Raw genomic sequence first — 109,959 nt, forward strand, 5'->3', positions numbered from 1 at the left:
ACCCTCCGCGTCAGCGAGGGCATGCTCGCGGTGCTGCTCACGGCGGGCGTCGCCCCGCTGCGCGCGGCCTGGGCCATCGACGCGCTGCTGCTGTACGTGGCCGCGTACTGCCTGGAACTGTCCGTCGCGCACCGCAGGGCCGAGCAGGGCGACGCGGTCTGGCCCGCCGACCGGGACGAGCTGGTGAGCCGGATCGCGGCCCTCCCCGCCGCCACCTTCCCGCACACCACCCGGCACGCCGCCGAGCTGACCTCGGGCACGGGCCACGACCGGTTCGACTTCACGGTGGGCCTGATGATCGACGGCCTCGCCTAAAGCGACGCACACAGCATCCCCCCACACATAAAGGGCACCGGGGCTGATGCCCGGCAGGGGTGAACGCGTAAGGTGACGTCCTCGTAAGGGGTAGTGGAAATAGGCACGTGCGTACGAGACCGGCCCCATTCGTGTGAGGAGACTCCGGGACGATGCCCGGCTACGGCGCTGTGACGCGCAGTACCTTGCGACAGCAGATCGCCGACGCGCTGCGCGACGAGGTGCTGGCCGGGCGGCTGCTGCCGGGGCGGGCGTTCACCGTGAAGGAGATCGCGGACCTGTACGGGGTGTCCGCGACGCCGGTACGGGAGGCGCTGGTCGACCTGTCGGCGCAGGCCCTGCTGGAGGCCGACCACCACCGGGGGTTCCGGGTCCCCGAGTACTCCCTGGCCGACTACCGGGGCATGATCGAGGCCCGTTCCCTGGTCACCGAGGGCATGTTCCGGGTCCTCAGCCAGGGACACTCCGCCTTCGCGACCCCCGACGACCCCGACACCGCCGCCGCCCTCGCCACGGTCCGCCGCCGGGGCGAGGAGGCCCAGCGGGCGAACGCGGCGGGCGATCTCACCGTGCTCATCGGCTACGACCTGCGCTTCTGGCGCGAGCTGAGCGTGCTGTTCGGCAACCCCTACCTCGCGGAGTTCCTGCACCGCCTCCGCGTCCGCTCCTGGGTCTGCGCGGTCCAGCACCTCCGCCGCCTCCCCGAGGTCCGCGGCCGCCTCTGGGCGGGCCACATAGACCTGGTCGACGCCCTCGCCGCCCACGACCCCGAGGCCGCCCGCGACATCGTTGCCGCAGCCAACGCCCACGCCCTGGAAATGGTCGAGGAACTCGCCGGGGACTAGGACCGTGGGTGGGCGGCCCGGAGCTCGACCCACGGCGTGGAGACTCAGCCGCCGGTGCGCGCCACCTTCGTGAGGGCGGAGAAGTCGAGTCCTCCGAGGCCGGCCTCCTCGGCCTCGTTCAGGTTCTCCACGGCGGCCTTGAGCAGCCTGGCCTTGAAGCCCGTGGCCCGCATGAGGTCGAGCCCGGCACGGCTGCCCTCGGCGTATGCGCTCAGATGGGCGATGTCGGTCTCGTGCTGGTCGCTCGCGATCGCGGCGACCGACTCCTTCGCCCTGACGGCGAAGGTCTGGAAGAGCATCTCGCTCAGCGCGTCGAAGGTCTCCGGGACGACGCCCTGGTCCAGGGCGTAGGTCGCCGCCTCGACGTAGGCGTTCAGCGCCGGCACGTAGAACGCGCCCATGATGCCGGCGTCGAGCACGCCGGCGGCCTTGACGTCGCTCGACACCAGTGTCGCGTGGACGCCCGTCGCCATCAGGGTCTGCTCGTGTTCGGCCCACGCCTCCGGTGAGCCCGAGTAGAGGACCAGGCCCTCCTCGGTGCCGATCTGCGGCGGGTAGCAGAGAATCGCGCCGTCGAGGTACGGAACGCCGCGCTCGCCAGTCCATGCCTGCCATTCCTCGGCCTGCGCCGGGGCGCCGGTGCCGACGTTGACCAGCGTGGTGCCGCTCCAGTCGGTGACATCCGCGAGCGCCTCACGCGCCGCGTCGTACGTCGAGAGGCAGGCGACCACCAGTTTCGAGGACCGCACGACCTCGTCGATGTCCTGGATCGGGGTCACTCCGTGGGGCGCGAGGACCTCGGCCTTGGCCGGGGAGCGGTTCCACGCGGCCGTCCTGCGGCCCTTGGCGGCGAAGTTGCGGGCCAGCGCGGCGCCCATGGGTCCGCAGCCGAGCACGGCCACGTCGTACGTCTTGGCTCCTGTGGTGGCAGACAATGCGCTTCCTCTCCGTCAGACCGTTCGAAGCGTCGGTGGCGAGACCGCCTCGAAGTCGAAGAGCTGCTCGATCTCGTCACGGATCGGCTTCTACTCGCGATTCCTGCGGCCGCGACTTCACTGTCGCCAACCAGGACCGTCAGCGATAGCGACAGCAAGCACTTGTCGGGCGCGAATCCGGTGCACGGTGCACACGCCGGTCGGCACCGCTCGACACCGCCGCGCCATCCACCGGGCCAACGGCCCCTTGCGGTACCCGTGGCCCCCGCACATCGCCCAGGTCATCGCCGGACACCAGGACACGGACCAACTGATCGTTTCAGAATGAGAGGGGAAAGCCGAGAGGCTGTCAGTCCTCAAGGTGCTGAAGGATCTACATAAACTCGCCGTTCTCGATCGGTCCGGTGAGAACTTGGGTCATGTTGCTGATGCCGGCGTCGCGGACGATGAGCCCGTCCGAGCACCAGAAGTAGCGGCCCGAGAGGGCCTTTCCGGCGGTGAACAGGGCCACCACGGCGGCACCGGTTTCCCGGCACGGCAGCCACTCGACGACCGTACTGCGCCGGCCGGACGTCTCGGCCGAGCGGATCGGCTGCTCCGGGGTTGACCCCCTCAGCATCCATATGCTTCGAGTTGCGGCGAAGCTCAGATGTTCCTCAGATGAAAAACATTCCTTCCCGCTCGTCGGATCACCCGCGTAGTGTCTGACTACCGAAACGCGAAGGCGACGACCCGCCGGAGCGACAATCGGCAGCAGTGGCGTCCGAGGGGGGAAACAAGTGAAGTCGCTCATTGGGTCAATCATTGCCATCAGCACCCTTTTCATCCTGATTCTCCTGACGCTCGGTTCACAGTTCGGCGAATTTGAGATCACGGTATGGATCGCGGCATTGACCGCGTCACTCTTCTTCGTCGTGCGCCATCATCGGCGCAACAAGAACAAGGAGCGGTCTGGAAACGCCCCGGTGTAGGCGCTTTCAAGGGCATCTGATAGACCCGGGCCATGACGTTCCTGGCGGTGGTCGAGGGTGATGCGGGCGGGTGGCTGGTCGATCGGGGCGCGCTGACCGAGGCGATCCGTTCTCGGTGGACCCAGGTCGAGACCGATGCGTCGCACCGCGGTGAAGCACGCGGTCTCATCTGGGAGTTCGATACGGAGAACGGCCCAGGTGAGGCTTATCTGCACGCGGACGGCACCTGCCTGTACATGGACGTGCCGGAAGAGGACGCGATCTGGTTGGCGATCGCCTTCCGCAAGCTGACACCGACGCACCTCGACCTGGTGTTCTGCGACGAGGGCTACACCTTCGACGTCCGCCTGCCGGCCGGGACCACCGAGCCGGAACTGATGGCCCTGGTGGCCACTTCGGACTGAGGTGGCTGTCGGCGGCGACGGACAGCACCTCCTCGGCATGATGGGGCGATGATCGATCCGATAGCCCCCGTGGTGCCACCCGGCCGTATGAAGCAGACCCGGCAGCCCGACTTCGCACTCTCCGGAGGCATGCGTCTACGCCCCTGGCGGGAAGGTGACGCACAGAGCCTGGTGCGGTCGTGCCTCGACCCGGACATCCAGCACTGGAACCGCCCCGGTCGCCTGACCACCGACACGGCCCGAGAGAAGATCGCGCGCTGGAAGCTGCGGTGGCAGAGCGAGGAGGCCGCCATCTGGGCCATGGCTCCCGCCGACGACGGCGCTCCTGTCGGCTTGATCGGCCTCGCCGACCTGGACCTGCGAGGCGGCAGTGGCGAGTTCGTCTACTGGCTGCTGCCGGAACACCTTCACGCCCGCATCCAGAGCGACACCGGCCCCTCGTGACCCAGCTATCCGGCGTTCCGCAGCGTGCTCAGGTCCAAGGTGTCGGCTGCGGCCGGGGGTTGGAGGTTCAGGGGGTGGTTGAGGTTGGTGAAGGTGGTGGTGGTGCGGTTGAGGGGGCCCTTGTAGGTGAGTTTCAGGAGGTGGGGGGTGGGCTCGGGGGTGACGTAGAAGGTGTAGGTGCCGGGCTCGTGGGCGAAGGGGGACTCGCCGGGCTTGTCCCGCACCTGGACCGGGATCACCGGGCGGCCGGACAACTCGGTGCGGGCGCCCTTCGTGGGCGTGCCGAAGGACTTGAACGGCCAGGTGCAGCCCTGTAGACCGTCCGCGTCCCGCGCCGCGCCGACCGGGCTCTTCAGCCAGGGCTTCTGCCGCATGGCGGGGACCGTGTCGCGCCCCCACAGCTCGAAGTACCCGGCGTTGCCGTGGATGTAGTCCGTGCCGCCGATCCGGAGCTGCCGCAGCTCGGCGCCGTTGCGGAAGGTCGCCCGGTAGGCGCAGCCGCTCTTCAGGTCCGTGGTGCTGCTGCTGGAGAAGAGCGTGCCGCCCTGGAGCGCGGTCGTCTCCGTGGTGATCGTCACCGACCGCAGCGCCCGCATGGTGCGGTTGGCCGAGTCGAGCAGCTGCCCGGCCGTACGGGGGTCCGCGGGCGCCGCCGCACGCACGGTCTTACCGGTTCCCGCGCAGCCGGTGGCCGCGCAGGCCAGTAGCAACACCAGCGCGACCGCGCTCGATCTCATCCGCATGATCCCCCCAGGCGTTCGAGCGGCTCAGGCTAGTGACTCACTGTGTGTAACGGGCAGTCGTTAACCGTATTCACACCCTCCCGAGGGCGGGGAATCCTCGCCGCCGCGACCGAGTTGCCCTGAGAGGGCCGATCGTACGGAGGGACGGGACCCGATGAGTCTGCGCCAGTTCGAATACGCCCTGGCCGTCGCCGAGGAGGGCTCGGTCACTGCGGCGGCGGAGCGGCTGCGGGTCGCGCAGCCGTCGATGTCCCAGCAGATCCGCGGGCTGGAGCGGGACCTCGGGGTGGAGCTGTTCGCCCGGACGCCGAGCGGGCTGACGCCCACCGTGGTCGGCCGGGCGTTCCTGCGCGAGGCGCGGACCGCGGTGAACGCGGCGCGCCGGGCGACGGCGACCGCGCGGGCCGGTGCCGCCGAGCTGGTCGGTGAGCTGACCGTCGCCGTGCAGATGGGCTTCGGCACCCGCCAGCTCCCCGACGCGCTCGGCGCCCTGCGCCGCCGTTTCCCCCGGCTGGAGGTCACCCTCTCCGAGGAGCCCAGCTCCGCCGAGCTGGACCGGCTGTGCCGCCGGGGCGTGCTGGACCTCGCCCTGATGGCGAAGTGCGACCGCACCCCCGCGGACGCCCACCGCCTCGGCGAGGAGGAGTTCGTCGTGGTGCTGCCCACCGCACACCCCCAACTCGACCAGCAACGAGTCGAGTTGCGCGAGCTGAAGGGCGAGCCCTGGGTCCGGTTCGACCGGGACAGCGCGCTCGACGGCGTCCTCGTGGAGGCGCTGCGGGAGACCGACCCGGACCCCGACACCGTCGCCCGCGTCTCCCAGACCGCGACCGCCGTCCGCTGGGCCGCCCAGGGACTCGGCGCCACCCTCGTCCCCGCCTCGGCGGTCCCCCCGGGCCACGAGCACCTCGCCCGCCCGGTGTCCCCGGCCGTGGCCCAGCCCGTCATCGCGGTCGTCCGGAACCCGGCGGGCCCTGCGGAGACGGCCCTGCTGGAATTCCTCCGCCAGGAGAACTGGGACCCGAGGAATTCCCCGGCCCCGGCCCCCACTCCGACCCCCTGACCGAAATACCATTCAGCCCCGAGGGAATTCCCCACCATCCACGACCAAATTGCTCCCGGTCACCCAGCTCGCCTGGTCGGAGACGAGGAACAGCACCGCCCGCGCGATGTCGTCGGGCAGCCCGTCCCGCCCGAGCGGTACGACGGACTCGGCCTGCACCTGCGTCGGGTCGAGCCGCGCCCACTGCTCGCGCGTGGCCTCGCCGCCCGGGGTGGTGACCCGGCCCGGCGTGACCGTGTTGACCCGGACCCCGGCCGGGGCCAGCTCGGCGGCCAGACCCTTGCTGTAGTTCTCCAGGCCCGCCTTCGCCACGGTGTAGTGCAGGAACGGCGGGAAGGCGACCGGCACGGCGGCCGACGAGATGTGCACGATCGCCCCGGAGCCCCGCTCCCGCATGGCGGGCGCCAGCAGCGAGTCCAGCCGCACCGCGGCCAGCAGGTTGAGGTTCAGCGCGTCCAGCCACTCCTCGTCCGGGATGCCGGTGGCCGACGGATGCGGCTGGGCCCCGCCCGCGTTGTGGACCAGGATGTCCACCCCGCCGAGCACGTCCACCGCGGCCGCCGCCAGCTCCTCCGCCCCCTCCCGGCTCCGCACGTCGGCGGCGACGAACCGAGCCCCCTCCGGCACCGTGCCCGACGCCGAGCGCGCGGTGGTGAGCACCTCGGCGCCCGCGTCCAGGAGGCGGCGCACGATGCCCGCCCCGATACCCCGCGAACCCCCGGTGACCAGGGCCCGCTTCCCCTTGAGTTCCGGTGTTCCGGTGCCGTCCTGGGTGGTGGCCATTTCCATGGTCCTCTCTGCGCAATTCACGGCGGACTTCTCTTCGAGTGGATTCACCGTAGGCCGAATAAAGAGGGGGAATCAAAGACCGAATAGCAGCAGGGGCCATAGGGCTTTCCTATGGCCCGCCGTACGGACTACGCTTCCTGGTCCACCCACCGCGCGAGGGGAACGCTCGTGCGCGACGACGCGAGGAGTTCTTCTTGGCCTGCGACCTGTGGCTCGTGCCGCTCGTGGATGTGCTGTGCCACACGCCGGACAACCCGTTCGCCGAGGAACTCGCCACCTACAACAGCGCGTTGGCCGCCGCCGGGCTCCCCCCGGTGCCGGTGTACCAGTACATGCCGGGGCTCAACGGCGAGGTCGCCCCCGTCGCCGGGTTCGACTACGACGCGCTGCACTTCCTGCGCCGCGCGCATCTCCTCCAGCTCTGTGGCCTGCCCGTCACCCCTGTGGGGGAACTGGGCGGTGATTACGAGCAGTTGCTCGAAATGTTTGAGTCAACCGCCCAGCAGTCCCACCTGGTCTGGCACTACGACCACGCGGGCGCCTACGTCCCCCTCGACTTCGCCCACCCCCTCTCCAACGACGAACTCCTCGCCGGTGGCGGCCCCTTGGGCTCGTCCCACGCCCTGCTGCGCGAGCTGGAGCAGGTCGCCCCGGCGATCGGCATCGATCCGGCGAACCCGCCCGCCGCCCCGGTGCCCCCCTCGGCGCCGACCGAGCTGGAGGAGCCCGCCGTCCCCGCGCCCTACGACCCGAGCCCCTTCGCCCGCGAACGGCACGTCTGGCTCGGCCTGCACGCCGCCGCGACCCGTTCCCTCGCCCAGGGCTCGATGATCGTCTTCAGTTGAGGTCCGGGCACGGCGGCTCCCGGTCCCCGTCGAGCAGCGCCGCCCGCAGCAGCAGCGCGTGCACGAACCGGTCCGGCGCGGTCGGCGGGAACCGCCAGCTCAGGGGCCAGGTCTGCCCGTCCAGCGCCGGTACCGGGATGTAGCTCACCCGGTACGGGCCGCTGGTCAGCCGGGTGACCTCGGCGGGCCACGCGTGGTGTGCCGTACTCCCCGGCGCGACCAGGAAGTACACACACCTCCGCCCGCTCCCCGACTCCACCACCGGCCCCGGATCACCCCCCGTCATCCGCGCCATCCGGTCGGCGATCTCGCGCCCCCGGTCCCCGTCCAGCCGCACCGCGTCGAACTGCACCCCGGCCTTGCGGAGTTGGATACCCATGGCGGGAACCCACTGGATCCCCGCGTGACTTTGCGTATTCATGCTTTCAGTTTCGGCAGGTAGGGCTACGGTTTCCATGACTCTCCGTCGACCCATCAGGACGGTCAGGAGTCGGGGGCAGTCGTTGAAGACCGGTTGAGTTCGGTTGAGTCCAGGGGTGATCGCAATGGCGCGAGCGGCAAACAAGACGGCGGCGAGCGGAACGGCGCGACTGGTCGCCAAGTTCGCGAAGGCCCGACGTGAGCAGATGGGGCTGACGCAGGACGAGTTGGGCCGCCTCATCGGCTACACCGCGTCCGCGATCAGCGCGATGGAGACGTGCGCGCAGCCCGCGAGCGACAAGATGCTGATGGAACTCGAGCGGGTGCTCGGGGACGGCATGGGCATCTTCGAGATGGCCCGCAAGTTCATCCTCATGGACAAGTACCCGTCGCAGTTCCAGGACTTCGCCCTGATGGAGGCGGAGGCGGTCTCCCTGTCCTCCTACGAGACCTACGTCATCGCTGGCCTGTTCCAGACGGAGGACTACGCACGTGCGCTGATCGGCGGCAACTTTCCCAAGCCCACCGATGCCAAACTGGAGGAGCTGGTCGAAGCCCGCATCGCTCGCAGGAGCCTGTTCGATCGGGAGCCCGCCGCCATGATTGAGCTGATCCTCGACGAGACGGTCCTGAAGCGGCCGTTCGGTAGCTGGGAGGTCCATAGCGCGCAGTTGCACTCGCTCGCCGAGGACGCCGAGCGAGACAACGTGAGCATTCAAGTCATCACGCAGGACAGGGGGTTGAAGGGAAGCCACGCAGGGGCAGCGGGCAACATGGTCCTGGTCGAGACTATGGAACACCACCATGTGGTGTATCTGGAGAACCAGGAGCAGAGTCAGTTGGTGAGCGACCCCGCAACTGTGGCGCAACTCAGCCACCGGTATGCGAAGATCCGCACACAGGCTCTGAGCCCGGAGGACTCGGTGAGCCTCATTCGAAAGTTGGCGGGAGAAGAGCGAACATGACCAGCACCCTGCGGTGGTTCAAGTCGAGCTACAGCGACGGCGGCGGCGGCAACTGCATCGAAACCGCTTACACCTGGCACAAGTCCTCGTACAGCGACAGCACCGGCGGCAACTGCGTCGAAGTCGCCCCCTGCACCACCACCATCCACGTCCGCGACTCCAAGCAGACTGACGGCCCCCTCCTCGCCGTGACGCCCACCGCGTGGACCACGTTCCTCATGGACGCGCGACGAGGCTGATCTCCGGCGGCCACAGCACGCTCGACCCCATCAAGAGGGACGGGCCGAGGTGGAGCGGGCACACCGGGAGTGGCGTCCGGTCGTGCCGCATGACCTCGAACACCGCGGGGTCCCCGCACTCGGACACCTCGCCGTAGGGCCCCCCGCACGTTTCCCGGTCGCTGCTCATACAACTGATTGCACCGCGCCGGACAGCGGAACGCCCGCCGAGCGCGGGCGGCGACGGCCAGCGGAGTGACAGTGCGACGAGCCGCACAGGGCGGACACGGAACGTAGTCATAGCGTGCCCGCATGAATGCACAGCGTTACCACGGTGGCGCCCCGCTCCGTGTCCTGGCCCTGGCCGTGGCCCTGCTCCTGCTGGCGGCGGCCGGTGCGTCGGCCGCCGCGCAGCGCGCCGGCACGCTGCTGACGGTGCGCTTCACCAACAACAGCGACCGCGACCTGACACTGGGGCCCAACAGCTACAACGGGTGCCCCGCGGCTCTGCCGGAGCGCATCGACGCGGGCGCCACCGCGAGCTGGACCCTGGACGCCTGCGGCGACCCCCGCGGCAACTTCGGGACCGTCAGTTTCAACATCTACCGGGAGGCCGCCCGGACGCAGATCGGCTGGACCGCGCCCGTCGTCGGCGACAACAGCTACACCCAGTCGGCCCCGTCCGGCTATGTGATCAACCGCAGCGGCGGCGACGGCTTCAACGCGACCGTCGACTTCACCTTCGACTGCAACTCCAGGACCTGCGACGGCATCCCCGACAGCTGGAAGCGGAACGGCATCTACATCGATCCGGCCGACGGCAGCGCCCACACCGCGCCCGGGCCGGGTCTGCGGTTCATCAACCTGCCCGCGATGGGGGCCACCGTCGACAAGCCGGACGTCTTCGTCCAGCTCGACTGGATGGCGAACGCCGAGCACAGCCACGCGCTCGCCCCCGCGGCCATCAAGCAGGTGGTCGATGCCTTCGCGAACTCGCCCTACTCACGGCACTCGCCGACCACCGGCATCAATCTGCACGTGGACGCCGGGCCGAACAGCGTCATGAACTTCACGACCAACGCGACCTGGGGCACCCTGAGCACGGCCCGGCAGCTCACGGAGCAGACCAACCTGGGCACCGCGGTCGACGGCCTGTACCAGTGGAACGCGTTCAACACGATCAAGACGCAGACCGGCGGCTTCACCAGCACCGGCCGGGCGCCGATCTTCCACTACGGCATCTCGGCCCACAACCTCCAGGCGGGCACCCCCTCCAGCGGCATCGCCCCTACTCCGGGCAGTGACCTCATCGTCAGCCTGGGCAGCTTCGCCAACCAGGTGGGCACGGTCGCCGAGCAGGCGGGCACGTTCCTGCACGAGCTGGGCCACAACCTCAACCTGGAGCACGGCGGCGACCAGAACGTCAACAACAAGCCGCAGTACTTCAGCGTGATGAACTACCTGTACCAGTTCGGTCTGACGTCCGGGACCAGCACCGGGAACACGGACCTCTCCCGCCAGAACGCCTCACTGAACGAGAACGACCTGAACGAGCGGACGTACCCCGCCAGCAGCGGGAACTACGACGTTCGGCACTGGTGCCCGGGCAGCAACGGCGGCTCCTTCGTCAACGTGGACGCCGCCGACGGCCAGGTCGACTGGAACTGCAACGGCATGATCGAGACGACCCCGGTCTCCTTCGACGTCAACAACGACGGACAGCAGACGGTGCTCACCGGCTTCGACGACTGGAGCAACCTCCTGCTGCGCGTCGGCTCCGTCGGCCGCACCGAGTCCGCGGGCAACGTGCCGCCCCCGACCCGGGAGGACGAGCTGACCCCGAGCGACGCCGCGCTGAACCTCCCGCTGGACACCGAGCCGCCGGTCACCAAGGCGCACCTCTCCCCGCGCCCCGACCAGCACGGCGCCCACCACTCGGACGTGTGCGTCACCCTGACCGCCAAGGACCGGGTGTCCGGCGTGGCCAGGACCGAGTACAAACTCGACGGCGCCGGGTGGAAGAAGTACACGTCGGAGATCACGGTGCACGGCACGGGCAAGCACGTGCTGAAGTTCCGTTCGGTGGACTACGCCCAGAACCACGAGAAGACGAAGTCGGTCACCATCGACATCAAGCGCCCCTGAACCGGGAGCGCTCATGGGAAGGGGCCCGCACCGACCGGTGCGGGCCCCTTCCCATGCCCCTTACAGGAACGAGTTGATCTCGATCGTCTCGTCACGGCCCGGGCCGACACCGATCGCGGAGATCGGCGCGCCGGACATCTCCTCCAGCGCCTTCACGTAGTTCTGCGCGTTCTTCGGCAGGTCGGAGAAGGACTTCGCCTTGGTGATGTCCTCGGACCAGCCGGGCAGCGTCTCGTAGATCGGCTTCGCGTGGTGGAAGTCGGTCTGCGAGTAGGGGAGTTCCTCGACCCGCTTGCCGTCGATCTCGTAGGCGACACAGACCGGGATCTCGTCCCAGCCGGTGAGCACGTCGAGCTTGGTGAGGAAGAAGTCGGTGAGGCCGTTGACGCGGGTGGCGTAGCGGGCGATCACCGCGTCGAACCAGCCGCAGCGGCGGTCGCGGCCGGTGGTGACACCGCGCTCGCCACCGATGCGGCGCAGCGCCTCGCCGTCCTCGTCGAACAGCTCCGTCGGGAACGGACCGGCGCCGACACGGGTGGTGTACGCCTTGAGGATGCCGATGACGCGGCTGATCTTCGTCGGGCCGACGCCCGCGCCGGTGCAGGCGCCTCCGGCGGTCGGGTTGGAGGAGGTGACGAAGGGGTACGTGCCGTGGTCGATGTCGAGCAGGGTGCCCTGACCGCCCTCGAACAGCACGACCTTGTCGTCCTCCAGCGCCTGGTTGAGGACCAGGACGGTGTCGGCGACGTAGGGGCGCAGCTTCTCCGCGTAGCCCAGCAGCTCCTCGACCACCTGGTCGGCGGCGATGGCGCGGCGGTTGTACAGCTTGGTGAGGACCTGGTTCTTGACGTCGAGCGCGGCCTCCACCTTCTGCTCGAGGATCGACTCGTCGTACAGGTCCTGGACCCGGATGCCGACGCGGTTGATCTTGTCGGCGTAGGTCGGGCCGATGCCGCGGCCGGTGGTGCCGATCTTGCGCTTGCCGAGGAAGCGCTCGGCCACCTTGTCCATGCTGACGTGGTACGGCGTGATGATGTGCGCGTTACCGCTGAGCAGGAGCTTCGACGTGTCGACGCCGCGCTCCTCCAGGCCGCTCAGCTCGGAGAGCAGGACGGAGGGGTCGACGACGACACCGTTGCCGATGACCGGCGTACAGGTGGGCGAGAGGATTCCGGAGGGGAGGAGGTGGAGCGCGTACTTCTGGTCGCCCACGACGACCGTGTGGCCGGCGTTGTTGCCGCCCTGGTAGCGCACTACATAATCCACGGAGCCACCGAGCAGGTCGGTCGCCTTCCCCTTGCCTTCGTCACCCCACTGAGCACCGAGCAGCACAAGTGCGGGCACGCGCGTACACCCCTTCCGGGCGGGGCATGTCCAAGGTCGGGGTGTGGGCGTATGGTTCACCGCCACTTGAACACCGCGACCTTCTTTGGCCGCACGACCGTCGGACCGGATGCCCCGGAATAGACGAAGCCCCTGGCGCAATAGCGCAAGGGGCTCTTGCACAAAGATGCTACCCGAGGAAGCGAGGCAGGACCGAGGTGGCGACTTCCGCGACGTCCGATCAGCTCCTTGTGATCATCGATCCGATGGCCCGGCACACGGACGGGGAGTCCGTGCGGATAGCGAAAGACGTGCTCAGCGCGGGTGCGACGGCGAAGGTGTGTCTGCCGGACGGCCCCGAGGAATTCGCCCGCGCGCTGGGCCGGCGAGGGTCGCGGCGGCCGGTGGTCGTCGGGGACGATCGAGCACTTGTTCGAGCGGTGGGGTTGCTGCACCGGAATCGTGAGCTGGCCGGATGTGCGCTGTCCGTGGTGCCGGTCGGGTCGGCGGGGCTGGCGCGTTCACTGGGGGTGCCGGGCGGGCCGGTCGCCTCGGCGCGGGCGGTGCTGGACGGGGTGTCCCGGCAGCTGGACCTGCTCGTGGACGACAGCGACGGGGTCGTGCTCGGCTCGCTGGGGATACCGCCCGCGTCCGTCCCAGCCGAGCCGGTCGGCGTCGGCGCCCGGCCCTGGCTGCGCACCCTGGTCCGCACCCTCGCCGCCAAGCCCGCCCGGCTCCGGGTGGAGATCGACGGCGTCACGGTGATCGACGTGGACCGCCCGGTGGAGTCGGTCTCGGTGACACCGGGCACGCGGGGCGTCGCGGAGGTGGAGATCCGCCCGGTCTCCCTGGGCGCCGAGTCCTCCCCCCTCCGCTCCTGCGGCCGCACCGTCACGGTCACCGGCGAGGACTTCCACTACCGAGCCGACGCGGACACCTCCGGCCCGGTCCGCCGCCGCACCTGGCGGGTGGCGGAGGGGGCTTGGGGGCTGGTGGTGCCGGGGTGACGGGGGCGGTCAGTGGTGCCAGGCGTGGCCGCCGGTGTTGTGGATGAAGCGCTGGAGCACCTTGAGGGTGGTCAGGTACTCCTCGTCCGAGATGCCCGCGTGCCGCTCCGCCCCCAGCTCCTCCTGGAGCGCGGCCGCCTTGTGGAAGAAAGCCTCGCCCTCGTCGGTGAGACCGAGGTGGCCCTCGCCGTCCTCGGTCACCCAGCCCAGGGCCACCGTGCGGTCGATCTCCTCGTCCATCGTCCCGGCGCCGGTGGTGAGGTAGTTCCGCAGCAGTTCGGAAACCTCCGCACGGGTCTTCGGCTGCTCCGCATGCGCGACCTGGGCGAGCACCCACCACTGCGGCTGGGTGGTGCCGATCCCGGCCAGCGCGGTACGGGTACGGCCCACCACGGCGTCGTAGGCGGCCCAGCTCCAGTAGCCGATGGGCTGCCTGATCAGTTCGGGGTCGGGGTGCGAGTACTCCATGACCGGTCTCCGTATCCGCTCGTGATCCGCTCGTGCTGCTCCAACGGAATCGACCGTAGGAACTCAAGCGGACTTGAGGTCAAGGGGTGCCGGGGGTGCGTGTGGGTTCCGGGCGCCGGTCACGGTGGGCGCGCCAGCGTTCCATGATTCCGGCGAGGTCTTCCTCGATGAACTCGAAGAACTCGAGGGTGTCGGCGAGGCGGCGGCCCGCGGGGGTTTCGGGGCCGAGGCTGGTGATGCCGTCGCGGAGGGCGTCCTCCCAGCGCTTGATGATGGCCTCGCGGCTGGTCAGCGCCTCGTGCCACTGGTCGCTGTGCACGCGGTAGCGCTCACGCCGTGAACCGGGTTCGCGCTCGCGGGAGACCAGGTGGACCTGGGAGAGGTAGCGGACCGCGCCGGAGACGGCCGCCGGGCTGATCCGGAGCAGTTCGCCCAGCTCCGCCGAGGTGAGCGTGCCGGTGTCGGAGGACAGCAGCGCCGCGAAGACCCGCGCGGGCATACGCGGCATCCCCGCCTCCACCAGCTGCGCCGCGAACCGCTCCACGAACCGCGACACCGACTCCGGATCGCGCCCGTCCCCACTCTCCACACCCGGCTCCGTCATGCCCCTCAGCCTAACTCTGATTCATACGCTTCCTTAACTTCACAAATTTCTGAAGGAAGCGTACGTTCAGAATCATGACGAAGGCCATCACGGTCTCGGGGCTGCACAAGTCCTTCGGCCGTACCCATGCCCTCGACGGGCTCGACCTCGCTGTCGAGACCGGCGAGGTGCACGGCTTCCTCGGCCCCAACGGCGCCGGGAAGTCCACCACCATCCGCGTCCTGCTCGGCCTGCTGCGCGCCGACTCCGGCGCCGCGCAGCTCCTCGGCCACGACCCGCGGACCGACGCGGTCGAGATCCACCGCCGCATCGCGTACGTCCCCGGTGACGTCACGCTGTGGCGGGGCCTGTCCGGCGGCGAGGTCATCGACCTCTACGGCCGCCTGCGCGGCGGCCTGGACGCGCGGCGCCGTGCCGAACTGACCGCCCGCTTCGAGCTGGACCCGACGAAGAAGGGCCACACCTACTCCAAGGGCAACCGGCAGAAGGTCGCCCTGGTCGCAGCCTTCGCCTCCGACGTGGACCTGCTGATCCTGGACGAACCGACCTCCGGGCTGGACCCGTTGATGGAGGAGGTGTTCCAGCGTTGCGTCCGCGAGGAGCGCGACCGGGGCCGTACCGTCCTGCTCTCCTCGCACATCCTCAGCGAGGTGGAGTCGCTGTGCGACCGGGTCAGCATCGTGCGCCAGGGCCGCACCGTGGAGAGCGGCTCGCTCGCCGAGCTGCGGCATCTGACGCGGACGAGCGTCAGCGCGGAGGTGTCCTCGGGGGTGGATCTCGCGGGCCTGGCCGGGGTGCACGACCTGGAGGTACGGGGGTCCCGGGTGCGGCTCCAGGTGGACACCGCCGCACTCGACTCCGTGCTGCGGGTGCTGAGCGCGGCCGGAGTGCGGTCGCTGACGTGCACTCCGCCGACCCTGGAGGAGCTGTTCCTGCGGCACTACGAGGGTGCCGTGGAGGTGGCCGTCTGATGGGCGCGCTCACGGGCACCGGGGTGCTGTTCCGTTTCGCCCTGCGCCGGGACCGGGTGCTGATCCCGGTGTGGATCGGGGTGAACGCCCTGATGGTGCTGTCGATGCCGGGGACCCTCCGGGGGCTGTACGCGACGGAGGCGGAACGTTCCGGGCTGCGGGAGCAGATGGCGGGCAACGCCTCCCTCCGGGCCCTGACCGGGCCCCTACTGGACGATTCCCTAGGGGGTCTGACCGCCTGGCGGGTCGGCGTCTACGCGGGGCTGTTGGCCGCCGTGATGAGCCTGCTGATCGTCATCCGGCACACGCGGGACGAGGAGGAGAGCGGACGGCTGGAGGTCGTCGCCTCCGGCGCGGTGGGGCGGCGGGCCCCCTTGAGTTCCGCGCTGCTGGCGTCCCTGGCGGCGAACGGGGTGCTGGCGGTCGTGCTGGTGGCGGGGCTCGCCTCGCTGGGCCGGGCGGGCGCGCTCGCCCTGGGGCTGGCCGTCGGCCTGGTCGGGCTGGTCTTCGCCTCGGCGGCGGCGGTCGCGGCCCAGCTCACCCAGAGCGCGCGGCTGGCGCGGGGGCTGACGTCCGCGCTGCTGGGGGCGGCCTTCGTGCTCCGGGCCGCCGGTGACTCGGGCTCCTCCTGGCTGACCTGGGCCTCGCCGCTGGGGTGGCTGGAGAAGGTGCGGGCGTTCGCCGGGGAACGGTGGTGGGTGCTGGGGCTGTTGGCGCTCGCCAGCGTGTCCCAGGCTGTGCTGGCGTACGTGCTGGCCGGGCGCCGGGACCTCGGCATGAGCTTCTTCCCCACCCGGCCGGGTCCCGCCTCGGGCCGCCTGGGCAGCGCGGGCGCCCTCGCCTGGCGCCTCCAGCGGGGCTCCCTGCTCGGCTGGAGCATCGGCTTCTTCCTGGCGGGGGTGGTGTACGGCAGCCTGACCGGGGGCGCGGCGGACCTGGTCGCGGGGAACTCGGGTGCGCGGGAGATGCTGGAGCGGATGGGGGGCCGCGCGGGGGTCACGGACACCTTCCTCTCCGCGATGATCGGCATGCTGGGGCTGGTGGCCGCGCTGTACGTGGTGCAGTCGGTGCTCCGCCTCGCCTCCGAGGAGTCCTCCGGCCGGGCCGAACCCCTGCTGGCCTGCGCGGTGAGCCGCCTCCGCTGGGCCGGGGGCCACCTGGCGATCGCCTTCGGCGGTGTGGGTCTCCTTCAGCTGCTCGCCGGGCTGGGCTTCTGGGCGGGGTACGGGGCCCGTCCCGGCGCGGTCCTGGGCGCCTGCCTCCTCCAGGTACCGGCCGCGTGGACGCTGGGCGCGGTGACGGTACTGCTCTACGGGTTCGTCCCCAGGGCGGCTGTGGCGGGGTGGGGCGTCGCGGGGGCGGTCCTGCTGATCGGCTGGATCGGCCCCGCGCTGGACGCTCCGCGCTGGCTCCTGGACCTCTCCCCCTACAGCCACCTGCCCAAGCTGCCCGGGGCGGAGATGGAGTGGGGTCCGGTCGGGGTGCTGCTGGGGGCGGCGGCGGTGCTGACGGGAGCGGGGGTGCTGGGTTTGCGGCGACGGGACTTGGCGGGGTGAGGGCGTGTGCGGGTGCGGCTTCGACGGGGGTGGGGCTTCACTCGTGCGGGGTAATTTCGGGGCGGGGTCGGGGGGCTTCGCGGGGTCGGGGCCGACTCGACCGACCCGGTTCGCGTCATTTCGGGTGGTGGGATCAAGCCGTTCGGCCTCGGGGGTGGGCGCGGGCTGCTACCTGTGGAGTCGGGGGGCGACGGAATCCAGGGGGACGCGTGAAGACGAAGCTGTTGGTGGCCGGGACGGTCGTGGCGGGGCTCGCGCTCAGCGGCTGTGCCATCCAGAACAAGACGGCGACCTCCCAGTACGGGATCGACGCGAAGGTGACCGCGCTGAGCGTCACGACCAAGGGCGGCAACATCGAGGTCGTCCCCGGTGACGGCACCGGCGCCCGCGTCACGGAGAAGATCCGCTACGCCGACGACAAGCCCCGTACCGAGCACTCGGTACGCGACGGCCGCCTCACCCTGACCGCCCCGAGCTGCCACGACTGCGGCGTGAACTACACCGTCTCCGTCCCCCGCGGCACCACCCTGACCCTGGACACCGAGGGCGGCAACATCGAGGTCCGGCAGATCGACGGGGAGATGGCGGCACGCACGGGCGGCGGAAACGTCAGCGTGACCGACACCGCCCCCAAGTCCCTCTCCGCCCGCACCGACGGCGGAAACATCGAGGCGACCCTGACCAAACCCCCGACCACCCTGACCGCCGAAACAGGCGGCGGCAACGTCACCATCACCCTCCCCCGCACCCCCTACGCCATCGACGCCACCACCAGCGGCGGCCGAAGCACCATCTCGGTCCCCACCACCCCGACCTCCCCCCACCACGTGACCATCCGCACGGGCGGCGGAAACATCGACGTCAACCAGAGGTAGTTCCCGAAAGGGTGAACTCGTCCCGCCACTGAAAGCCGCCCATGCGCCCCATCCCCACCTGCGTCCTCAGCAGCGGCCAGGACCCCCAAGCCCTGCACGGACACGATCTCGACGCATACGTCCAGATCGGGTCTCTGACCAAGACGCTCACCGGAACCGTGCTGGCCCGGCTGGCCGAGCGGGGTGCGCTCCAACTGGACGACCCGCTGGAGCAGTTCCTGCCCGTGCCGCGCGGTACCGGCATCACCTTGCGGCATCTCGCCCAGCACACCTCGGGCCTGCCCCGGCTCCCCCCGCACATGGGACGGCGTGACCCGTACGCCGCCTTCGACGATGCCGCCCTGCATGCCGTGCTCCAGCGACTGGACGCCCTCACCACCGCTCCTCCGGGGCACACCGAGGAGTACTCCAACCTCGGATACGTCGTCCTCGGAGCCGCGCTGACCTCCGCCACGGGCCTGCCCTACCAGGACCTGCTGGAGCTCCACGTCCTCGCCCCGCTGGACATCACCGAGGTGACCAGCGCCCCGCCACCGGACAACTGCCTCTACAGCCGAGGGCTGTTCGGCCGTCCACGTCGTCCCTGGACCATGACGGGCGCCATCCTCCCCGCCGGCGGGCTCTGGGCCACCCCTCGGGCCGCCGCTCACCTGGTGACCAGGCTCCTCGTGGCACGGGAACTGGGGGAGCCCGCGCTGTCGTGGCAGAGATCGGGCACCGTGCTCTGGCACAACGGCGCCACCGGTGACGCCTCCGTCTTCGCCGGTGCCACGCCGGACGGCAGATGGGTACTGGTCCACCGCCTCACCGGCCAGGCCGACCGCACCGACGAACTGGGCATCGACCTCCTGCGGCATGCCGCACCTGGTCCTGCTGAGCCCCGGACTCCTGCCTCGGACCGGCCCTCAGGCGACGGTCACCTTTAGTTCCTCCAGCCCCCGCATCACGAAGCCCGGCTTTCGGGGTGGGGGCGAGGTCGGGGTCAGGGTGGGGGCGCGGGTGAGCAGGGACTTCATCGACGCGCTGAGTTCGAGGCGGGCCAGGGCGGCGCCGATGCAGTAGTGGGTGCCCGCGCTGAAGGAGATGTGGGGGTTGTCGCGGCGGGACAGGTCCAGGCGGGTCGGGTCGGTGAAGACCGCTTCGTCGTGGTTGGCCGAGCCGAAGAGGAGGGCCAGTTCCGCGCCGCGCGGGATCGTCGTGCCCGCCAGCTCGATGTCGTCCAGGACCCAGCGTTCGAAGAGCTGGAGGGGAGTGTCGTAGCGGAGCAACTCCTCGACCGCCGTGGGGATCAGGGTCAAGTCCGCGCGCAACAGGGCCAGTTGGTCCGGATGCTCGAACAGTGCCAGCCAGCCGTTCGTCGTGGCGTTCACCGTCGCCTCGTGGCCCGCGTTCAGCAGCAGCACCGCCGTGGAGATCATCTCCTGCTCGGTGAGGCGGTCGCCCTCGTCGTGGGCCGCGATCAGGGCCGAGATCAGGTCGTCCCCGGGGGCCGAGCGGCGCGCCGCGATCAGACCCCGTAGGTACTCCGAGAACTCCACCGACGCCCGTGCCGCCCGTGCCGCCACCTCCGGGGGCGGGTTCAGCTCGTACATCCCGCAGATGTCCGCCGACCAGGGCCGCAGCGGCGCCCGGTCCGCCTCCGGGATGCCCAGGAGTTCCGCGATCACCGCGACCGGGAGGGGTTCCGCCACGTCGGCCAGTAGGTCGCCGCCGCCCGCCGCGACCAGGTCGGCCACCAGGGAGTCCGCCAGCCCGTGCACGTACCCCCGCAGCCGCTCCACCGTGCGCGGGGTGAACGCCTTCGAGACCAGGCGCCGGATACGGGTGTGGTCCGGCGGCTCCAGGTCGAGCATGCCGTGGTCGTTGAGCGTGTGGAACGGCTCGTGGTCGGGAGATGGGACTGTCCGCCCGAACTCCTCGTGCGTGAAGCGGTGTTGGTACGTCCGGCCCAGTCGCCGGTCGCGCAGCAGCGCCGACACGTCGGCGTGGTGCGGCACCAGCCACTGGTCGGTCGGGTCGTACCGGATCACCCGCCCGCTCGCCCGCAGCTCGGCGTACGCCGGGTACGGGTCGGCGAGGAACTCCGCTGACCAGGGGTCGAAGGTGGTGCCCATGGGGGGACGCTAGTCCGTGCGGGCACCAGCGGGGTAGATGACATGTGTCATCCCCAGGACGTGCCCCCGGACACTGCCCGCGCGCCCCCACGCCTTCCTAGACTCGACTCATGTTCAAATCCCGCAAACCCGGACAGGACGACGCCTGGGAAGGCGTCGTCACCGACAAGTCACGCGGCATGCTCGACGGCTCGAACATGTACCACTTCGTCGAACTCCGCCTGAGTGATGGCGAGTCCACGAAGGTGCGGATCGGCCGCCGTCTGTGGAAGGACGTCGCCGTCGGCGACCGGCTCGTCAAGCGTCCCGGCGACGATCCGGTCAAGGCATAGCCTCAGAAGGCCAGTTGGGCGATCTCCTCCGCCACCACCGCGGCCGCGTCCGCCGCCGGGTCGATCAGCGGGAAGTGACCCACGTCCTCCAGCAGCGTGACCCCCACCACCTCGCCCGATCTGGCCGCCGCGTCGGCGTACGACTCCGCCACCTCGTAGGGGACATCCCGGTCGGCGCGCCCCTGGACCAGGGTGGTGGCGATGCCGGTGGGGAGGAGCAGCGCGGGGTCCGCATAGGGGGCACGCTCCGCGAACGAGGGCTCGCCGCCGAGGAGTTGCACCGCCGCCCCGTCGCACACCTCCAGCTTCGCCGCCATCCCCAGATCCGCGATCGGCGCCAGCGCGACGACCCCGCGCAGCGGCGCCGGACGGCCGGTGCGCCAGGGCGAGTCGGCGGGCAGCACATGCCGGGCCGCCGCCCACAGCGCGAGGTGCCCGCCCGCCGAGTGCCCGGTGAGGACGACACGCCGGGCGTCCGCGCTCGGCAGCGCCGCGCGGGCCAGCTCCGGCAGCGCGTCCAGCGCGGCGGCGACGTCGTCGAAGGTCTCCGGCCAGCGGCCCGCCGGGGGTACGGACGCGGTCCCGCCGCCCGTGTTCTGCGCCGGGATCTCGGGCCCGCCACGCCGGTACTCCACGTTCGCCACGGCGAATCCGCGCCGGGCCAGGAAGTCCGCGAACGGCGTGATGTGCCGCCGGTCGTACCGCGCCCGCCACGCCCCGCCGTGCAGGACCACGACCAGCGGCGCGGACGCCGCCGTCCCGGTGCGCGGGGCGTAGAAGTCGATCACCTGGTCGGGGTGGTCCCCGTAAGGGACGCTCGCGTCGGGGTCGACGGGCGGATGGGAGAACGCCGACTCCTCCTCGGCGGCGGCACGGGCTGCGCTAGCGTCCTCCGGCATGCTCCAACCTTCCAGCTGCGTAAGGGGTTTGGCGGACCGGGCCAGGGTGGGATTCGGCCGTTGGCCGGGACGGTATCAGGCCCGTGACGTGCGCGGACACGGGGATGTCACCCAGGGTGAGGCAAAAGGGGGCTGTGCGGAGTTCGTCCCTCCGCACAGCCCCCACGCGCCCCTCGCGTACGCCTACGCCAGCACTTCTCCGAGCACCCGCGCCGCCCGCTCCGCGTCCGCGAAGCCGACGTACAGCGAGGTGAAGCCGAAGCGAAGCACGTCCGGGTGGCGGAAGTCGCCCACCACACCCCGGTCGATCAGCCGCTTCATCACGTCACCGGCGTCCGCGCAGCGCAGCGCGACCTGGCTGCCCCGCTCCTCGTGCCGCAGCGGCGTCACACACTCCACCCGGCCGGCCTCGGTGTACGCGGCCACGCAGTCCAGGAAGAAGTCGGTCAGCGTCAGCGACTTCGCCCGCACCGCGTCCACCGAAACCCCGTCCCACACCTCCAGCGCCGCTTCGAGCGCCAGCATGGAGAGGATGTCCGGCGTACCGACTCGCCCGCGCCGCGCGCCCGGCACCGGGGTGTACTCGGGGTTCATCCCGAAGGGTTCGGCGTGCGAGTTCCAGCCCGGCAGGGGCGAGTCGAAACGGTCCTGGAGATCGCTGCGGACATACAGGTACGCGGGCGAACCGGGGCCGCCGTTCAGGTACTTGTAGGTGCAGCCGACCGCCAGGTCCACCCCGTGCGCGTCCAGCCCGACCGGCAGCGCGCCCGCACTGTGGCACAGGTCCCAGACGACCGGTGCGCCCGCCTCGTGGACGGCCGCCGTCAGCGCGGGCAGGTCGTACAAGCGGCCGGTGCGGTAGTCGACGTGGTTCAGCAGGACCGCCGCGGTGCGCGGGCCGAGCGCGGCCGGGATCTCGGCGGGGGTCAGCGCGCGCAGCTCGCAACCCGTCATGCGGGCGGCCGAGTTGGCGATGTAGCCGTCCGTGGGGAAGGTCGTGGCGTCGACCAGGATCTCTGTCCGGCCCTCCCCGGCCATCCGCACGGCTGCCACAAGTGCCTTGTAGACGTTGACACTTGTGGAGTCCCCGACCACGACCTGCCCCGGCCCGGCCCCGATCAGCGGGGCGATCCGGTCCCCGATCCGCTCCGGCGCGGTCCACCAGCCCGACTCGTCCCAGGAGCGGATGCGCAACTCGCCCCACTGGCGCGCCAGTACGTCCCGCATCCGGTCGGGGACGTGCGCGGGGAGCGCGCCGAGCGAGTTGCCGTCCAGGTACACGCCGTCGTCGAGGACGAACCGGTCACGCAACCCGGCAAGCCCGTCGGCCGCGTCCAACTCCTTCGCGCGCAGCGCCAGTTCCGTACGGTCAGACATGAGACCTCGCCGTCCACAGCTCGGGGAACACGTTCTTGCGGGCCCGCTTCTCCAGCCAGGCCACTCCGGCGGAGCCGCCGGTACCCGCCTTGGCGCCCATCGCGCGCCGGGTCGCCACCAGGTGGTCGTTGCGCCATCGCCACACCAGCTCGGCCACGTCCGTCAGGGCTTCCCCGAGACGGGCGAGGTCGGTGTCGGGGTCACCGGAGTACACGGCCGTCCAGGCGGCCTCGACCGCGTCGGCGGACTCGTACCGCTGGGACAGGTCCCGGTCCAGCACCTCGGCCGGGATCGCGTGGCCGCGCCGGGCGAGCAGCCGTACCGCCTCGTCGTACAGGCTCGGCTCGCACAGCGCCTTCTCCAGCTCGGCGTACGTGCGCGGGGTGCCCCGGTGCGGGACGAGCATCGACGCGGACTTCTCGCCGAGCAGGAACTCCATCCGGCGGTACATCGCCGACTGGAAGCCCGAGCCCTCCCCGAGGGCGGAGCGGTACGAGTTGAACTGGGCCGGGGTCAGCTGGGCCAGCGGGCGCCAGGAGGCGTTCAGCGCGTCCAGCTCGCGTACGGAACGCTTCAGCGCGGCGATCGCGGTGGGCACGTCGTCCGAGCGGAGCGCCTTCGCGGCGGTCTCCCACTCGTGCGTGATCACCGTGAACCACAGCTCCATCACCTGGGTCGTGACCAGGAAGACCATCTCTCCGGGGTCGTCGGACAGGGTGTGCTGGAGGTGGGTGAGCACGTCGGCGCGCACGTAGTCCTCGTACGGCGTCGTACCGGCGAAGTCGAGATGCGGGGTCTCGGGCTCAGCGGCCTCTTCGGGGGCCTGGGAAGGGGGGTGAGCCTGGTGGGACATCGCTGTCTCCTGTTTGTACTCCGGGTAGCGGTCCGCCCCTGCCGATGCCGGCACGGGGGCCCCGGTCCCCACCCGGAATCCTCCGCAATCCCATGGGATACGGCAAGGCGGGACGCTGCGCCGGGCTTGGGGGGCCTTGGCTGGACGGCTCGCCGGCCGTAGCGGGGTGGCTTGCTGGCCCTAGCGGGGTGGCCTCCTGGCCGCAAAAGACCGTTCTCTTCCTGAAAGCGATCACCTAGGGTCGCTGGCGGGGCGTGAGTGACCGTTGGTGTCATGGGGGCACGGGGGATTGCGGGCTCGCGCGTATCGGGGGAGGGCTGCGGGCTGTGCTGTGCGCGTTCATGGGGGCGGGGTCGTGACCTCGGTGGAGGTCCGGGCGCGGCTGACGCGGGTTCCCGTACGGGTCCGCAGGGGTGGACCCCTGTGGGTGGTGCCGGTGGTGTGGACCGTCGGACTGGGGCTGTGGGGGCTGTCGCGGGAGCACAGCGTGTGGCGGGACGAGGCGGCGACCTGGCAGGTGGCCCGGCGCTCGACGGCCGACATCTGGCACCTGCTCGGGCAGGTCGACGCCGTACACGGCCTGTACTACCTGCTGATGCACGCCCTCTTCACCGGTTTCGGCCCCGGCACCACGACCCTCCGCCTCCCCTCCGTACTGGCCGTCGCAGTCGCGGCGGGCTGCGTGACGGTCATCGGCAGGCACCTCGCCGGGAACCGGGCCGGGCTGGGCGCGGGCATGGCCCTCGGGCTGCTCCCGGCCGTGCAGTTCTACCTCCAGGAGGGGCGGCCGTACGCGCTGGTCATGGCGGGCGCGGCGGTCTCGACACTGCTGCTGGTGATGCCGCTGGAGCGCCCGGCCTCCTGGCGCTGGGCCGCGTACGGCGTGACGGTCCTGCTGTGCGGGCTGCTGAACTGGCTCTCGCTGCTGGTGCTGGTCGCACACGCGGTGACGCTGTGCTGGACCCGGGCGCCCCGGGGTACGTGGCTGCGCTGGGCGGTGGCTTCGACGGGTGCCCTCGCCGGAACGGCCCCACTGATTCTCTTCACCCGGACCCAGTCCGAGCAGATCTCCTGGATACCGCCCCTGACCTGGCACATGCTGATCGGCCCGGCGATCCTGCTGGCGATCGGTGCCCTGGGGGCCTTCCTGGACCGCCCCCTTCCCGGCAGACCGTCGCTCGCCTCGGTGGCGCTCCCCCTACTGGCGGTCCCCCTCCTCGCCCTGACAGGGATGTCCCTGATCAAGCCCCTCTTCCTGGACCGGTACATCCTCTTCGGCCACCTCGGCCTGACCCTGCTGATCGGCACGGCACTGGGACGAGCGGCAGACGCGACGGCCCCACGCTTCCCCCGGACATCACGCCTGCTCCTCCCCCTGACCCTGGCCGTGGCGCTGACCGCTCTCCTCCCCCAATCCCTGGCCAAACGCTCCCCCGAGAGCCGCGTGGACGACGTGCTGTCGGCCGCCGACCGTGTCCACCACCTGCGGCACCCCGGAGACGCGGTCCTCTTCATCCCGGCCGCCCGCCGGGACACGGCCCTGGTCTCCCCCGACGCCTTCTCAGGGCTACGGGACGTAGCCCTGGCGGAGTCCCCGGTGACCTCGGGCACCCTCAAGGGCGTGGAGGCGGAGCCGTCCCGCATCCGCGCGGCCATACTCCGCTCCCACCGAATCCTGCTGGTCACCGACGCGCCAGGGGTGGCGAAACGGGACTCGGCCCACCGGGACAAGGCGAAGAGGGCCGCACTCCGGAGGTACTTCAGGCCCGTCGCGGACGAGAGCGTACGAGGCCGCCGAGTGACGGTGTACGAACGCCTCCCCGAGCCCGTCCGGGGCACATCCCCTAGTGGCAGACTTCAGCCATGACTACGCACAAGAACCTGCTCGGCGGCCCCGACCCGACGCACCTGCCCGAGAACGAAGAGGCGTACCGCCTGCTGGGCGAGGAGTCCTTGGCCCCGGCCGAGGTCGTGGCGAAGTACCCCACGTTCTCCCTGGCCTGGGCGGTGCTCGCCGACGACGCCTTCGAGGGCGGCCGCGTGGTCGAGTCGTACGCCTACGCCCGCACCGGCTACCACCGCGGCCTCGACGCCCTGCGCCGCGCCGGATGGAAGGGCCACGGCCCCATCCCCTGGTCCCACGTCCCCAACCGCGGCTTCCTCCGCTGCCTCGCCGCCCTCGCCCGCGCGGCCGACGCGATCGACGAGAAGGAGGAGGCGGACCGCTGCTGGCAGTTCCTGCAGGACAGCAGCGAGGAGGCGTACGCGGAGCTCAGGCGCTAGGTGCCGCTCGGCCGGGAGTCTCCTCCCGGCCGACCGAACCCTGCTCCAGCGGCGGAGTCGTCAGGCTGCAGTGGGTCCGGCATTCCGGGTGGGAGCAGTCCGGGGTGGGGCGGTGGTGGATCTGGGTGAAGGCGAGGACCGAGCCCAGGACGAGGACCGCCGCGCAGATCGGCATCGCCTTGTCGAAGGACGAGTTGAAGGCCGCCGGGAGCCGGTACGCCTCTGGGCCCATGCCCGTCAGCAAGGGGAGCGCGGCCACCGCCACCAGGCCCGCCGCCCGTGCCGCCGCGTTGTTGATGCCGCTCGCCAGGCCCGCGCGGGCCGTGTCGACCGAGGCGAGGACGGTGGCGGTCAGGGGGGCCACCAGGGTGACCATGCCGGTGCCCATGACGAGCAGCGCCGGCAGGACGTCCGTCAGGTAGTTCGCGTCCGGGCCCACCCGCAGCATCAGCAGCATCGCCGCCGCGCAGAGCAGCGGGCCGACCGTCAGGGGGAGGCGGGGGCCGGTGCGGTCGGCGAGGGCGCCCGAGCGGGACGAGAAGAGCAGCATCAGGATCGTCGGCGGGAGCAGGGCCGTGCCCGCCGCCAGCGGGGAGTAGCCCGCCACCACCTGGAGCTGGAGCGCGGTCAGGAAGAAGAAGCCGCCGAACGCCGCGTACACGCACAGCGTGACCAGGTTGACCGCGGTGAACTGCCGCGAGGCGAAGATGTCCGGCGGGAGCATCGGGTCCGGCCGGTGCCGCTCCACGTGGACGAAGGCCACCGCCGCCGCCACGCCCGCCACCGCCGTCACCCACACCGCGACGGACGCCGAGCGCGCCTCGATCAGCGCGTACGTCAGCAGCGCCAGCGCTGCCGCGCCCAGCACGGCCCCGAGCACGTCGAACCGCCCGCGCGCGGGCCCCGCGTCCGACTCGGGCACGTGCCGCAGCGCCACCGGTACGCAGATCAGGGCGAGCGGCACGTTCAGCAGGAACACCCAGCGCCAGCCCGGCCCCTCCACCAGCCAGCCGCCCAGGAACGGCCCGACCGCCGCCCCGACCCCGCCGAACCCGGACCACAGCCCCACCGCGCGGCTGCGGTCGTCGGGGTGGAAGGACGCCTGGATCAGCGCGAGCGAACCGGGCGTGAGCAGCGCCCCGCCCACGCCCTGGAGCGCACGGGCGATGATCAGCACGTTCGGGTCGGGTGCCAGCCCGCACATCAGCGAGGCCGCCGCGAACCACACCACACCGATCACGAAGACCTTGCGGCGCCCGTACCGGTCGCCCAGCGAACCGCCCAGCAGGATCAGCCCGGCCAGCGTGAGCATGTACGCGTTGACCGTCCACTGGAGCGCGGCCAGGCTCGCGTCGAGGTCGCGGCCGATGCGGGGCAGCGCGACGTTGACGACGGTCGAGTCCAGCAGGGCCATGCTGGAGCCGAGCACGGTGGTCAGCAGAATCCAGCGGCCCTTGGGGGACGCCAGCCGGACATCGGGCATGCCCCCAGGTATACCCCGGATACCCGTAGGGGGCCCGGCCCCTGCGCGCAGCAGGATGCCGGACCCCCTGGGGGACCCTTAGAGGTCCTGGAGACCCGGAGGGGTCACTTCATCTTGTTGCCCGCCGACCGCAGGTTGTTCGCGGCGACGACGACACGCGCCGCCATGCCCGCCTCGGCCAGCTTGCCCCAGGTGCGGGGGTCGTACTGCTTCTTGTCACCGACCTCGCCGTCGACCTTCAGCACCCCGTCGTAGTGACGGAACATGTGGTCGGCGACCGGACGGGTGAAGGCGTACTGGGTGTCCGTGTCGATGTTCATCTTCACGACGCCGTTCTCCAGCGCGGTACGGATCTCCTCCTCGGAGGAACCGGAACCGCCGTGGAACACGAAGTCGAACGGCGACTGCTTGCCGAACTTCGCGGCCACGCCGTCGTTCAGCTCCTTCAGCAGCTCCGGGCGGAGCACCACGTTGCCCGGCTTGTACACGCCGTGCACGTTGCCGAAGGACGCGGCCAGCAGGTAGCGGCCCTTCTCGCCCAGGCCGAGCGCCTCGACGGTACGGATCGCGTCGTCGACCGTGGTGTAGAGGGAGTCGTTGATCTCGTGCGTGACACCGTCCTCCTCACCACCGGTCGGGGTGATCTCGACCTCGAGGACGATGTTCGCGCGGCGGGCCTGCTCCAGCAGCTCCTGCGCGATCTGAAGGTTGTCCGCCAGGGTCTCGGCGGAGCCGTCCCACATGTGCGACTGGAACAGCGGGTTGCGGCCGGCCTTCACGCGCTCCTCGGACAGCGAGAGCAGCGGACGTACGTAACCGTCCAGCTTGTCCTTGGGGCAGTGGTCGGTGTGCAGCGCGATGTTGACCGGGTACTTCTCGGCGAGGATGTGCGCGTACTCGGCGAGCGCGACCGCGCCGGTCACCATGTCCTTGCTGTACTGGCCGCCGAGGAACTCCGCGCCGCCGGTCGAGATCTGGACGATGCCGTCGCTCTCCGCCTCGGCGAAGCCGCGCAGCGCCGCGTTCAGGGTCTGGCTCGACGTGACGTTGATGGCCGGGTAGGCGAACTTGCCTGCCTTCGCCCGGTCGAGCATCTCGTTGTAGACCTCGGGAGTTGCGATGGGCATCTGTCCGCTCCTCGTGTTGCGGGTTGGCGTTCTGCGATATGCGGCCCTGACCTGGACCCTGGGGGCGACGTCAGCGTCGGCCCCATCTTTCCAGACCGGCCCTGCCGGACGGCCTGGCGGCCGGGGAGAAGTCCAGCCCCCGGCGGGCCGTCAGTCCAGCCCCAGTTCATCCTTCGAGAAGGCGAACCGGTACGGAACGCCCGCCCCGGCCTCGATCTTCTCCGCGGCGCCGGTCGCCCGGTCCACGATCGTGGCGACGCCGACGACCTCCGCACCGGCCTCCCGCACCGCCTCGACCGCGGTCAGCGGCGAACCGCCGGTGGTGGAGGTGTCCTCGACGACCAGCACCCGGCGGCCCGCGATGTCCGGACCCTCGACCCGGCGCTGCAGGCCGTGCGCCTTCGCGGCCTTGCGGACCACGAACGCGTCGAGCCGCTGCCCGCGCGCGGCGGCCGCGTGCAGCATGGCGGCGGCCACCGGGTCGGCGCCCATGGTGAGACCGCCGACCGCGTCGAAGTCCAGGTCGGCGGTGAGGTCCAGCAGCACCTGGCCGACCAGCGGGGCGGCCTCGCCGTCCAGGGTGATGCGGCGCAGGTCGACGTAGTAGTCGGCCTCCAGACCCGAGGAGAGGGTCACCTTGCCGTGCACCACGGCCTTGTCCTTGATCTGCTGGAGCAGTTCGCCACGTACGTCCGTCGTCATACCGCCCAGCTTAGAGGCGGCGCCAGGTCCAGGTCGTGGACGCCTCCAGCGGCTCCAGCGGGGTGACCAGGCGCTGGGCGGTGTTCAGCCCGTTGGGCGGCCCGGTCTGCGGCTCGACGCACACGGCGGCGTCCTGCTCGTCGTAGACGACCGCCCACTGTTCGCGGCTGGCCACCTTCAGCTCCAGCTGTCCGGGCCAGGTCAGGGTGACGTCGACGCCCTCGGGCATGCCGAAGCAGTCGTCCCAGGGGCCGGGCTTCGGGTCGATACGGTTGCCGGTGGGCAGGTGGTCCTCGCCGCGCTCCTCCTGCCACGCCGGGTGGAAGTCGATCCGCACGTCCTCGCCGCCCAGGTTCCGGTTGAACCAGGGATGCCAGCCGATCTGCGCCGGGAACGAATCCTCGTACGTCTCCACGGACATGGTCAGCGTCAGGCTGTCCTCGCCGAGGCTCACGACCTGCGTGATCTTGCCGGAGTGGGGCCAGGGGCCGGTCAGTTCGAACGTCAGCACCGCCTCGTCCGCCGACTTCCGCGCGGTGCGCCAGGCGCCGTCGCGGGCGGTGCCGTGGATGGCGTGCGGCGGGGAGTTCAGCGGCATCTGCCGTACGACTCCGCCGTCCAGGAACTGCCCGTCCCTGATCCGCCCGCACCAGGGAACCATCGGGAAGCACCCGAACCGCTCCCCCTGCCGCAGCAGCTCGGTCCCCCCGACCAGCAGCCCGCCGATCCGCCCGCCGTTACCGGGCAGCACCCTTACCTCCGCGTCACCCGCGGCCAACGTGATCTCTCCGTTACTCACGTGCCCGACCCTACTGGTCCCTCCGGGGGTGGGGGCATCGTCGTACTCGGCGACCGCCGCGAAGCGGTCAGTGGCGTTTGCGCAGGGCTCGGGCCACCACGATCGCGGAGGCCACGGCGACGGCGGCCGCCGGGGCGGCCCAGCGGAGGACCGGGTTGCCGGTGATGGCCTGGGGCGCGGGGACGGGGGCGTAGCGGCCGCGCGGCGGGGCGTGGTCGACCTCCTCCGCGCTGCGGCCGATCATCGTGCGGCGGGCGTGTGCGGCCTCGGCGGGGGGCTCGGCGCGGACCTCCAGACCGTCGGGGACGGTGTCGGGGATCTCGGGCCGCGTCTCGGGGTCGAGGGCGGGCGGGACTTCGGCGTCGGGGGCGGGCGGGGGGACTTCGGCGTCGGGGACGGCGGGGGGCGAGGTGGGCTCGGGGGCGGTGGAGGGCGGGGCGGACTCAGGGGCGTCGTCGTCCCCAGGGGACTCCCCCGGCTCCTCCCGCTGCTCCGCCGCCTGCGCGAGGGTCTCCAGGGTGCGGGTCAGCAGGCGGTTGGCGGCTGTCGTCACCGTCTCCTCGGGGAGTTCCGCGAGGCGGCCGTCCGCCTTGGCGGTGCCGCCGACCATGACCGTCGTGCCGCCCTCGGTCGGGGCGAGGCTCAGGGTGAGGGCGAGGGTGACCGTGCCGGTGCCCCGGGACTCGGTGCCGTCACCGCGTACCGCGTACGTACCGTCGGCCCGCGCGCTCACCGCGAGCGTTCCCCGGTAGGTGACGGAGTGCCCGCCGACCCGCAGCTTCAGGCGTCCGGCGACGGGTTCCGCCCCGGCGTCCTGCTGAAGTCCCGGCACCGCGCGGGCCACCCTCACGGCATCCGCGAGGGCCTCCCTGAGCCGGTCGGCCGGAACCGGAACGAAGACCTGGAACTCCATGTTGGCCGAGCCTACCCAGTAGGGACCGGAATGCACCTGCCCTCGGTCCATCCGGGCCTCCGTCAGGGTTCAGTACCGGGGATGCGCCAGGGTCGACGGGGGCAGGCCGGGGACACGGGTGAGCCGGGCCGCCGCCACGTCCGTTCTCAGGTCCGACGCGGTCAGGGTGCGGGGCGGGGGGCCGTCAGGGTCGAGGCGGGGAAGGGGGGCCCGCGGGCCGGGTGCCGCCAGCAGGAACCCCCAGTCGTGGGGGCTGCCGGAAGTGCCCGCCGAACGGTCGGGACCGGTGGCGAACCCCGAGTCGTGGCCCAGGACCCGGTAGGGGGTCGCCGAGAACCCCGCCGCGCGCAACGTCTCCGCGACCGTCCAGAAGACGCGGGGGCGCGCGGTCACCGGCCCGGCGTGCACGGCGAGGCGTCCGCCGGGGGCGAGGACGCGGCGGGTGAGGCCGTAGAACTCCTGGGAGTACAGCTTGGTGCTCGCCGTGATGCCGGGGTCGGGCAGGTCGGCGAGGACCACGTCGTACCGCCCGGCCGGGGCGCGCCGCAGCCAGCTCAGCGCGTCCGCCGTGGTGACGTGCACGCGCGGGTCGTCGTACGCGTGCGCGTTGAGGGCGGAGAGGCCGGGGTCGCGGCGGGCGAGCCGGACGAGACCGGCGTCCAGTTCGACCACGTCCACCCGCGCGACCCCCTCGTCCCGCAGCACCTCCCGCGCGGCCAGCCCGTCCCCGCCGCCGAGGATCAGCACCCGCCGGTGCGGGCCGGACAGCGCGGGGTGGACCAGAGCCTCGTGGTAGCGCCGCTCGTCCCGGCCGCCGACGCGCAGCCGCCCGTCCAGGAAGAGATCGAGCGGCTTGCCGTCCGTCCCCCCGGCGAGGACCACCTCCTGTACGTCGGTCTGCGCGGCCACCCGCACGTCCGGCCCGTACACCGCGCGCCGGGCGGCCGCCTCGAAGTCACCGGCGAGCGCGGCGGCCGAGGCGAGCACGCCGAGCACCGCGAGCCCGGCGACGAGCAGCGTCCAGCGGGCGCGCCGGGTCAGATCGCGGCGGAACAGCCCGAGCACCAGCGCGCTCCCGGCGACCACGTTCACCGACCCGGTGAGCAGCGCGCCGGTCAACTGGCCCAGGAACGGCAGCAGTACGAAGGGAAAGGCCAACCCCCCCACCAGCGCGCCCACATAGTCGGCGGCGAACAGGTCGGCCACCGCGCCGCCCGCGTCCTGGCGCCGGATGCGCTGGATCAGCTCCATCAGCAACGGCACCTCAGCGCCCACCAACAGGCCGATGGCCAGGGAGAATCCGACCAGCAGACAGCGCGGGCCGTCCGCCCAGATCCCGCCCCAGCCGCCGGTCCACGCGAACACCGCGTACAGCGCCATCGCACTGCACCCGCCGACCAGCGCGAGCGCGGTCTCGATCGCGCCGAACCCCACGGCGGCGTGCCAGCGCAGCCGTTTCGCGCCGAGCGAGCCGATGCCCATGGCGAACACCATCACCGACAGCACCACCGACGCCTGGGTGACCGAGTCACCGATCAAGTACGAGGCGAAGGCGACGAGTTCGAGTTCGTACACCAGCCCGCAGGCCGCGCAGACGAAGACGCACGCGAGCACCAGGAACCGCCCGGTGCCGGGCTCGACGGGCAGCCGCGCGGGCTCGGCCCAGGGCGGGGCGGCCGAGGACACGGGGGCGTGCGAATCGATCACGCTGCGACGTTACGTCACCGCAGCGGGACGCTTCGTCACCCACACGTGTGGAAACTCCCCGTCAACCTGGCCCTGTTGGTTTACCAGGCACCCTGCCCGGCCGGGACTCTCACCCCGACGCGGGTGCGGGTCGCCACCAACTGCCCGTCCTGCGGGTACGCGTGCCAGGTACGCCAGCGCACCTGGCCCTCGTGCCGCTGGGCGAGCATCGCGGTGAAGGCGTGCGGGCTGCCGGGGAACACCCCGGCCAGTCCGTGCGGATGGTCGGAGACCAGGGCGAGCAACTCCTGGGCGCGGCCCGCGAAGGAGCCCGGCGTGAGCATCTCCACGCGCGCCGCGAACTCGTACTCCCAGTCGCCGACGCGCTTGGCGACGCCGAGGGGGAGCGGGGTGGAGGAGCCGGGGATGCACGCGACCGTCTCCGAACAACTGCCCCGGTCCTCCTCCAGAAGGACCTGGTGGGAGGCGCCGAGCAGCCTCAACTGCATCTTCGCCCCACTCAGTTCGAGATCGAGGGTGGCCAGGGCAGGGAGCGGTTCGCGGCCGAGGGCCCAGGCGAGGTCGGCGGCGCGGGTGTCGGTGTAGGACGTTTTCAGGGTCGTGAGCATGGATCGGCTCCGCTAACACACGAGGAGAGGGGTGGTCCGGCGCCCCTCGGTGACACCGGGCGATTCGGCCAGGTCGGCCCGGCTGGAGAAGCGGTGTCCATCGGGCGTCCGAGGGCTTGGGGTGGTGTTTTAGAGGGAATCACGAACACTGGCCGTGCCACAGCGTTTTTACCCAAGTTCGGAGGGTTTCCATCCCTCAGAGGGCTCCACAGCTCAACTGTTCAACTACGGCGTACGCCCAGCGCGGAGCGAGTGGCTCCGCCGGTTCGCACGCCCGGGGCGCCGCCCCCCTGGGCGTTTCCGCCACGCGGGGGCGGTCGTGGGCGGCTGAATATCGCCGCTACGCCCGCCCGCGCGCCTCGGTGTGCGTGCCCTGGTGTGCCTCCATGTGTGCCGGGAGGGCTCAGTTGCCGCCCCCGCAGCCCCCGCCGCCTCCGCACGACGACCCGCCACCGCAGGAGGACCCACCGCCGCAGGACGAGTGGCCGCCGCCGCAGGAGTGCCCGGAGTGGCCGCCGCTGTCACCGCCGTGGTGACCCCCGTGATGCCCACCGTGGTGACCCCCGCCGGAGGAGGACCCGGAGTCCCCGCCCCAGACCCACCAGCTCGACCCGCCGTCGTACGCCCCCGTCCCCGACCCCGAGGACGAGGACCCCGACGACCGCGACCCGCCGCCCCGCAACGACCGCGCCTTCCCGGCGGAAACCCCCCACGTACGCCGCCGTTGCCGCCGCGACCGCGCCGCGGCCACGACGACCAGGATCACCACGATGAGGATGATGCCGAAGACCATGGCGTCCCCCCTCCTTCCGTTCCCCCGAAGCGACCCCCCGTGGGCGCCCCGTCCATCCCCGCGCACCGCGCGGTGACCGGGAGATGCCCGCCTACGAAGAACACCAAAGCCGAGTTGAGCAACTTCTGAGGGTCCACCACCACAACAGCCCCCTGACCTGCCCGGATCAACAGTCGGGGGCCGCCCGCCCCGCTCCCCCGCTGCCACGGACCCGCACCCCGCCGCCCGGCGCGGAGCCGGCACACGTGGCACCGTCCACGGTCAGGTATGCGGGGCCAGGCTGAGTTGAGGAACCCCGGAGCTTGGGCGCAGGATGGCCGGCATGACCTCCAGCGCACGTCCGTACCTCAACCGCAGGCTCGCCGAGTTCGGGACGACCATCTTCGCCGAGATGTCCGCCCTGGCCACGGCCACCGGCGCGATCAACCTCGGCCAGGGCTTCCCCGACACGGACGGCCCCGAGGAGATCAGGGAGGCGGCCGTACGGGCGCTGCGCGACGGACGCGGGAACCAGTACCCGCCGGGCCCGGGCGTGCCGGAGCTGCGACACGCCATCGCCGCGCACCAGCAGCGCCGGTACGGCCTCGCCCACGACCCCGACACCGAGGTCCTGGTCACGGCGGGCGCCACGGAGGCCATCGCCGCGACCCTGCTCGCCCTGGTGGAGCCGGGCGACGAGGTGGTGGCGCTGGAGCCGTACTACGACTCGTACGCCGCGAGCATCGCCATGGCGGGCGGGCGGCGCGTACCGGTGACGCTGCGCCCGGCGGAGGACCGCTTCCGGCTGGACCTGGACGAGCTGCGCGCGGCCGTCACCGACCGCACCCGGCTGCTGCTGATCAACACCCCGCACAACCCGACCGGCACGGTCCTGACCCGCGCGGAGCTGGCCGCGATCGCCGAGCTGGCGGTCGAGCGCGACCTGCTGGTGGTGACGGACGAGGTGTATGAGCACCTGGTCTTCGACGACGCCGAACACCTCCCGCTCGCGAGCTTCCCCGGCATGCGCGAGCGCACGGTGACGATCGGCTCGGCGGGCAAGACGTTCTCCTTCACCGGCTGGAAGGTCGGCTGGGTGACGGCGGCTCCCGCCCTGGTCAGCGCGGTCCGCTCGGCGAAGCAGTACCTCACCTACGTCTCCGCGGGCCCCTTCCAGTACGCCGTCGCCGAGGCCCTGGCCCTCCCCGACTCCTACTTCGACGGCTTCCGGCGCGACATGCTCGCCCGCCGCGACATCCTCGCCACCGGCCTCGCGGAGGCGGGCTTCGGCGTCTTCCGCCCCGCGGGCACCTACTTCATCACCACCGACATCCGCCCCCTCGGCGAGAAGGACGGCTTCGCCTTCTGCCGCGCCCTCCCCGAACGCGCGGGCGTCGTCGCCATCCCGAACGCCGTCTTCTACGACGACCGGGAGGCGGGCGCCCCGTTCGTACGGTTCGCGTTCTGCAAGAAGCCGGAGCTGCTCCAGGAGGCCACCGACCGCCTGCGCCGCCTCGCCTGACACGACTGGCACGGCTGGCACGACTGAGGGCCGGGGCGCGCGAAACACGCGCCCCGGCCCTCGGCCGTCGTTCGGTCCGGCGTGGACTACTCCACGTCCCCGCCCGAGTCCTCCGCGTCGTCGATCTCCTGCTCGAGGCCGAGCTGCTCGGCGAGCCACTTGTCGAACTCGATGGCCGCGCGGACCCAGCTCACCGTGGAGGAGACGAAGTGGTTGAGGTCGACGCCCGTGCCGATCAGCATCTGGGCCTCGCCGATGAGGCGGACCGTGCCGTCGTCGTGGGTATGGGTGTAGACCTTGGGCCACAGGGTGCGGCGGTTCCAGTCGTCGATGGACTCCAGCAGCCGCACCTTCTCCTCGATCTGGTGCGGGCGGTCGTAGAAGGTCCGCACCGAGAAGACGCGCTGCTCGTCCTCCCCACGGAACATGAAGTACGTCCGGAACTGCTCCCAGGGCGCCGCGAGGTCGCCCTCCTCGTCCACGACGTACTTCAGCTCCATCTGGTCCAGGAGCTGCTTGACGAGGTCCTGGTCCGGGAGGACGGGGCCCGCCGGTTCCTGCGGCTGCTGCTCGGGCTGGCCCCCGAAGTTCGGAATCGAGGACGGGTCGATGCTCACCGTGGTTTTCCCTTCGTACGGAATTCCGCCATCCTCCCCCAGAGGGGGAGGTCCGTGGCAAGCCCCGACGCGGCCTGTCAGCCACGGGCGGACACGCGGCCCGCGCTCGGGTGTCACGCGTCGCCTGGACGAGTGACACCCGAGCCGTAGCCGCAAACGCCCAGGCCCTGTATTACAGGGACTTTCCGGTGGCCGGGCCCACCCTCAGGCCCTCCTCCGCGCGGTCCACGCGGACCGTGTCGCCGTCCTTGATCTCGCCGGAGAGGATCTCCTTGGCGAGGCGGTCGCCGATGGCGGTCTGGACCAGGCGGCGCAGGGGGCGGGCGCCGTACGCCGGGTCGTTGCCCTCCTCCGCGAGCCAGGCCAGCGCGTCGGGGGTGACGTCCAGGGTGAGGCGCCGCTCGGCCAGGCGGCGGCCGAGGCGGTCGATCTGGAGGCGGGCGATCCGGGCCAGCTCCGCCTCGCTGAGCGCGGAGAACACCACCAGGTCGTCCAGCCGGTTCAGGAACTCCGGCTTGAACGAGGCCCGCACCGTGTCCAGCACCCGCTGCCGCTTCTCCGCCTCGGTGAGCCCCGGGTCGACCAGGTACTGGCTGCCCAGGTTGGAGGTGAGCACCAGGATGGTGTTGCGGAAGTCGACCGTGCGGCCCTGGCCGTCCGTCAGGCGGCCGTCGTCCAGCACCTGGAGCAGGATGTCGAAGACCTCGGGGTGCGCCTTCTCCACCTCGTCCAGCAGCACCACGCTGTACGGACGCCGCCGCACGGCCTCGGTGAGCTGGCCGCCCTCCTCGTACCCGACGTAGCCGGGAGGCGCGCCGACCAGGCGGGCGACGCTGTGCTTCTCGCCGTACTCCGACATGTCGATGCGGATCATCGCCCGCTCGTCGTCGAAGAGGAAGTCCGCGAGCGCCTTGGCCAGTTCGGTCTTGCCGACGCCGGTCGGGCCGAGGAACAGGAAGGAGCCGGTGGGGCGGTCCGGGTCCGCGACCCCGGCGCGCGAGCGGCGCACCGCGTCGGCGACGGCCTGCACGGCCTCGCTCTGGCCGATGAGCCGCTTGCCCAGCTCGTCCTCCATGCGCAGCAGCTTCTGCGTCTCGCCCTCCAGCAGGCGGCCGGCCGGGATGCCGGTCCAGGCGGCGACGACGTCCGCGATGTCGTCGGAGCCGACCTCCTCCTTGACCATGGTGTCCTTCGCGGCCTCCTCCTCGGCCTCGGAGGCGGCCTCCAGCTCCTTCTCCAGCTCGGGGATCTCCCCGTACAGCAGCTTGGAGGCGGTGTCGAAGTCGCCGTCGCGCTGGGCGCGTTCGGCCTGGCCGCGCAGGTCGTCCAGGCGCTCCTTCAGCTCACCGACGCGGTTGAGGGACTGCTTCTCCTTCTCCCAGCGGGCGGTGAGCCCGCGCAGCTCCTCCTCCTTGTCGGCGAGGTCGCGGCGCAGCCGCTCCAGGCGCTCGCGGGAGGCCGGGTCGGTCTCCTTGCCGATCGCCAGCTCCTCCATCCGCAGCCGGTCGACCCCGCGTTGGAGTTCGTCGATCTCGACGGGCGAGGAGTCGATCTCCATGCGGAGCCGGGACGCGGCCTCGTCCACCAGGTCGATCGCCTTGTCGGGCAGGAAGCGGGAGGTGATGTACCGGTCGGACAGGGTCGCGGCGGCCACCAGCGCGCTGTCCGCGATCTGCACCTTGTGGTGCGCCTCGTACCGCCCCTTCAGACCGCGCAGGATCGCGATGGAGTCCTCGACGCTCGGCTCGGCCACCAGCACCTGCTGGAAGCGCCGCTCCAGCGCCGGGTCCTTCTCGATCCGCTCGCGGTACTCGTCCAGCGTGGTCGCGCCGACCATGCGCAGCTCGCCGCGGGCCAGCATCGGCTTGAGCATGTTGCCCGCGTCCATCGCGGAGTCGCCGCCCGCGCCCGCGCCGACGACGGTGTGCAGCTCGTCGATGAAGGTGATGACCTGCCCGTCGGAGTCCTTGATCTCCGAGAGCACGGCCTTGAGCCGCTCCTCGAACTCACCGCGGTACTTCGCGCCCGCCACCATGGCGCCGAGGTCCAGCGAGACCAGCCGCTTGTCCTTAAGGGACTCCGGCACGTCGCCCTTGACGATGCGCTGGGCCAGCCCCTCGACCACGGCGGTCTTGCCGACGCCCGGCTCACCGATGAGGACGGGGTTGTTCTTGGTGCGGCGGCTCAGCACCTGCACGACCCGGCGGATCTCCTGGTCCCGGCCGATGACCGGGTCGAGGCGGCCCTCCCGGGCGGCGGCGGTGAAGTCGGTGCCGAACTTCTCCAGGGCCTTGTACTGACCCTCGGGGTCGGCGGTGGTCACGCGGCGTCCTCCTCTGGCCTTCTGGAAGGCCTCTTGCAGCTTCTTGGCGGTGGCTCCCTGCTCGCGGAGCACTTCTCCGGCGGCTCCGCCCTTCGCGGCGAGACCGGTCAGCAGGTGTTCGGTGGAGAGGTAGTCGTCCCCGAGGTCCCCGGCGCGCTCGTCGGCGTCCGCGAGGACGGCGAGCAGCTCCCGGCTGGGCTGCGGGGGCGCGACGGTGGAGCCGGTCACGCTGGGCAGCGCGGCGAGGGCGCGCTCGGCCCCGGCGCGCACGGCGGCCGGGTCGGCGCCGACGGCGGCGAGCAGATCGGTGATGTTCTCGTTGTCCTGGCCCGCGAGCAAAGCGAGCAACAGGTGAGCGGGCGTCAGATCGGGATGCCCCTCCGTCACGGCCCGCTGGCTCGCGGCGTTGATCGCGTCCCGGCTCCTGTTGGTCAGCTCGGCGTCCACGTGCGTGTTCTCCCCTTCCGCCACTACTCCACTGATGACTTAACCAGTGTACACAAACTTGAGTCGGGTGCACTCAATTAAGCGGCGGGAACCTCGGATTGGCTAGGTTTCAGCCATGGCCTCCTACTCCGTGGATCTGGACGCACCGGACGATGCGTATGTCGCCTTCTGGCGGGAGCGGCATCTGAGCACACTCACCACCATCCGCCCGGACGGCACCCCGCACGTGGTGCCGGTCTGCGTGACCTGGGACCCGGAGGCGGGGATCGCCCGCGTCATCACCAGCGGCACCAGCACCAAGGCGGCGCTGGTCCGGGCGGCCGGGGCGGAGGGGGCGCGGGTGGCGGTGTGCCAGGTCGACGGTCGGCGCTGGGCCACGCTGGAGGGGCGGGCGCGGGTGCGCGAGGACCGGGAACGGGTCGCGGAGGCGGAGCGGCGCTTCACCGAGCGGTACGGCCGGGAGCCCCGGGAGAACCCCCTGCGGGTCGCCATCGAGATCGAGGTGGAACGCGCGCTCGGGCGCGGCTGAAGAGTTTCGGCCACTTGGCCGGAGCGCCGATACCCCGAAATATGCGCAGAAACTGCAGCGGCGTCACCGTGTTCAGGTCACGGTGACGCCGCTGCGGGGGGAAGCGCCTGAGCGATCTTTTACGACGGGGGAATCGCGTCAGGCACTGCGGGGGGTGGCAGTTGTGGTCCTGAGGTCGGCGACCTCGGGCTCCGCGAGACGGTGGTCCCGCTGGTCGAGATTGACGAAGATCATGCCGTACCGGACGGCACACCGCACCGGCTGCGGCGCGCCGCGTGGCTTGCGCAGGCAGCGGTACGCCCGTACGTCCTCGTCCTCGTCCCGGGTGACCACGACCGGTTCGCCGAACACCGTCACCATCAACGAGTCGCCGCTGTGGGGGATGGCGGTGACCAGATCGATGAAGTGCCAGCCGGAACGGTAGGCGGTAGCCATCTCACGACGGAAGGAGCGGTCGTCGGGAGGCGTGGTCATGGTGATCAGTCCCACCGCGTGTCGAGCGGGGCGACGTCCCACCTCGTATCCGCGGTCGTACTGTCCCACCGGGTGTCCAGCGGGGCGGTGTCCCACCTGGTGTCCTGAACGCCCGCCGCTGTCACGGTCCCCCCGATGCCCGGCTCGTGCCCGCTCGCCGCACCGGAGAGGCCCGCCAGAGTTCCGACGGCCGCAACGGCGGAGAGAGCGGCAACAAGCGCCGAGCGAAGCATTCTGTTACGCATGGTCGGCTTCGTCCTCACTTGAAAGTCCCCTCTTCCCCCGTCGAGTTAGACGATGGCTCATTCAGGCACATCATCGCCACACGATCGGTGCATCATGTTCCTGCATGTTCAGGACCCTGGGGGGTGGAGATTCGGTGACAAACGGTACAGAGGCGACACATCCCCACGCGGTGACCGAGATGTGCGCGGATGGGAGCCGTCTCTACGCGAGCGCCCTGCGCACCGGCCGTATCCCGCGCGCGGACGCCGAATCGGCCCCGTGCCTGATGGAGTTCGCCCTGCTCCACCCCGATCCCGACGACCCCGGCTGGCTGCGGCCGGTGGCACCGGCCGTCGCGCTGGCCCAGCGGCTGACCCCGATCGAGCGGGAGATCGCCGAGCGGCGGCGCCGGTCCATCGTGCTGTCCGAGATATTCGAACCCTTCATGACGCTGAGCGCGCGCGAGGACGCCCCGACCCACGCGATCACCGTGCTGGAGGGCCTGGACCGCATCAACGCGGCCCTGGACCTGGCGACCGGCCAGTGCCGCACCGAGGTGCTCACCGTGCAGCCCGGCGGCCGCCGCAGCCCCGAGAACCGCCTCCTGGAGGCGCTGGAGCGCGATCAGCCGCTGATCGAGCGCGGGGTGCGCATCCGCACCCTCTACCAGCACACCGCCCGCTACAGCACCGACCGCCTCGCCTACGTGGACCGCTTCGCCGACGGCAAGGCGGAGTACCGCACCATCGACGAACTGGTGGAGCGGCTGATCATCTGCGACGAGACGGTGGCCTTCATCCCGGTCCGCGAGGACCGCCAGGTCGCCCTGGAGCTGCGCCACCCCGGCCTGGTGCGCTACCTCGTCAAGGTCTTCGAGTTCATGTGGAGCCGCGCGGTCCCGCTGAGCGCCGGCACGCCCTACGAGACCGCGCCGGACGGCCTCACCGACGTCCAGCACTCCATCGCCAAGCTCCTGGTGGAGGGCCATGTCGACGAGGCCATCGCGCGCCGTCTCGGGATGAACGTCCGCACCTGCCGGGCCCACATCGCCAAGCTGGCCACCTTGCTGGGCAGCGGCAGCCGGGCTCAGCTCGGCTACCTCATCGCCCGCTCCGGCATCCTCAACGAGGAGGGTTAGGCGCGCAGTTCGGGTCGGGCCGGGGTCGCCGCCGGTCCGTGCGACGGGCCGTCCAGACCCACCTGGGCGATGCGGACGCCGAGTTGGGTACGGCTGGTCGCGCCCAGGGTCTCCGAGAGCCGGGCTATGTGCGCGCGGCAGGTGCGCACGCTGATGCCGAGCCGCTCGGCGATCACCGCGTCCTGGTGGCCCTCGGCGAGCAGCGCGGCGATGGCGCGTTCCCGGTGCGAGATGCCCTCGATGCCGGTGTCGGGCAGCGGGGCGGTGAGCGGGATCGCCAGCCGCCACAGCCGCTCGAAGACCGTCACCAGGTATTCCACCAACGCCGGGTGGCGCAGCTCCAGGGCCATGGTGCGGTCGGTGTTGGCGGGGATGAAGGCGACCGTGCGGTCGAAGAGGATGAGCCGGTCGATGACCTCGTCCAGGGTGCGGGCCTCCACCGCGTCGCCCATCAGCTCCAGGTAGTTGAGCAACCCCTGGCCGTGCCGGGCGACATGGGTGTACAGGTCGCGCATCCGGACGCCCCGGCCGCGCAGTTCCAGCGCCCGGTGCAGGCCCTCGGTCAGCTCCGCCTCGCGCCGGATGCCGCCGGGCTGCACGGTCAGCACCTCGGTCGCGCACGCCTCGGTGGCCTCGTCCATCGCGGCCTGGATACGGGTGAGCCCGTCCAGCACCCGGATCGCGGTGCCTTCACCCGGCGGTGAGAGGTCGGGCAGTTGACGGCCGAGTCCGGCGTACCAGTCGAACGCGGCGACCGCCGAGCCCATCCGGCGCTGGCTCTGGGTGACCTCGTCGTAGACCCCGCGCAGCAGCCGGGTCATCACCTCCTGCGGGGAGGTGGGGACCAGCCATTCCATGTCGTCGGGGTCGGGATGCAACAGGGCCAGGTCCAGCAGGCAGGGCACCGGCTCGGCCTCGGCGCGCGGCACCCGGCCCCGGCGCACCGCGCGGGAGTACACGCGGTCCCCCGGCCCGCACAGCCGGTCGGCACCATGGGGATGTCTCTCCGTCGCGTGCCCGGCCATCGCCCATTCCACCCCCGGTCGCCGCCACTTCGCAGCGCAACTATGCGCGGCCCCGCCCGCCTCCGCAACACGGCTCCCCGCGCCCCGCGGGCCGCGACACACCGGTATGCCCGGATCGCCGGGGGCGGCCGGGGCGGGAAAGAGGGAGGCGGTCCCGCCGTCGGCGGGGCCGCCTCCCTCAGGTGGCCCGGGGCCGTGCCCCGGCCGTGCCGTGCGGTGTCAGCGCAGGCCGACGGCCGCGCAGGCCGCCTTGTAGTCGGCCGTGCAGATGTCGTCGACCGAGTAGATGCCGTCCGCGACGACCGTGTCCTTGATCTTGCTCTTGGTCAGCGCGCTCACCTGGACCAGCTTGGCCGGGATCTGCTTGTCGGTGGGGCTGTCGATGCGGTCCTGGGTGAGGGCGTCGAACTGGATGTCCTTGCCCTGCACCTTGGCGACGGCCATCTGCGCGGCGGCCTCGGCCTCGTCCGGGTAGGACTTGTAGACGCTCATGTACTGCTGGCCCGCCAGGATGCGCTGCACGGCGTCGAGTTCGGCGTCCTGGCCGGTGATCGGGGGCATGGTGGTGACCCCGGCCTTCTTGAGGGCCTTGATGACCCCGGCCGCCATGCCGTCGTTGGCGGAGTAGACGGCCGCGATGTCGGCCTTGCCTATCTTGCCGATCGCCTCGGTCATGTTGGCCTCGGCGTTCTCCGGCTTCCAGTCCTTGGTGTCGAAGCTGTCCGCGATCGTCACCTTGCCGTTGAGCTCGGAGAGCGCGCCCTCCTTGAACTGCTTGGCGTTGGGGTCGGTGGGCGAGCCGTTCATCATCACGATCTTGTCGGAGAGCCCGGCGCCCGAGCCCAGCCGCTCCAGCAGCGACCGGGCCTGCACCTGGCCGACCAGCTCGTTGTCGAAGGAGATGTACGCGTCGATCGGGCCCTCGGCCAGCCGGTCGTAGGCGATGACCGGGATGCCCGCGTCCTTGGCCTTCTTCACCGTGGAGGCGATGGCGTGCGAGTCGACCGCGTCCAGCAGGATGACGTTGACCTTCTCGTCGATCATCCGCTGCATCTGGTCGGCCTGCTGACCGGCGTCCGCGTCGGCGTTGGCGTACTCGACCTTCCCCTTCTTGTGGGTCAGTTCGGACACCTGGCTCTTGATGATCGGGTAGTCGAACTTGTCGTAGCGGGTGTTGGCCTTCTCCGGGAGCAGCAGGCCGACGGTGACCTGGTCGCCCATGGTCGGGCTCGCGCTCGCGTCGTCACCCGCCGAGTTCAGGACGCCGCAGCCGGCGAGCGGGAGGACCATCGTGGAGACGGCGGCCACGGACATGGCGATACGACGCATTCGAGGGCTCACTTCAGGTGCGTTCCGACGGGGTGCTGCGTGCGCGACCCAGGTGTCTGAAAAGACAACTTGCAGGCGCCCCATGGCGTCAAGCAAAACAACTTAACGAGATGGCAACACCACGCAGCGTTCAGGAAGTGAAGACATGGCGGAGCCTTGCGCGACCCTCTGTAAACATGCTTCACACCCTCCCCGCCCGTCCCGCCCGTTACGTACACACGGTCGAATGAAGTCAGCCAGGCTGTGAAAACCCGAAAGGGCCGGGAGGCTTGTGCCTCCCGGCCCTTTCGAAAGCGCTCGGATACGTCCCGTCAGTCCGCGGACTGCTGCCGCTTGGGCCGCCACACCACCAGCGCGCTGGTCTGCTGGACCTCCTGGTACGGGACCAGGTCGCGCCGGTAGGACGCGTGCACCGCGGCCTCGCGCTGACGCATCGTCGCCGCCGCGCCGTCCAGGGCCGATTCCAGCTCCGCGACCCGGGACTGGAGAGCCGCGACGTGGTTCTCCAGCTCGATGATGCGCTTGATGCCGGCCAGGTTGATGCCCTCGTCCTGCGACAACTGCTGCACCTGGCGGAGCAGTTCGATGTCACGGGCCGAATAGCGCCGCCCACGCCCCGCCGTGCGGTCCGGGGAGACCAGACCGAGGCGGTCGTACTGCCGGAGCGTCTGCGGATGGAGTCCGGAGAGCTGCGCGGCGACCGAGATGACGTAGACCGGGGTCTCCTCGGTCAGCTCGTACGGGTTGCGCCGACGACCGGGTGTGTCCATCGGGCTCATTCTCCCTTCGCGGCCTCGAACAGCTCCGCCCGCGGGTCCTCGTCCGCGGTCGCCTCTCGATACGCCTCGAGCGCGTCACGAGCCTTCCCCGAGAGGTCCTTGGGGACACTCACCTCCACGGTGATCAGCAGATCACCATGGCTGCCGTCCTTGCGCGCCGCGCCCTTGCCCCGCGCCCGCATGGTGCGGCCGTTGGGCGTGCCGGGCGGCAGCTTCAGGGTGACCGGGGACCCGCCGAGGGTGGGTACCCGCACCTCGCCGCCGAGGGCAGCCTCGGCGAACGTCACCGGGACGGTGACGGTGAGGTTGTCGCCCTTGCGGCCGAACACCCGGTGCTCGCCGACATGGACGGTGACGTACAGGTCGCCCGCCGGGCCGCCGCGCTCGCCGGGCGCGCCCTTGCCGCGCAGCCGGATGCGCTGCCCGTCGGTGACACCCGCCGGGATGCGGACCTGCATGGTGCGCGAGGACTTGGCCCGGCCGCTGCCGCTGCACTCGGTGCAGGGGTGCTCGGCGATCAGGCCGCGGCCCTTGCAGTCGGGGCACGGGTCGGTGAGCGAGAAGCCGCCGCCCGAACCCCGCGCGACCTGTCCGGTGCCGACGCAGGTCGGGCACACCCGCGGCGTGCCGTTCTTGTCGCCGGTGCCCGAACACGCCTTGCAGGGCGCCTGGGAGGTCATCCGGAGCGGTACGGTCGCGCCCTCGATCGCCTCGGTGAAGCTGAGCGTCACCTCGGTGTCGACGTCCTGCCCCCGGCGCGGCTGGGTACGGGTGGTACCCGCGCCGCCCCGGTTGAACAGGCCGCCGAAGACATCACCGATGCCGCCGCCGAAGCTGCCGCTCTGCGCGCCGCCCGCCCCGCCCGCACCGCCGAAGAGGTCGCCGAGGTCGAAGTTGAACTGCCCGCCGCCCGCCGCGCCCGGCCCCGGCCGGAAACCGCCGTTGCCGAACAGGGCGCGCGCGTCGTCGTACTCCTTGCGCTTCTTGGGGTCGCCGAGGACGTCGTTCGCCTCGGAGATCTCCTTGAAGCGCTCCTCGGCGCGGGTGTTGCCCTTGTTGGCGTCCGGGTGGAACTCGCGGGCGAGCTTCCGGTACGCCTTCTTGATCTCCGCCTCGGTGGCGTCCTTGGGGACGCCGAGGACCTTGTAGAAGTCCTTCTCGATGAAGTCCTTGGTGCTCATCCCCGACGTCCCTCCTTCCGGTCCTGCGTGATCTCGGTGATTACGTCAGCCCTCCTCCGGGCCACCGTTCTCCTTGTCGTCGGCCGCGCTCTCCTCGGCCTCCTCCGCCTGGACGGTCTGCGCGCCGGGCTGCGGCTCGGCGACGGCCACCCGCGCGGGGCGGATGGTGCGCTCACCGATGCGGTAACCGGGCTGGAGGATGGCCACGCACGTCGTCTCGGTGACGTCGGGCGCGTAGGAGTGCATCAGGGCTTCGTGGATCGTCGGGTCGAAGGGCTCGCCCTCCTTGCCGAACTGCGTGAGGCCCATCTTGGCCGCCACGGACTCCATCGACTCGGCCACCGACTTGAAGCCGCCGACCAGTTCGCCGTGTTCCCGCGCGCGGCCGATGTCGTCCAGCACGGGCAGCAGCTCGGTCAGGAGGTTCGCGACGGCGACCTCCTTGACCGCGACGCGGTCGCGCTCGACACGGCGGCGGTAGTTCTGGAACTCGGCCTGGAGCCGCTGGAGGTCCGCCGTGCGCTCACCGAGCGCCGTGCGTGCCTGGTCCAGCTGGGCCACCAGGGCCACATCTGCGCTTGCGTCCCCAGCCGGGGCCGCCTCCTCCTCGGAGGCGGCCTTCGGCTCGGCGTCGTCGGGGTCCGCGCCGGAGGGGACGTCGGGCTTCTCCTCGAAGCCCGGAGTCTCCTCCGTCACGCGGCACCGTCCTTGCGCTCGTCGTCGACGATCTCGGCGTCCACGACGTCGTCGTCCTTGGCGTCACCGGCGTCGGCGGAGGGACCGCCGGCGGCCTGGGCGCCCTGGGCGTCGGCGTACATGGCCTGGCCGAGCTTCTGCGAGACGGCGGCGACCTTCTCGGTGGCCGTGCGGATCTCGGCAGAGTTGTCGCCCTCGGCGGACTCGCCCTTGAGCTTCTCCTTCAGCTCGGCGACAGCCTCCTCGACCTCGGTCTTGATCTCGCCCGGGACCTTGTCCTCGTTGTCCTTGAGGAACTTCTCGGTCTGGTAGACGAGCTGCTCGCCCTGGTTGCGGGACTCGGCGGCCTCGCGGCGGGCGTGGTCCTCCTCCGCGTACTTCTCGGCCTCCTGGCGCATGCGGTCGACCTCGTCCTTCGGCAGCGAGGAGCCACCGGTGACGGTCATCTTCTGCTCCTTGCCCGTGCCGAGGTCCTTCGCGGTCACGTGCATGATGCCGTTGGCGTCGATGTCGAAGGCGACCTCGATCTGCGGGACACCGCGCGGGGCGGGCGGCAGACCGGTCAGCTCGAACATCCCGAGCTTCTTGTTGTACGCCGCGATCTCGCGCTCGCCCTGGTAGACCTGGATCTGCACGGAGGGCTGGTTGTCCTCGGCGGTGGTGAAGATCTCGGACCGCTTGGTCGGGATCGTCGTGTTCCGCTCGATGAGCTTGGTCATGATGCCGCCCTTGGTCTCGATACCGAGGGACAGCGGGGTGACGTCGAGGAGCAGGACGTCCTTGACCTCGCCCTTGAGGACACCGGCCTGGAGGGCGGCACCGATGGCGACGACCTCGTCCGGGTTCACGCCCTTGTTGGCCTCGTTGCCACCGGTCAGCTCCTTGACGAGCTCGGCGACGGCCGGCATACGGGTGGAGCCACCGACGAGAACGACGTGGTCGATCTCGGACAGCTGGATGCCCGCGTCCTTGATGACGTTGTGGAACGGCGTCTTGCAGCGCTCCAGCAGGTCGGCGGTCAGCTGCTGGAACTGGGCGCGGGTGAGCTTCTCGTCCAGGTGCAGCGGGCCCTCGGCGGACGCCGTGATGTAGGGCAGGTTGATCGAGGTCTCCGTGGAGGAGGACAGCTCGATCTTGGCCTTCTCGGCGGCCTCGCGCAGGCGCTGGAGGGCCATCTTGTCCTTGGCGAGGTCCACGCCGTGGCCGGCCTTGAACTGCTGGACCAGGTAGTCGACGACGCGCTGGTCCCAGTCGTCACCACCGAGGTGGTTGTCACCGTTGGTGGCCTTCACCTCGACGACGCCGTCACCGATCTCCAGCAGCGAGACGTCGAAGGTGCCGCCACCGAGGTCGAAGACCAGGATGGTCTGGTCGTCCTTGTCGAGGCCGTACGCGAGAGCGGCGGCGGTCGGCTCGTTGACGATGCGCAGGACGTTCAGACCGGCGATCTCACCGGCCTCCTTGGTCGCCTGACGCTCGGAGTCGTTGAAGTACGCCGGGACGGTGATGACCGCGTCGGCCACCTTCTCGCCCAGGTACGCCTCGGCGTCGCGCTTCAGCTTCTGCAGGATGAAGGCGCTCATCTGCTGCGGGTTGAAGCTCTTGCCGTCGAGCTCGATCTTCCAGTCCGTGCCCATGTGGCGCTTCACGGAACGGATGGTCCGGTCCACGTTGGTGACCGCCTGGCGCTTGGCGACCTCGCCGACCAGCACCTCACCGTTCTTCGCGAAGGCGACGACGGACGGCGTGGTCCGGGCACCCTCGGCGTTGGTGATGACGGTGGGCTCGCCGCCCTCCAGAACGCTGACGACGGAGTTAGTCGTGCCCAGGTCGATGCCGACCGCACGTGCCATGGTTGATTCCTCCAGAGAACTTGAGTGGGACTGGCTCAAGTGTGCCACTCCGATCGCTCTGGGTCAACAGACATGAGTCAACCGGACTCAACTCTTATATGGCGCTTATATGCAAGGCGGCATCGGGCCTGGCCGGACGCGGGTTCCCCCGTCCCGGCGAAGGCAACCCTCAGCGACTCATCTCACCCCGCGCCGTGCTGCATCGCGCAGGAGGATGGGGGTAGTCTCAGACGGACTGCATAAGTTACCGCTTAGTAATTTCGAGGCCGCCTCAGGAGCCCCTCATGCAACTCGCCGCGATCATCGTGTCGCTGGTCCTGACCGTGGTCGGTGTCGCGCTGCTCGCCCGGGCCATCGGACAGTTCGTCCGGTACTTCAAGCTGGGCCAGCCCGTCCCCGCCGGTACCCGGACCGACAACCCGTACCAGCGCAGCGTGACCCTGGTGCGGGAGTTCCTCGGCCACACCCGGATGAACCGGTGGGGCATCGTCGGCGTGGCCCACTGGTTCGTGGCCGTGGGCTTCCTGACGCTGCCGCCGACCCTGGCCCAGGCGTTCGGCCAGCTCTTCAAGGCCGACTGGACGCTGCCCTTCATCGGCGACTTCCTGCCCTTCGAGCTGTACATCGAGTTCATCGGTGTGATGACCATCCTCGGCATCGCCGTGCTGATGGTCATCCGGCTGCTGAGCCTGCCCAGCCGACCGGGCCGCAAGTCCCGCTTCGCCGGTTCCAAGTCCGGCCAGGCGTACTTCGTCGAGTACGTCATCCTCACCATCGGCCTGGCCATCTACACCCTGCGCGGCCTCGAGGGCGCGCTGCACGGCGTCGACCACTACGAGGCGGCCTACTTCGCCTCGTACCCGCTGGTCCTCGCCTTCAAGGCGCTCAGCGTCGGCACGCTGCAGAACCTGGTCTACCTGGTCGCCATGATCAAGATCGGGACCTCGTTCATCTGGATGATCGTGGTCTCGCTCAACACCAACATGGGTGTGGCCTGGCACCGCTTCCTCGCCTTCCCGAACATCTGGTTCAAGCGGGACGCGGACGGCGGTGTGGCCCTCGGCGCGCTCCAGCCGATGACCTCCGGCGGCAAGCCGATCGACTTCACCGACCCCGGTGACGACGACGTCTTCGGCGTCTCCCAGGTCGAGCAGTTCTCCTGGAAGGGCCTGCTGGACTTCTCCACCTGCACCGAGTGCGGCCGCTGCCAGTCGCAGTGCCCCGCGTGGAACACCGGCAAGCCGCTCTCCCCGAAGCTGCTGATCATGTCGCTGCGGGACCACGCCCACGCCAAGGCGCCGTACCTGCTCGCGGGTGGCGGCAAGACCATGGAGGGCGACGAGAAGGCGTCCGAGGAGCAGCTCGCGAACGTGCCCGCCGCGGCCCTCGCCGAGGCCGAGCGCCCCCTCATCGGCACCGCCGAGGAGAACGGCGTCATCGACCCGGACGTCCTGTGGTCCTGCACCACCTGCGGCGCCTGTGTCGAGCAGTGCCCGGTGGACATCGAGCACGTCGACCACATCGTCGACATGCGCCGCTACCAGGTGATGATCGAGTCCGCGTTCCCGTCCGAGGCGGGCACGATGCTCAAGAACCTGGAGAAGAAGGGCAACCCCTGGGGCCTGGCGAAGAAGCAGCGCCTGGAGTGGACCAAGGAGGTCGACTTCGAGGTCCCGGTCGTCGGCAAGGACATCGAGGACCTCTCCGAGGTCGAGTACCTCTACTGGGTCGGCTGTGCCGGTGCCCTGGAGGACCGCGCCAAGAAGACGACCAAGGCGTTCGCCGAGCTGCTGCACATCGCGGGCGTCAAGTTCGCCATCATGGGCGGCGACGAGAAGTGCACCGGTGACTCCGCCCGCCGTCTCGGCAACGAGCCCCTGTTCCAGGAGCTCGGCATGGAGAACGTCATGTCCCTCAACGCCGCCTTCGGCGAGGAGATGGACGACGACGGCAAGGTGGTCCCCGAGTCGGCGAAGCCCAAGTCGGCCAAGAAGATCGTCGCCACCTGCCCGCACTGCCTCAACACGCTCGGCAACGAGTACCCGCAGCTCGGCGGCGACTACGAGGTCATCCACCACACCCAGCTGCTCCAGCACCTGGTGGACGAGGGCAAGCTGATCCCCGTCACCCCGGTCGAGGGCATCATCACGTACCACGACCCCTGCTACCTGGGCCGGCACAACAAGATCTACACGCCGCCGCGCGAGATCATCGGCAAGGTCCCGGGCCTCAGGAACGAGGAGATGCACCGCCACAAGGAGCGCGGCTTCTGCTGTGGCGCCGGTGGCGCGCGGATGTGGATGGAGGAGCGGATCGGCAAGCGCATCAACAACGAGCGCGTCGACGAGGCCCTCTCCCTCAACCCCGACATCGTCTCCACCGCCTGCCCGTTCTGCCTGGTCATGCTGACCGACTCGGTCAACGGCAAGAAGAACGACGGCAAGGCCAAGGAGTCCATCCAGGTCGTCGACGTCGCCCAGCTCCTGCTGGACTCCGTCCGGACCCCGGTGGACCCGGCGGACGACGACGAGCCCGCGACCGAGCCGGAGCCCGAGCCGGTGAAGTAGCCACGGCCGCAAGGCGACGAGGGTGCCCCCTGACCACTGGTCGGGGGGCACCCTTGTTTCTCCCCCGCACCTGGGCCCGCCGCCCGGAAAACACCCGTACAGCACGCACCCGGACGGCATATGCAGAACCTATATGCCCCGGTATCTCCCGATACGTTCGAGGAGCCGCGTCGGCCGAGGAGCCCGCGCGTGCCTCTTCTTCGACACGAATCAGGGAGTGAGTGTGAAAGCTCGCTTTGGCGTGAGCCGCGCAAAGGCGCTCACGATCGCCGCACTGTCCGCCCTCGCCGCCACGGCCCTCCAGGTACCGGCCTCGGCCGCGGGCGGGGGCACCAGCGGCGCGGACCACTGGGGCGTCATCACCCGCAACACCATCGGCTCGCCGGTGGCCGCGCTGCGGGAGGGCCCCTACGGGTCGTTCGGCGTCACCGGCGCCGCCGCCCGTCCGCCCTTCGGCACCGGCAGCCTCGGCATCGAGGTGGCGGACGACTCCACCTCGCTGACCCCGCCCAGCGAGAAGGTGGACTTCGGCAACGAGGTCGACTTCTACGGCGACCCGGTGCTCGGCCTCACCCAGGTCGGCTTCCGCGTCTTCCAGACCGGCGAGAACGTCACGTACGGCGGCAACCGGAACCTGCCCAACATCAAGTTCGAGATCAACCCGAACGTCGCCGCGCACCCCGGCGACACCTACTCCACCCTGGTGTGGGTTCCCGGCCCGGTCACCACGACCAACCGCTGGAGCGGCTACCTGGACGCCACCACGACCGGCAGCTGGTTCCTCACCGGCGGCGAGACCGCCTGCACCCAGGCCGCCCCCTGCACGTTCGCCCAGGTCAAGGCGTCGCTGAACGACGGCGGCGCGGCACCGCTCATCTACACGGCCGCGGTCGGCAAGGGCCGCGACTACCTGTGGGCCGGAGCGGTGGACGGGCTGCGCGTCAACCGGAACATCTACGACTTCGAGGCCGACGGAGTGCGGGTCCGCCGCGCCTGACGCGCACCCGCCCCGCTCCGTACCCGACGGCGCCCCCGCTCCCGAACCGGGACCGGGGGCGCCGTCGTGCGCGGGGCGGGGGTCAGGCTTCCTTCGGGGAGGCCTGCTGGACCACGTCGAAGGACCACAGGGTGGAGCCGCTGGCCGCGGGCTTCGGCCGCTCGCCGCCCTCGCCGCCACCCTGGTGGGCGGCCTTCATCGGCCCCTCCATCCACGCCTGGAACGACTCCTCGTCGCGCCAGCGGGTGTAGACGAGGTACTGCTCGGTGCCCTCCACCGGCCGCAGCAGCTCGAACCACTCGAAGCCGTCGGAGTTCTCCACGGCGTGCGCCCGCGAGGCGAAGCGCTTCTCCAGCATCTCCCGCTGCTCGTCGGGAACGGTCAGCACATTGATCTTCACTACGCTCATGCCCCCATCCTGCCTCCACCGTCTTACGTTCGCGTCCTCACCCAAACCCGTGCCCGTCCCCGGTCTTCCCCCTGACGGTCCCTTAGGGGATGTCACAGGATGGCCGCAATGCCGGGCCCGACCCCCCGGCTCCGACACGCGGGCGGCCGGGAGCAGGTACGTTCGACGGGTGGCTGGATTCAGGATGGGACGCGGGGGCCGGGACAACCGCACCGCGCAAGGACAGCAGACGCACGCGCCCCAGGGACCGTCGTACGGCGGCCAGGCCCCGCACCAGGGGCAGCGGGGGCCCGCCTACGGCTACCCGCAGGGCCAGCAGGGCTACCCCCGTCCGGGGCACCCGCAGGGGCAGCAGGGCTACGGGTATCCGGGGCCGGTGGACGACGGCCCGGAGTACTTCGGCGACCACGGACACGCGCCCCACGGCGGCGGACACGACCCGTACGCGGCGAACCAGCCGGGCCACACCCAGGCGTTCTCCGTCGACGAGGCGTCCGCCTACAACCAGGGCGAGACCTACCACGCGGGCTCGGCCGCCCCGGCGGGCCCGTCCGGCCCGCCGCTGCACTGGAAGGACCTGCTGAAGGGGATCGTCCTCTCCCCCAACCCGACCTTCCTGCGCATGCGGGACTACACGATGTGGGGCCCGGCCCTGATCGTGACGTTCCTCTACGGCCTGCTCGCCGTCTTCGGCTTCGACGGCGCCCGCGCGGACGTGATCGGCGCGACGCTCACCAACGCGATCCCGATCGTGCTCATCACGGCGGTGACGATCGTGCTGAGCGCGTTCATCCTGGGCGTGGTCACCCACACCCTGGCCCGCCAGCTCGGCGGCGACGGCGCCTGGCAGCCCACGGTCGGCCTGTCCATGCTGATCATGTCGCTGACGGACGCCCCGCGCCTGGTCGTCGCCATGTTCGCCGGGGGCGACGCCAGCTTCGTCAAGGTCATCGGCTGGATCACCTGGCTCGCCGCGGGCGCCCTGCTCACCCTGATGGTCTCCCGCTCCCACGACCTGCCCTGGCCGAAGGCGCTGGGCGCGTCCGCGATCCAGCTGATCGCGCTGCTGTCGATCGTGAAGCTGGGCACGTTCTGAGTCTGCCGAGGCAAGAGGAAGGGCCCCCGGAGCTTGCCGCTCCGGGGGCCCTGCTTCTTGTGCGGGCGGCCGCTCAGGCGTCCAGAACCTGCCCGGTCCGGCGCACGACGGGCGGCTCGACACTTCAGGCTGACTTGACTGGATGACGGTAGTAGTCTGCCCCTGCTCAACAGGCAGAGGGAGGGCCGACCGTGGCACGCAAGGTAGGGGTCTACACCCGGATTTCGCGGGACGACGAGGGCGAGTCGCTGGGAGTCGCCAGGCAGCAGCAGGACTGCGAACGGCTCGCGGACCTCCGGTCGTGGCAGGTCGTGAAGACCTACGAGGACAACGACGTGTCGGCGTTCAAGCGCAACGTCGTGCGCGACGAGTTCGAGCTGATGCTGAGAGATCTCCGCGCCGGCCTCATCGACGGCATCGTGGCCTACGACCTAGACCGCCTCGCTCGACAGCCGCGGGACCTTGAGCGCCTGATCGAGATCTTCGACGAGCGTCCCCGCCTGGAGTTCGCCACCGTCACGAACGACATCAACCTTGGATCACCGGACGGCCGCACCATGGCCCGCATCATGGTCGCGTTCGCCAACAAGTCGTCGCACGATGCGTCACGCCGGATCAAGCGCAAACACCTGGAGTTGGCCCAGCAGGGTAAGGACAGCGGCGGGCCGGCGCCGTACGGCTGGAGCAAGGACGACCGCACCAGGGTCGACCCGGGGGCCGCCGAAGCCATCCGGGAGGCACAGCGCGAAGTGCTCGCCGGCGTCCGCATCGGAACCATCCGGACCCGGTGGCAGCAACAGGGCTTAGGCAACCCACGCGCAGGCACCAAGCGCATGGCCCACCACCACGTCGAACAGATCCTGACCAACCCCAGACTGGTCGGCTACCGGACGTACCACGGTGAAATCCTGGTCGGCGAAGACGGCGAACCCGTCAAGGGGAACTGGGAGCGGATCAACACCCTGGAAGAGTGGGAAGCCGTCTGCGCGGCTGTCACCGAGCGGAAGCAGAAGCATCCCGGCAAGTCGCTCGCCCGTAAGTACCTGCTCTCGGGCATTGCCCGGTGCGGACTATGCAAGGCGAAGATCCGAGGACAGATCAACAACCGCTGGCAGCCAGGTTCGAAGGCCACGAAATACACGTACCAGTGCTCCGTGGTGAACGGCGGATGCGGCAAGGTGGGACGGGTTGGAGAGCCCGTCGACAGGCTCATAGTCCAACTAGCACTCGAAGAACAGCGCGCGCGAGCAGCAGTAACTGCCGTCCCGGCCAATCAGCAATGGCCGCGCGAGAACGAGCTGCAGCAGGTCTCCCAAGACATCGCCCAACTCGTGGATGCCGAACGCTCGAAACAGATCACGGTGGCCACCCTCTTGCAGCTCTTGCCGGCCAAAGAGCGGCTGCGCGACGAACTCAAACTGGAGCGGGCCCGCTTCTACAAACAGCAGAAACAGGCCGAGGCCAAAGGCGATGCGGCGAACCTGACCCTCGAAGAGTTCTTTGCGCTGCCGGTCGAACGCCAGCAAGAGATCGTGCTGCACAGCCTCTCAGCCGTGATCATTCACCCGGCCGGACGAGGACGCCGGAAGTTCGACCCGAGTCTGATCGAACCCGTCTGGCGGTGACGATCAGGCCCGCCCCTGCAACACGAGGGCACGGCGTACCCACTCTTCATCACGCTCAGGAGCACGGCGAAGATGCATCCGCAACCACTCGTCAGTGCTCATGACCTCACGCTGAGCCGTCGCCATACGGGACTCCGGACTACTGGTCTGACTCATCAAGGGCACCTCCTGCCAGTTCTTCGCGTGCGGTCTCGCGGTTCTGGGTGATCTCGCGGCGGATGTTGGCGGCGAGCCAGGATTCGCCGGGGGTGTGGCCGTGGCCGGCGTACGTCCAGTGCGCGAGGGTGAGCGTGGTGGCCTCTTCCTCGGTGCCGGGGTCGGGCAGGCCGAGGGCGGCGCGTTGCTGCTGGGCGCGGTAGTCGGCGCGGGTCTGGCGGAGGGCGCCGAGGGTGGTGGAGTAGTTGCGGGACTTGGTGGAGAAGTGGCCGCGGAAGCCGAGCATGTGCGCCCAGTCCCGTAGCTTGCGGTCGGGATAGAGGGGGTGGAGGTCGAGGCAGGCGGCGATGAGCCGGGCCGGGTGGTCGGGCACGTCGAGCAGGCCCAGGGCTTCTTTGTTGCCGATGCGCCGGTCGACGGTGCCGGTGGTTTCGGCGGCTTTGGTGGCGTACTTGGCGACGTAGGAGGCCACGGCCTGTTCGGTGATCTCGGCCCCGTCCCCGAAGGCGCGGATCGGGCGCACGTCGATCTGCTCACCCCACCGCAGCGTGCGAGCCGGCTGGTCTCCGGCCGGGTCGACGTCCACGGCAGCGCGGGCGGCGGCGGCGCGGATCGCGGCATCCAGGAGGTCACCGGTCGCCCAGGGCGGGGGCGGGGTGTCAGGGCCGTCCGGTCCGTCGAAGCGGATCACGGCGTGGAAGTGGACGGCACCGCGCTTCTGGTACTCAGCGACCTTGCCGAACGAGACCCGCGAGGCTTCCTTCGCTGCTTTCTGGGTGAGGCCGGCCATGCGGGCGATCTCGCGGAGCAGGTAGATCGTGAAGTAGCGCCACAGGTCGGAGGCGTGGTTGTTCCACAGCACCGCCCCCGCGTAGTCGTAGCGATCAGGGTCGAGCGGCGTACCCAACTCCGGGGCGGTCTCGGGGTGCCGGGTGCCGCAGCGGCAGGGCCGGGTGCCGGGCCGGTTGTGGACCGGGCCGAAGGACGGAGCGGTGAGCGTGGCGAACACCCGCGGGTGGTCGCGGATCGTTGTCGGGGTGCCCTTGGTGGGGTCTCCGACGAGGCCGGCGCGGATGAGGTGGTAGGTGTCGCCGGCGTAGGTCCAGGCGCAGGCCGGGCAACGTGAGGCGCGCCGGTTGCCGCAGGCGAGGCGGAGGACGCCGCCGGGTTCGGTGTCGGTGGAGTAGTGGTGCAGGACGTGCCCGGTCGAGGCGTCGCGGGTGACGGTCGTACCGGTGAGCCGGATTGGATCGGTGCAGCCGCCGGTGCGGCGGATCTGGTCCTGGATGCGGTCGAAGCCGGTGGACCCGGCCAGCCTCAGCACGTCGGTGAGGGTGGCCGGGTCCAGGCCCGCCGGGGTGGCGGCGTCGATCACTTGCCGTCCTCCCGTTCGGTGTGGGCGTCGATCCACTCCTCGGCGCACACCTTGTGGACGGGCTTGCCCCGGTCGGAGCGCAGCGGGGTCGGCTTGGTGCAGAGGACGCACGGCTTGTCGCCGGTGGAGTCGTAGTGGTCGCTGGAACGCCAGTTCAGAAAGGCCACGGCGCTCACCTCCCGGCGCGGACGAGGCGGGCGCCGGGGGCGTAGTGGCCGGTGCCCCGGCAGGCGGGGCAGTCGATACGGATCAGGGTCCGGGTGCCGTCCGACTTCCGGGTGCCGGTGGTGACCACGGCCGAGGCGTGGCCGTCGCAGTCGCGGCACAGGCGCGGGACAGGGGTGTGCTGGGGCATGATGGTGCTTCCCTTCCGGGTCCTTTGGATCTGGGATGTGGGCCCCCGGAGCGGCGGATCTTTGGCGAGAGAGGCCGCTCCGGGGGTTGGTCAGTGCTGGGTGTTGCGCCTGCTGTGGCCCTTGACCGCGTACATCGCGGTGTCGGCGGCGGAGAGTGCGTCGGTGAGGGTGGGGACCGGCAGGTCCGCGCGGTGGCAGCGTCCGACCGAGGCGGAGACCGGCAGCACCTCGCCGTGGTGGTGGACGGGGCGGTCCAGGGCGGTCCGCAGGGTGTCAAGGCCGGTGGTGTGGGCGGGGTCGGTGACGATGGCGACGAATTCGTCTCCGCCGATGCGGGCGGCGATGCCGTGGCGTCCCACCCAGTCGTTCAGCCGGCGGGCGGTCGCGGTGAGTACCGCGTCCCCGGCGGCATGGCCGTGACGGTCGTTGATGGCCTTGAAGTCGTCCAGGTCGACCAGGATCACGAGGGCGTTGGGGTGCCGGTCGAGGAGGCGTTCGGCGCGGGTGGTCCATCCGGCGCGGGTGTGCAGGCCAGTGAGCGGGTCGCGGCGGGCGCCGGCGAGGCGGTGGGCGAGGACGCTGCCGTGCACGGCCCAGCCCAGGGCCGGTAACGCGGCGGCGACGGGCGCGAGGTCCATGCCGGTCACCGGCCGTTGCGGGAGTCGTTGAGCAGCGAGCGCAGGACCACGGCGCAGATCGCCACACTCACGCCGGTGATGGCGACCGCCAGCAGCATGGACACCAGGACCGTGCCGACGATGAGGACCACGGCCGTACCGCCACCCACGAGGGCGAGCGTGCTGCCGGGGGTGAGCTGGATGGTCGGCCGGTTCGACACCGGAGCCGGGACGACCGGGGCCGGGGCGGGGGTGGCCGGCATGGCCGTGGGTGCCGGGGTGGTCACCGCGGGGGCGCGGTCGGCGGGCGGGTACTTGGGGGTGAACATGGGGGTGTCCTCCTGTCAGGGGTTGCAGCGGTGGGTGCGGGCGGCGAGTTCGGCGGCGGAGCGGTCGCGGTGTTCGGTGGAGAAGCCGCAGCCGGGGGCGGTGCAAGCGGCGGTGTGTCGGGTCTGGCCGCGTCCGTTGTTGAAGGTGCCGACCTTGACCGGGCCGATGCGGATGACGTGGTAGAAGCGGTTCGGGCGCATGTCAGTCCGTCTCCCGGAGGCTGTTGCCGGTGAACTGGATGAGGATGCGGGCCTTCTCCTTCGGGTCCGGCGTGCGGTCGGCGGCCTCCTCGGCGAGCAGGCGGGCCAGGGTCGGGCGGCCGGAGTTGGCCATCTCACGGGCCGCAGCCTCGTAGTCCGAGGAGCGGTTGAAGCTGAAGAGGGGCACGGGCTCAACCTCTTTTCTGTTACAGGAGTTGGAGTTGCGCGGCGATGGCCTGGCAGGTCGGCGCGGGAAGTCCGAGCCGGGCGGTGAGCGCGTCGGCGGTGATCGGCTCGCCCGTGGTCTTGCGGTAGTTGTCCGCGATGGAGCGGGCGTGGTCGACCAGGGCCGCCGGGACCGTGGGAACCGGAGCAGGCGGCTTGACGGGCGCGGGGTCCAGCTCCGCAGGAGCCGAGGCGGGGGCCGGGACCGGCGCGGTGTCGGTGCGATGCAACTCGACTTCCGGCGCGGCCGGTTCGGTCTCCGGGCCGGTGTCCTCGGGTGCAGCCGCGGGTGCGGGGGTGTGGACGAGGAGGGTGCCGCCGAGGAAGGCGAGAGCGGGCCAGCCGGCGACCAGGATGCGGAGCCAGGCGGGTACGTGATCGAGGTCGAGGAGTCCGGCGGTGGCGACGTTGGCCCCGAGGGAAGCGGCGAGCGCGATCGTGAACCAGGTCCACGAGGCCCCGTCCCGACCGACCCGCAGCCGACGCCACGCGGCGACCAGCAGCAGGTCGACGGAGATGGGGTAGGCCCATGCCTTCCAGCCGGATTGCCCGGCAGCGGCGGCCAGGTCATGCAGGTGAGCGAAGGACAGAGCCCCGGCAATCACAGCTTGGACCAGTACGGCGTCAGGGCGACGGAGAGCGCGGTTCATGGTGATCACTCCCCGGCCGGTGCTTCGCCGGTGCCGAGGCAGGTCAGGCAGAGCGCGGCCTGTCGGTCATCGGTGGCGCGGCCCTTGCGGGCGCCGACGCGAACGGTCTCGGTGATCTCCCCATTGCCGTGGCAGTCCGGGCAGGCGGCCGGCTTCGGCGGGGTCTTCTTGCGCGTGGCCATGACGTGCCCCCTCTCAGTCCGTGACCGGGAACGGCTTGACCAGCGACGGACCCGGCTCCGGGGCGCTCGCGGGCACGTGCGGGCGGTAGGGGTCGAGGGCGGGAAGGTCGGGCACGAGGTGGGCGAACTCCCGGCACACGGCCGCCGCTTCGGCGCGGGTGGTGTGCGGGGTGCGGATCTTCGCCCAGCCGCCGGTGGAGTCGGTGGCAACCGCCGTACCCGGACGCTCGGCAGGAATCATCGAGGCCGTCAGCACGGCATCCGGGGCCACGTCCGCCAGACCCATTTCGGCGGTCTGCTTGTCGTTGACCCGGTGCACCACCCGCCCGGTGAGCTGGGCACGGAGCATGGTCGCGCCGCGTCCGAGTTCGGAGCCGAAGCGCTGCCCGCACACCTCCAGGTAGATCCCGACCGCGCGGGCCATCTGCGCGAGGCGGATCAGGGCGGTGACGATCTGTTCCCGGCGGTCCTCGTCCTTCTTGGAGGAGATCAGGAACAGCTCTGCCACCTCGTCCACCAGGACGACGACCGGGACGGGCCGTAGGCCGGCGGGCAGGTCCCACATGTCCGAGACGCCGTGGCGGCTCAGCAGGTCGAACCGGGATTCCATCTCCCCGACCAGCACGGACAGCAGCGCGGCCGAGTCGTCCGGGGTCGTGGCGAGCGCGGACAGCCGAGCCGCGTAGGCGGACTGTTCGACGCCGCGCTTGCAGTCGATCCCGACCAGGGCGACCGGCAGCCGGGCGAGTCCCTTGATCAGGTTGCGCTGATAGACGGACTTCCCGGAGTTGTTCGCCCCGAGGGTCAGCGCCATGGGCACTTGGCGGTAGTCGCGTACGAACGCGGTCCCGTCCTCCCGCAAGGCCACCGGCACCGACAGGCCCTCAGCACGGGCCCCGCGCGGCATCCGCACCCGGCGGAGCACGTCGTAGCCCGTCATGCGCAGCTCGACGTGACCGGGCTTGGTCTCTGCGACGGTCACCGAGTGCACGCCCCAGGCGTGGCGCAGTCGCTCCGAGGCGGCCACCAGGTCGGCGGGTTCCAGGCCGGCGGGCAGACGCAGCGTGACCCGCAGCCCGGTCGAGGTGCCGTAGACACGGCGGACCTTGGGCGGGACGGGCAGCACCTCACGGCGGGCGAGGTTCCGGGCGACGAAGGCCCGCGGCCGGGAGGGCTGCACCGTCAGCCCGCACACGTCCATCGTGGAACGGTAGGTGAAGGTGAACCGGCCCCAGGTGACCGGCATGCCGACCAGCGACCAGTACACACGCGGGGCACGGACCTTGGCGTAGCCGAGACCGCCGGCCCCCGCTAACGCGGAGGTGACCTCCAGAGCCGTGGACAGGTCGGTCATGGTCAGACCGCCGGGGTGATCGCCACGGCGCGGAACGAGATCCCGTGCCGCTTCTGGCCGTTGAACTCGTTCTCCCAGTCCCGCGCCTTCAGCCCCACGACCCGGACCGGGGTGCCCGGCGCCAGACCCTCCGGGCAACCGGTCTCCGGAACGGTCACCTGGTAGAGGTTCCCCTCGCCCTCGTCCGACACCAGCAGGCCCACGGTCGACATGTCCGCACCGGTCTCCCGGTCCACGGCCCGCTCCCCCGTCTTCTTGTTCACCATCTTCGGCTCCGGTGCGGTCGCCACGAACACCACGGCAGACGAAAGGTCGATCTTGAAGGACGGCATTGCGTCTCCTCCGGCAGGTCAGAGTTAGGCCCCTTGGACCTCTTGCTCAACTTGTTGGTACAAGCTGATATCTAGAGGTTGCAGCACCTGGAGTGAGACGTCAAGCACTTTGCGCGTACCTGTACCAACAAGTTGAGCGAGTGCGTCATGATGGAGGACATGAGCAAGCAGCCGAAGTACCAACAGGTAGCCGATGCACTGCGTCGAGAGATCGACAACGGCACCCATGGACCAGGCTCCCGGCTCCCCTCGGAGGCCGAGTTGGCGGCCCGCTTCGATGCTTCGCGGAACACCGTCCGGTCGGGACTGGGCTTGCTCGTCAGCCAAGGGCTCATCGCGTCGAGTCAGGGCCTGGGCTACGAGGTACGGAAGCACGAGGTGTTCGAGCTGAACGCCTCCCGCTTCGAGAACCTGAACTTTCCGCAGAACGGCGACGCGTACTCAACGGACGTGACGAACGCGGGCCGGCGCCCGCATCAGACGTTCCGGGTCGAGGTGACCACCGCATCCGACTTCATTGCCGAGCGGCTCAAGGTGGACCCGGGCACCCGGGCCGTTCTCCGTTTCTGCCACCGCTTCGTTGACGACGTGCCGTGGTCGACGCAGGCGACGTACTACCCGGACTGGCTTGTGCAGGACGCACCCCGTCTCGCCGAGCCCGGCGACATTGACGAGGGAACGACTCGCTACTTGGCCGGCGTAGGCATCGAACAGGTCGGGTACGCCGACGAGATCTCCACCCGCATGCCCACGCCGGAAGAGGCCCGGTTGCTGGAGATCGGCCCAGGCGTCCCGGTTCTGCTTTGGACCCGCACGGGATATACCGCGGACGGCCCGGCGCGCTGCACGATCACGACCTTCCGTGGCGATCTCAACCGCATGAACTACGAGATCGGCGACCTGTCCGCCCGAGAGAACGAAGCCAAGTGAGAGTCACCATCGCCACCGCTGCCGACCTCGATCAGTTGCTGACCTTCCGCGTCGAGGCCGCGACTTGGATCAGCAAGTTGGGCAGTGATCAGTGGAGCAGGCCGTACCCCGCAGAACGTCTCTTGGCCACCATCGAAGGCGGCACCGTCTTCATGCTGAGGGACGGAGAAAGGACCGCCGGCACGATCACTCTCACTCCGGAGGCAGAGGAGGGGTTGTGGTCGGATGAGGAGCTTGCCGAGCCCTCGATGTTCATCAACAAGTTGACGATCTCTCGCGACTACGCGAGGCAGAACCTTGGCGGCAGGCTCATGGACTGGGCCGGCGACCGGGCGTATCGAGCGGGGGCGAAGTGGCTACGCCTTGACGCGTGGAGCACCAATGAGCGGCTTCAGCGGTACTACCTTGACCAAGGCTTCCAGTACGTGCGGACCGTACTCGAAGGCAACGCCGTCAACGGTGGCCCACGAGTCTCAGGATGGCTTGCCCAACGCCCCCCGCGGCTTGCCGATCATGGTTTCGCCGATGAGACGCCCAGCTCCGAGCCGCTGAGCGCCTGAGCTGTTACAGGTTTCTCTACCTCATCAAGCCCCGGCTGCGCTCCGCTCCGCCGGGCGCGCTTCCCGGCTCCGCTCCGGGCGACGCTCCTGCCTTCGGCCCGCTCCGCCCGCGCTGCGCCGACGCGCGCCCACACGTGGATAGGGCCGGAAGCCATGAGTCGATCACCGCATAGAACGGCGGGCGGTCAAAGAGGATGCCTCCGGCGGGGGATCGGCCGGCACCGGGATGGAGGGGGCACCGTCGCCGACCGCGGGCGCATTGAGGCGTGCGTGGGGTGCTCCCATCCCGTCCACCGTCGACCCAGGCAGAGCCGAGCAGACGCGGCCCAGGGCGTCCAGGTCGTTCGTACAGTGGCGCGCTCCACCTGGACGCCCTGAACCACGCCCGCTCCACGGTGTGTGGGTCGACGGCGGACGGGATGGGAGCTGGGGTGAGTAGTGGAGTGCGTTGGCTGTCCGGTCTCAGAGCTGACTACAAGACGTATCGGAACGCCCTCTGCATAAGGAATTGTGCAGTCCTCAGATCAGTGACAGTAGCTTCAATCCGGTAGCGTCCACCATCCACCTCGACTGGCGTCATCTTGCCTTTTACATCTCCGTAGTAGGCGGGCTCCATCGACAGCTTAGCCCACCCTTCATGCTCCTCATTAGAGATTAGAGCCGCTTCAACATCACCGGAAACTTCGATCTGCAACGGATTGTAGGAATAGGTCACCGATCCGTCGAATGCCCCACCGAAGCCCATGTTGTCGAGAGGCATCAGGATTGGAGAGGTTCCACGCAGAAACCACCAGACGACCTCGGCATAGTCCTCGCATTCTTCGAGATTCGGAGGCTCGACACCCTCATGCTCTACAGCATTTCTCAGTTGCCGCATACGGCGGAGCATTCGTTGCCGGATGACGCCCCAGTGCTCCAGTAGCCCGAGGGGACCAAGCTGCCTGAATTCCGGGAACTGCTTGAATTTGTAAATCGCGTCCAGGTGATCCACGCGTAGCTGCATGGCCCGCTTCAAGGCAAGAATGGCATCAGTGCGATCCCATTCCGTGACATGCGTTCTTATTCGGTGATCCGCGTGGGCATGTGCGTAATCCGCGAGAGTCTTGCGATCCAGCGCCTCACCACTGATGCCGGACCGGCCCGATCCATCTACGAAACAATCCGGAAGTGTAGCATTTAACCACCACGTCAACTCGCGCACCATGCAGGGAAGCATAACGGGGCGATGAACTCCACGCACGGTCTTTTAGGGGGGAGACCCAGCCGAGCAGGCCCTGATTCCTTAACCTGCGGGGAAGCGGGGTCTCCGCGCCACCCTTAGTCGCGCGACACCCTACTTGGCCAAGTAGACAGCCGCGACGGTTGCACCAGCCCCCAGAAGAGCACCTGCAATTCCACTCAGGAGCGCGTGCCTTGACTCGAATCCCCTGCGACGCAATTCGTGGCGTCGCAGGGGCACCACTTGAACCGCACCCCTGTGACCATAGGACCGCGGAAGGTGCCATAGAAAGGCACCAAACATTACAGTGGAAGCCGCGAGGATGCCATACCCGAACGGTTTATCGTCTGCAATGGCGAACCACAGTGAAACCCAAGCGATCACCCCCCACAGGGCCAGCAGAGCGATCACGGCCTCTACTGGAAACACGATCCGCCAAGCAAGAGGGCGACCGTTTACGAAGTGTTTGATGTCGCCAGCAAGGTCTAGCAAATCCTGCCTGCGAGACTCGCACAGTACGGCGGCACCATCCGGAGTGAGATGTACATTGAGCGAATTTGAGCTTGCCGACAGACGGACTTCGGTTAGATCAGCGTCGCTGGCATCCGTAAGATCAAACACCTCATCGGCGTCATATCGACCAACAGAAACCTGAACGGCTTCCCCTGTCTTATCAGCGATCAGGGTTCGCAGGTCTTGGAGGTCGTCAAGGTTGAGCCTGACCGGTCCCAACGTCTCAATGCGAACCCGGGACCGCTCGCCTCTGACAAGTGTGAGCCCCACAAATCCCCCTACGGAATCGCGCCGACCACTAGTCGTTGAACGCTAGAGCGCTTCCTTGTTCACCTTGGGGCCTTCGCCCGACCTATGTACTGGAGGCAAGACACTCCACGGGAAGTTGATCCAGTCCTCGGTGCGCTTCCAGACGTACTCGCACTTCACGAGGGAGTGGGACTTCTCGTAGATGACGGCGGAGCGGACCTCGGCGACGGTGTCGAGGCAGAAGTCGCGCACCAGCTTGAGCGTCTTGCCGGTGTCGGCGACGTCGTCGGTGATGAGCACCTTCTTGTCGGAGAAGTCGATTGCGGCCGGGACGGGCGCCAGCATCACCGGCATGTCCAGCGTGGTGCCGACACCGGTGTAGAACTCCACGTTCACCAGGTGGATGTTCTTGCAGTCCAGGGCGTAGGCGAGGCCACCGGCCACGAAGACGCCGCCGCGCGCGATGCTGAGCACGATGTCGGGCTCGTAGCCGTCGTCCGCGATGGTCTGCGCCAGCTCGCGGACGGCCGTGCCGAAGCGCTCGTAGGTGAGGTTCTCCCGCACGTCACTCATATCGTCGTCCTCATACCTGGGTCCGGTGGAAGTTCAGGAAGGACCGCGAGGCGGTCGGGCCGCGCTGGCCCTGGTAGCGGGAGCCGTAGCGCTCGCTGCCGTAGGGGTGCTCGGCGGGCGAGGACAGCCGGAACATGCACAGCTGGCCGATCTTCATACCGGGCCAGAGCTTGATCGGCAGGGTGGCCAGGTTGGACAGCTCCAGGGTCACGTGACCGCTGAAGCCGGGGTCGATGAACCCGGCGGTGGAGTGCGTGACCAGCCCGAGCCGCCCGAGCGAGCTCTTGCCCTCCAGGCGGGAGGCGAGGTCGTCGGGGAGCGAGATGACCTCGTACGTGCTCGCCAGCACGAACTCACCGGGGTGCAGGATGAACGGCTCGTCGCCCTCGGGCTCCACGACCCGGGTGAGGTCCACCTGCTCGACCGAGGGGTCGATGTGCGGGTACCGGTGGTTCTCGAACACCCGGAAGTAGCGGTCCAGCCGTACGTCGATGCTCGAGGGCTGAACCATGGATTCGTCGAAGGGATCGATCCGGACCCGCCCGGCGTCGATCTCGGCCCGGATGTCCTTGTCTGAGAGAAGCACGTCCCGAGGATACGCAAGGGGCGCGGACCGCCGACAATCGTGACGAGTCCGCGCCCCTGAGTACCGGTGCGCCTACCGCTTCGTACTGGTGCGGCTACCGCTTCCGCGTCACCGCTTCTGCAGGGTGACCGGCACCACGCTGCGCAGCCGGGCGCAGCGCGGACACCGGACGAGCCGGCCGGGGCCGAGCCGCTCGGCCTGCTGCATCGGGAACGTAGTGGCGCTGAAGACGTGCCCGTCCGCGCAGCGGACGACGGTGCTTTCCATCAAGTCCCTCAAGTCCCTTCCCCAGGAGCCGCGTCGGGCTCGCTCCCCGACGCGGAACGCACATTACGGGACCAACCGGACCCTGCTCCAGGCGGCACTCCGAGGCCCCGAAGCCCCCACCGTACGCCCCGACTCACCCCTGCCCTCGCCGACCATGAGGTACAGTGATCGAGCGTTCGGACGCCGACTGCACCCCGGTCGATATGTCCGTATTGCGCGGGTGTAGTTTAATGGTAGAACATCAGCTTCCCAAGCTGAGAGCGCGAGTTCGATTCTCGTCACCCGCTCTTCGAAATCGGGCCCAGGTCATCGACCTGGGCCTTTTTGTTGTGTGTGGGTCTTCGTGCGTGACCCACCATCCTTGCGTCTCCACACCGCCGATGGCAGGGTCCTGGTCCAGACACGCGCCGGCTCGTCCCTGGGAGAGAGAGTCACGATGACTTACGGCTACATCGCCTCGATGAAGACTCAGCCCGGTTCCCGCGACGACGTCGTCTCCATCTTGTTGAGCGGTGTGGACGGTCTCCGGGAAGCGGGATGCCACCTCTACGTCGTGGGCCTGTCCGACGACGATGACGTGACGATCTGGGTGACCGAGGCCTGGCAGAGCAAGGAGCATCACGACGCTTCCCTGGAGCTGCCGGCGGCGAAGGCCGCGATCCGCAAGGCGATGCCGATGCTGACCGGAGAGTTCACCCGCCAGGAGTTGGCGGTCGCGGGCGGGCTGGGACTCTAGACGCTGTCGTCGACTTGTACCTGAGTACGGTGGCGACCTCAGGCTGACAGAGGGGCGGGGTCGTGCAGATCGCCGGAGTGGACTTGTACGTCAACCATCCGGTGATGGCCTTGGGGTCCCCGGACTGGATCCGCCACGACTTGGCGCTGAAGGGGGCTCCCGCGGCGTCCTCCGATACGCACGTCGTTGTTCGTGTTCAAGCGCAGGCCGTCCTGATCAAGGTGCGCCTGTTCCAGGACCACGGTGAGGGTGTCGCCACCGACCCGTCGTTCACCACGGTCTTCGACGGGTCGCTCTACCTGGCCGACCGGCGTTTCGTGATCGGTGACGTGCTGGGAGAGAGCCGGTTCGTCAAGTACATCGGTGGGCCCCAGCGGTGGCGCGTGCGGGTGGCAGTCGATGATCCGAAGGGGTATGCGCGTGCTGCTGACGTCGCCCTCAGCGCTGCGGAGTAGAGAAGCGTCCGCTGACACCGGCGGCTGAGCCCACGAGCACGAACGTCCGCGATCGCTCCTGAACCCCGAACTCCGTGTCCGTGCAGGTCGACCGCAACAGGTGGCCGCGGCTGCGGCCCGGCAGGTAAGGGACACTCTGGACAGATGCTGACTGAAGACGAAGCACGAGGAGTCGTCTTGCGGGAACTCGCACGGTCCACCAGCGGGACCGACCTGGATCTCGCGATCTCCAGGGTCCAGGTGGTCTCGTTCGGCTGGGTCTCCCACTGGTGCGCACGACACGACATCGGCCGTCCTGTCGGCGCGCGTCCGTCACTCGGCGGCAACGGGCCGTTCCTGGTGGACCGGGAGAACGAGCGGCTCATCAGAGGCAGGACCGGCAGGCCCGTGCCTCGACAGATCGCCGACTACGAGCGTCGGCTGAGGCGAGAGGCGCACGCCCGCAACACAGCGGCGAAGCGTGCTGTGCAGCGGCCGAGTGCACGGTGGAGAGGACCCGCATGAGCGAGCGTGAGTGGCAGGCGTTGACCACGTCCGACTACACCTCGTTGAAACCACGCGATGCGTCGTAGATGTCAAGTTCGATGACGACCACGAAGAAGCTCGTCACGACGTAGTGGACCATGACGCGGTCTTCCCTAGCCACGCGCGTCACAGTGTCGGACGTGTAGGCAAGGCCGCTGTCGGCGCCTTCAGGCTCGGCTGCGATTCTGTCGACGAGGCGCAGGAACTTCTCCCGGTCCGCGGTCGGCATGTAGTCACGGAACCGCGCGACCTGCTCGGTGAACTGCACCCGTCTTTTCATCGAGACGGGATCTTACGGACAGGGCGCAGCACCCTGCAGGGAATACCGGTCGAGGCGTGCCGGTCAGTGGTCGGGGGGCAGACCTTCTCCGCGCGCACCCGCGAATGCCCAGCCGTGAGCTGCCCGATGTCTTCCGGGTCGGACGTCAGGATCGTCACCCGGCCGGGACGCTGCAGGGCGGTCGCGCACAGCATGGCGTCGATGGCGTACTTGTGGCCGGGCCGTGCACCTTGTCGAAGTCCGCGATCAGCTCGTCCAGGTTGTCCCGCTCGATCTGGCGCTGAGCCGCCATCTCAAGGTACGCCGAGACACCCCTCTTGCCGACCCGTCCACCAAGTGGTGGACCCCAAGTTCAACCGACCGCCCCTGTCCGGTAACCGCCCCGCGCCGCAAGGCTCTTGCGCATGGATTCATTCACTGTGCGCATAGCCCGCTGGAGTGCGCGGCACCCCTGGCGGGCGATCGTCGGCTGGCTGGTGTTCGTGGTGCTGTGTCTGGGGGTCGGGAGTGCCGTCGGTACGAACAGTGCGAGGACGGCGGACTACCGGGTGGGGGAGGCCGGGCGGGCTGAGGCGCTGGCCGCCGCAGGGCAGTTGGAGCGGAAGTCCACCGAGCAGGTGTTGATCTCCGCCAGGTCGGGCGCCTTGGACCGGGACGCGGCGCGAGCCGCCGCCTCCGACCTCACCGACCGGATGAAGCGGCTGCCCGAGGTCGACGGCGTGGACGCCCCTCGGCTCTCCGGCGACGGCCAGATCCTCCTCGTCCAGGTGGCGCTCAAGGGGGAGGAGCGGGACGCGAAGGACAAGGTCGGGGCGCTCGTGGAGCAGACCGCGCGGGTGCAGCGGGGGCATCCCGGGCTGCTGCTCCAGGAGACCGGCAGTCCGTCCATCAGCAAGGGGGTCGACCAGCAGCGGAGTGACGATCTGGCGCTCTCCGAGGCGATCACCCTTCCGGTCACGCTGATCACCCTGCTGGTCGTGTTCGGGTCGGTCACCATGGCCGGGGTGCCGCTGCTGCTGGCGCTGTCGTCGATCGCGGCGGCGATCGGCCTGTCCATGGTCGCCTCGCACGTCTCCCCCGACGCCGGGGTCGGTACGAACGTCATCCTGATGATCGGCCTCGCGGTCGGCGTCGACTACACGCTCTTCTATCTCAAGCGGGAGCGCGAGGAGCGGGCCCGTTCCGGCGGCCGGCTCGGCTCCGAGGCGTTGGTGGAACTGGCGGCCGCGACCTCGGGGCGGGCGGTCGTGGTGTCCGGGTTCGCGGTCGTCGCCTCCACCGCGACGCTGTACCTGGCCTCCGACGTGATCTTCTCCTCCCTGGCGACCGGCACCATCGTGGTCGTCCTGGTCGCGGTGGCCAGTTCACTCACCGCTCTGCCCGCGCTCCTGGTCAAGCTCGGGCAGCGGGCGGAACGCGTCCAGGCACGGCGGGTCCGGCGCGGGAAGCCCGTGCGTCCGGCGCGGGGGCAGGGCGGTGGGCGGCTGTGGTCCGCGCTGCTGCGGCCCGCCGTCCGGCATCCCCTGGCCACCCTGTGCGTCTCGGTCCTCGGTCTGCTCGCGCTCGCCGCGCCGCTGGCCGGACTGCGGATCACCGAGATGAGCCGGGACACGCACTCCCGCGAGATCCCCGCCATGCGGGTGTACGACCGGCTCAACGAGGCTTTCCCGGAGCAGCGGGTGACCCATCAGGTCGTCGTACGCACCGACGCCGCGCACGCCGCCGAGGTCGGCCCGGCCCTGCGCGAGGTGGCCCGGCGGGCCGACGCCGACCCGCTGTTCGCCGGCGCCTCGCGGGTCCGGACGTCCGCCGACCACCGGACCGGCGTCCTGGAGCTGAAGGTCCCGTACCTCGGCAACTCCGACCAGGCGTACGACTCCCTCGAGCACCTGCGGCACGACTTCCTGCCGGACACCGTGGGCCGGATCGACGGCGCGGAGTACGGCGTGAGCGGCGACGTCGCCCGCTACGCCGACTATCCCGCCCACCAGAACGGCAAACTCCCCCTGGTTCTCGGCGCGTTGCTGCTGGTGACCTTCGCGATGACCGTGTACGCCTTCCGCTCGGTGGTGCTCGGCCTGATCGGTGTCGTGCTGAACCTGCTGTCGGCGGCGGCGGCGCTCGGGCTGCTCGTCCTGGTCTTCCAGGGGACCTGGGCCGAAGGGCTGCTGGACTTCCACTCCACGGGGTCGATCGGCTCGCGCGTCCCGCTCTTCCTCTTCGTGATCCTCTTCGGACTCTCCATGGACTACCAGGTGTTCGTGGTGAGCCGGATCAGGGAGGCCGCGCTCGCGGGCGTCCCCACGCGGCAGGCGGTGCTCGACGGAATCCGCAGCTCGGCGAGCGTGGTGACCAGTGCCGCGGTCGTGATGACGACCGTCTTCGCCAGCTTCGTCTTCCTGCACATCATCGAGATGAAGCAGATCGGCTTCGTACTGGCGACGGCCGTGCTGCTCGACGCCTTCCTCGTCCGGGTCATGGTGCTGCCGTCGGCGATGCTGCTGCTGGGCGGGGCGAGCTGGTGGCCCGGCCGGCCGTGGCCGGTGGCGGATGCGGCGGACGTGGCGGAAAAAGGGGCCGCCCGGCCTTGGGCGGTCGACGTACGTTGATCGGTATGACCGCTCTCGCCGGGCCCACCGCCGATGCCTTCTGGGCCACGTCGCTGCGCCGCTGGAACATGGTGTGCTGGGTGCTGTTCGCCGTGATGGCCGTCGGCCTCGTCGCCATCGACCGGCCCGGCGGGAGCAAGTACGCGGCGCTCGCCCTGCTCGGCAGCGTGGTGCTGTGTCACGCTGTCCTCGACCGCTTCCCGCACAACGGCGTCGTACGACCGCACGGCTACCTCTCGGTGCTGGCGGTGGCGGTGGGCGGGCTCGCGTATCTGCGGGGCAACTACGCGGCGCTGTTCATGGTGACGTTGCCGCACTACTGGATGTTCGGCAGGACACCGAGGGCGTCGATGGCGTTCCTGGGGCTCGCCACGGCCGGCACCCTGGCCGGGACCGTGCTGCGGCAGGACGGCTGGTCGGTCGAGTTCTTCACCGAGACCCTGGTGTCCACGCTGATCGTCGTCGCCGTGGGGGTGCTGATCGGGCTGTGGGCGCACTCGGTGGTGGCGCAGAGCACGGAACGGGCGCGGCTCATCGTCGAGTTGGAGCGGACCCAGGCCGAGCTGTCGAAGGCGCACCAGCGCCAGGGGGCGGCGGACGAGCGGGAGCGGATGGCGCGGGACATCCACGACACGCTCGCGCAGGGCTTCGCCTCCATCATCGTGCTCGCGGAGGCGGCCCGCGCCGGGATCGACACCGAACCCGCGCGCAGCGCACAGCAGTTGCGGTCGATCGAGTCCACGGCGCGGGAGAACCTGGCCGAGGCGAGGGAGCTGGTCGGCTCGGCGGACCGGCCGGGGCGGGCGGCGGCCGGTTCGGTGGCCCAGACACTGCGCCGGACGCTGGACCGCTTCGCGGAGGACACCGGTCTCACCGTCGAGGCGGAACTGGCGGACCCGGTGTGCGATCAGCAGACCCGGATCGCCCTGCTGCGCTGCACCCAGGAGTCGCTGGCCAACGTACGCAAGCACGCGCACGCGTCCACGGTCGGCGTGGTCCTGGCCCGGCAGGCGTACGGGGTGGAGCTGGAGATCACCGACGACGGGACCGGTTTCGTGGTGGAGGAGTCGGTGGGCTTCGGTCTGGACGGGATGCGCAAACGGCTGGCGGAGCTGGGCGGGAGGCTGACGGTGACGAGTTCGGTGGGCGACGGGACGCGCGTACTGGCGCTGCTGCCCATGGCCGCCCCGTCCGATGGCGAGAGCGGGGCGCGGGCGTGACCGGCGAAAAGGTCCGCGTCATCGTCGTGGACGACCACACGGTCATGCGGGCCGGAGTCGTGGCCCTCCTCGGCACCGAGACCGGCATCGAGATCGTCGGCGAGGCGGGCGACGGCCGTGCCGCCCTGGAACTCGTCGAACGGTACGAGCCCGATGTCGCCCTGGTCGACCTGCGCATGCCGGTACTCGACGGAGTGGCCACCACGACCGAGATCGTGGCGCGCTTCCCCCGTACCCGGGTGCTGATCCTGACGACGTACGACACAGACGCGGAGATCGAGCGCGGGGTGGAGGCCGGGGCCATCGGCTACCTCCTCAAGGACACCACCCGTGAGCAGCTGGCCGACGCGATCCACGCGGCGGCCCGCGGGGAGACGGTGCTGGCGCCCCGGGTGGCCGAACGGCTCGTCGCCCGGATGCGGCAGCCCGCCCAGGCCCCGCTGACCGCCCGCGAGACGGACGTCCTGACCGCGGTGGCGGACGGCCTGACCAACGCGGAGATCGGCCGCCGCCTCGTCATCGCCGAGGCCACGGTCAAGACCCACCTCCTCCGCCTCTTCGCCAAGCTCGACGTCAACGACCGGACGCGGGCGGTGGTGGTGGCGATGGAAAGAGGGATGCTGCCCAGGCCGTCCGGCGGATGAGCCGACCGCGGGGGAGCGTCGGTCCGGTTGTCCGTGAAGTTCCCCGGAATCGTCCGTGATCGGTAACACGTGCATCCCTCCGCCGCCGTTCGCTGTCCTCACAAGTGGTCGCGACGCGGCCGGGGTTCGGTGGGCGAGAGCGGGGGGCGGACATGGCGCGGCACAACGGGACGCGGGGCTGGTACGGCAAGGTGGTCGGGGCGGCGCTCGGGGTGACGATGGTCGCCGTCGGGGCCTCCATATGGACCGCGCAGGCCGACACCTCGGGCAGCCCCGCGCCGAAGGCGGCGACGAGCAGCGTCAAGCCGGTCGACGTGACCATCGCGCACTCCTCGGACCAGGGCGCGCGCGGCGTCAACATCACCATCGACGACGGCCCCGACCCCACCTGGACCCCCCAAGTGCTCGCCGTCCTGAAGGAGTACGGCGTGAAGGCCACCTTCTGCATGGTGGGGACCCAGGCGCAGGCCCACCCCGACCTCGTGAAGCAGGTCGTCGCGGCCGGGCACCGGCTGTGCGACCACACGGTGTCGCACGACACCGGCATGGACAAGAAGTCCGTGGCCTACCAGTCGCAGCAGATCCTCGACGCCGAGCGCATGATCACCGAGGCGTCCGGGGGCGTCCGGCCGATGTACTACCGAGCCCCCGGCGGTGCCTTCACCCCCGAGAGCCGCAAGCTCGCCGCGTCGCGGGGCATGCGCCCGCTGGGCTGGAACGTGGACTCCAAGGACTTCGAGCGGCCGGGTACGGACGCCATCGTCACCACCGTGGAGCGTGAACTCCCCAACGGGCCGACGCTGTTGTTCCACGACGCGGGCGGTGACCGCTCCCAGACGGTCGCGGCGCTGCGTCGCGTACTCCCCGAACTGAAGCAGCAGGGCCACACCTTCGGCTTCCCCGTGCGCTGAGCCCCGGCAGCGGCGCTCACCTCGGACAACTGCTACGATCCGCCCGCTTGTTCGGGGGGATGGGGCCCTCCGCGGGGGAGGGGTGGCAAGTGACTCGTCGTAGGTTCGCGCACGGCTCGGTGGCCGTCGTCATCGGTCTGGCGCTGTCGGCGTCCGCGGTGACGGTGACGGCGCCCGCGTACGCGGAGGGCACGTCGGAGATCGTTCTCCCGGCGCCGATGCGGACGACTCCGCGCGGGGTGTACCTGGAGAGCGCGGGAGCCTCCGGCTTCCTGCGGTACCGGAGCACCGCGGAGGGGTCGGGGCTGTGGTGGACCGGCTACGACGGCGTCCAGCGGCCGGTGGAGGGCGGCGCGGCGCGGCATCCGTACGGAACGGGCCACTACGGCACCGGTTCGGACGTCGTCGCCCTTCCGCCCGACCGGCTCGGCGGCAAACAGGTCCTGCTCCGGGACATGGGAACCGGCGCCACGGAGACCGTGACGCTCCCGGCGAAGCAGTACTACTGGCAGACGTACGGGCGTACCGTGCTGGCCTACAGCCTGACGGGCACCGACCGGACCGGGCTCTCCCTGCTGCGTTCCGAGAACGGCGGCACGGTGCGGAGAGCCGTCACCGGGCTCCCGGACGGGGCGGTGTTCCACCTCAACCCCAAGGGTTCCGCTTCCGGCATCCTCGTCGGTTTCACCGACTCCGACGGGTCGTCCCAGGCCGCGTGGGTGGACCCGGAGACGGGGGCCGCCACGATCCTCCCGCCGGACCTGGCGACCACGGAGACCGTGGTGGGACCGGACTACCTGGCCACGTGGAACGGCCCGACGCAGGTGCGCGTCTACGCCCCCGGTGCCTGGGACACGCCCGTGCGCGAGGTCGGGGTGCTCCGCACGTCCAAGACCCGTCTGCTCGGCGTCGTCGGTGACGCGGTCGTCGTGGGGCAGCGGGACGACATCGGCCTGACGAACGTGACCGCGGTGCCCTTCGACGGCTCCGCGGCCCGGCCCCTGCTGAAGCGGGCGGGTGCCACGGTCCTCACCGACCCCGACGGCGGCCTGGTCGTCACCGGCGGGGAGTCCGCCGAGGACTACGGCATCGCCCGGATCGAAGCGGGACCCGACGGTCTGCCCGGAGTGCGCCGGATCGTGGACGTCCCGCCCGTGCCCATGGGCGTCGAGTCGCTCGACCTGAGCGGTGGCGAGCTGCTGACGTACGAGTCGGGCGACCGCGCGACGCATCTGTACAGCCGCTCGCTGACCGCGTCCGGGACCCTGACGGCGGGGCCGCGCACGGACCGGGGCAGGACCTGGCACTGCGGGGTGCTGGACGGGGACTACGGGAGCTGTCCGACCCTGAGGGGCACGGGTGACGGCCGGGCGGTGACGCTGGACTCGGTCGGAGAGGTCTCCGTCCTGGGCCGGGACAAGCCCCTCCCCGGCACGGTGCTGGCCTCCGGTCTCAGGGACAACCATTTCCTCAAGAGCGTCGCCGGCCGGTACGCGGCCTGGACCGGGCCCGCGGACGCCACCCTGAACGTGGTCGACCTGGACACCGGGAAGATCGTGCGCACGTCCACCGGCGAGGCCGAGTCGACCTCCGTCGCCCTGTGGGGCGAGACGCTGTGGACGGCGGCCGACGACGGCACCGTGTCGGCCACCGAGGTGCGTTCGGGCAGCGCGATCACGTCGTTCCACGCACCCGCGGGCTGTGCCAGGGGGAGCGTCGAAGCGGTGGGACGCTGGGTGCACTGGTCCGGCTGGTGCGACCTTCCCCGGGGCGGCAGCGGGAACCAGGCCGTCGTGTACGACACGCGCGGGAAGACGCTCATCGCCGTACCCGCGGCGGACGACAGCCGGCTGGGCGACGGCTTCCTGGTCGCGCGCGACCGGAGTTCGGGGGCGCTGGTCCTCACCGATGTCAGCCATGGCTCCGCGGTGAGCCGGACGCTGGCCGCCAGGTCCGGGCACTGGGACGTCGATCCGTACACCGGCCTGGTCGGTTACGTGGACTCCGCCACCCAGGACATCCACGTCGTACGCGGCGGTGTGCCCGCCACCGACCTCGCGGTCCTCGGCGCGAGGGCGGCGGCCTCGGTCGGCCTGGTGAACCCGTCGTCCGCGTGGCACGGCACGTGGTGGCTGTCGCGCCCCGCCGCGTCATGGAAGCTGGCGTTCCGGAACAAGGCGACCGGCGCCACCGTGCGCACCCTGTCCGGCGGCGCGGCGACCGACGCGGTCCACGCGAGCTGGAACGGCAGGACGTCCTCGGGGGCGTACGTACCGAACGGCACCTATACCTGGACGCTGACGGCGGCCCCGGCCGACGGCCGCGGCGCTGCGGCGACCTCGTCCGGCTCGCTGCGGCTGACCGGTGGTGCCGCCGTACGGCGCGACCACATCGGGTCCGACGGCATCGGGGATCTGCTCACGCTCGACTCCAGAGGCGGCCTGACCTTCCACCGGGGCGACGGCGCGGGCGCGTTCGCGGCGAAGACCTCGGCCTCGGGCTGGTCGGCCTCGATCAAGGCGGTGCCGTTCGGGGACCTGAGCGGCGACCGGTGCGACGACCTGCTCGTGCGCTCCCCCGGCGGCGAGCTGCGCGCCTACCGGCCCGCGTGCGGGGCGGCGGTGGGGCCCGCCACCGCGTCCACCTCGCTGGGCACGGGCTGGAACCAGTACGACGTGCTGACCTCGCCCGGCGACGTCAGCGGTGACGGCCGCGCCGACCTGATCGCCCGCCAGCCCTCGACCGGCGACGTCTACCTCTACACGGCGACCAGCGCGGGCAAGCTGTCCGCGCGGGTGAAGATCGCGTCCCGGTGGACGGGGTACAAGAAGATCGTCGGCGCCGGTGACCTCGACGGCGACGGCAACGGCGACCTGCTGGTGCAGGACAGGTCGAACGAGCTGTGGCGCTACGGCGGCGCGGGCGGCGGCAAGTTCCGGGGCCGGGTGAAGGTCGCCGACGACTGGGGCACGTCGTACGACACGGTCGTGGGCGTCGGCGACATCACCGGCGACGGCCGGGCCGACCTCGTGTCCCGCGACTCCTCCGGCGCGGTGTGGCGCAACAACGGCAACGGCAAGGGGTCCTTCGGCGGCCGCACCAGGATCGCCACCGGCTGGCAGGGGTACAAGGGCCTGTTCTGACCGGGCCTGTTGTGGACCGGCCCGCTTCCGGGCCGGTCCACACCCGTCACGGGGTCGCCGCCGCCGCTCGTACCGGCGTGGTCAGCGGCACGGCCTCCGGCTCCCACCGGCTGGTGGTCCGCACATAGCCGTGGATCATCGAACCCAGCGCCAGGAGCAGCAGGGAGCCTGCCACCCAGGGGTGTCGGGCCATCTCCACCGGCACGAAGCGGACCGCGAGCAGGATCGCAGTGAAGACCGTCACTCCGTAGGTGACCAGCCGGACGGCCGACCGGTCCCAGCCGCGGTCGAGGCAGCGCAGGGCCGTCTCGATCGTGAGCGTGAACACCACGCCGCAGATGAGGTCGATGCCGTAGTGGTAGCCGAACCCCAGGGTCGCGACGAGGGTGGCCGCGAGCCAGAACGTTCCCGCGTTGCGCAGGAAGCGTGCGGCCCGGCGGGTGTGGATGAAGATCGCGGTGGCCCACGCCGTGTGCAGGCTGGGCATGCAGTTGCGGGGTGTGATCGCGTCGTACGTCACCGCGTGCGCGGGGCCGATCGGCGGCGCGGTGTGCGGCCACAGTTCGGCGACCGCCCAGTGCTCGTTGCCCGTGCCGAACGCACCGGTGCCGTAGGCGAAGACGGGGCCCACCACGGGGAAGATCATGTAAACGGCCGGACCGAGCAGGCCGATCACCAGGAACGTACGCACCAGGTGGTGGCCCGGGAAGCGGCGCTCGGCCGCCACATGGCGGAGCTGGTACAGGGACACGACGACCGCGGCCACGGCGAGCTGGCCGTAGACCACGTGGAGGAGCTGGGCGCCGACCGGGCCCGTGGCCTCGACGACACGGCCCACCACCCACGACGGGCTGCCCAGCGCGTGATCAGCGACCGCGACGTACGGGTCGAGCACCTCCGGACGGGACTTCGCCGTGACCAGCAGCCAGGTGTCGCCCGTCTTGCGCCCGGCCACCAGCAGCAGCCCCAGGCCGACGCCCTTCAGCAGCAGGGCGCGTTCCTGGCCGGTGCGCCGGGTGAAGGCGATGACCCCGCAGCCCAGCAGCACCCACAAGGCGCCGTTGCCGAAGGGGTAGCCCTCGGTCCCCCCGACCCCGAACGCCCAACGCCCCAGGGCGAGTACGACGTCGATGCCGACCGCCGACCCGAGGGCGACGAAGCGCTCCCGCCAGGTGAGCACCACCATCATCAGCGCCATACCGGCGTACAGCAGGGCGGCCGACTTGGGCCGCCCGATCAGCTCCGCCGCCTGGACGGTGAGCGGACCGGGCAGGCCGTAGTGGCGCGCGGTCAGCTCCAGTGCGACGAGGAACCCGAGACCCGTCACACCCGCTACGGCCCAGAGTCCCGTCCGTGGTCGGCTCCACGCGTCGGACGCGGTTCTGCCGGATATTCGTGAACTCCCCCGTGACAGCATGCGCCTCGATCTCTGCTCGTTTTGCCTGATTCAGTTGGATAGAGGTCGATTCGGTCGCGGAAGCGGCCAAGTCCTGTTCAACTTATCGACACCTGCCCGGAGTCGGTATGCCGGGCAGCACAGCACCGCACGGAGATCGCGGCGACCCCGGCCGCGGGGGCTCCGCGCCGCGCGGCGTCGTCCGCTTCGGCAGCGGTTCGGGCGGAGGTGCCCGCTCGTGTGCGAGGGTGGCGACGAGTGCACGGGCCCGGTGCCCCGTTCCCGACCGGCCGTGCACCGCGACAGCTCCTGCCACACCGGCCGCGTCCGTACGCGGTCCGCGCCCTCGTCCCGTCCGACCCGCCCCGGCTCCGCCCCTTTTCCTTCCTTCTGTGAGGCAACATGCGCTGTGTCATCGCCCGGTATCCGTTCGACCTGACCAAGGACGGGGTGATCGCCTCGATGGCGGGCATCGCGCCCGAAGCCATCACCGGTGACTCGGTGACGATCGGGCGCCGCCGCTACCCCGTCAAGCAGGTCGGCGAGGTCATCACCCGGCAGGACCGCCGTGACTTCAGCGGCGGCGAGGTCAGCCGCGCCATGGCCCGCCTCGGCTTCACCTGCCACACCCCGGCCGAGACCGCGCCTCCCGCGCCCGCGACGGCCACCGACCCGGTCCAGGCCGCCTCGGACCTGCTCGGGGGGTCCGGCCTCTGAGGGCGGGCGGAACGAACGGAGCAGGCCCGGACGGAATCGTCCGGGCCTGCTCCGTGTGCTGCGGGGGGCCTGAGGAAGTCCCCTGAGGGATCAGCTCCAGGGAGCCTTTCCTACGGGACGTTCCCCAGGGGTCGCGGACCCTCAGGTCCTCGTCCGGCCCTCGACGGGTCCTTGTCAGACCGCGACGTTCCCGCCCTCGTTGCGACGCCGACGGACGACGAACATCGCGCCGAGGCCGAGCGCGACGGCCGCGCCGCCCGCGAGGGCGATCGCCGGGAGGGCCGAGCTGGAACCGGTCTCGGCGAGGTGACCCTGCGGGACGATCTCGGTGTTACCGGCGGGCTTGGTGGTGGGCAGCGGCTTGCGGCCGCCCTGCGGCTTGGGGGTGGAGTCGTCGACGGGACCGGCGGAGGTACCCGCGGCGAGGACGTCGAACTGGTAGAAGCTGTCGTCCGGGGCGGCGACGCAGTTGCCCTTGTCGTCCAGGTACATGCCGGTGCTGACGGCGAACCCGAAGCCCGCGGGGGCCTTCTTGTCGACGGCCACGCGCAGGTCGATGGAGAACGACTCCTTCGCCTTCACGTCGGTGTAGCCGAGGTAACCGGCGGCGTCGTCGTCCACGTCCACGGAGATGTCGTTCCACTTGCCGGTGGACGGGTCCTGGTACTGGAGGGTGAGGTGGTTGCTCGGGTCGGAGAAGTCGTCCTCGTCGTCGCTCATCGTCGCGGCGAAGACACCGAGGTCGACACGCTTGTAGGAGTGGCTGCCCGAGTTCTTCACGTTCAGCTTGAAGGCGTGGTAGCCGCTGCCCGCGACGATCTTCGACGGCAGCCCGGAGAGCGTGGTGCTGAGGTCCTCGTCGAAGTTCTCGACGTCACCGGCCAGGCAGTCCTCCGGGTTCTTCGACGGGGAGGCGGAGGTGGACGCCGAGGCGGAGCCGGTGGGCGACGCGGAGGTGGAGGCCGAGGAAGAGGCGGTGTCCTTGGCGGGCGCGGCCGAGGTGGCGTCGTCGGCGGCGGGCGCGGACGAGGTGGCGTCCGTGGCGGGCGAGGTGCTGACCTCGGCGGCCGGGGTGGTGACGCTGTTCTCGGGCTCGGTCTTGGTGTCGCCACCCGTCGCGGCCGACTCGGTGACAGCGGAGGACGGTCCGCCCTCTTCCGCCTGCGCGACCGTGGCCGTCATGAGCACGACCGGAGACAGGACGGCCGTCGCGGCAGCGAGGGCCAGGGAACGACGCAGCTTCATTACGAACCTCTGGGCAGCAGGAAGGATCAACGTTGGCGCATAGCTGACTCGCCAGCGGGGAGAAGGGTTGCCCATAAAGTTTCGAAATCTCTACGCGAACTACCGCGGTTCGCCATGGAAATTGGGCATTAGTGATCGTTTGGGGCTATACCGGCGGGGCTCGTGAGACGTATGTCACCTAGGGCGCCGGAGCTGCCTCAGGGCGCGGGAATCGGTACGGCCCGCCCCGTCACCCTTACGGGAGTCTCGTACGGGTCCACCTCGATGGTGAGGTCGCTCGGGCGGCCCATGTCCTCGCCCTGGCGGATGGCGATCGTGCTCGGGGCGGTCACCAGGCCGAGCGTGCGCAGATAGCCGCCGAACGCCGCCGCCGCGGCACCGGTGGCCGGGTCCTCGACGACACCGCCGATGGGGAAGGGGTCGCGGGCGTGGTAACTGCCCTCGTTCTCCCGCCGGACGAGGTGGACGGTGGTCCACCCGTGGGTGCGCATCACGGTGGTGAGGGCGTCGAAGTCGTAGTCCAGGTCGGCCAGTCGGGCGCGGGACGCGGCGGCGAGGATCAGGTGGTCGTTGCCCGCGAAGGCCACGTGGGGCGGCAGGGCCGGGTCCAGGTCGGCGGCGTCCCAGCGCAGGGCGGCGAGCGCGGCGGCCAGCTCGGCGGCGTCGGCCGGGCGGGAGCGGGTGGGGACGCTGGTGAGGGTCGCCCGTACGGTGCCGTCCGGGTCGGCCACCGTGTCGACCCTGATCTCCCCGGCAGGGGTGTCGAAGAGGAGTTCACCGGTGCCGACGCGTTCGGCGAGGGCCACCGCGGTGGCGACCGTGGCATGGCCGCAGAAGGCGACCTCGGCGAGCGGGCTGAAGTAGCGCACGGTGAAACGGCGGTGGGCCGCGTCCCGTTCGGTGAGGAAGGCCGTCTCGGAGTAGCCGACCTCGGCGGCGAGCGCGAGCATCTCCCGCTCGTCGAGGCCGGTCGCGTCGAGGACGACCCCGGCGGGGTTTCCCCCGTCGGGGTCGGAGGTGAACGCCGCGTAGCGCAGGACATCGGAAGCCGTGGAGTGAGCCATGCCCTTCATGCTGGCGGCCTGGCGACATCATTACCAACGATTGTTTTTCATACGAGCCATCGCCAATCTCGATGGCTCGGCTCTAGGCTCCCGTCATGGAAACCAGGCTGCTCCAGACCTTCGCCACGCTGGCCAGAACGGGCAGCTTCACCGCCGCCGCGGCCGAGCTGCGGCTCGCGCAGTCCACGGTGACCGTGCAGATCAAGGCCCTGGAGAAGGCGCTCGGTACGCGGCTCTTCGACCGGCTGGCCAGGGGGGCGCCGCTCACCGAGGACGGGCGGCGGCTGCTCGGCGCGGCCGAAGAGGTGCTGGAGGCGGAGTCACGGCTGTTCGCGGCCGCCGCCGAGGACGGGCCGGTCAGCGGGACGGTGGTGGTGGGCGCGGGCGAGACCCTGTGCTCGGCCCATCTGCCGCGCGTGATCGCCGCGTTGCGGGAACTCCACCCCAAGGTGGAGGTCCAGCTCGAGCCGCGCGGCACGTCCGCCGCGCTGGCCGGGCTGCGGTCCGGCGAACTGGACCTCGCGCTGCTGCTGGAGGAGTGCGTGGACCACGCGGACATCACCGCCGAGTACATCGCCGCCCAGCCGCTGGACCTGCTCTGCTCCCCCGGGCACCGCCTCGCGGACCGCGACCGTCCCGCGACCTGGCGGGAGCTGGCCCAGGAGGACTTCTTCCTCCACGAACAGGGCTGCTCCTACAGCGACTGGCTCGCCGGGCAACTCCAGGCGGTCCCCGGCGCCCACCCCCGCATGACCCGCTTCGGCAGCATCGAGGCGGCCCGCTCCTGCGTGACGGCCGGCCTCGGCCTGACGGTCCTCCCGCACGCCAACGTCGCGGAGGCCCTCCGCGAAGGCCGCCTCACCCGCGTCGCGGGCCCCACCCTCCCCGACGTCCCCGTCCACCTCGCCCACCACCGCCGCCGACAGCCGACCCGGGCGGCACGGGCAGTGGTGGGGGAGGTCCTGCGGCACTTCAGGACGGCCTGACCCGTCCGGCCACCACCGCCGCCGGCCTCACTCCAGCTGCGCCACCACACTCCGATGGAACCGGTGCACCGCCTCGTCCACGCTGCGGATGAAGCTGGACTGGGCGTTGCCGCGGGTGCTGCCCATGGTCTTCAGGAGGGAGAGGCGGAAGCCGGTGACCGGGGTGCCGGACTTCGGGAGCATGTCGCCCGGCTCGGGGCGGAGACGTTCCAGGGTGCCCCGGGGGCCGCCCCCGCCTTCCACCAGGGTCTCCACGTGGAGGTCGGCCGGGGCCTCGGCGAGACGGCGGATGAGGCGCTTCGCCGTGGTCAGGGGGTAGCCCTGGGCGGGCGCGGGGATCTCGATCGAGGTACGGAGCCGGCCGGTGCGCAGGTCGGCGGTGAGGGCCAGCACCCCGGGCGTCCCCTCGATGCGCAGCTCGGCACCGAGACGGCCGTCGTGGCAGAGCTGGTCGGCGAGGAGGGCGCGGCGGGCGGCCGGGTCGGTGCCGCGCCGGGAACGCTGGACGGGCAGCAGCTTGTGGCCGAGTTCGCCGCCCAGGCGCAGGCAGACCTGGCGGACCAGGCGCTCCCAGCTCTCCACCACCTCCAGCGCACGCGGGTCGCCCTGGCAGAGGGTCTCGTCGTCGATGCCGTTGCGTACCGGGACCCACGCCGCGCCCATGTTCTGGAAGCCGTGGCAGCCGGAGTTCTCGTGCTGGACGTAGTGCAGCAGTTCGCGGAGCAGCCAGGCGTGCGCGGCGTCGTTCAGACCCTCGTGCTGGATCAGCATCTGCGCCTGGTGCGCGACCTCGGCCCAGGACAGGTGCCGGAGCGCCACCTTGTGCTTGCGCCTGCCGTCGATCTTGACGTCGACCAGCGGGCGCCCCTCCAGCTCGACGTCGTTGGTCAGCGTGATGACGGCCTCGTAGCCCCGGCGCGCGGCGATGTCCATGTACGCCTGGACCTGGTCGCTGCGCAGGGCGTTGCCGTTGGTCTTCGTCTCGACCAGGGCGGTCCACAGCTTGCCCGCGCGCTCGACCCGGATCACCCCGTCCGGACGGCGCGGGGAGTCGCTGTGCGGCAGCGTGACCTCGGTGAACGTCTCCATGCGTCCGGCCGGGGCGCCGAACGCCGCGGTGAGCCGCCGCCCGAACTCCGGGACCTGCGCCATCACCGACAGCAGCACCGAGGTGGCCCGCGCCTCCCGGTCGCGGTCGCTCTTGAGGGCGGACACGGGGAACAGCCGCGCCTCGCGCCAGGAGTCGTTCTCCGCCAGCGTCCGCCGGGGCCCCTTCGGCAGGGTGACCTTCTTCTTGGCGGTACGGGGGCGGGCGGGCGCCTTCGCCGGTTCGGCGGGCCCGGCCTCCCGGGGTGCGGGAACGGGCGCCCGTACGGCCTCCACCGGTGCCTGCTGTACCGCCGGGGCCGACACGTCCTCGGGTGCCGCCTCCGTGCCCGCGTCGTCGTCGATGTCCACGCCGAAGTCGGTGGCCAGTCCCGCCAGGCCGGAGTAGTAACCCTGGCCCACCGCACGGAACTTCCACGCCCCGTCACGCCGGTACAGCTCGCCGAAGATGAACGCGCTCATCGGCCCCGTGTCGGCGATCGTGAAGCCGACCAGGTCCGCGCCCGAGCCGTCCGTCAGCGTCAGGCGGAGGTTCTCCAACTCCCCGAAGTGGGCGCCCTCGTACCGGCTCGCCGCCACCACGATCCGCGCGACCTCGTCCGGGAGCGCGGTCAGGTCGAAGCCGATGCGGTCCTGACTGCCGTCCCCCGTGGGCGTCTTGCCCAGCAACTGCACGCTGCCGTCCGGGGCGACCGGGTTGTTGTAGAAGTAGAAGTCGGCGTCGCTGCGCACCTTGCCGTCGGAATTCAGCAGCAGTACGGAGACGTCCGCGTCCCCCTCGCCCGTAGGGCTCGCCCAGTCCAGGGCGACGACGACGGAATCGACGCTCTCGCTCAGCGCCGCCAGCGTCACATTGGCTCCCTTGGCCAACTCCTGCATGACCCCACCCCCCAGTCGTGCTTGCGGACACGGCTCCCCCCGGAGCCGACCTGCGCCGATGACACCGCGCGACGCGCCGCACACTCAATGCTCAAGAACGTTAATACGCAACGAGCCACATCGCGCCGGTCCGGCCGAAAGAAATACCCGGGGTTTGCCGGACCGCCCGCCTGGGTGGGGAAGTGGGGGGACCTGGCATCTCGTTATCGTTCAAGGTTTCAGGGCCGCGTCGATCCGCGCGTGCCCCAGGGGCCGTCGTCGAAGGGGAGCGCGTTCCGTATGCCTACGTTCAGCGTCCTGACGCCCGTGCACGACGGGGGGCACACCTATCTGCGTGCGCTGTGCGACTCGTTGCGGGCGCAGCGGCTGCCCGGTGGGTGGCGGCTGCAGTGGGTGGTGCAGGAGGACGGGGTGACGGGACGCCCCGCGGCCCAACTGCCGGACGAGCCCTGGATATCCACCGGTACCGGCCGTCACGGCGGAGCCGCCCGTGCCCGCACCCTGGGTCTGGCCCGCGTCACCGGCGCCCTGCTGCGCTGTGTCGACGCGGACGACCTGCTCCCCGATCCCGACGCCCTTGCCCGTGACATCGAGGTGCTGTCCGCCCACCCCGACCGCGCCTGGACCGTCGCCCCCTGTCTAGACCTGCACCCCGACGGCCGCCTCGAACCCGGCCCCTACGACCCCGCTCCCGGACCGCTGCCCGCCCGGACCCTGCTGGACGGGGCCGCGCGCGGTGCCATGCCGGTGGTGGGCACCACGCAGACCGTCCACACCGAACTGGTCCGCCTGCTGGGCGGCTGGCCCGCGCTGCCCGCCTTCGAGGACGGCGCTCTCCTGCTGAGCTGCGAGGCGGTCAGCCCCGGCTGGATGCAGTCCGCACCCGGCACCCTCTACCGCAAACACCCCACCCAGCACACGGCGTCCGAAGCCTTCCGCGACCGGGCGGAGTCCCGGCTCCGTGTGCAGATCGCCGTCCAGCGGGCGGAGGCCCTGCACACGGCGGGCTGGCGCTGGCGGCCGACGGCCCTCAAGGACTGACCCCGCTCCGCCACGTGTTTCACGTGAAACAACCCGAGCCCCGAAGTCATCCCTTGGCCCCGCTGGCGGTTCTGCTCGGCGCGGAGGTGTCCGTCCGCGGTGCCGGGACCGTGGGGCGGGCCGCTCGGGGGGTGCGGGGGGACTCGATGTCGGCCAACAGGCGGTGCAGGGAGGCGCGTACGGCCGGGAGGTCGGGGGAGTCGGGGGTGCCCGGCAGGGGGGTGCGGGTGTCCAGGGCGGCCAGGGCGCGGTGGGCGCGGTGCCAGGCGCGGGACGTGTGGCCCTGGTGGTGGTCGGTGTAGGCGCGGGCGTAGCGGGCCAGGGCCGTCGCCCACGCGTCGTCGCGCACCCCCGGATACGCCAGCGCGCGGCGGGCGCTGCGGCCCGCCGCGCCGGGGGAGGTGCGGGCCTGCGCCACGGCCAGCGCCGCCAGGCTCACGGCGGGGGCGGGCCCGCCGGGGGCGTACGCGGGGACGGTGTCGGCGGCCTGCCGGAAGCAGTCGGCGGCGGTACGGGCGTCCCCGCGCTCCCACGCCAGGACGCCCTGGACATGGGCGACCCGGCCGATCAGCGCGTCGTCCCCGGCGAGGACCGCCGCCGTCCAGACCTGGCCGAGCTGGGCGCGGGCGGTGGCCGGGTCGCCGGGGGCGTTCAGCCAGGCGGCGAGCCAGCGGGCGCGGGCGGCGAGGTGGTCGTCGGCCTCGTGGCGGGGCAGCAGGCGGGCCAGGTGGGCGCGGCCCTCCTCGCCGTGGTCGTGCGCGGTCCACCAGAACCACAGGTCGGCCACGGTGGCCAGCGCCGCCGTCACCTGCGCGGCCGGGGCGTCCGGGCGGGCCGCGTACTCCACCAGGGCGGTCAGGTCGGTCGCGTTGTCCCGGACCAGCCGGGCCGCCTGGCGTTGGTCACCGGCGTACCAGAGGTGCTCGGCGACCTCCGCGAGACGCCGGTGGTGCAGCACATGGCGTTCCACCGCCACGGTGAACTCCCCCGCCGCGTGCAGCCGTTCGGTGCCGAAGTCGCGGGCGGCGCGGGTCATGCGGTAGCGGGGCGGGCGCAGGCCCCCCGGTTCGTCCAGGGTCTCCAGCACCCCGGCGGCGGCCAGTCGGGCGAGGCAGGCGGAGACCTGGTGCGGGGCGACACCCGCGCCCGCGCAGAGGTAGGCCGCCGTCGGCTCGGTGAACGCCCCCCGGAAGACGCTGCTCCGGCTCCACACCGCGCGCTCCGGCCGTTCGCACAGCAGATACGCCGACCCGACCGCCGAGCGCAGCGAACGGTGCCGGTGCAGCGCCGGTCCGGGCGCGGCCAGCCAGCACTGATCCCGCTCCAGCCGGTCGGCCAGCGCCCACGCGGACGGCTCCCGGTCCAGCTGCCCGGCGGCCAGCTCCACGGCGAGCGGTACGCCCTCCAGCACCCGGCAGATCCGGTCCACGGCCGCCGCCTCCGCGCCCTCCGCCCGGAAGCCGGGGGCGGTGGCGCGGGCCCGCGCGAAAAACAGCTCCACCGCGGCCTCCGCCGCCAGCGGGGCCAGCCGCAGCACCCGTTCCTCACCGAGTCCGAGCGCCTGACGGCAGGTCACCAGCACCCGCACACCGGGTACGTCCATCAGCAGCCGCTGCACCAGCCCGGCGCACTCGGTGCGCACCGCGTCGGCGTCGTCGAGGAGCAGGAGCACGGGGCGTGGGTCGGCCGCGCCCCGCAAGGCCCGGACGAGGTCGGCGAGGGCAGGACGCGCCTTCGCACGAGCGCCAGGCGCACGAGCCGACGGCCGCGCGCCCGGCACCGCCCCTGCCCCGACCGACCCCCGCACATCCGGCACTCCGCCCGCCCCGCCAGTCCCCCGCACATCCAGCACTCCCCCCGCCCCGACCGACCCCCGCGCGTCCGGTACGGCCCCCGCGCCGACCGTCCGCCGCCCAGCCCCGGCTCCGGCTCCGCCCCGGGGCCCCAGCACCACTTCCGCCAGCCGGGCCGCGAGCGCTCCCGCCGCGACGGGTCCCCCGCCGCCCGGGCACCGCACATAGACCACCCGCGCCCAGGGCCCGGCCTCCCCCGCTCCTCCCACGGCGGCGGCAGCCAGCGCGCTCTTCCCCGCACCCGCCGCTCCCGTCACCGTGACCAGCCGGTTCCGGGCCAGGTCCGCCCGGAGATCCGTGGTCTCCTCGTCGCGGCCGATCAGCCCGTCCGGCCCACAACGCCCCGCTGCGGACGCCCACTCGGCGTCCTCGGCGTATGCCCACACTGTTCTGCGCTCCAGAGCTCGCGGCGGTGCGGCACCCCGTGGCCGCACGCTCAGAGAGGGGGCGCGACGCACAGATAAATCGTTCCTGCACCGCGCCGCCTTCACGCCAAGTCCAACGCCCGCCCGCGACCTCGGGTGCGGACGCGGGCCAGGGATCACACGTCCCACCGAACCCTCGTACACAGGTGCACATAGCGGCGGGCGGCCCGGAGTCCGAGCCGCCCACGCATCCTGCCCGGAGGACCTAGTACTCGTCGTCCTCGTCCGGCCCCTTCCGCTTGTCGCCGCCCCGGCCCTCCTCGTCGTCCCGGTCGATCGTGCGGACCGGGCGGGTGCGGCCGGGCTCGGGGAGTTCGCCGAGGTGGCTGCGGAGGTAGAGGACGTCGCCGACGAAGAGGTCGTAGAGGAAGATGCCGACCAGGCCGCCGATCAGCGGGCCGACGATGGGAATCCACCAGTAGCCGCTGAACTGGCCCGGCACGCTGCCCGGGAAGGCGAGGCTGCCCCAGCCCGCCACCCAGGTGAACAGCCGGGGGCCGAAGTCACGGGCCGGGTTGATGGCGTAGCCCGCGTTGGCGCCGTAGGACATGCCGATCGCGGCGACCGCGAAGCCCACCATCAGCGGGGCCAGATTCGCCTTCACCGCCTGGTTGCGCAGGTCCAGGATGGCGACCACGAACATCACCAGGAAGCCCGCGCCGACGATCTGGTCGATCAGCGGACCCCAGATGCCGCCGTGGAAGTAGGGCGCCGGGAAGGTGGCGAAGATGGAGAACGAGGCCAGGGTGTGGCCGTCGGTCTTGGGCCCCGGCACCGCCGCGTCGAAGGTGTCGATCGCGTTGTGGTAGACGAGATACACCAGCGCCGCCCCTGCGAAGGCGCCCGCGACCTGGGCGAACCAGTACGGCAGCACCTTCAGCCAGGGGAAGCCCCGGCGGACGGCCACGGCGAGGGTGACCGCCGGGTTGAGGTGGGCGCCGCTGACGCCACCGGCGACGTACACACCGAAGGTCACGGCCAGCGCCCAGCCCCAGGCGACCAGCAGCCAGTCACCGGCGGCGAGGAAGATCGTCGTGGTGGTGGCGGCGCGGCCGGAGCCCGGCAGCGCGGCGACCGCCATGGCGACCACACCGCAGCCGAAGGAGATGAGGACGAAGGTCCCGATGAACTCCGCCATCAGCTCGCCCGCCAGCCCGCCCCGGTGCCGGAGCTTGGACGGCTTGATGAGCGGGGGAATATCGACAGCAGCCATGGAGGCCCCCTAGCAGAGGAGGGGTAGGGCAAACATCCTCATATTCACCCACCCCACCCCGGCCCGCAGGGCGGGAAACCCGTCTGGCCTAAGGGTTCTTCCCGGGGGGCGGCCCACATCCCCCTGACGGTCAGCCTTGCGCGAGGCGGGCCGTCTGAGCCGCCGTCACCGTACGCACCATCAGCGCTCCCGCCACGGCCGCGCCCGCCACGGCCAGGTCGGCCGCGAGCAGCGGGCCGATCCCGGAGTAGGCGCGGGCGATGACGGAGTCGGCGTCCCCCTCCTGGAGGACACCGCCGAGCAGACCGGCCAGCCACAGCGCCCACCACACGTTGACCACGACCGGCAGCCGCCGCTCCGGGGCGCTCGCCCGGTAGGCGTCGGCCACGATGCCGCGCGGGAACCAGAGGTTCACCACCGGCACCACCCAGCCCAGGTACACCCAGATCCCCGCGTACTTCGGCGGGCGTCCCGACAGCGCGCGGGCGTTGTCCCGGACGCGGCCCAGCCACATCAGGAAGGCCGCCGCGCACAGCAGCGTGAGCAGGGAACCGGCCGTGCTCACCAGGTGGTACGAGTTCTCCAGGGCGTTGAGCGGGCGGTGCACCCCGTTGCCCTGGTCCGGGACTCCGGAGGCGGGCTCGCCCGCGCGGTACAGCCGTACTTCCCACACCGCCCGCGCCAGCCAGCCGGCCCCGGTCAGCAGCAGGGTCCCGGAGGCCAGCCGGGAGAGGGTGTCCGAGGCCCGCGGGTCGGGGGGCGCGGCAGGGGTCTCAAGAGCGTTGTCCATGGTCACGGGCCCCATCCTCACCCGGCCAACTGGCCGGACACCAGGGGCTGTCGAGTCCGGGGTGACCATGGAATCCGGACAGGAGGCCGGTGCCGCGCGGGAGAGCGTCGCGGCACCGGCCCGTTCGGGGAGGCGGCGGTCAGAAGGCCGTACGGCCCTCCGGGTGCCAGGTCGCCAGCGCCCAGATGATGAAGAAGTCGATGGCGATCAGGATCAGCGACCAGATGGGGGCGTAGGGCAGGAACAGGAACTGGAGAATCAGGCCCGCCGAGGTGATCACGATGCCGACCACCCGCGCCCAGGCGGCGCCCATCAGCACCCCGGCGCCGGTCGCCACCACGAGCACGCCCGCCGCCAGCAGGATCCAGCCCCAGCCGGTCAGGTTGATCCGGTAGACGTAGGTGTCGATCCGGGCGTACACGTCGTCCGCGGCGATCGCCGAGATGCCCTGGAAGATGTGGAGGATGCCGTTCACCAGCATCAGCACACCCGCGAAGACCGCGCCTCCCTCGGCCAGCCCGCTGTGTGGGGCGCGTGCCGACTGCGTCTGCTGGGTCATGGCCGTTACCTCCGACGTCTCGTCCCCCGTGAACCCCTGGTGGGGTCGTAGGTACGACGATCCGGTGAGCGGCGCCCGGCGACCACGGGTGCTAGGCCGAACGGGTGACGCCCCGGCGCGGTCCGGAGCGTCTCACGCCATCCAGAAGAACACCGCCGTCATCCGCTTCTCCGCCAGCGTGCGCCCGGTGTAGGCGGTCGCGCTGTGCACCAGGTTGGCGTGGTAGAGCAGCAGCCGGTTGGCCCGGTGCGGGACGCGGACGTCCTCCTCGAAGGCGTCGGGGGTGACGAAGCGGGTGCCGAGGGCGTCGACCAGGTTGGTGTGCGGGGCCTGGACGACATTGCCGCCGAGCCGGCCGCCGGGCAGCGACTGGCGGTAGAAGCTGGTGCCGCAGGACTTCGGCACGGCCGGGTTGAGGTAGAGCACGGCCGCGTACCGGCACAGCGCGCGGGAGTCGGTGTGCGGGCGGGGCTCGCTCTCGCCCTCGCCGACGACCTGGACGCAGTTGTGGTTGAGGGTGCCGCCGCCGGGCGCCCGCTGCACCCACAGTTCCTTCGCGCCGGTCGCCTTCTTCACCAGCCGTTCCACGCGGGCCAGTTCAGCGGGTTCGAGGCCGGGCATCGCGCGCAGTCCGGGCCAGCTCTCGGAGGTGTACGGATACCCCTCGGCCCAGTCCTCCTTGGCGAGACACCGCTCGCGCACCGCGTCGGCGTCGGGCAGGGCGTCGTCCAGGACCCAGTAGTCACGGCCCTCGGTGGGCTTGCGGTAGGGAAGCACGGGGAGGGCCGCGGGCGGTCTCGGCTGTGGGGGCATGCGGCGAAATCTAGGCCGGTGACCTGGGCCACTTCGCCCGAAGGACGGTCAACCTCTGGCCAACGTCCCCTCATACACTGGTTGTTCGCGGGTCAAGGGCGCCCGCGCGGCACACCCCGGGAAACCGGCGCGGAATCTTTACGCCGGACGTCGAGACGAATCGTCTCCGCTTCCGTACTGCTGTGTGTCTGAACCGCCTGTCGGCGGAACCACGACCGGGCAGGAGGAACAGTGCGCTTTTCGCGGAACGCGACGGGAACTCTCTTCGTGGGCGGTGCCATGGCACTGACCCTCGCGGCGCTGGCCTACCCGAGCATGCTCGGGCTGGACACCGTCTCCACCGCACAGACCCGCATCATCGCCAACACCCAGTGGGGTCCGCTCACCGAGCAGGACCGGGACTTCGTGGTGAAGGTGCGCGCGGCCGGGCTGTGGGAGTACCCGCTCGGGCAGATCGGGCTCCAGAAGGGCGCCAGCCCGGGGGTCAAGGAGGCCAGCAAGCACCTGGTCGACGGGCACGCGGCGCTGGACGCCTCCTGCCGCAAGATCGCGCCGATGCTGAACATCACGATCCCCAACGTGGCGAGCCCCCAGCAGGAGGGGTTCGTGGTGCAGCTGAAGGGCGAGACCGGCAAGGCGTTCGACACCGACTTCGCCAACATCCTGCGGATGACGCACGGTTCGATCTTCAACGCCATCGCGAAGATCCGGTCCACCACCAAGAACTCGCTGATCCGCTCGCTGGCCGACCAGGCCAACGACACCGTGCTGGACCACATGACGGTGATGGAGAAGACCGGCCTGGTCGACTTCGACCAGACCATCTTCAACCAGACCACCCCGCCCAAGCTGCCCTCGGACAACCTGACGCCGCCCGCGCCGGACCCCGGCCAGCCGCAGGTCGTGCTCACCCCGCCGCCGAACGCCACCTCGACCCCGCTGGCCATCCCCGGCGAGCCGGGCTCGAACAGCACCCGCGAGGATCCGGCCCCGGCCGAGCCGAACCCGAGCCCGACGATCGGCTAGCCGAGCCACACCGTGGTGTCCGGCGGGAGGACGTCCGGCTCGGCCAACGGCACGCTGGACAGCAGGAGTTCGCCCGCCGGACGCACGACCGGCTCGGTGGTGAGGTTGGTCAGGCAGCGCCAGCCGGGGGCACGGGTGAAGCCCAGGACGCCGGGCGGTGTGCCGGGCGTCCAGGTCAGCTCCTCGCCCTGGAGCAGCTTGCGGCGCAGCCGGAGCGCGGTGCGGTACAGCTCCAGCGTGGAGCCCTCGGTACCGGACTGCGCCTCGACGGCGTACGCGGCGAACGACTCCGGCTGCGGCAGCCACGCCGGGCCAGGACCGAAGCCGTACGAGGGTCCGGTGCTCGTCCACGGCAGGGGTACCCGGCTGCCGTCCCGGCCCTTACGCGTGTACCCCGACTGCTCCCAGACCGGGTCGCGCAGTGCCTCGGCGGGCAGGTCGGCGACCTCGGGCAGGCCCAGTTCCTCGCCCTGGTACAGGTAGGCGGAGCCGGGCAGCGCCAGCATCAGCAGGGTCGCGGCGCGGGCCCGGCGCAGTCCGGCACCGGGGTCGATCGCGGGCTCGGTGCCGCCCGAGCGCAGCCAGGCGTCCAGGTCGGTGCCGGGCGGCAGGACCAGCCGGGAGGCGTGCCGGACCACGTCGTGGTTGGAGAGCACCCAGGTGGCCGAGGCGCCGACGGTGTGTGCCTCCGCGAGGGAGGCGGTGATGGCGCGGCGCAGCCGGTCCGCGTCCCAACCCGTCTCCAGGTACTCGAAGTTGAACGCCTGGCCGAGTTCGTCGGGGCGGGCGTACAGGGCGCGCCGGGTGTCCGGGACCCAGGCTTCGGCGACGGCGGTGCGGGGCGGGTCGTAGGTGTCCAGCAGGGTGCGCCAGTCGCGGAAGATCTCGTGGACCTCGTCCCGGTCCCAGTAGGGGTGGCTGCCGGGGGCGAGCAGGGGCAGCGCCTCCTCGCCGGTGGCGCCGATCCCCCCGACGTCCCGTAGGGGTTCGGTGAGGTCCTTGGCCAGGCCGTGGGCGACGTCCACGCGGAAGCCGTCCACGCCCCGGTCGGACCAGAAGCGCAGGGTGGTGCGGAAGTCCTCGCGCACCTCGGGGTGCGACCAGTCCAGGTCGGGCTGCTCGGGGGCGAACAGATGCAGGTACCAGTCGCCGTCCGGGACGCGTTTCCAGGCGCTGCCGCCGAACACGGACTGCCAGTCGGTGGGCGGGAGTTCGCCGTACCGGCCGCGGCCGGGGCGGAAGACGTAGCGGGCGCGGGCCGCCGAGCCCGGAGCGGACAGCAGGGCCTGCTGGAACCAGGGGTGGCGGTGCGAGGTGTGGTTGGGGACGAGGTCGACGACGACCTTCAGGCCCAGCCGGTGGGCCTCCGCGGCCAGGGCGTCGAAGTCGTCCAGGGTGCCCAGGCGCGGGTCGACGCCCCGGTGGTCGGCGACGTCGTAGCCGCCGTCGGCCAGTTCGGAGGGGTAGAACGGGCTGAGCCACAGGGCGTCGACGCCGAGCGTGGCCAGGTGGTCCAGGCGCGCGGTGACGCCCGCGAGGTCGCCCAGGCCGTCGCCGTCGGCGTCCGCGAAGCTGCGGGGATAGACCTGGTAGATGACGGCCTGCCGCCACCAGTCGGGGTTCCTGGACGAGAGGTCCGCCATGCGGGCTCCATGTCACCTAGGGCCTGTCTTCTGGATCTTGCCGGGGTCGCGGGCCCTGGCACGCACATCTGCCGCGTTGTCGTCACTCGCCGACGCTCCGCGTCGACTCCCTCCTCCGCCTTGCAGCTGCACGCACCAGACCCCGCTCGGGTCAGCCCGAAGGCACCGTCAGCCCGAGCCGGCCTGATCCAGAAGACAGGCCCTAGGGGGTCTCGACAGAAAGCTGTCCACCTAGGCCGCCGGGGGAAACCTCGGTCAGGCCCGTTCCACCGTCTTCAGGTACAGGTCCACGTACCGGGTCACGTCGACGTCGAGCGCCACGTCCACCAGGGGGCGGGCGCGGGCGCCCCCGTGGATCTCGGACTCGCCGGGGCGGTGGCGCAGGTCGACGACGGTCTGGCCGCGGGCCGGGCCGGGGGCGAGGCTGACCTCGACCGGGAGCGGGCGGGTGGTGAGCCCGGCCGGGTCGGCGACCGCACAGACAGCGCCCGCGTCGCCGAGGCCGCCCGCCTCCTCGTCGTCGGGGGTGGTGCCGGGGGCGCTGGGGCGGTGGGACAGCAGGTCACCGGCGAGCTTCGCGCCGGGCTCGGCGCTGGCGCGCAGGCGGCGGACCTCGGTGCCGGGGACGACGACCCGGGTGAACACGTCCAGCCCGTACATCGTGATCGGCACGTCCGCGGTGAGCAGGATCGCGGCCGCCTCCGGGTCGTGCCAGACGTTGAACTCCGCGACCGGGGTGGCGTTGCCGACGCCGACCGCGCCGCCCATGAACACGATCCGCTCGATGTTGCGCGTGACCTCGGGGTGGGTGCGCAGCAGCAGGGCGATGTTGGTCAGGGGCGCGGTGGGGATCAGGGTCACCGGGCGCGGGGAGGCGAGGATCTCCCGGTGCAGCAGGGTGACGGCGTCCACGGCGGCCGGGGCGCGGGTGGGGGCGGGCAGGCCGAGGTCGCCCATGCCGTCGCTGCCGTGGACGTGGCGGGCCGAGCGGGCGGGCTCCAGCAGCGGGCGTCCGGCGCCCCGGGCCACCGGGATGTCGGGGGCACCGGCCCGCTCCAGCACGGTGAGGGTGTTGCGGACCACGCCGTCCACGTCGGTGTTCCCGGCCACACAGGTCACCGCGCGCAGGTCGAGTCCGGGGTGGCGGACGGCCAGGAGCAGGGCCAAGGCATCGTCGACGCCGGTGTCGCAGTCGATGATCACGGGCACCACGGGCTGCACGGCGGCCTCCTGCCGACCTGACGGCGTACGGACGCCTCGACCCTACGGGAGCGTCGGGCCGCGGGCCCCGGGTCCTCACCCGAACGGACCGGAGCGCTGGTGGCCGGTGATCGCCGGTGGTGCCGTAGGAGCAGGCAGCGGCCGCGGCGACCAGGAGGCACACCCGATGACCGGAGGCATACGTACCCGCGGCGCCCGTGCCCTCCTGCCGCTCGGCTCCCTGCTCGCGCTGAGCGGCTGCGCGACCCTCGGTCTTGAGCATCCGCCGACCGCGACGTACTCCCTGCCGACGGTCGAGAAGCCCTCGGCCACTTCCAAGGCCCCGGCCGCCGGGGGTTCCGCGCTCACCGACGCGCAGGCGCGGGCGGCGCTGGTCACCGAGTCCGACCTGGGCTCGCCGTGGGCGGCGGCGGGTGGCATCGCGACCTGGCGGGACGGCATGCTGAAGGCGAAGTCCGAGGTGGCGGAGTGCCAGCGGCTGCTGGACGCGCTCTACTCCGACCAGGTCCTCGGTGCCCCCGCCCGCGTCGCCGTCGCCCTGGACGACCCCGGCTCCGAGGCCCAGCTCCGCTACCAGATCGGCGCCCGCCGCCCCTCCGACGTGGACGCCGACCTGAAGTGGCTGAGCGAGATGCCGGCCAAGTGCGCCCGCTTCACCGCCACCACCCAGACCGGCTGGACCGAGGACGTCCAGGTCTCCGACCTCCCCCTGCCCGAGGTCGGCGACAGACGCCAGGGCCTCCGCGTCACCCTCGCCGCCACCGACCCGGAGAACCCCGACGCCGACGAACAGCACCTCACCCTCGAACTCGCCGCCGCCCGCGTGGGCGAGGACGCCTTCGCCCTCACCAACGGCGGCCAGGGCGACGTCCCGAACGACGCGACCCAGGCAGCGGTCCAGATCGGCGCACTGCGCCTGGCGGACATACGGAGGCAGGGGCGGGCGCAGGTCTAGAACAGCGGGCCCGTCGGAGCCGGGCCCAGGGTGGTGGTGCCGGGGGTCGTGCGGTGGCCCAGGCCGGTGCGGTAGGCGTCCAGGGCCGCTTCGGTGCGGCCCGTGCGGCGGAGGAGGTCACCGAGGAGGCGGCAGAGGTCGGCCAAGTCGCCTGCGGCACCCGCTCGTTCGAGGAGACTGAGGGCGCGTACGTAGTGTTCCTCGGCGGAGTCCGTCTCGTCCGCGTCCTCGGCGATGATGCCGAGCAGGCGGTGGGCGGCGGCCGCGTGCAGGGCGCCGCGCTCGGCGGAGAAGTCGCCGAGGACGCCGTCGAGGAGGGCGGTTGCCTCGGCGGGTCTGCCCCGGCGGTGCAGTACGTCGGCCAGCTCGACCGCGGCCTGGCTGCGGTACAGCGCGGCCCGGGTCTGCGCGAGCATCTCCAGCGCCTGCCGCAACTCCGTCTCGGCCCGCTCCAGTTCGCCCGCCTGCGCGTGCACGTAGCCGCGCATCCAGTGGCAGTTGGCCAGCTCGGTGCGCAGCCGCAGCCGGCGGTAGAGCTCGGCCGCCTCGGCGAGGGAGGCGTCGGCCTCGGCGTACCGCCCCTCGGCGAGCAGCGTACGGGCGACCGCGCGGTGGGTCCGGGCGATCAGCGCGGGGTCGGCGGCGCGCGGGGTGAGGGCGAGCGCGAACTCGGCGGCCTGGGCGGCGCGGGCGTGGGCGCCCAGGTCCATGTAGGGGCCGATCACGGCGGTGTAGAGGTGCAGCAGGGCGTCCGGGTCGTGCGGGCCGCCCCGGTCGAGTTCGTCGAGGGCGCTCTCCAGCAGGTGGACGGCGTACCGGATCTCCCCGGCCAGATAGTGCGCCACGGCGCGGCCGCGCACGGCGGGCACCCGCACCGGGAGGGTCTCGCCGGACAGTTGCGCCTCCGCCTGCTCGAAGTGGCCGCGTGCCGCGTGGAGTTCACCCGTCTCCAGCGCGCATTCGCCAAGTCCCAGCAGTGCGGCGGCCTGTTCGGGGACGAGTCCGTGCCGCTCCGCCTCGGCCAGCAGGGCCGCGTAGCGCTCCGCGGCCTCCTCGGCGCGGCCGTCCGCCAGTACCCGCCGGGTCTCGGCGAGCCGCCGTCCCACCACCTCCGGCACGTCCCGCTCCGGCATCTCCGCGCCTCCTCAACTCCCTTTGTGACCCTTGTCGTTCGGGTTCCGCAGCCCTAGGTTAAACGGCGGCTCAAGTCCGCTTGACTCGTCGCCGATGTTGCGAGGTCGCCGTGCCAGGACGCACCCCCGCCCCCGTCGCACGCCCCCACGCGCCCGCCCGTGACCGGCTCCGCCCGGCGGCCGCCACCCCGCTGGCCAGAGGTGTCGCCGCGGCCGTGGTGGCCGTCGTCGCCCTCGTCACCGCCGCCAACGCGGGCCCCGCCCGCGCCTCGGACACCGCCCCGGAGCCGGTCGCCCGGCACGCCCAGCGGTGAACGCGCGCCGGGACCGGACGACGCCCGCCGGGCACGGAACGCACCTCGCAACCACCAACAACCCTGCCGCGCAAGGGGGTTTCCAGAACAAGCACGGGTAAAACCCACCCCAAGCCGGGGCGCCGATCATCCCAAACCCCATCAATAGACCGGTTGTACGGGTGTGGAATATCTCACCGTCAACAGTTGACAGTGGACCACGCCATTAGGGTGAGCGCGATCCGGCCAGGCCCACGCCCTCGCGCGCACCGCCCGGCCGCTGAACGGGGAGCTGTTTTCGGTGGCCGGGGTCGGGGCCAGGGGCGGAAGGCACGGGGGATGACGGGTAGCAGCCTGCGCGCGAAGGACACCGGGACACCGGGCACCACGGCCGAAACCACACGGCCGCCCAGGAGACGAGCCTCGCGCGTGCTGCGCTGGACCGCGCTCGCCCTGGCCCTGCTCCTGCTCGGCACCGCCACCGCCGGGTACCTCTACTACCGGCACCTCAACGGCAACCTCGCCAAGGCCCCGCTCAACCTCGGCGACAGCCCGAACCCCGCGGCCACCCCGGACGCGGCGGGCCGCACCCCGCTGAACATCCTGCTGATCGGCTCGGACAGCCGGAACACCGCCGACGACCTCGAACTCGGCGGTTCCAAGGGCGATGTGGGGCGCCCGCCGCTGGCCGACGTGCAGATGCTGCTGCACGTCTCGGCGGACCGGAACGACATGTCGGTGATCAGCCTGCCCCGCGACACCATGATCCCGATCCCCCGCTGCACCGACCCCGTCACCAAGAAGGTGTACCCGGAGCTGAGCCTGGCGATGGCGAACGAGTCGCTCGGCCGGGGCGGCCCCGGCTGCACGGTCGCCACCTGGATGCGGCTCACCGGCATCCCCGTCGACCACTTCATGATGGTCGACTTCTCCGGGGTGGTCGCCATGGCCGACGCCATCGGCGGCGTCCCGGTCTGCGTGGAGCAGAACGTCTACTCGCACACCGCGGACGGCCACGGCTCCGGGCTCAGGCTGAAGGCGGGCACCACCCCGGTCAAGGGCAAACAGGCCCTGCAGTGGCTGCGCACCCGCTACGGCTTCGAGGACGGCACCGACGTCGGCCGCACCCACGCCCAGCACATGTACATGAACTCGATGGTCCGCCAGCTGCGCGCCGACGCGACCCTCGGCAACCCCACCGAGATGCGCAGGCTCGCCGAGGCGGCGACGAGCGCGCTCACCGTCGACGACGGGCTCGGCACGGTCAAGAAGCTGTACGACCTGACGACGGAGCTCCAGAAGGTGCCCACCGAGCGGATCACCATGACCACGCTGCCCACCACCCCCTGGGCGCAGGACAACAACCGCCTGGTGCCCGCCACCGAGGACGCCGACAAGCTCGTCTCCATGGTCCGCGACGACGTCGCGCTGGACGGCCGCGACACCAAGAAGCCGAAGCCGACGGAGACCGACCCGGCCGCGCCCGCCGCCGACATCACCGTCCGGGTCCAGGGCGGCACCGGCGCGGGCCTGGAGTCCCCCGCGCCCGACCGAGCCGGGGCCGTCGCTGGGCTGCTGCGCGACCGCGGCTTCACCCGGACCGTCACCGACCGGGCGGCCACCACCGAGCCCGGCACCTCCGTCCTCTACTCCGGCACCACCCTGCGGGGCGACGCCCTGGCCGTCGCCGAGGCGCTGGGCATCCCCGCCGCCCGGGTCCGCGCGGTGGACGACGCGCGGGACGTGACCCTCGTCGTGGGCGCCGACTGGCCCTCCGGCGACCGCTTCCCGGAGCCGGCCAAGCGCGAGGTCCCGAAGTCGGCGGCCGTCCTCGGCGGCGCCAAGACCGACGCCTGCATGAAGATCCAGGAGGGCTACACCTGGTGAATCACCGGGCCGCCCGGCCCTGATCTCGCTACATTTCCTGCTCATGGACGTGCTCACGGGACACGAGATGGTCGACATCCCACCCGGCAGGGTGACGCTGTCGGACCGGCGGACCCAGCGCAGCTGGCCGGTCGAGCTGGAGCCCTACCGGCTCGCGGCCTGTCCGGTCACCCAGACGCTGTACGCGCGGATCACCGGCAGGCGGCCGAGCACCTCCGTCGGCAGCCGACTGCCCGTCGAGACCGTCTCCTGGTGGGACGCGGTGCGGTTCTGCAACGCGCTGTCCCTGCGCGACGGCCTGACACCCGCCTACCGCCTCACCGACGGCACCGAGGACGTCGACTGGGACCGCTCCGCCGACGGATACCGCCTGCCCAGCGAGGCCGAGTGGGAGCACGCCTGCCGGGCCGGGACCACCGGCCCGCGCTACGGGGAACTCGACGAGATCGCCTGGTACCGCGGCAACTCAGGCGAACGCGTCCACGAGGTGGGGGAGAAGCGCCCCAACGCCTGGGGCCTGTACGACATGCTCGGCAACGTCTGGGACTGGTGCTGGGACGTCTACGACGCCGAGGTCTACGGCGGCTACCGGGTGCTCCGCGGCGGCGGCTGGTTCGACGAGCAGTGGAGCTGCCGCGCCTCCGCCCGGCGCCGCAGCCACCCCACCTTCCAGGTCGACGACGTGGGGTTCCGCGTCGCCCGCTCCGGCACCTGACGTCAGCCGGAGCCGAGCTGCTCAAGACGGGCCCGCACATCGCCCAGGGCGCCCTCCCGGCTCCCCGGCACCCGCAGCCTCAACTCCACCAGCCGCGCGCCCAGTTCGCGGGCCCGCTCCGGGTCCTCGATGCGGCCCCACTGGTGGTGGGCGCGGTCGGCGGCGGACTCCACGGCGGGGGCGTCCGGGGCGTGGCCCGAGGCGAGGCGGAAGCCCGCCACGCCCAGCCAGGCGCGGCAGCTGCGCACCGGGTCGCCCGCGAACATCGCCAGGTCGGCCCGGACCTCCGCCCAGTGCAGGGCGTCCTCGGAGGCGGGACCGTGCTCGCGTACCGCCGTCTCCTGGTGCCGGGCGGCGAGCCGGTCCGCCTCGGCGTGCCGCCCGGCCCGCACGGCGGCGCTCAGCGCGGCGTGCGGATCACCGGCGTCGGGCGCGGTGAGCACCAGGTTCGACGGCAGCTCGCCCGCGATCCGGTCCAGCGCCCGCCGGTGCAGCTCGGCGAGCGGCGGCCGCCGCCCGCCCCGCAGCAGCGCCGCCACCGCCCGCATGTACGTCGGCTCCGCGATCCGGCGCCAGCCCGGCGGCGGCGCGATCCGGCCGTGCACGACGGCCGTACGGCCCGAATCCAGCGGATGTTCGCCCAGGTGCGTCCAGGTCTCGGCGTCCGCGTGCAGGTCCAGCAGCAGCTGCGTGGTCCCGGCCGGGCGGAGCCGCAGCTCGTCCCGGAGCCAGTGCCAGGGCAGCGCGGTGTAGCGGGCGGTGGCCGCGGTGGTGCGGGCCAGCGCCAGATGCGGCAGCCGCTGACGCCGGTCCAGCAGCAGCTGCCCGGTGACGTACACCGTCAGCGCGCCGGACGCGGCGGCGGCCGCGCGCAGCCGGGTCAGCACGCCCTGCGGGTCGACGGGGTCGGCGAGTTCGACCACGTGCGCGGTGTCGGTGCCCGCCAGCACGGACGGTGCGACGGCGCCCAGCACCGGCAGCACGGACGCCGCGTCCACCAGGCGGCCGCGGCCCAGCGGCGCGGCCGCGAGCAGCAGCACGGTTCCGGGCATCGCGCCTCCCCCTGTGGTTCGCCGGACAGGTTCGCCGGACAGCCAGCACCGTAACTCCGCAGGCGGCCACGCGGGGCTCAGGACGGCGAAGGTCGCCCGGTCGTGGACGCGGGCTCGGGTGCGGGCGCCGCCTCGGGTTCCGGCAGCCGCCGTACGGCGAAGACGGTGGTGTCGTCGCCGAGGCGACCGCGGGTGTGCCGCAGCACGCCCTCGCGGACCCGGCGCACCAGCCGCCGGGGCGCGGCCCGCCCGGGGTCGGCGGCCACCGCCCGCGCCACATCTCGCGCCAGCGGGTAGAACTCCCCGGCGCGGTCACGGGCCTCGGTCACGCCGTCCGTCACCATCAGCAGCGTCTCGTCCGTCCCCAGCCGTTCCCGGCAGGCGGGCACCTCCTCCCCACCGGGCGCCAGGTCCGCCGTGAGGTCGCCGAAGCCGATCGGCAGCCGCTCCCCGCCGGGCAGCGGGCGCACCCCGTGCGGGCCCACGGCGAGCGGCGGATCGTGGCCGAAGTTGATCATCTCGACGACGTCCGGGGCGTCCGGGGGGAAGCCGAGCAGCAACGCGGTGGCGAACCGGTCCCCGTCGTACTGGCCGAGCGCGGCGGTGTGGCCCCGGTGGCGGCACATCCGCACCTCCAGCCGGTCGGCGACGGTCTCCAGGTCGGGCTCGTGGTAGGCCGCCTCCCGGAACGTGCCGAGCAGCGCGGCCGCCGTCTCCACCGCGCCGAGCCCCTTGCCCTGCACGTCCCCCAGCAGCACCCGGGTGCCGTGCGGGCTGGGCTGGATGTCGTAGAAGTCGCCGCCCACCCGCGCGTCCACGTCGGCGGCCAGATACACGCCCGCGTGCTCCAGACCGGCCCAGTTCGGCGGCAGCGGGCGCAGCACCGTACGGCGGGTGGTCTCGGCGATGTCCCGCATGTGCAGGCCCTGCCGCTCCCGGCGCACCCGCACCACGGACGCGATCACCGCGAGCGCCCCGCCGAACGCCAGCAGCACGAAGTCGGCGGTGCCCGCCCGGTACCGCTCGGGGAAGGCGGTGTCCACGGCGAGGTAGGTGACGAGCGACAGCAGGGCGAACGTGATGGTCGCGCCCACCCCGCAGATCGCGGCGGCGATGCTCGGGACCAGGATGATCCAGGAGACGACGCGGAACTGCTCCCCGGTCCGGAAGTCCACCAGCACGATGGCCGCCAGCAGCACCAGCGGCACCAGCCAGGCCGCGCCCCGGCCGAAGATCCGCCGCCGCTCGCGACGGCCCCGGTACTCCATCTCGGTCACGAGCCCCATCTCCGTCCCGAGACCGCGCGCGGGTAGCGACGGGCCGCCGTCCTCGGACACCTCCGGGGACCACCGTCCCCGAAGGACACCTCCGGGGAACCAGAGGAGCACCTCAGCGGAACCAGCGGAACACGGACCGATCCCGGCCGCATCCGGACCGCGTCACCCACCCGGCCGAGTTGCCGGGCCGTCGCCGCAGGTGTGCCCTGGAAGGCGGGGCCGGCGACGCACGGCCCGAAGCGGCGAGACGAGGAGAGAGGAGCGCTCTCATGGCTCACGCGGCACCCGCGCCCGGCGCGCTGCCCCGAGGCGACCGCAAGGACGCCCCGGCCACGGTCAACCTGCCCCCCGACATCTTCGACGCCCGCACCCACCGCATGGCCAGGGTCGCGGTACCGGTGCTGCTGGCTCTGGTCTACGGCTACTGGGCGGCGTCCAACCGGCGCGGCGGCGGCCCCGTCACCGGCTGGAACCTGCTCTTCGGGGTCCTCACCGCACTGGTCTTCGCGGTGGTGCTCTTCGCCGTGCTGACCGTCGCGCCCCGGCTGCGCCGCGAACAGCACGCGCTGCTGTGGGCGGTGTTCATCGGCGTCTCCTTCGGCTTCCTCTACAACCAGGCGGGCGCCTCCCTGGTCCGCTCGGTGGGCATCCCGCTGCTGGTGGCGGGGGTGACGTTCGTCGTGTGCTTCTACCGCTTCTACACCCGCGAGGACGCCGCCGGGGACCGCGTCCACTGAGCCGCCGGGGACCGCGAGACCGGGGGAGCCCGTCCCCCGAACGCACCCCCACCGCTCGCGCCGCACGGCCGCCGGGACTTGCCTGGAGGAGTGCACCCCCGCCTCCGGAGTGCCCTGTCGGCCGTGCTGATCGCCCTGTCCTGCCTCCTCGTGCCCTTCGGCGCACCGGCGGCCTGGGCGGCGTACACGCTCACCGACACGGGCCGGTACGTCACCACGATGGCACCGCTCGCCGCCGACCCGGCCGTGCGGGACGCCGTCGCGGAGACCGTCGGCGACGGCATCCTGCGTGAGGTCGACCAGCGCGCGGACATGACCCCCGTACACGGGTCGGTGGGCCCCTTCGTCCGGGACGCGGTGCGCTCCTTCACCCACACCCGCGCCTTCCGGCTCGCCTGGGACACCGGCAACCGGGTCACCCACGACGCGGTGCTGCGCGCGCTGCGCGAGGACGCCCCGATGGGCGGCGCCCCCCGCGCGGTCACCGTCGACCTGGCCCCCGTCACCGCCCAGGTCAAGGCGCAGCTCGCCGAGGACCACATACCGCTCGCCGCCCGCATCCCGGTCCGCCACACCGAGGTGCCGGTGCTCCCGGCGGGCGAGCTGACCCGGTACCGCAAGGGATTCCACATGCTCGAAGTCGCCGGTCTGTGGCTGCCGGTGGCAGCCGTCGTGTTCGCCGCCGCCGGGATCGCGCTGGCCGTGCGCCGCCGCCGCGCCGTCGTCGCCACCGCGCTGGGCACCGCGCTCGGCGGCGCCCTGCTCGGCCTCGCCCTGACCGCGGGCCGCGCCCTCACCCTGGCCGACCTCCCGGCCGACGTGCCGCACCCGGTCGCGGGCGCGGTCTACGACGCCCTCACCTCCGGTCTGCGCACCGTCTCCTGGCTCCTGCTGGTGCTGGGCCTGGCGGTGGCGCTGACGGCGTGGCTGACCCGGCGGCGCTCCGCCCGCCGCCGGGGAGTGGGAGGCGGGAAGTCCGCGGGTTCGCCCGCGCGGACCCGGGCGCGGGTCTGAGGGGGCCGGCGCCCACGGGGTGACGGTGGCCAACCTTTCGGGCGGGCGGGGCGGTTGAGGGGACACACCCCCGAAGTGGACATAATGGGCGCATGCCCCGAGAGTTCCCCATCGGCCTCACCCCGCCCGACTGGCTGGTCCGGAACCTCCGCCCGCAGCAGGCACCCGTCAACCGGGCCGCCGTCGCACGGGCCGCCGTCGCGATGGCGCTGCCGCTCGCGATCGGGTTCGCGTCCGGACGGCCCGCGCTCGGCGCACTCGCCTCCATGGGCGCCCTGAACGGCGTCATCGGCGACACCGCCGACGCGTACCGGATGCGCGTCATCACCATCGCCGTCCCCCAGCTCACCGGCGCCGTCGGCGTCATCCTCGGCCAGCTGGTCTTCGGGCAGGGCTGGTACGCCGTCGCCGTGGTCACCGGGGTCGCGCTGGTCTCCGGGATGATCTCGACCATCGGCGCGGTGGCCTCCGTGTCGGGACTGCTGCTCCTGCTCAACTGCGTGGTCGGGGCCGGACTTCCGCTGCCCCACCCCTGGTGGCTGGCGCCGCTGCTGATGACCGGGGGCGGCCTGCTGGTGCTGGCCCTCGCCCTGCTGGCGTGGCCGCTGCGGGCCGGGGTGCCGGAACGGGCGTCGGTGGCGGGCGCCTACCGCAGGGTGGCCGACCTGCTGGACGACGCCTGTGACGACGACCGCTACATCGGCGCCCGCTTCGACGTCACCCGCTCGCTGAACCAGGCGTACGACCTGATCCTCGGCCACCGCGCCCGGCACCACGGCCGCAGCGAGGAACTCACCCGCCTACTGGCCCAGTTGAACGCGATCACCCCGGTCGTCGAGGCCGCCCCCGCCGTCCATCTCACCGGCCGCCCGCTGCCCCCGCAGATCCCCGAGGCGGTGCGCGAGCTGGCTCGCGCGGTCGAGACCGGCGACACGGCGGGCCTGCGCCTGCCGAGGCTGCCCCTCGCCCTCACCGAGACCGAACGCGCCGTCGACCACGCCCTGCGGCACCTCGCCGAGGTGGTCACCTCGCCCTCGGTGGACCCGCGCGGCATCGACGAACGCACCGTCGCCCTCCACGTACGCACCGCCCGCGCCGCCCGGGACGCGGTGCTGACCGCGAACTCCTGGCGCTACGGCCTGCGTCTCGCCGTCTGCATCGGCATCGCGCAGGCCCTGGTCTCCCTCGTGGCGGTCCCCCGCTCGTACTGGGTCGCGCTGACCATCACCTTCGTCCTCAAGCCCGACTTCGGCTCGGTCTTCTCCCGCGCCCTGCTGCGCGCGCTCGGCACGGTGGTGGGGCTGGTGATCGCGGCGGCGGTCCTGGCGGAGGTGCCGATCGGCTGGTGGGACGTCCCGGTGATGCTGCTGCTCGCGCCGCTCGTCCCGGCGCTCACCCCGCGCGGCTACGGCTTCCAGACGGCCGCCATCACCCCGGTGATCCTCCTGCTCTCCGACATCCTCAACCGCCAGGGCACCGGCCTGCTGCTGCCCCGGCTGCTGGACTCCCTGATGGGCTGCGCGATCGCCCTGGTCGCGGGCTATCTCCTCTGGCCGGAGAGCTGGCACACCCGCGTCGGCGACCGGCTCGCGGACGCGGTCGAGGACACGGCGGCGTACGTGAGGACGGCGTTCGGCACCGAGCAGGACCCCGCCCACCGCACCCGGATGCGCCGCCGCCTCTACCGCGACCTGTCCACCATCCGGACGGAATTCCAGCGCGCGCTGACCGAACCCCCGCCCACCGGACGGCGCGCCGCGGCATGGTGGCCGCTGGTGGTCGCCGTGGAACGGATCGTCGATGCGACGACAGCGGCCCGCGTCCGCGTCCACCACGGTGCACCCCCGCCGTCCCCGGCGGAAGTGCACCAAGTGGTACGCCAACTCGGTGAATTGGCGGAGGGCGTCCGCGAGGCCGACACCCTCACCGCCTTCCCCACCCACCTGACCGGCCCGGCGGGCAGCGTGCTGGAACCGGTACGACAAGAAGTGGCGGCCGCGAGAGCCATCGCCACACCACACTGACGGGCCGCTAACCTAACGTGGCCGTCCTGGCCAGGGATCTACGGCGACAACTCACGCAAAGGGGTGCGCACATGGGCATTCTCAGTCTCCTGCGGAACGCGTTCGGCCGAGGACGCAAAGGGCGTCCCGACGAGGCGGAGACTGCGGACCAACTCCCGACCCCTCGCCAGGAACACGACCTGGTAACAGCGGCGTTCGACACCCCACGGGTCCCGGCCCAGGGCGCCGTACGGGAAGAAACGGAACCGCCGAAGACGGACAGCACGGCTACGCCGGACACGGCAGCGCCGCAGCCGGAGACCTCGGCTGCGGCGGAGTCGCCGGAGGCGAAGGCCCCGGCCACGCCGGAAGCCCCGGCCGAGGTGAAGACGCCGGAGACGGAGACCACGCCCGCGTCCGAGACCCCGGCCGAGGTGGAGACGCCGGAGACGGAGACCCCGGCCTCGGTGGAGTCGGCGGACACTGCGATCTCGTCGGAGACGGAAGCGCCGAAGACCGAATCAGCGCCCGTGCCCGTCACGGAAGCCCCCGCCACGGCGGAGACCGCGCCCGCAGCGGAAGCTCCGGTCGCCGCTGAGCCCGAGGCCCCGCAGGACGAGGCGAAGGCCGAGACGGCCGAAGCTCCGGAGGAGCAGGCGGCGGAGCCGGACCCCCTGGCCATGGCGGCCCCGGCGATCGAGCCCCTGATGATGGAGCCCGCCATCATCGACGCGGACCCGGAGGTCGTGGTCCCCCAGCAGCGCACCGAGCCCCTCCCGGAAGCCGAGGCGGAGCACGACCAGCCGGCCATCCCCGAGCAGCCCACGGAACCGTCCGCCGACGCCCTGACGGAGCCGGAAACACCGGACCCCACCCCGGCCGCAGAGCCCGCACCGAACGCCGAGCCCACCCCGGCCCCCACGCCGGAGGCGAAGGCCGAGCCCGAGCCCGAGGCGAAGGCCGAGCCCGAGGCAAAGCCCGCGCCGGAGGCCGAGCCCACCCCAGCCCCCGCGCCGAAGGCGCAGGCCGAGCCCGAGGCAAAGGTCCCCGCCGAGCCCGAGCCGAAGGCGAAGGCCGAGCCCGAGCCCGAGGCGAAGCCGAAGTCCGAGCCGGAGGCGACGGCCGGGCCGGAGGCCGCCACCACCCCCGCCCCCGAGGCCGCCGACGCTCCCGCACCCCCGCAGGCGGCACCCGCACCCGACAACGCATCCCGCACGGGTGGTGCGGGTGGGAACACGACCGAGGCCGAGGGCGCAGCCGAGGCCGAACCGCTCGCCGACACTCCCTCCGCCGAGGCCGAACCGCCCGCCCACACTCCCTCCGCCGAGGCCGAACCCCCCGCCGACACCCCTTCCGCCGCGGCAGCCACCCTCACCAAGACCAACCTCACCGGCCAAACAGCGAAGCTCTACCTCGTACTCGACCGCTCCTCGAGCATGCGCCCGTACTACAAGGACGGCTCCGCCCAGGCCCTCGCCGACCAGACGCTCGCCCTCGCGGCCCACCTGGACGAGGACCCCACCGTCCACGTGGTCTTCTTCTCCACCGAGGTCGACGGCACCACCGACCTCACCCTCACCGAGGACCACACCGCCAAGATCGACGAGACGCACGCGACCCTCGGCCGCATGGGCCGTACCAGCTACCACGCCGCCGTGGAAGCCGTACTCGCCCACCACGACAAGCACCACACCCCCGAGGACAACGCCCTGGTCGTCTTCCAGACGGACGGCGCCCCCGACGCCAAGACCCCCGCCACCCTGGCCCTGACGAACGCGGCGAAGAGCCACCCCAGGGTCTTCTTCTCGTTCGTCGCCTTCGGTGACCCGGACAGCAAGGCGTTCGACTACCTCCGCAGGCTCAGGACCGCCAACACGTCCTTCTTCCACGCGGGCCCGACCCCCCGCGAGCTGACGGACACCGAGCTGTACGAGGGCGTACTCGCCGCCTGGCGCCCATAACCCCCGTCCCACCCCCGATGCCGCCCGCGTCCCACCCCGTAAAACGGGAGGCGGGCGGCATACACACGTCGGCTACGATTTCAAGGTTCGTACCCGTAGCGACCTGGGAGCAGCCCCCGATGGCTCGACACCTCATCACCAGCGCCCTTCCGTACATCAACGGGATCAAGCACCTGGGCAACATGGTGGGGTCCATGCTCCCGGCGGACGTGTACTCCCGGTACCTCCGCCAGCGCGACCACGACGTCCTGTACATCTGCGCGACCGACGAGCACGGCACCCCCGCCGAGCTGGCCGCGAAGGAGCGGGGCCTGCCGGTGGACGAGTTCTGCGCGCAGGCGCACGACGCGCAGAAGGCGGTGTACGACGGCTTCGCGCTGGCCTTCGACTACTTCGGCCGCAGCTCCTCCGCCGAGAACCGCGACATCACCCAGCACTTCGCGCGGAAGCTGAACGAGAACGGCTTCATCGAGGAGCGGGCGATCCGCCAGGTCTACTCGCCCACCGACGGCCGCTTCCTGCCGGACCGCTACGTGGAGGGCACCTGCCCGCACTGCGGCTACGACAAGGCCCGCGGCGACCAGTGCGAGAACTGCACCCGCGTGCTGGACCCGACCGACCTGATCGAGCCGCGCTCGGCGATCTCCGGCTCCACGGACCTGGAGGTGCGCGAGACCAAGCACCTCTTCCTCCTCCAGTCCAAGCTGCAGCACGAGGTCGAGGAGTGGGTGGCCCGGCACGAGCAGGACTGGCCGCAGCTGGCCTCCTCCATCGCCCGCAAGTGGCTGACCGAGGGCCTGCACGACCGCGCGATCACCCGTGACCTGGACTGGGGCGTGCCCGTCCCGGCCGACACCTGGCCGGAGCTGGCCGCCGAGGGCAAGGTCTTCTACGTCTGGTTCGACGCGCCGGTGGAGTACATCGGGGCGACGAAGGAGTGGGCGGACCAGGACCCGGAGAACCGGGACTGGAAGTCCTGGTGGTACGAGGCTGACGACACCGTCCGCTACACCCAGTTCATGGCGAAGGACAACGTCCCGTTCCACACGGTGATGTTCCCGGCGACCGAGCTGGGCGTGCGCGAGCCGTGGAAGAAGGTCGACTACGTCAAGGCGTTCAACTGGCTGACGTACTACGGCGGCAAGTTCTCCACCTCGCAGAAGCGGGGCGTCTTCACCGACCAGGCGCTGGACATCCTGCCCGCGGACTACTGGCGCTACTTCCTGATCGCCAACGCCCCCGAGTCGGACGACTCGTCCTTCACCTGGGAGCACTTCACGGCCACGGTCAACAAGGACCTCGCCGACACCCTGGGCAACTTCGTCAACCGCGTCCTCTCCTTCTCCCGCAAGCGCTTCGGCGACGAGGTCCCGGCGGGCGGCGAGCCCGGCGAGGCGGAGACGCGCCTCGGCGAGGAGATCGCCTCGCTGCTGGCGGAGTACGAGACCCAGATGGAGGCGCTCCAGTTCCGCAAGGCGGCCTCCGCCCTGCGCGCCCTGTGGTCGGCCGGAAACTCCTACCTGGAGGAGAAGGCCCCCTGGCTGGAGATCAAGACCGACAAGGACGCGGCGGCCCTCACCCTCCGCACCGCGATGAACCTCATCCACCTCTACGCGGTGGTCTCGGAACCCTTCATCCCGGCGTCCTCGGCGGCGATGCGCGCGGCGTTCGACCTCCCGTCGGACACGGCCACCTGGACCACCCAGGAAGAGGCCAAGTCCCTCACCACGGTCCCCGTAGGCACCCCCTTCACCGTCCCCCCGGTCCTCTTCGCCAAGCTCACGGACGAGGACCTGGAGACCTACAAGGAACGCTTCGGCGGCACAGACGCCTGACGCAGCCCCTCCCGGCTGGCGCCGACTCCTCGGGGGTCGGCGCCAGCCGCATGTCCCCTTCCCCTCTGGAACGTTCCCTCGCCCCTCGAACGAGTGAACACAGCCCGCATCCCGGCCAGATCCGACAACCACGCCCCTAGCGTGCACAAATGGTCAGATCAGCCCATGAGGGCATGCACCGCATCTTCGAGGAGCGCCCGCAGATCCTGGCGCCCGCCTTCGGAGCGCTGGGCATCGCAGGTGCGTGGCATTCCCGTACCCGACGACATCCGCGAGCGGATCACCACCTGCATCGACCCGGTTCGCGTGAGCGGATGGCTCGACCGCGCGGAGACCGTCGAACGCGCCGAGGACCTCTTCACCGACACCCCGGAGGCGCCGGAGGCGGTCTGAGCTGGGGTGGGTCTGGCAGAGTACGGGTGCCGTGAGTGCTTCTGAGATCCATCAGCGTCTGCTGGCCGATGTCGTCAGCGCCGGGAGCTCCCATGGGCTCGTGCTGGCCGGGGGGTATGCGCTGGAGGGGCATGGGGTGGTGCGGCGGGAACACGGGAACCTCGACTTCGCCACCGAGAGCGGGGAGGCGATGGAGGGCGTCGCCCACGGGCTCGCCGCCGCGCTGGAGGTGCGGGGGCGGACCGTGCGGGTGGAGGCGGTCACCCCGCTCACCGCTCAACTCGTCGTCGGTGATCCGCGGAGCGGGGAGGACGTCGATCTCGCGCTGCACAAGGAAGCCTTCTGGCAGCCGCCCGAGCTGACCGCGTATGGGCCCGCCCTCTCGCTCGCGGACGCCGTCGGGACGAAGATCCGGGCGCTGTACGACCGGGGAGCGGCCGTCGATCTGGTCGACGCGCGGGCGGCGGCCGAGCGGTTCTCGCTGCCGGAGCTGGAGGAGCTGGGGCGGAGACACGCCTACGACGTGTTCGACCTGCCCACCCTGCAGGAGCGCCTCACCGGCACCGACTTCTACTCGGACTTCGAGTTCCTCCGCTACGGCCTCCCCCGCCACGAGGTCGGCCCGCTGCGCGCCTGGGCCCAGCACTGGTCCGACGACATCGGTGAGCGGCTGCTGGAGGACGGCGCCGATCCTGATCAGGGCGAGGAATAGGAATGGCCCGGCTCCCTCGATCGAGGGAGCCGGGCCGATCCAGAACTTACCTACTTACTCACCTACTTCGGCTGCGGCTTCCTGATGTTCAGGTGCAGCTCGCGCAGGCG

General features: G+C 71.3%; 109 protein-coding genes, 1 tRNA gene and 1 pseudogene (2 of these 111 cut by a window edge). 50 read left to right on the forward strand and 61 right to left on the reverse strand.

The genetic code is table 11. From position 1 onward, the window contains the following. Together ACIPPM_RS22550 and ACIPPM_RS22555 are read left to right on the forward strand one after the other, a co-directional pair. A protein-coding gene (locus tag ACIPPM_RS22550; protein WP_401450644.1) for a TetR/AcrR family transcriptional regulator crosses the window boundary here: on the forward strand, positions 1-315 show its final stretch. 393 nt of this gene lie to the left of the window's left edge; the window shows 315 of its 708 coding nt (coding positions 394-708); the start codon falls outside the window, past its left edge; the stop codon is at positions 313-315. Between the two features lie 152 nt (positions 316-467). Further along, the gene (locus ACIPPM_RS22555) at positions 468-1,160 is read left to right on the forward strand and encodes a GntR family transcriptional regulator (RefSeq protein ID WP_401450646.1); all 693 of its coding nucleotides are present in this window, start codon (positions 468-470) and stop codon (positions 1,158-1,160) included. Positions 1,161-1,204: 44 nt separating this feature from the next. Here ACIPPM_RS22555 and ACIPPM_RS22560 read toward each other — a convergent pair whose 3' ends face one another. Further along, a complete protein-coding gene (locus ACIPPM_RS22560) occupies positions 1,205-2,095 on the reverse strand; it encodes an NAD(P)-dependent oxidoreductase (RefSeq protein ID WP_401450648.1) in 891 nt (296 codons plus the stop codon). A 373-nt stretch (positions 2,096-2,468) separates the two neighbouring features. Continuing rightward, the gene (locus ACIPPM_RS22565) at positions 2,469-2,888 is read right to left on the reverse strand and encodes a hypothetical protein (RefSeq protein ID WP_401450651.1); all 420 of its coding nucleotides are present in this window, start codon (positions 2,886-2,888) and stop codon (positions 2,469-2,471) included. Here ACIPPM_RS22565 and ACIPPM_RS22570 point away from each other — a divergent pair. Genes ACIPPM_RS22570 through ACIPPM_RS22580 form a run of 3 tightly spaced genes read left to right on the forward strand, consistent with a single transcriptional unit; the run spans position 2,875 to position 3,914 of the window. Then, positions 2,875-3,066, forward strand: coding sequence for a hypothetical protein (locus ACIPPM_RS22570; RefSeq protein ID WP_401450653.1), 192 nt, complete (start codon positions 2,875-2,877; stop codon positions 3,064-3,066). The genes ACIPPM_RS22565 and ACIPPM_RS22570 overlap by 14 nt on opposite strands. A gap of 32 nt (positions 3,067-3,098) precedes the next feature. Continuing rightward, entirely contained in the window at positions 3,099-3,470 is a 372-nt protein-coding gene (locus ACIPPM_RS22575; protein ID WP_401450655.1) for a hypothetical protein, read from the forward strand. 48 nt (positions 3,471-3,518) lie between these two features. Next, positions 3,519-3,914: a GNAT family N-acetyltransferase gene (locus ACIPPM_RS22580; protein WP_401450657.1), complete on the forward strand. Its 396-nt coding sequence runs from the start codon at positions 3,519-3,521 to the stop codon at positions 3,912-3,914. Between the two features lie 5 nt (positions 3,915-3,919). Here ACIPPM_RS22580 and ACIPPM_RS22585 read toward each other — a convergent pair whose 3' ends face one another. Beyond that, entirely contained in the window at positions 3,920-4,651 is a 732-nt protein-coding gene (locus ACIPPM_RS22585) for a hypothetical protein (protein ID WP_401450660.1), read from the reverse strand. Between the two features lie 160 nt (positions 4,652-4,811). Between ACIPPM_RS22585 and ACIPPM_RS22590 the strand changes: the two genes are divergently transcribed. After that, entirely contained in the window at positions 4,812-5,720 is a 909-nt protein-coding gene (locus tag ACIPPM_RS22590) for a LysR family transcriptional regulator (RefSeq protein WP_401450662.1), read from the forward strand. A gap of 12 nt (positions 5,721-5,732) precedes the next feature. Here ACIPPM_RS22590 and ACIPPM_RS22595 read toward each other — a convergent pair whose 3' ends face one another. Further along, positions 5,733-6,503: an oxidoreductase gene (locus tag ACIPPM_RS22595; protein ID WP_393594029.1), complete on the reverse strand. Its 771-nt coding sequence runs from the start codon at positions 6,501-6,503 to the stop codon at positions 5,733-5,735. 200 nt (positions 6,504-6,703) lie between these two features. Between ACIPPM_RS22595 and ACIPPM_RS22600 the strand changes: the two genes are divergently transcribed. Then, complete coding sequence (locus ACIPPM_RS22600; protein ID WP_393605660.1) at positions 6,704-7,354, forward strand: hypothetical protein; 651 nt, start codon at positions 6,704-6,706, stop codon at positions 7,352-7,354. Here the strand turns inward: ACIPPM_RS22600 and ACIPPM_RS22605 are convergent. Further along, positions 7,347-7,775, reverse strand: coding sequence for a hypothetical protein (locus ACIPPM_RS22605; RefSeq protein WP_401450665.1), 429 nt, complete (start codon positions 7,773-7,775; stop codon positions 7,347-7,349). The genes ACIPPM_RS22600 and ACIPPM_RS22605 overlap by 8 nt on opposite strands. A 124-nt stretch (positions 7,776-7,899) precedes the next feature. On the opposite strand from ACIPPM_RS22605, the gene ACIPPM_RS22610 reads away from it, so the two are divergent. From ACIPPM_RS22610 to ACIPPM_RS22620, 3 genes are all read left to right on the forward strand, one after another. Then, a complete protein-coding gene (locus ACIPPM_RS22610; RefSeq protein WP_401451479.1) occupies positions 7,900-8,739 on the forward strand; it encodes a Scr1 family TA system antitoxin-like transcriptional regulator in 840 nt (279 codons plus the stop codon). Further along, the gene (locus ACIPPM_RS22615; protein ID WP_401450667.1) at positions 8,736-8,978 is read left to right on the forward strand and encodes a DUF397 domain-containing protein; all 243 of its coding nucleotides are present in this window, start codon (positions 8,736-8,738) and stop codon (positions 8,976-8,978) included. The genes ACIPPM_RS22610 and ACIPPM_RS22615 overlap by 4 nt, the downstream gene beginning before the upstream one ends. 291 nt (positions 8,979-9,269) lie before the next feature. Then, complete coding sequence (locus tag ACIPPM_RS22620) at positions 9,270-11,102, forward strand: OmpL47-type beta-barrel domain-containing protein (protein ID WP_401450669.1); 1,833 nt, start codon at positions 9,270-9,272, stop codon at positions 11,100-11,102. A 60-nt stretch (positions 11,103-11,162) separates the two neighbouring features. Here ACIPPM_RS22620 and ACIPPM_RS22625 read toward each other — a convergent pair whose 3' ends face one another. After that, the gene (locus ACIPPM_RS22625; protein WP_401450672.1) at positions 11,163-12,446 is read right to left on the reverse strand and encodes an adenylosuccinate synthase; all 1,284 of its coding nucleotides are present in this window, start codon (positions 12,444-12,446) and stop codon (positions 11,163-11,165) included. 245 nt (positions 12,447-12,691) lie between these two features. Here ACIPPM_RS22625 and ACIPPM_RS22630 point away from each other — a divergent pair, with 245 nt between their 5' ends. Continuing rightward, positions 12,692-13,432 (forward strand): diacylglycerol kinase, encoded by a 741-nt coding sequence (locus ACIPPM_RS22630; protein WP_401450675.1) that lies wholly within the window; start codon positions 12,692-12,694, stop codon positions 13,430-13,432. A gap of 9 nt (positions 13,433-13,441) precedes the next feature. Here ACIPPM_RS22630 and ACIPPM_RS22635 read toward each other — a convergent pair whose 3' ends face one another. Together ACIPPM_RS22635 and ACIPPM_RS22640 are read right to left on the reverse strand one after the other, a co-directional pair. Further along, positions 13,442-13,900: a MarR family winged helix-turn-helix transcriptional regulator gene (locus ACIPPM_RS22635; protein ID WP_401450677.1), complete on the reverse strand. Its 459-nt coding sequence runs from the start codon at positions 13,898-13,900 to the stop codon at positions 13,442-13,444. A gap of 79 nt (positions 13,901-13,979) precedes the next feature. After that, positions 13,980-14,504 carry a GbsR/MarR family transcriptional regulator gene (locus tag ACIPPM_RS22640; protein ID WP_401450679.1) on the reverse strand — a complete coding sequence of 175 codons (525 nt, stop codon included), beginning with the start codon at positions 14,502-14,504 and terminating at the stop codon, positions 13,980-13,982. A gap of 74 nt (positions 14,505-14,578) precedes the next feature. Here ACIPPM_RS22640 and ACIPPM_RS22645 point away from each other — a divergent pair, with 74 nt between their 5' ends. The 4 genes from ACIPPM_RS22645 (at position 14,579) to ACIPPM_RS22660 (ending at position 18,832) form a co-directional block, all read left to right on the forward strand. After that, positions 14,579-15,475, forward strand: a complete 897-nt coding sequence (locus ACIPPM_RS22645) for an ATP-binding cassette domain-containing protein (RefSeq protein ID WP_401450681.1) — start codon at positions 14,579-14,581, stop codon at positions 15,473-15,475. Then, a complete protein-coding gene (locus ACIPPM_RS22650; protein ID WP_401450684.1) occupies positions 15,475-17,031 on the forward strand; it encodes an ABC transporter permease in 1,557 nt (518 codons plus the stop codon). Before ACIPPM_RS22645 ends, ACIPPM_RS22650 begins: the two co-directional genes overlap by 1 nt. 209 nt (positions 17,032-17,240) lie before the next feature. Next, positions 17,241-17,906 carry a DUF4097 family beta strand repeat-containing protein gene (locus ACIPPM_RS22655; protein ID WP_401450687.1) on the forward strand — a complete coding sequence of 222 codons (666 nt, stop codon included), beginning with the start codon at positions 17,241-17,243 and terminating at the stop codon, positions 17,904-17,906. Positions 17,907-17,947: 41 nt separating this feature from the next. Continuing rightward, entirely contained in the window at positions 17,948-18,832 is an 885-nt protein-coding gene (locus tag ACIPPM_RS22660; RefSeq protein WP_401450690.1) for a serine hydrolase domain-containing protein, read from the forward strand. On the opposite strand, the gene ACIPPM_RS22665 is transcribed toward ACIPPM_RS22660, so the two are convergent. Further along, on the reverse strand, positions 18,812-20,020 hold the full coding sequence (locus ACIPPM_RS22665) for a cytochrome P450 (RefSeq protein ID WP_401450692.1): 1,209 nt from the start codon (positions 20,018-20,020) through the stop codon (positions 18,812-18,814). The genes ACIPPM_RS22660 and ACIPPM_RS22665 overlap by 21 nt on opposite strands. 110 nt (positions 20,021-20,130) lie before the next feature. Between ACIPPM_RS22665 and ACIPPM_RS22670 the strand changes: the two genes are divergently transcribed. Next, positions 20,131-20,352, forward strand: coding sequence for a hypothetical protein (locus tag ACIPPM_RS22670; protein ID WP_401450694.1), 222 nt, complete (start codon positions 20,131-20,133; stop codon positions 20,350-20,352). Positions 20,353-20,354: 2 nt separating this feature from the next. Here ACIPPM_RS22670 and ACIPPM_RS22675 read toward each other — a convergent pair whose 3' ends face one another. From ACIPPM_RS22675 to ACIPPM_RS22685, 3 genes are all read right to left on the reverse strand, one after another. Then, positions 20,355-21,251, reverse strand: coding sequence for an alpha/beta hydrolase (locus ACIPPM_RS22675; protein ID WP_401450697.1), 897 nt, complete (start codon positions 21,249-21,251; stop codon positions 20,355-20,357). Between the two features lie 183 nt (positions 21,252-21,434). After that, a complete protein-coding gene (kynU, locus tag ACIPPM_RS22680; RefSeq protein WP_401450700.1) occupies positions 21,435-22,628 on the reverse strand; it encodes a kynureninase in 1,194 nt (397 codons plus the stop codon). Beyond that, a complete protein-coding gene (locus ACIPPM_RS22685) occupies positions 22,621-23,481 on the reverse strand; it encodes a tryptophan 2,3-dioxygenase family protein (RefSeq protein WP_401450702.1) in 861 nt (286 codons plus the stop codon). Before ACIPPM_RS22685 ends, kynU begins: the two co-directional genes overlap by 8 nt. A gap of 364 nt (positions 23,482-23,845) precedes the next feature. Between ACIPPM_RS22685 and ACIPPM_RS22690 the strand changes: the two genes are divergently transcribed. Next, positions 23,846-25,348, forward strand: a complete 1,503-nt coding sequence (locus tag ACIPPM_RS22690; RefSeq protein WP_401451482.1) for a hypothetical protein — start codon at positions 23,846-23,848, stop codon at positions 25,346-25,348. Beyond that, positions 25,345-25,764 (forward strand): DUF3151 domain-containing protein, encoded by a 420-nt coding sequence (locus ACIPPM_RS22695; protein WP_401450704.1) that lies wholly within the window; start codon positions 25,345-25,347, stop codon positions 25,762-25,764. Before ACIPPM_RS22690 ends, ACIPPM_RS22695 begins: the two co-directional genes overlap by 4 nt. On the opposite strand, the gene ACIPPM_RS22700 is transcribed toward ACIPPM_RS22695, so the two are convergent. From ACIPPM_RS22700 to ACIPPM_RS22730, 7 genes are all read right to left on the reverse strand, one after another. Further along, positions 25,754-27,247 (reverse strand): MFS transporter, encoded by a 1,494-nt coding sequence (locus ACIPPM_RS22700; RefSeq protein WP_401450707.1) that lies wholly within the window; start codon positions 27,245-27,247, stop codon positions 25,754-25,756. The two genes, ACIPPM_RS22695 and ACIPPM_RS22700, sit on opposite strands and share 11 nt — an antisense overlap. 104 nt (positions 27,248-27,351) lie before the next feature. Further along, complete coding sequence (fbaA, locus tag ACIPPM_RS22705; RefSeq protein ID WP_393594061.1) at positions 27,352-28,374, reverse strand: class II fructose-bisphosphate aldolase; 1,023 nt, start codon at positions 28,372-28,374, stop codon at positions 27,352-27,354. A 150-nt stretch (positions 28,375-28,524) separates the two neighbouring features. Beyond that, the gene (gene pyrE / locus ACIPPM_RS22710) at positions 28,525-29,076 is read right to left on the reverse strand and encodes an orotate phosphoribosyltransferase (RefSeq protein ID WP_161147783.1); all 552 of its coding nucleotides are present in this window, start codon (positions 29,074-29,076) and stop codon (positions 28,525-28,527) included. A gap of 10 nt (positions 29,077-29,086) precedes the next feature. Beyond that, positions 29,087-29,875, reverse strand: coding sequence for an aldose 1-epimerase (locus tag ACIPPM_RS22715; protein ID WP_401450710.1), 789 nt, complete (start codon positions 29,873-29,875; stop codon positions 29,087-29,089). A gap of 67 nt (positions 29,876-29,942) precedes the next feature. Beyond that, complete coding sequence (locus tag ACIPPM_RS22720; protein ID WP_401450713.1) at positions 29,943-30,788, reverse strand: SRPBCC domain-containing protein; 846 nt, start codon at positions 30,786-30,788, stop codon at positions 29,943-29,945. A gap of 69 nt (positions 30,789-30,857) precedes the next feature. Further along, a complete protein-coding gene (locus tag ACIPPM_RS22725; protein WP_401450715.1) occupies positions 30,858-32,495 on the reverse strand; it encodes a polyamine aminopropyltransferase in 1,638 nt (545 codons plus the stop codon). A gap of 80 nt (positions 32,496-32,575) precedes the next feature. Next, positions 32,576-33,103 (reverse strand): DUF2617 family protein, encoded by a 528-nt coding sequence (locus ACIPPM_RS22730; RefSeq protein ID WP_389004035.1) that lies wholly within the window; start codon positions 33,101-33,103, stop codon positions 32,576-32,578. A gap of 1,106 nt (positions 33,104-34,209) precedes the next feature. On the opposite strand from ACIPPM_RS22730, the gene ACIPPM_RS22735 reads away from it, so the two are divergent. Next, positions 34,210-35,397: a pyridoxal phosphate-dependent aminotransferase gene (locus tag ACIPPM_RS22735; protein WP_401450717.1), complete on the forward strand. Its 1,188-nt coding sequence runs from the start codon at positions 34,210-34,212 to the stop codon at positions 35,395-35,397. Between the two features lie 86 nt (positions 35,398-35,483). On the opposite strand, the gene ACIPPM_RS22740 is transcribed toward ACIPPM_RS22735, so the two are convergent. Together ACIPPM_RS22740 and clpB are read right to left on the reverse strand one after the other, a co-directional pair. Beyond that, on the reverse strand, positions 35,484-36,014 hold the full coding sequence (locus ACIPPM_RS22740; RefSeq protein WP_401450719.1) for a YbjN domain-containing protein: 531 nt from the start codon (positions 36,012-36,014) through the stop codon (positions 35,484-35,486). Positions 36,015-36,186: 172 nt separating this feature from the next. Beyond that, positions 36,187-38,784, reverse strand: coding sequence for an ATP-dependent chaperone ClpB (gene clpB, locus ACIPPM_RS22745; protein ID WP_401450721.1), 2,598 nt, complete (start codon positions 38,782-38,784; stop codon positions 36,187-36,189). A gap of 115 nt (positions 38,785-38,899) precedes the next feature. Here clpB and ACIPPM_RS22750 point away from each other — a divergent pair, with 115 nt between their 5' ends. Further along, on the forward strand, positions 38,900-39,313 hold the full coding sequence (locus ACIPPM_RS22750; RefSeq protein WP_401450724.1) for a pyridoxamine 5'-phosphate oxidase family protein: 414 nt from the start codon (positions 38,900-38,902) through the stop codon (positions 39,311-39,313). A 138-nt stretch (positions 39,314-39,451) separates the two neighbouring features. On the opposite strand, the gene ACIPPM_RS22755 is transcribed toward ACIPPM_RS22750, so the two are convergent. After that, entirely contained in the window at positions 39,452-39,787 is a 336-nt protein-coding gene (locus ACIPPM_RS22755) for a hypothetical protein (protein WP_030816552.1), read from the reverse strand. 349 nt (positions 39,788-40,136) lie between these two features. Here ACIPPM_RS22755 and ACIPPM_RS22760 point away from each other — a divergent pair, with 349 nt between their 5' ends. Then, a complete protein-coding gene (locus tag ACIPPM_RS22760; RefSeq protein ID WP_401450726.1) occupies positions 40,137-41,150 on the forward strand; it encodes a helix-turn-helix transcriptional regulator in 1,014 nt (337 codons plus the stop codon). Here the strand turns inward: ACIPPM_RS22760 and ACIPPM_RS22765 are convergent. The 6 genes from ACIPPM_RS22765 to dnaK all read right to left on the reverse strand — a co-directional run bounded on the left by ACIPPM_RS22765 (position 41,147) and on the right by dnaK (position 48,013). After that, positions 41,147-42,175, reverse strand: coding sequence for a LuxR C-terminal-related transcriptional regulator (locus ACIPPM_RS22765; RefSeq protein ID WP_401450729.1), 1,029 nt, complete (start codon positions 42,173-42,175; stop codon positions 41,147-41,149). The genes ACIPPM_RS22760 and ACIPPM_RS22765 overlap by 4 nt on opposite strands. Before the next feature lie 219 nt (positions 42,176-42,394). After that, positions 42,395-43,504, reverse strand: a complete 1,110-nt coding sequence (locus ACIPPM_RS22770) for a sugar ABC transporter substrate-binding protein (RefSeq protein WP_401450731.1) — start codon at positions 43,502-43,504, stop codon at positions 42,395-42,397. 311 nt (positions 43,505-43,815) lie between these two features. Next, on the reverse strand, positions 43,816-44,274 hold the full coding sequence (locus ACIPPM_RS22775) for a heat shock protein transcriptional repressor HspR (RefSeq protein WP_030816557.1): 459 nt from the start codon (positions 44,272-44,274) through the stop codon (positions 43,816-43,818). Positions 44,275-44,279: 5 nt separating this feature from the next. Further along, positions 44,280-45,464: a molecular chaperone DnaJ gene (gene dnaJ, locus ACIPPM_RS22780; RefSeq protein WP_401450733.1), complete on the reverse strand. Its 1,185-nt coding sequence runs from the start codon at positions 45,462-45,464 to the stop codon at positions 44,280-44,282. A gap of 45 nt (positions 45,465-45,509) precedes the next feature. Further along, positions 45,510-46,160: a nucleotide exchange factor GrpE gene (gene grpE / locus ACIPPM_RS22785; protein ID WP_401450736.1), complete on the reverse strand. Its 651-nt coding sequence runs from the start codon at positions 46,158-46,160 to the stop codon at positions 45,510-45,512. Beyond that, the gene (gene dnaK, locus ACIPPM_RS22790) at positions 46,157-48,013 is read right to left on the reverse strand and encodes a molecular chaperone DnaK (protein WP_401450738.1); all 1,857 of its coding nucleotides are present in this window, start codon (positions 48,011-48,013) and stop codon (positions 46,157-46,159) included. The genes grpE and dnaK overlap by 4 nt, the downstream gene beginning before the upstream one ends. A gap of 284 nt (positions 48,014-48,297) precedes the next feature. Here dnaK and ACIPPM_RS22795 point away from each other — a divergent pair, with 284 nt between their 5' ends. Next, positions 48,298-50,580, forward strand: a complete 2,283-nt coding sequence (locus tag ACIPPM_RS22795) for a (Fe-S)-binding protein (RefSeq protein WP_401450740.1) — start codon at positions 48,298-48,300, stop codon at positions 50,578-50,580. Positions 50,581-50,821: 241 nt separating this feature from the next. Next, positions 50,822-51,577, forward strand: coding sequence for a hypothetical protein (locus tag ACIPPM_RS22800; protein ID WP_401450743.1), 756 nt, complete (start codon positions 50,822-50,824; stop codon positions 51,575-51,577). An 82-nt stretch (positions 51,578-51,659) separates the two neighbouring features. Here ACIPPM_RS22800 and ACIPPM_RS22805 read toward each other — a convergent pair whose 3' ends face one another. Then, positions 51,660-51,986, reverse strand: coding sequence for an antibiotic biosynthesis monooxygenase family protein (locus ACIPPM_RS22805; RefSeq protein ID WP_401450745.1), 327 nt, complete (start codon positions 51,984-51,986; stop codon positions 51,660-51,662). A gap of 169 nt (positions 51,987-52,155) precedes the next feature. Between ACIPPM_RS22805 and ACIPPM_RS22810 the strand changes: the two genes are divergently transcribed. Both ACIPPM_RS22810 and ACIPPM_RS22815 read left to right on the forward strand, forming a co-directional pair. After that, positions 52,156-53,082: a Yip1 family protein gene (locus ACIPPM_RS22810; protein WP_401450748.1), complete on the forward strand. Its 927-nt coding sequence runs from the start codon at positions 52,156-52,158 to the stop codon at positions 53,080-53,082. 191 nt (positions 53,083-53,273) lie between these two features. After that, positions 53,274-54,707 (forward strand): recombinase family protein, encoded by a 1,434-nt coding sequence (locus ACIPPM_RS22815; RefSeq protein WP_401450751.1) that lies wholly within the window; start codon positions 53,274-53,276, stop codon positions 54,705-54,707. A gap of 139 nt (positions 54,708-54,846) precedes the next feature. Here ACIPPM_RS22815 and repSA read toward each other — a convergent pair whose 3' ends face one another. From repSA to ACIPPM_RS22870, 11 genes are all read right to left on the reverse strand, one after another. Beyond that, on the reverse strand, positions 54,847-56,238 hold the full coding sequence (gene repSA / locus ACIPPM_RS22820) for a replication initiator protein RepSA (RefSeq protein ID WP_401450754.1): 1,392 nt from the start codon (positions 56,236-56,238) through the stop codon (positions 54,847-54,849). Then, positions 56,235-56,405, reverse strand: a complete 171-nt coding sequence (locus ACIPPM_RS22825) for a hypothetical protein (protein WP_401450756.1) — start codon at positions 56,403-56,405, stop codon at positions 56,235-56,237. The genes repSA and ACIPPM_RS22825 overlap by 4 nt, the downstream gene beginning before the upstream one ends. Before the next feature lie 5 nt (positions 56,406-56,410). Further along, the gene (locus ACIPPM_RS22830) at positions 56,411-56,593 is read right to left on the reverse strand and encodes a hypothetical protein (RefSeq protein WP_401450759.1); all 183 of its coding nucleotides are present in this window, start codon (positions 56,591-56,593) and stop codon (positions 56,411-56,413) included. A 90-nt stretch (positions 56,594-56,683) separates the two neighbouring features. Then, positions 56,684-57,232 carry a GGDEF domain-containing protein gene (locus ACIPPM_RS22835; protein ID WP_401450761.1) on the reverse strand — a complete coding sequence of 183 codons (549 nt, stop codon included), beginning with the start codon at positions 57,230-57,232 and terminating at the stop codon, positions 56,684-56,686. A 5-nt stretch (positions 57,233-57,237) separates the two neighbouring features. Continuing rightward, on the reverse strand, positions 57,238-57,540 hold the full coding sequence (locus ACIPPM_RS22840; protein ID WP_401450763.1) for a SpdD protein: 303 nt from the start codon (positions 57,538-57,540) through the stop codon (positions 57,238-57,240). A gap of 15 nt (positions 57,541-57,555) precedes the next feature. Beyond that, on the reverse strand, positions 57,556-57,741 hold the full coding sequence (locus tag ACIPPM_RS22845; RefSeq protein WP_401450764.1) for a mobile element transfer protein: 186 nt from the start codon (positions 57,739-57,741) through the stop codon (positions 57,556-57,558). A gap of 1 nt (position 57,742) precedes the next feature. Next, complete coding sequence (locus tag ACIPPM_RS22850) at positions 57,743-57,928, reverse strand: hypothetical protein (RefSeq protein ID WP_401450766.1); 186 nt, start codon at positions 57,926-57,928, stop codon at positions 57,743-57,745. A 19-nt stretch (positions 57,929-57,947) separates the two neighbouring features. Beyond that, positions 57,948-58,616, reverse strand: a complete 669-nt coding sequence (locus ACIPPM_RS22855; RefSeq protein ID WP_401450768.1) for a DUF2637 domain-containing protein — start codon at positions 58,614-58,616, stop codon at positions 57,948-57,950. Between the two features lie 5 nt (positions 58,617-58,621). Further along, the gene (locus ACIPPM_RS22860; RefSeq protein WP_401450770.1) at positions 58,622-58,798 is read right to left on the reverse strand and encodes a hypothetical protein; all 177 of its coding nucleotides are present in this window, start codon (positions 58,796-58,798) and stop codon (positions 58,622-58,624) included. A 13-nt stretch (positions 58,799-58,811) separates the two neighbouring features. Next, entirely contained in the window at positions 58,812-60,152 is a 1,341-nt protein-coding gene (locus ACIPPM_RS22865) for an FtsK/SpoIIIE domain-containing protein (RefSeq protein ID WP_401450772.1), read from the reverse strand. A gap of 2 nt (positions 60,153-60,154) precedes the next feature. Further along, positions 60,155-60,484: a hypothetical protein gene (locus ACIPPM_RS22870; protein ID WP_355191149.1), complete on the reverse strand. Its 330-nt coding sequence runs from the start codon at positions 60,482-60,484 to the stop codon at positions 60,155-60,157. 159 nt (positions 60,485-60,643) lie between these two features. Between ACIPPM_RS22870 and ACIPPM_RS22875 the strand changes: the two genes are divergently transcribed. Together ACIPPM_RS22875 and ACIPPM_RS22880 are read left to right on the forward strand one after the other, a co-directional pair. Beyond that, a complete protein-coding gene (locus ACIPPM_RS22875; RefSeq protein WP_401450774.1) occupies positions 60,644-61,414 on the forward strand; it encodes a GntR family transcriptional regulator in 771 nt (256 codons plus the stop codon). Next, positions 61,411-61,974 carry a GNAT family N-acetyltransferase gene (locus ACIPPM_RS22880; RefSeq protein WP_401450776.1) on the forward strand — a complete coding sequence of 188 codons (564 nt, stop codon included), beginning with the start codon at positions 61,411-61,413 and terminating at the stop codon, positions 61,972-61,974. Before ACIPPM_RS22875 ends, ACIPPM_RS22880 begins: the two co-directional genes overlap by 4 nt. Before the next feature lie 472 nt (positions 61,975-62,446). Here ACIPPM_RS22880 and ACIPPM_RS22885 read toward each other — a convergent pair whose 3' ends face one another. The 4 genes from ACIPPM_RS22885 to ACIPPM_RS22900 all read right to left on the reverse strand — a co-directional run bounded on the left by ACIPPM_RS22885 (position 62,447) and on the right by ACIPPM_RS22900 (position 65,381). Further along, positions 62,447-63,178 (reverse strand): hypothetical protein, encoded by a 732-nt coding sequence (locus ACIPPM_RS22885; RefSeq protein ID WP_401450779.1) that lies wholly within the window; start codon positions 63,176-63,178, stop codon positions 62,447-62,449. 840 nt (positions 63,179-64,018) lie between these two features. Further along, positions 64,019-64,528 carry a phosphoribosyltransferase gene (locus tag ACIPPM_RS22890; protein ID WP_401450782.1) on the reverse strand — a complete coding sequence of 170 codons (510 nt, stop codon included), beginning with the start codon at positions 64,526-64,528 and terminating at the stop codon, positions 64,019-64,021. A 10-nt stretch (positions 64,529-64,538) separates the two neighbouring features. Beyond that, entirely contained in the window at positions 64,539-65,114 is a 576-nt protein-coding gene (dcd, locus tag ACIPPM_RS22895) for a dCTP deaminase (RefSeq protein ID WP_393594095.1), read from the reverse strand. Positions 65,115-65,222: 108 nt separating this feature from the next. Continuing rightward, on the reverse strand, positions 65,223-65,381 hold the full coding sequence (locus ACIPPM_RS22900) for a hypothetical protein (RefSeq protein ID WP_401450784.1): 159 nt from the start codon (positions 65,379-65,381) through the stop codon (positions 65,223-65,225). 216 nt (positions 65,382-65,597) lie between these two features. On the opposite strand from ACIPPM_RS22900, the gene ACIPPM_RS22905 reads away from it, so the two are divergent. The 3 genes from ACIPPM_RS22905 to ACIPPM_RS22915 all read left to right on the forward strand — a co-directional run bounded on the left by ACIPPM_RS22905 (position 65,598) and on the right by ACIPPM_RS22915 (position 66,572). Next, positions 65,598-65,668: transfer RNA gene (locus ACIPPM_RS22905), tRNA-Gly, on the forward strand. A gap of 149 nt (positions 65,669-65,817) precedes the next feature. Further along, positions 65,818-66,117 carry a putative quinol monooxygenase gene (locus ACIPPM_RS22910; protein WP_401450786.1) on the forward strand — a complete coding sequence of 100 codons (300 nt, stop codon included), beginning with the start codon at positions 65,818-65,820 and terminating at the stop codon, positions 66,115-66,117. A 62-nt stretch (positions 66,118-66,179) separates the two neighbouring features. Beyond that, positions 66,180-66,572 carry a hypothetical protein gene (locus ACIPPM_RS22915; protein WP_401450789.1) on the forward strand — a complete coding sequence of 131 codons (393 nt, stop codon included), beginning with the start codon at positions 66,180-66,182 and terminating at the stop codon, positions 66,570-66,572. Between the two features lie 538 nt (positions 66,573-67,110). Here ACIPPM_RS22915 and ACIPPM_RS22920 read toward each other — a convergent pair. Both ACIPPM_RS22920 and ACIPPM_RS22925 read right to left on the reverse strand, forming a co-directional pair. Next, positions 67,111-67,365, reverse strand: a complete 255-nt coding sequence (locus ACIPPM_RS22920; RefSeq protein ID WP_401450791.1) for a hypothetical protein — start codon at positions 67,363-67,365, stop codon at positions 67,111-67,113. Between the two features lie 92 nt (positions 67,366-67,457). Then, positions 67,458-67,598, reverse strand: a pseudogene (locus ACIPPM_RS22925) (DNA-binding protein); the annotation flags it as partial. A gap of 183 nt (positions 67,599-67,781) precedes the next feature. On the opposite strand from ACIPPM_RS22925, the gene ACIPPM_RS22930 reads away from it, so the two are divergent. The 5 genes from ACIPPM_RS22930 (at position 67,782) to ACIPPM_RS22950 (ending at position 75,904) form a co-directional block, all read left to right on the forward strand. After that, the gene (locus ACIPPM_RS22930; RefSeq protein ID WP_401450794.1) at positions 67,782-69,986 is read left to right on the forward strand and encodes an MMPL family transporter; all 2,205 of its coding nucleotides are present in this window, start codon (positions 67,782-67,784) and stop codon (positions 69,984-69,986) included. A 5-nt stretch (positions 69,987-69,991) separates the two neighbouring features. After that, positions 69,992-71,206, forward strand: coding sequence for a histidine kinase (locus ACIPPM_RS22935; RefSeq protein WP_401450797.1), 1,215 nt, complete (start codon positions 69,992-69,994; stop codon positions 71,204-71,206). Continuing rightward, positions 71,203-71,850, forward strand: coding sequence for a response regulator (locus tag ACIPPM_RS22940; RefSeq protein WP_401450799.1), 648 nt, complete (start codon positions 71,203-71,205; stop codon positions 71,848-71,850). The genes ACIPPM_RS22935 and ACIPPM_RS22940 overlap by 4 nt, the downstream gene beginning before the upstream one ends. Positions 71,851-72,002: 152 nt before the next feature. Beyond that, positions 72,003-72,761, forward strand: coding sequence for a polysaccharide deacetylase family protein (locus tag ACIPPM_RS22945; RefSeq protein WP_401450802.1), 759 nt, complete (start codon positions 72,003-72,005; stop codon positions 72,759-72,761). A gap of 89 nt (positions 72,762-72,850) precedes the next feature. Beyond that, positions 72,851-75,904 carry an FG-GAP-like repeat-containing protein gene (locus tag ACIPPM_RS22950; protein ID WP_401450804.1) on the forward strand — a complete coding sequence of 1,018 codons (3,054 nt, stop codon included), beginning with the start codon at positions 72,851-72,853 and terminating at the stop codon, positions 75,902-75,904. A gap of 46 nt (positions 75,905-75,950) precedes the next feature. Here ACIPPM_RS22950 and ACIPPM_RS22955 read toward each other — a convergent pair whose 3' ends face one another. Further along, positions 75,951-77,321 (reverse strand): phosphatase PAP2 family protein, encoded by a 1,371-nt coding sequence (locus ACIPPM_RS22955; protein WP_401450806.1) that lies wholly within the window; start codon positions 77,319-77,321, stop codon positions 75,951-75,953. Between the two features lie 381 nt (positions 77,322-77,702). On the opposite strand from ACIPPM_RS22955, the gene ACIPPM_RS22960 reads away from it, so the two are divergent. After that, positions 77,703-78,017, forward strand: coding sequence for an SCO5918 family protein (locus ACIPPM_RS22960; protein ID WP_401450808.1), 315 nt, complete (start codon positions 77,703-77,705; stop codon positions 78,015-78,017). A 174-nt stretch (positions 78,018-78,191) separates the two neighbouring features. Here ACIPPM_RS22960 and ACIPPM_RS22965 read toward each other — a convergent pair whose 3' ends face one another. Next, positions 78,192-79,262 (reverse strand): LAETG motif-containing sortase-dependent surface protein, encoded by a 1,071-nt coding sequence (locus tag ACIPPM_RS22965; protein WP_401450810.1) that lies wholly within the window; start codon positions 79,260-79,262, stop codon positions 78,192-78,194. 197 nt (positions 79,263-79,459) lie between these two features. After that, positions 79,460-80,335 (reverse strand): PhzF family phenazine biosynthesis isomerase, encoded by an 876-nt coding sequence (locus ACIPPM_RS22970; RefSeq protein WP_401450812.1) that lies wholly within the window; start codon positions 80,333-80,335, stop codon positions 79,460-79,462. Between the two features lie 86 nt (positions 80,336-80,421). Here ACIPPM_RS22970 and ACIPPM_RS22975 point away from each other — a divergent pair, with 86 nt between their 5' ends. Beyond that, complete coding sequence (locus ACIPPM_RS22975; protein WP_401450815.1) at positions 80,422-81,312, forward strand: LysR family transcriptional regulator; 891 nt, start codon at positions 80,422-80,424, stop codon at positions 81,310-81,312. Between the two features lie 27 nt (positions 81,313-81,339). Here the strand turns inward: ACIPPM_RS22975 and ACIPPM_RS22980 are convergent, their stop codons facing one another. Beyond that, positions 81,340-83,298, reverse strand: coding sequence for a TerD family protein (locus ACIPPM_RS22980; RefSeq protein ID WP_401450817.1), 1,959 nt, complete (start codon positions 83,296-83,298; stop codon positions 81,340-81,342). Between the two features lie 279 nt (positions 83,299-83,577). On the opposite strand from ACIPPM_RS22980, the gene ACIPPM_RS22985 reads away from it, so the two are divergent. Next, complete coding sequence (locus tag ACIPPM_RS22985) at positions 83,578-84,339, forward strand: GltA (protein WP_401450820.1); 762 nt, start codon at positions 83,578-83,580, stop codon at positions 84,337-84,339. A gap of 46 nt (positions 84,340-84,385) precedes the next feature. On the opposite strand, the gene ACIPPM_RS22990 is transcribed toward ACIPPM_RS22985, so the two are convergent. The 5 genes from ACIPPM_RS22990 to ACIPPM_RS23010 all read right to left on the reverse strand — a co-directional run bounded on the left by ACIPPM_RS22990 (position 84,386) and on the right by ACIPPM_RS23010 (position 89,992). Then, the gene (locus ACIPPM_RS22990) at positions 84,386-86,761 is read right to left on the reverse strand and encodes an ATP-binding protein (RefSeq protein WP_401450823.1); all 2,376 of its coding nucleotides are present in this window, start codon (positions 86,759-86,761) and stop codon (positions 84,386-84,388) included. Positions 86,762-86,822: 61 nt separating this feature from the next. Then, positions 86,823-87,830 (reverse strand): MIP/aquaporin family protein, encoded by a 1,008-nt coding sequence (locus ACIPPM_RS22995; protein ID WP_401450825.1) that lies wholly within the window; start codon positions 87,828-87,830, stop codon positions 86,823-86,825. Between the two features lie 130 nt (positions 87,831-87,960). Continuing rightward, entirely contained in the window at positions 87,961-88,620 is a 660-nt protein-coding gene (locus ACIPPM_RS23000) for a DUF4328 domain-containing protein (RefSeq protein WP_401451485.1), read from the reverse strand. Between the two features lie 139 nt (positions 88,621-88,759). Continuing rightward, a complete protein-coding gene (locus ACIPPM_RS23005) occupies positions 88,760-89,179 on the reverse strand; it encodes a hypothetical protein (protein WP_401450828.1) in 420 nt (139 codons plus the stop codon). A gap of 132 nt (positions 89,180-89,311) precedes the next feature. Continuing rightward, the gene (locus ACIPPM_RS23010; protein ID WP_401450831.1) at positions 89,312-89,992 is read right to left on the reverse strand and encodes a DUF6445 family protein; all 681 of its coding nucleotides are present in this window, start codon (positions 89,990-89,992) and stop codon (positions 89,312-89,314) included. 279 nt (positions 89,993-90,271) lie between these two features. On the opposite strand from ACIPPM_RS23010, the gene ACIPPM_RS23015 reads away from it, so the two are divergent. Then, a complete protein-coding gene (locus ACIPPM_RS23015) occupies positions 90,272-91,018 on the forward strand; it encodes a DUF4142 domain-containing protein (protein WP_401450832.1) in 747 nt (248 codons plus the stop codon). On the opposite strand, the gene ACIPPM_RS23020 is transcribed toward ACIPPM_RS23015, so the two are convergent. Together ACIPPM_RS23020 and ACIPPM_RS23025 are read right to left on the reverse strand one after the other, a co-directional pair. After that, entirely contained in the window at positions 91,015-92,661 is a 1,647-nt protein-coding gene (locus tag ACIPPM_RS23020; protein ID WP_401450835.1) for a glycoside hydrolase family 13 protein, read from the reverse strand. The genes ACIPPM_RS23015 and ACIPPM_RS23020 overlap by 4 nt on opposite strands. Before the next feature lie 255 nt (positions 92,662-92,916). Continuing rightward, positions 92,917-93,882 (reverse strand): nucleoside hydrolase, encoded by a 966-nt coding sequence (locus tag ACIPPM_RS23025; protein WP_401450837.1) that lies wholly within the window; start codon positions 93,880-93,882, stop codon positions 92,917-92,919. Between the two features lie 166 nt (positions 93,883-94,048). On the opposite strand from ACIPPM_RS23025, the gene ACIPPM_RS23030 reads away from it, so the two are divergent. Further along, entirely contained in the window at positions 94,049-94,837 is a 789-nt protein-coding gene (locus tag ACIPPM_RS23030; protein WP_401450840.1) for a hypothetical protein, read from the forward strand. Here ACIPPM_RS23030 and ACIPPM_RS23035 read toward each other — a convergent pair. Next, complete coding sequence (locus ACIPPM_RS23035) at positions 94,834-95,970, reverse strand: tetratricopeptide repeat protein (RefSeq protein ID WP_401450842.1); 1,137 nt, start codon at positions 95,968-95,970, stop codon at positions 94,834-94,836. The genes ACIPPM_RS23030 and ACIPPM_RS23035 overlap by 4 nt on opposite strands. Positions 95,971-96,080: 110 nt before the next feature. Between ACIPPM_RS23035 and ACIPPM_RS23040 the strand changes: the two genes are divergently transcribed. The 3 genes from ACIPPM_RS23040 to ACIPPM_RS23050 all read left to right on the forward strand — a co-directional run bounded on the left by ACIPPM_RS23040 (position 96,081) and on the right by ACIPPM_RS23050 (position 98,865). Continuing rightward, positions 96,081-96,284: a hypothetical protein gene (locus tag ACIPPM_RS23040; RefSeq protein WP_401450844.1), complete on the forward strand. Its 204-nt coding sequence runs from the start codon at positions 96,081-96,083 to the stop codon at positions 96,282-96,284. 318 nt (positions 96,285-96,602) lie between these two features. Next, a complete protein-coding gene (locus ACIPPM_RS23045; RefSeq protein WP_401450847.1) occupies positions 96,603-98,150 on the forward strand; it encodes an LCP family protein in 1,548 nt (515 codons plus the stop codon). 43 nt (positions 98,151-98,193) lie between these two features. Continuing rightward, positions 98,194-98,865: a formylglycine-generating enzyme family protein gene (locus ACIPPM_RS23050; protein WP_401450849.1), complete on the forward strand. Its 672-nt coding sequence runs from the start codon at positions 98,194-98,196 to the stop codon at positions 98,863-98,865. A gap of 2 nt (positions 98,866-98,867) precedes the next feature. On the opposite strand, the gene ACIPPM_RS23055 is transcribed toward ACIPPM_RS23050, so the two are convergent. Both ACIPPM_RS23055 and ACIPPM_RS23060 read right to left on the reverse strand, forming a co-directional pair. Next, a complete protein-coding gene (locus ACIPPM_RS23055) occupies positions 98,868-99,917 on the reverse strand; it encodes a hypothetical protein (protein ID WP_401450851.1) in 1,050 nt (349 codons plus the stop codon). Between the two features lie 77 nt (positions 99,918-99,994). Then, complete coding sequence (locus ACIPPM_RS23060) at positions 99,995-101,203, reverse strand: PP2C family protein-serine/threonine phosphatase (protein WP_401450854.1); 1,209 nt, start codon at positions 101,201-101,203, stop codon at positions 99,995-99,997. Positions 101,204-101,463: 260 nt separating this feature from the next. Here ACIPPM_RS23060 and ACIPPM_RS23065 point away from each other — a divergent pair, with 260 nt between their 5' ends. From ACIPPM_RS23065 to ACIPPM_RS23095, 7 genes are all read left to right on the forward strand, one after another. Further along, positions 101,464-101,931 (forward strand): hypothetical protein, encoded by a 468-nt coding sequence (locus ACIPPM_RS23065; RefSeq protein WP_401450857.1) that lies wholly within the window; start codon positions 101,464-101,466, stop codon positions 101,929-101,931. 90 nt (positions 101,932-102,021) lie between these two features. Then, a complete protein-coding gene (locus ACIPPM_RS23070; RefSeq protein ID WP_401450859.1) occupies positions 102,022-102,945 on the forward strand; it encodes a hypothetical protein in 924 nt (307 codons plus the stop codon). A 92-nt stretch (positions 102,946-103,037) separates the two neighbouring features. Continuing rightward, positions 103,038-104,969: an FUSC family protein gene (locus ACIPPM_RS23075; protein WP_401450861.1), complete on the forward strand. Its 1,932-nt coding sequence runs from the start codon at positions 103,038-103,040 to the stop codon at positions 104,967-104,969. A 71-nt stretch (positions 104,970-105,040) separates the two neighbouring features. Next, the gene (locus tag ACIPPM_RS23080) at positions 105,041-106,909 is read left to right on the forward strand and encodes a VWA domain-containing protein (RefSeq protein WP_401450863.1); all 1,869 of its coding nucleotides are present in this window, start codon (positions 105,041-105,043) and stop codon (positions 106,907-106,909) included. Positions 106,910-107,028: 119 nt separating this feature from the next. After that, positions 107,029-108,744: a methionine--tRNA ligase gene (gene metG / locus ACIPPM_RS23085; protein ID WP_401450866.1), complete on the forward strand. Its 1,716-nt coding sequence runs from the start codon at positions 107,029-107,031 to the stop codon at positions 108,742-108,744. 240 nt (positions 108,745-108,984) lie between these two features. After that, on the forward strand, positions 108,985-109,137 hold the full coding sequence (locus ACIPPM_RS23090) for a hypothetical protein (protein ID WP_401450868.1): 153 nt from the start codon (positions 108,985-108,987) through the stop codon (positions 109,135-109,137). 31 nt (positions 109,138-109,168) lie between these two features. Next, positions 109,169-109,849 (forward strand): hypothetical protein, encoded by a 681-nt coding sequence (locus ACIPPM_RS23095; protein ID WP_401450871.1) that lies wholly within the window; start codon positions 109,169-109,171, stop codon positions 109,847-109,849. A 62-nt stretch (positions 109,850-109,911) separates the two neighbouring features. Here ACIPPM_RS23095 and aspS read toward each other — a convergent pair whose 3' ends face one another. Further along, positions 109,912-109,959: the end of an aspartate--tRNA ligase gene (gene aspS / locus ACIPPM_RS23100; RefSeq protein WP_401450873.1), read on the reverse strand. 1,716 nt of this gene lie beyond the right edge of the window; only the last 48 of its 1,764 coding nucleotides appear in the window; its start codon lies off the right edge, out of view; it ends in the stop codon at positions 109,912-109,914.

This window comes from Streptomyces sp. NPDC090119 (genome assembly GCF_044747085.1).
In the GTDB taxonomy this organism is placed as follows: domain Bacteria; phylum Actinomycetota; class Actinomycetes; order Streptomycetales; family Streptomycetaceae; genus Streptomyces.

What these genes read in the sequence shown, in the direction of transcription:
- ACIPPM_RS22770 (WP_401450731.1), bottom strand. Translation starts at nt 43,504, where the DNA reads ATGCGTCGTATCGCCATGTCCGTGGCCGCCGTCTCCACGATGGTCCTC.
- ACIPPM_RS23075 (WP_401450861.1), top strand. Translation starts at nt 103,038, where the DNA reads ATGCCCCGAGAGTTCCCCATCGGCCTCACCCCGCCCGACTGGCTGGTC.
- ACIPPM_RS22945 (WP_401450802.1), top strand. Translation starts at nt 72,003, where the DNA reads ATGGCGCGGCACAACGGGACGCGGGGCTGGTACGGCAAGGTGGTCGGG.
- ACIPPM_RS22805 (WP_401450745.1), bottom strand. Translation starts at nt 51,986, where the DNA reads ATGAGCGTAGTGAAGATCAATGTGCTGACCGTTCCCGACGAGCAGCGG.
- ACIPPM_RS22865 (WP_401450772.1), bottom strand. Translation starts at nt 60,152, where the DNA reads ATGACCGACCTGTCCACGGCTCTGGAGGTCACCTCCGCGTTAGCGGGG.
- ACIPPM_RS22565 (WP_401450651.1), bottom strand. Translation starts at nt 2,888, where the DNA reads ATGAGCGACTTCACTTGTTTCCCCCCTCGGACGCCACTGCTGCCGATT.
- ACIPPM_RS23080 (WP_401450863.1), top strand. Translation starts at nt 105,041, where the DNA reads ATGGGCATTCTCAGTCTCCTGCGGAACGCGTTCGGCCGAGGACGCAAA.
- ACIPPM_RS22595 (WP_393594029.1), bottom strand. Translation starts at nt 6,503, where the DNA reads ATGGCCACCACCCAGGACGGCACCGGAACACCGGAACTCAAGGGGAAG.
- ACIPPM_RS23055 (WP_401450851.1), bottom strand. Translation starts at nt 99,917, where the DNA reads ATGCCCGGAACCGTGCTGCTGCTCGCGGCCGCGCCGCTGGGCCGCGGC.
- ACIPPM_RS22870 (WP_355191149.1), bottom strand. Translation starts at nt 60,484, where the DNA reads ATGCCGTCCTTCAAGATCGACCTTTCGTCTGCCGTGGTGTTCGTGGCG.
- ACIPPM_RS23060 (WP_401450854.1), bottom strand. Translation starts at nt 101,203, where the DNA reads ATGGGGCTCGTGACCGAGATGGAGTACCGGGGCCGTCGCGAGCGGCGG.
- ACIPPM_RS22875 (WP_401450774.1), top strand. Translation starts at nt 60,644, where the DNA reads ATGAGCAAGCAGCCGAAGTACCAACAGGTAGCCGATGCACTGCGTCGA.
- ACIPPM_RS23045 (WP_401450847.1), top strand. Translation starts at nt 96,603, where the DNA reads ATGACGGGTAGCAGCCTGCGCGCGAAGGACACCGGGACACCGGGCACC.
- ACIPPM_RS22555 (WP_401450646.1), top strand. Translation starts at nt 468, where the DNA reads ATGCCCGGCTACGGCGCTGTGACGCGCAGTACCTTGCGACAGCAGATC.
- fbaA (WP_393594061.1), bottom strand. Translation starts at nt 28,374, where the DNA reads ATGCCCATCGCAACTCCCGAGGTCTACAACGAGATGCTCGACCGGGCG.
- ACIPPM_RS22750 (WP_401450724.1), top strand. Translation starts at nt 38,900, where the DNA reads ATGGCCTCCTACTCCGTGGATCTGGACGCACCGGACGATGCGTATGTC.
- ACIPPM_RS22955 (WP_401450806.1), bottom strand. Translation starts at nt 77,321, where the DNA reads ATGCTGTCACGGGGGAGTTCACGAATATCCGGCAGAACCGCGTCCGAC.
- ACIPPM_RS22660 (WP_401450690.1), top strand. Translation starts at nt 17,948, where the DNA reads ATGCGCCCCATCCCCACCTGCGTCCTCAGCAGCGGCCAGGACCCCCAA.
- ACIPPM_RS22665 (WP_401450692.1), bottom strand. Translation starts at nt 20,020, where the DNA reads ATGGGCACCACCTTCGACCCCTGGTCAGCGGAGTTCCTCGCCGACCCG.
- ACIPPM_RS22860 (WP_401450770.1), bottom strand. Translation starts at nt 58,798, where the DNA reads ATGGCCACGCGCAAGAAGACCCCGCCGAAGCCGGCCGCCTGCCCGGAC.
- ACIPPM_RS22640 (WP_401450679.1), bottom strand. Translation starts at nt 14,504, where the DNA reads ATGACGGAGCCGGGTGTGGAGAGTGGGGACGGGCGCGATCCGGAGTCG.
- ACIPPM_RS23020 (WP_401450835.1), bottom strand. Translation starts at nt 92,661, where the DNA reads ATGGCGGACCTCTCGTCCAGGAACCCCGACTGGTGGCGGCAGGCCGTC.
- ACIPPM_RS22830 (WP_401450759.1), bottom strand. Translation starts at nt 56,593, where the DNA reads ATGCCCCAGCACACCCCTGTCCCGCGCCTGTGCCGCGACTGCGACGGC.
- ACIPPM_RS22900 (WP_401450784.1), bottom strand. Translation starts at nt 65,381, where the DNA reads ATGGAAAGCACCGTCGTCCGCTGCGCGGACGGGCACGTCTTCAGCGCC.
- ACIPPM_RS22580 (WP_401450657.1), top strand. Translation starts at nt 3,519, where the DNA reads ATGATCGATCCGATAGCCCCCGTGGTGCCACCCGGCCGTATGAAGCAG.
- ACIPPM_RS22620 (WP_401450669.1), top strand. Translation starts at nt 9,270, where the DNA reads ATGAATGCACAGCGTTACCACGGTGGCGCCCCGCTCCGTGTCCTGGCC.
- ACIPPM_RS22835 (WP_401450761.1), bottom strand. Translation starts at nt 57,232, where the DNA reads ATGGACCTCGCGCCCGTCGCCGCCGCGTTACCGGCCCTGGGCTGGGCC.
- ACIPPM_RS23035 (WP_401450842.1), bottom strand. Translation starts at nt 95,970, where the DNA reads ATGCCGGAGCGGGACGTGCCGGAGGTGGTGGGACGGCGGCTCGCCGAG.
- ACIPPM_RS22840 (WP_401450763.1), bottom strand. Translation starts at nt 57,540, where the DNA reads ATGTTCACCCCCAAGTACCCGCCCGCCGACCGCGCCCCCGCGGTGACC.
- ACIPPM_RS22890 (WP_401450782.1), bottom strand. Translation starts at nt 64,528, where the DNA reads ATGAGTGACGTGCGGGAGAACCTCACCTACGAGCGCTTCGGCACGGCC.
- ACIPPM_RS22975 (WP_401450815.1), top strand. Translation starts at nt 80,422, where the DNA reads ATGGAAACCAGGCTGCTCCAGACCTTCGCCACGCTGGCCAGAACGGGC.
- ACIPPM_RS22980 (WP_401450817.1), bottom strand. Translation starts at nt 83,298, where the DNA reads ATGCAGGAGTTGGCCAAGGGAGCCAATGTGACGCTGGCGGCGCTGAGC.
- ACIPPM_RS22755 (WP_030816552.1), bottom strand. Translation starts at nt 39,787, where the DNA reads ATGACCACGCCTCCCGACGACCGCTCCTTCCGTCGTGAGATGGCTACC.
- ACIPPM_RS22935 (WP_401450797.1), top strand. Translation starts at nt 69,992, where the DNA reads ATGACCGCTCTCGCCGGGCCCACCGCCGATGCCTTCTGGGCCACGTCG.
- ACIPPM_RS22650 (WP_401450684.1), top strand. Translation starts at nt 15,475, where the DNA reads ATGGGCGCGCTCACGGGCACCGGGGTGCTGTTCCGTTTCGCCCTGCGC.
- ACIPPM_RS23030 (WP_401450840.1), top strand. Translation starts at nt 94,049, where the DNA reads ATGACCGGAGGCATACGTACCCGCGGCGCCCGTGCCCTCCTGCCGCTC.
- dnaJ (WP_401450733.1), bottom strand. Translation starts at nt 45,464, where the DNA reads ATGAGCACCAAGGACTTCATCGAGAAGGACTTCTACAAGGTCCTCGGC.
- ACIPPM_RS22670 (WP_401450694.1), top strand. Translation starts at nt 20,131, where the DNA reads ATGTTCAAATCCCGCAAACCCGGACAGGACGACGCCTGGGAAGGCGTC.
- ACIPPM_RS22910 (WP_401450786.1), top strand. Translation starts at nt 65,818, where the DNA reads ATGACTTACGGCTACATCGCCTCGATGAAGACTCAGCCCGGTTCCCGC.
- ACIPPM_RS22965 (WP_401450810.1), bottom strand. Translation starts at nt 79,262, where the DNA reads ATGAAGCTGCGTCGTTCCCTGGCCCTCGCTGCCGCGACGGCCGTCCTG.
- metG (WP_401450866.1), top strand. Translation starts at nt 107,029, where the DNA reads ATGGCTCGACACCTCATCACCAGCGCCCTTCCGTACATCAACGGGATC.
- ACIPPM_RS22985 (WP_401450820.1), top strand. Translation starts at nt 83,578, where the DNA reads ATGCCTACGTTCAGCGTCCTGACGCCCGTGCACGACGGGGGGCACACC.
- ACIPPM_RS22995 (WP_401450825.1), bottom strand. Translation starts at nt 87,830, where the DNA reads ATGGCTGCTGTCGATATTCCCCCGCTCATCAAGCCGTCCAAGCTCCGG.
- ACIPPM_RS22610 (WP_401451479.1), top strand. Translation starts at nt 7,900, where the DNA reads ATGGCGCGAGCGGCAAACAAGACGGCGGCGAGCGGAACGGCGCGACTG.
- ACIPPM_RS23010 (WP_401450831.1), bottom strand. Translation starts at nt 89,992, where the DNA reads ATGCCCCCACAGCCGAGACCGCCCGCGGCCCTCCCCGTGCTTCCCTAC.
- ACIPPM_RS22795 (WP_401450740.1), top strand. Translation starts at nt 48,298, where the DNA reads ATGCAACTCGCCGCGATCATCGTGTCGCTGGTCCTGACCGTGGTCGGT.
- ACIPPM_RS22615 (WP_401450667.1), top strand. Translation starts at nt 8,736, where the DNA reads ATGACCAGCACCCTGCGGTGGTTCAAGTCGAGCTACAGCGACGGCGGC.
- kynU (WP_401450700.1), bottom strand. Translation starts at nt 22,628, where the DNA reads ATGTCTGACCGTACGGAACTGGCGCTGCGCGCGAAGGAGTTGGACGCG.
- ACIPPM_RS22675 (WP_401450697.1), bottom strand. Translation starts at nt 21,251, where the DNA reads ATGCCGGAGGACGCTAGCGCAGCCCGTGCCGCCGCCGAGGAGGAGTCG.
- ACIPPM_RS22695 (WP_401450704.1), top strand. Translation starts at nt 25,345, where the DNA reads ATGACTACGCACAAGAACCTGCTCGGCGGCCCCGACCCGACGCACCTG.
- pyrE (WP_161147783.1), bottom strand. Translation starts at nt 29,076, where the DNA reads ATGACGACGGACGTACGTGGCGAACTGCTCCAGCAGATCAAGGACAAG.
- ACIPPM_RS22970 (WP_401450812.1), bottom strand. Translation starts at nt 80,335, where the DNA reads ATGAAGGGCATGGCTCACTCCACGGCTTCCGATGTCCTGCGCTACGCG.
- ACIPPM_RS23065 (WP_401450857.1), top strand. Translation starts at nt 101,464, where the DNA reads ATGGCTCACGCGGCACCCGCGCCCGGCGCGCTGCCCCGAGGCGACCGC.
- ACIPPM_RS22960 (WP_401450808.1), top strand. Translation starts at nt 77,703, where the DNA reads ATGCGCTGTGTCATCGCCCGGTATCCGTTCGACCTGACCAAGGACGGG.
- ACIPPM_RS22575 (WP_401450655.1), top strand. Translation starts at nt 3,099, where the DNA reads ATGACGTTCCTGGCGGTGGTCGAGGGTGATGCGGGCGGGTGGCTGGTC.
- ACIPPM_RS22590 (WP_401450662.1), top strand. Translation starts at nt 4,812, where the DNA reads ATGAGTCTGCGCCAGTTCGAATACGCCCTGGCCGTCGCCGAGGAGGGC.
- ACIPPM_RS22605 (WP_401450665.1), bottom strand. Translation starts at nt 7,775, where the DNA reads ATGAATACGCAAAGTCACGCGGGGATCCAGTGGGTTCCCGCCATGGGT.
- ACIPPM_RS22765 (WP_401450729.1), bottom strand. Translation starts at nt 42,175, where the DNA reads ATGGCCGGGCACGCGACGGAGAGACATCCCCATGGTGCCGACCGGCTG.
- ACIPPM_RS22645 (WP_401450681.1), top strand. Translation starts at nt 14,579, where the DNA reads ATGACGAAGGCCATCACGGTCTCGGGGCTGCACAAGTCCTTCGGCCGT.
- ACIPPM_RS22885 (WP_401450779.1), bottom strand. Translation starts at nt 63,178, where the DNA reads ATGGTGCGCGAGTTGACGTGGTGGTTAAATGCTACACTTCCGGATTGT.
- ACIPPM_RS22720 (WP_401450713.1), bottom strand. Translation starts at nt 30,788, where the DNA reads ATGGAGTTCCAGGTCTTCGTTCCGGTTCCGGCCGACCGGCTCAGGGAG.
- ACIPPM_RS23050 (WP_401450849.1), top strand. Translation starts at nt 98,194, where the DNA reads ATGGACGTGCTCACGGGACACGAGATGGTCGACATCCCACCCGGCAGG.
- ACIPPM_RS22630 (WP_401450675.1), top strand. Translation starts at nt 12,692, where the DNA reads ATGGCCCGGCACACGGACGGGGAGTCCGTGCGGATAGCGAAAGACGTG.
- ACIPPM_RS22760 (WP_401450726.1), top strand. Translation starts at nt 40,137, where the DNA reads ATGTTCAGGACCCTGGGGGGTGGAGATTCGGTGACAAACGGTACAGAG.
- ACIPPM_RS22585 (WP_401450660.1), bottom strand. Translation starts at nt 4,651, where the DNA reads ATGAGATCGAGCGCGGTCGCGCTGGTGTTGCTACTGGCCTGCGCGGCC.
- dnaK (WP_401450738.1), bottom strand. Translation starts at nt 48,013, where the DNA reads ATGGCACGTGCGGTCGGCATCGACCTGGGCACGACTAACTCCGTCGTC.
- ACIPPM_RS22700 (WP_401450707.1), bottom strand. Translation starts at nt 27,247, where the DNA reads ATGCCCGATGTCCGGCTGGCGTCCCCCAAGGGCCGCTGGATTCTGCTG.
- ACIPPM_RS22735 (WP_401450717.1), top strand. Translation starts at nt 34,210, where the DNA reads ATGGCCGGCATGACCTCCAGCGCACGTCCGTACCTCAACCGCAGGCTC.
- ACIPPM_RS22855 (WP_401450768.1), bottom strand. Translation starts at nt 58,616, where the DNA reads ATGAACCGCGCTCTCCGTCGCCCTGACGCCGTACTGGTCCAAGCTGTG.
- ACIPPM_RS22635 (WP_401450677.1), bottom strand. Translation starts at nt 13,900, where the DNA reads ATGGAGTACTCGCACCCCGACCCCGAACTGATCAGGCAGCCCATCGGC.
- ACIPPM_RS22930 (WP_401450794.1), top strand. Translation starts at nt 67,782, where the DNA reads ATGGATTCATTCACTGTGCGCATAGCCCGCTGGAGTGCGCGGCACCCC.
- ACIPPM_RS23015 (WP_401450832.1), top strand. Translation starts at nt 90,272, where the DNA reads ATGGCACTGACCCTCGCGGCGCTGGCCTACCCGAGCATGCTCGGGCTG.
- ACIPPM_RS23005 (WP_401450828.1), bottom strand. Translation starts at nt 89,179, where the DNA reads ATGACCCAGCAGACGCAGTCGGCACGCGCCCCACACAGCGGGCTGGCC.
- ACIPPM_RS22685 (WP_401450702.1), bottom strand. Translation starts at nt 23,481, where the DNA reads ATGTCCCACCAGGCTCACCCCCCTTCCCAGGCCCCCGAAGAGGCCGCT.
- ACIPPM_RS22775 (WP_030816557.1), bottom strand. Translation starts at nt 44,274, where the DNA reads ATGGACACACCCGGTCGTCGGCGCAACCCGTACGAGCTGACCGAGGAG.
- ACIPPM_RS22845 (WP_401450764.1), bottom strand. Translation starts at nt 57,741, where the DNA reads ATGCGCCCGAACCGCTTCTACCACGTCATCCGCATCGGCCCGGTCAAG.
- ACIPPM_RS23000 (WP_401451485.1), bottom strand. Translation starts at nt 88,620, where the DNA reads ATGGACAACGCTCTTGAGACCCCTGCCGCGCCCCCCGACCCGCGGGCC.
- ACIPPM_RS22730 (WP_389004035.1), bottom strand. Translation starts at nt 33,103, where the DNA reads ATGCTCACGACCCTGAAAACGTCCTACACCGACACCCGCGCCGCCGAC.